Raw genomic sequence first — 104201 nt, 5'->3', positions numbered from 1 at the left:
GTGGGTGTGCTCGGACCGGGCCCGTTCCCTTCGCCGGGGTCGGCGCCCTCACCCCGCCCCCGCCCCCGCCCGGTCGGGCAGCACCACCGTCACCGCGAGCCCCTCGCCCGGCGCGGTCCGCACGTCCACCTCCCCGCCGTGGGCGTGCACCGCGCCCTGCACGATCGCCAGCCCCAGGCCGCTGCCCGCGCCGCCGCCCGCCCGGAAGAACCGGTCGAAGACCCGGGCCGCGTCCTCCGCCGTCAGCCCCGGCCCCTTGTCCTCGACCGACAGCCGCACGACCCCGTCGACACGCTCCGCGGCGAGCCGTACCGGCACGTCCGCCGGGGTGTGCACCCGTACGTTCGCCACCAGGTTGCCGACCACCTGCCGCAGCCCCGACTCGTCGGCGCACACCGTCAGCGCCCCCTCGGCGTCCACGGTGACCGGCCGCTCGGGCTGCTGGACGCGCAGGTCCTCGGCCGCGTCCCGCAGCAGCCGGCCGACGTCGACCGGGCGCAGCCGCAGCTCGGGGCGCTGGTCGAGGCGGGCGAGGGTGAGCAGCTCGTCCACCAGCCGCCCCATCCGGTCGGCCTCCGCCAGCACCCGCTCCCAGGCCCGCTTCCGCTCGGCCGGCTCGCGCAGCATGCCCTTGTCGTAGAGCTGGAGGTAGCCGCGTATCGCGGCCAGCGGGGTGCGCAGTTCGTGCGAGGCGTCGGCGACGAAGCGGCGCAGCTGGGCCGTGCTGCGCTCGCGCGTGCGGTACGCCGACTCCACCTGGTGCAGCATGGAGTTCAGCGCGAGCCGCAGTTGCTCCACCTCCGCGGTGGCCTCCCGGCTGGAGGGCACCCGCCGGGTCAGGTCGCCCTCGGCGATCGCCGACGAGGTCTCCACCATGTCCTCCAGGGGCCGCATCCGGCGCCGCACGCTCATCATCGTCAGCCAGGCCAGCGTCGCCAGCAGCAGCGTGCCGACGCCCAGGTCGAGCCGGAGGGCCTTGGCGACGCCGGTGTGCAGGGCGTCGGTGGAGGCGGCGACCAGGACGAACGTCCCGTCGGAGAGCCGGGTCGCGGTGACCCGGTAGGCGGTGTCGCGCACGGTGACGTCGTGCGGCTCGGGGTCGTCCGCCAGCGGCGCCGGGTCGGCCACCGCGGCGGCCAGGGCCCGCTGGCCGTCGGTCGGCTCGTACCCGGCGAGGGCGAGCGCCCGGCCCCGGCGGTCGGTGGCGGCGACGAGGCTGTCCGGTGCCCGGTCGCCCGCGTCGCCGTTCAGGAACCGGTCCCGGACCAGCGTCACCGCGCCCAGCGCGTCGAGCTGCTCCATGGTGAGCGGCGCGGTGCCCAGCGACTGGCGGGTACGGAGCAGCTCGGCGTCGATCTGGTCGATCAGGTAGTGCCGCATGCCCACCAGGCTGACCGCGGTCGCCACGACGACGCCGACGGCCAGCAGTGCCATGTTCGCCACCGCCAGCTTGGCGCGCAGCGAGGGGATGCCCCGCCCGCGCCGGAACAGGACGCGCCGCAGGGCCCTCACGCGAGCCCGTATCCGACGCCCCGCCGCGTGGTGATCAGCGGCGGTCCCAGCGCGTCCAGCTTGCGCCGCAGGTAGCTGACGTAGGTCTCCACGACGGTCGACTCGGACGGCGCGTGCTCGTACTGCCAGACGTGGCGCAGCAGTTGGTCCTTGGGCACGATCCGGCCGCCGTTGCGCACCAGGAAGCGCAAGAGCGCGTACTCGGTCGGGGTCAGCTCGACCGAGCGGTCGCCGCGCCGGGCCGTGTACGTCGTCTCGTCCAGCTCCAGGTCGCCGTAGGTGAGCGGGGGCCGTTCGGGCAGTACGTCGGCGGGGCGGACCCGGCGCAGCACCGCCTGGACGCGGGCGACCACCTCGTCGATGTTGAACGGCTTGGTGATGTAGTCGTCGCCGAAGCCGAGCGCGCCGACGATCTCGGCGGGCGCGTCGCGGGCGGTGAGGAAGACGAGCGCCAACTCGGGGTGCCGGGAGCGCAGTTCCTTGCCGAGCGCGCGGCCGTCGCCGTCGGGCAGCATCACGTCGAGCAGTGCCGCGTCCGGCCGGGTGGTCCCGGCGAGCGCGAGGGCGTCGCGGACGGTGGCCGCGCACATCACCTCGAAGCCGTGGAAGCGCAGGGCGATGGCGAGGACGTCCGCGATGCTCGGTTCGTCCTCCACCACCAGCACGGTGCCGGGACCCGTCGTCATGCCCCCAGTATCGGCGCGGGCACCGGCGGCGGGGGCGGTTCCCGCTTTGGAGTTCCTTGAGAGTCGGGCCCAGCCGGTGTCCACGCCCGCGCCGCGCCCCCGATTCTGAGGCGCAGGACCTGGGGGGACCGACCGACTTTTCCTGGAATGAAGGAGTTTGGGCGTGACGGCATTGGCGCGATGGTGCTACCGGCACCGGCTGGTGGTCCTGGTGTTGTGGGCGGGGGCGGTGTTCGGGCTCGTGGCGGGGGGTTCGGCCGCGGGGACGAGCTACTCGAACGTCTTCTCGCTGCCGGACACGGACTCCAGCGAGGCCTTCGACCTGATGGAGAAGGCGTTCCCGGAGAGTTCCGGCGACACCGACACGGTGGTGTGGAAGGTCGACGAGGGCTCGGTGCGGGACGCCTCCGTACGGTCCCGGATCGAACCCGCACTGGAGCAGATCGGGCGGATGGAGGGGGTCGGCGCGGTCAGCAGCCCCTACGGCGCCGACGGCGCGGCCCAGGTGAGCCGGGACGGGACGATCGCGTACGCCCAGGTCACCTTCACCGAGCAGGCCAACTCCGTGGAACTGGCGGTGATCGAGGACGTCGTGGACACGGCGCAGGACGCCGAACGCGCCGGGCTGACGGTGGAGCTGGGCGGGCAGGCCATCGCCCGCACCCAGGAGCTGCCGATGGGCACCGCCGAACTGGTCGGCATCGGGGCGGCGGCCATCGTCCTGTTCCTGACCTTCGGGTCGCTGTTCGCGATGCTGCTGCCGCTGGTCACCGCGATCGCCGGTGTGGCGAGCGGCCTGATGTCCACGACCCTGCTCAGCCACGTCACCGACGTGCCCGAGGTGGCCCCGCTGCTGGCCACGCTCATCGGCCTCGGCGTCGGCATCGACTACGCCCTGTTCATCGTCACCCGGCACCGGCGCGGCATCCTGCGCGGCATGGAACCGGAGGAGGCGGCCGTGACCGCCCTCAACACCTCCGGACGGGCGGTGCTGTTCGCGGGCGGCACGGTGTGCATCGCGCTCGCCGGGATGCTGGTGATGAACATGGACTTCCTGAACGGCGTGGTCGTCGCCACCTCGCTGACCGTCGTCCTCAGCGTGCTCGCGGCCGTCACCCTGCTGCCCGCGCTGCTCGGCGTGCTCGGCATGCGGGTGCTCAGCCGGCGGCAGCGGCGGCGGCTGGCCGCGACGGGACCGGAGCCGAAGGAGTCGGCCGGTCTCGCGGCGCGCTGGGCGGCGTTCGTGCAGCGGCGCCCGCGCGGTACCGCCGCGGTGGCCGTCGTGGTGATGGCGGTGCTCGCCATCCCCGTCTTCTCGCTGCGGCTCGGCGCCAGCGACCAGGGCAACCTGCCGGAGTCCACCACCACCCGGCAGGCGTACGACCTGCTCGCCGAGGGCTTCGGCCCGGGCTTCAACGGCCCGCTCCAGGTGGTCGTGGAAGGCGATGCCCCCACCGGCCTGGTCCGGGCGATCGAGTCCACCGAGGGCGTCGCCCAGGTGGCCGCCGTACCGCCCGCGAACGGGATCTCCGTCATCCAGGTGGTGCCGACGACCTCACCGCAGTCCGTGGAGACGGACCAGCTGATCGACCGGCTGCGCGACGACGTGATCCCCCAGGCGGGCGTGGACGCGCACGTCGGCGGGGTGACGGCCGTCTTCAAGGACTTCGCGACCGTCACCGGGGACCGGCTGCCGTACTTCGTCGCCACCATCATCGCGCTGGGCTTCCTGCTGCTCCTGGTCGCGTTCCGGTCCCTGGTGGTGCCGCTGACGGCCGCCGTGATGAACCTGGTGGCCGCCGCCGCGTCGTTCGGCGTGCTGGTGGCGGTCTTCCAGTGGGGCTGGGGCTCGGAGGCCCTCGGCTTCGGCGCGGAGGGGCCGATCACCTCCTTCCTGCCGGTCATCATGCTGTCGCTGCTGTTCGGCCTGTCGATGGACTACCAGGTCTTCCTGGTGAGCCGGATGCATGAGGAGTGGGTGCACACCAAGGACAACGCCCGCGCGGTGCGGGTCGGCCTCGCCGAGACCAGCCGGGTCATCAACTCCGCCGCCCTGATCATGGTCAGCGTGTTCGCCGCGTTCGTGCTCAGCGGCGACACGGAGGGCGCGATGGCGGGCATCGGCCTGGCGGCGGCGGTCGCGCTGGACGCCTTCATCCTGCGTACGGCGCTGGTCCCGGCGGCGATGTACCTGCTGGGCCGGTCCAACTGGTGGCTGCCGAAGGGCCTGGACAAGCGGCTGCCGCACCTGGCCGTGGAGCCGGCCGAGGAGCCGGCGGCTCCGGAGGGACCCGCCTCGGTCGTGCACGGCTTCGTCCGCACCGCCGACGGCGGCCCCGTCGAGGGCGCGTCCGTCACCCTGCTGTCGTCCGGCGGCCGGCGGCTCGACCACGTCACGGCCCTCGCCGACGGCTCGTACATCCTCGCCGTCCCCGCGCCGGGCACCTACCTGCTGGCGACGACCGCCCCCGGGTACGGCTCCCGGGCCGCGCACGTCACCGTGGCCGACGGCCCGCTCACGCACGACGTGGAGCTGGCCGGGCACGAGGTCGACGCGGTCAACTGACCCCGTCCGACGGGCGCTGCCTCTTCCTGCCGGGATCGGGCAGCGCCGCCGTCATGCCCGGCAGGAAGTCCGTGAACAGCTCGTGCACCTCGCGCACCAGCGGGCGCAGCACCCGGAACCGGGCCAGCACGACGCCCCGCGCGGTCAGCCGGGCGCCGCGCTCGGCCAGCCGGTAGCTGCGCTCGCGGCCCTCGGTCCGGTCGAAGATCCAGTACAGGACGAGTCCCATCTGCGACAGCCACATCAGCTCCGGCAGGATGTCCCGCAGCTCCTCCGGCACCTTGGTCTTCGTCCCGGCCAGCACCGCCCGGTGGACGCTGATGGCCTCCACGCGCGCGTGCTCCGACTCCGGGGAGAACGGGCTGAGCGGGCTGTCCGGGTCGGCGGCGTTCTTGAAGAACTGGACCGCGAACTCGTGGTACGGCGTCGCGATGTCCAGCCACACCTTCAGCACGCCCGCCAGCCGGGCCTCCAGGTCGGTCTCCCGCGCCAGCACGTCCCGGACCGCCGCCTGGTGCTCGGTGGCGATCCGGTCGTAGAAGCCCTGGATGAGGTGTTCCTTGCCGGCGAAGTAGTAGTAGGCGTTGCCGACGGAGACCCCGGCCTCCTGGGCGATGGCCCGCATGGTGGTCTTGTCGTACCCCCGCTCCTGGAACAGCCGCATCGCCGTCTCCAGGATCAGGGCGCGGGTCTGCTCGGACTTGCTGAGGTGGGCTCCGTCACCGGGGCCGTCGTTCTTCGCGGGCACGTCCAGAGCCTAGCCAGTGCGGCAGGAGCCGTCGGCACAGCCCGGCGCGGTGTACGTCCAGCCGGCGCTCGGATGGTACGTCCAGCCGTCGGCCCGGCGGTACGCCTGGCCGCCCCACCGGGCGCCCCGCCACTTGGCGGCGGCCAGCACCGCGCCCTTGGCCAGCTTCGCCCCCGAGAGGGTGCTGAGCCGGTGGGCGAGCGGCCGGTGCTCGCGCAGTGCCCACAGCACGACGATCCAGGCGGCGGCACCCCGGTAGACCTGCCCGGCGTCCCCGACGACGGTGATCTCGTCGAGGGTGGCGGCGTGGTCCAGGCCGGGGAACCGGCGGCGGGCCTCGGCGGACCCGGCGGGGACCGGCTCCAGCTCCACCAGGTGCGGCTGGCGCGTCAGCCAGTCCCGTACGAAGGCGCACAGGGCGCACTCGGCGTCGTAGAGGACGGTGAGCCGCCGTACGGGTACGGCGGCCGTCTCGGCCGGCACCGGCTCAGTGCCCGACCGTCGGAGCCACCCAGCCCTGCGGCGGCACGGGCGGCGTCTGCTCCCGCTCCATCACCCCGCGCCGCCGGATGCGGTTGAGCACGTACACGTTGCCCAGGTGCATCACGCCGAGGACCAGCAGCACCACGCCGAGCTTGGTCGACAGGGCCTCGAAGATGCCACGGGTGTCGGTGATGGTCTCGTCGCCGCTGAGGTAGAGGGCGACGAAGCCGAGGTTGACGAGGTAGAAGCCGACCACCAGGAGGTGGTTGACCGCGTCGGCGAGCTTCTCGTTGCCGTGCAGTACGTCGGCGAGGAAGACCCGCCCGTTGCGGCTGAGCGTACGGGCCACCCAGATGGTCAGCCCGATGCTGACGGCCAGGTAGATGACGTAGGCGATGACGGTGCGGTCCATGCCCCACCCCTTCTTGAACGCGTTCAAAACGCTGACAGGAGAGACTCTAGACCTGCTTTTGAACGTGTTCAACTCAAGGGGTGGGTGGCCCGCGTCACGCGCGGCGGGCGAGCTGGGGCCGCTTGCGGTAGTCGGTCAGCCCGACCACGTTGCCCCAGGGGTCGGCGAACTCGACCGTCCATCCGGTGGCGCTGGAGAAGGGCCCGTCGTACGGCTCGACCCCGGCGTCCGTCAGTGCCCGCGCGGCGGCCTTGGCGTCCGGCACCTCCAGCCAGACCCGGGGGGACGGCCAGGGCGGCGGCCGGTGCCCGAACCCGTCCTCGTGGCGCAGCAGGATCCCGGGCGTCTCCTTGCCGGCCTTCAGCAGCGCGATCCCGCCCTCGTCGAACCGGAACCCGACCTCGAACCCGGCCCGCTCGTAGAACTCCACCGCCTCGCCGAGATCCCCGACCGGCAGCAGCACGTTGTCGAACCCGAGCAGCTCGTACGACTCGTCATCTGACATGGCGTCAGGGTAGGTCGATGATCAGCCGGGGAGGCTGATTGTCAGCCCTGCCCGGGCGCGCTCTTCGCCCGTCCGGCGGCAAGGATCTCGCCGACGTCGAGGGTGACCTCGGCGCCCAGGGAGGCGGGGAGGGTGACCGACTGACCGGGGGCGAACACCTGGTGCTGGTCGTATTCGTCGGCGACGGGTTCAGTGAGTACGTGGAGGCGGTTGTGCCTGCGGTTGACGATCACATAGACCGGGATCCTGGCGATGGCGTAGGCGGTGACCTTGGCGCGCAGGTCGTTCTGGTAATTGCTCGACGTGACTTCCAGAACCAGACGGAAAACGGCAGGGTCGTAACAGTTGTTCTCGACGAGATGCTCGTCGGCGTCGGCGTCGACGATGGACAGATCGGGGATGGCGAAGTCCTCGGGGCCGTCGGGCAACCAGACCCCGATGCCCTGGTGCACCTCGGTTTCACCGCCACCCAGACCTGCGGCCACGAAAGGCCCGGTGAGTGCGTTGAGCGCCCGGGAATGCGCGATGTCTGGCGGGGGAGTCACGACGAGGATGCCTCCGATGATCTCGACGCGATAGCCCGGGTTGTGCTCCATGAGCCGGTTGGCCGCGTCGATGAGCGGTCGGTCGCAGTGCGGCCGCTCAACGTGTGCTGCGGTCATCACATGCCTCCCGTGGGCTGGTGTCGAGGGCATCATCGTAGGCAGGGGGACACCCTGGAGGCAGGGTGAGCGCCGTTCACCCGAACGCGTGGCACACGCCAAAGGGCCCCGTCTCCAGCGGAAACGGGGCCCAGGCAGCGGTCGTCGCTCAGAAGCGGCGCGTGATCAGCGCTCGCTTCACCTCCGCGATGGCCTTGGTGACCTCGATGCCGCGCGGGCAGGCGTCCGTGCAGTTGAAGGTCGTGCGGCAGCGCCAGACGCCGTCGCGGTCGTTGAGGATCTCCAGCCGCTGCTCGCCGGCCTCGTCACGCGAGTCGAAGATGAAGCGGTGGGCGTTGACGATGGCGGCCGGGCCGAAGTACTGGCCGTCGTTCCAGAAGACCGGGCAGGACGACGTGCAGGCGGCGCACAGGATGCACTTGGTCGTGTCGTCGAACCGCTCGCGGTCCTCGGCGGACTGCAGGCGCTCGCGCGTCGGCTCGTTGGTGTCCTTCGTGATCAGGAAGGGCATCACGTCCCGGTACGCCTGGAAGAACGGCTCCATGTCGACGACCAGGTCCTTGAGGACCGTCAGGCCCTTGATGGGCTCGACCGTGATCGGCTTCTCGGGGCTGATGTCCTTGATCAGCGTCTTGCAGGCGAGGCGGTTCTTGCCGTTGATCCGCATCGCGTCGGACCCGCAGATGCCGTGGGCGCAGGAGCGGCGGAAGGTGAGCGTGCCGTCCAGTTCCCACTTGATCTTGTGGAGGGCGTCCAGGACGCGCTCCTTGGGGTCCATCTCCAGCTGGAAGTCTTCCCAGGTCGCCTCGGCCGAGACCTCCGGGTTGAACCGGCGGACGCGGACCGTGACGGTGATGTAGGGGGAGTCGGCGAAACCGGGCTCGGGGGCTCCGGCCGCGTCCGCCTTGTCCAGAACAGGGGTAGCCATCAGTACTTACGCTCCATCGGCTGGTAGCGGGTCTGGACGACCGGCTTGTAGTCGAGACGGATGGACTCGGTGCCGTCGTCGCCGACCTCGCGGTACGCCATGGTGTGGCGCATGAAGTTCACGTCGTCGCGGTTGGGGTAGTCCTCGCGGTAGTGACCGCCGCGCGACTCCTTGCGGGCCAGCGCGGAGACGGCCATGACCTCGGCCAGGTCGAGCAGGTTGCCCAGCTCGACGGCCTCAAGGAGGTCGGTGTTGAACCGCTTGCCCTTGTCCTGGATCGAGACGTTCTTGTAGCGGGCGCGCAGCTCGCCGATCTTCTCGACCGCCGTCTTGATCGTCTGCTCGGTGCGGAACACCATGACGTTGGCGTCCATGGTCTCCTGCAGCTCGCGGCGCAGCTCCGAGACCCGCTCGTTGCCGGTGGAGGTGCGCAGCCGCTCGATCTGCTCGACGACCAGGGACTCGGGGGAGTCCGGCAGCTCGACGAAGTCCGCCGAGTGCGCGTACTCCGCCGCCGCGATGCCGGCCCGCTTGCCGAAGACGTTGATGTCGAGCAGCGAGTTGGTGCCCAGGCGGTTGGCGCCGTGCACCGACACGCAGGCGACCTCGCCGGCCGCGTACAGACCCGGAACGACGGTGGTGTTGTCCGCCAGGACCTCACCCTCGACGTTGGTCGGGATGCCGCCCATCGCGTAGTGCGCGGTGGGCTGGATCGGGATCGGGTCCGTGTACGGCTCGATACCGAGGTACGTACGGGCGAACTCGGTGATGTCGGGCAGCTTGGCGTCGAGCTGCTCCGGCGGGAGGTGGGTGAGGTCCAGGTAGACGTGGTCGCCCTCGGGACCGCAGCCGCGGCCCTCGCGGATCTCCGTGTAGATGGAGCGGGAGACGACGTCGCGCGAGGCGAGGTCCTTCATGACGGGCGCGTACTTCTCCATGAAGCGCTCGCCGTCCTTGTTGCGCAGGATGCCGCCCTCACCGCGGGCACCCTCGGTGAGCAGGATGCCCATGCGCCAGATGCCGGTCGGGTGGAACTGGAAGAACTCCATGTCCTCCAGCGGCAGCCCGCGCCGGTAGCAGGCCGCCTGGCCGTCACCGGTGAGGGTGTGCGCGTTGGACGTCACCTTGAAGAACTTGCCGGTGCCGCCGGACGCGTAGATCACGGACTTGGCGTGGAAGACGTGGATCTCGCCGGTGGCCAGCTCGTAGGCGACCACACCGGCGGACTTCTTGACGCCGTCCACCTCGGTCATGATCTGGTCCAGGACGTAGAACTCGTTGAAGAACTCCACGCCCTCCTTGACGCAGTTCTGGTACAGCGTCTGGAGGATCATGTGACCGGTGCGGTCCGCGGCGTAGCAGGACCGGCGGACCGGGGCCTCGCCGTGGTTGCGGGAGTGACCGCCGAAGCGGCGCTGGTCGATGGTCCCGTTCGGCGTCCGGTTGAACGGCAGGCCCATCTTCTCCAGGTCGAGGACGGAGTCGATGGCCTCCTTCGCCAGGATCTCGGCGGCGTCCTGGTCGACCAGGTAGTCACCTCCCTTGACCGTGTCGAAGGTGTGCCACTCCCAGTTGTCCTCCTCCACGTTGGCGAGCGCGGCGGCCATGCCGCCCTGCGCGGCGCCAGTGTGGGAGCGGGTGGGGTAGAGCTTCGTCAGGACGGCCGTGCGGCTGCGCTTGGTCGCCTCGATGGCGGCCCGCATACCGGCGCCACCGGCGCCGACGATGACGGTGTCGTACTTGTGTACCTTCATGATTCGCAGCCCCGTGCCTAGCGGATGTTCGGGTCGAAGGTGAAGATCACCAGCGTGCCCAGCAGGATGGTGAACACCGTGGCGGTGTAGAGCAGGCCCTTGAGCCACAGGCGCGTGTTCGGGCGCTCGGCGTAGTCGTTGATGACCGTGCGCAGGCCGTTGGCGCCGTGCAGCATCGCCAGCCACAGCATCAGCAGGTCCCAGACCTGCCAGAACGGGGACGCCCAGCGGCCCGCCACGAAGGCGAAGCCGATCTTGGAGACGCCGCCGTCGAGGACCAGCTGGATCAGCAGGTGGCCGAGGACCAGGACGACCAGCACCACGCCGGACAGCCGCATGAACAGCCAGCCGTACATCTCGAAGTTGCCCCGGGTGGACTTCGGGGACTTCTTGGTGCGCTTGCGCGGGGGCTCGATGAGCGGCGCGGGGTTGTCGACCGTGTAGACGGAGGAACCCTCGACGGGGCCGACCCCGGAGGCGGTTTCAGTCGTGGACATCTGCGTCAGCTCCCGAACAGTTCACGAGCGGCGTGGCCGAGGACGGGGTACAGGGCCCCGATCATCAGCACCAGCCACACGGCGACGACGGACCAGAGCATCTGCTTCTGGTAGCGAGCGCCCTTGACCCAGAAGTCGACGGCGATGACGCGCAGACCGTTGAGCGCGTGGAAGAGGATGGCGGCGACGAGGCCGTACTCCAGCAGCGCGACGATCGGCGACTTGTACGTGGCCACGACCTTGTCGTAGGCCTCGGGGGAGACACGCACGAGAGCGGTGTCCAGCACGTGTACGAACAGGAAGAAGAAGATGAGGACGCCGGTGACTCGGTGAGCCACCCAGGACCACATTCCTTCCCGGCCGCGGTACAGCGTTCCAGCCGGCACGGAAGTTTCCTCCGGGAGCGGGGGTTGGGGCCGCGCCGGCTTCTCTGTCGGTGGGCCCGGCCGGGTACGGTCCACCGGCCCCCAGCATCGTAGCCAGCGCTCGCTGTCGTTCTTACAGCGGGCCTACCGGTGTGATCAAAGTTGCACGCAACGGAGTACCGACGGTGGTTGCGGGGCGGGCGACTTGTCTTGTTTGCCGGGTACTGGCCGTCAGGGACTGGTCGCGCCCCTGAGGATGCGCCTCAGTCGTTCGCCTGCCAGGCGCCGGAGTTCCTCCGCCGCGATCACCCGTTCGTCCTCGGGATCGTTCGCCAATCGTGACCGGACGGCGGTCAGGACGTGGTTCAGGCGTTCGTCCTCCGGGATCCCGTCGAGACAGATGACGAACGCGTGTCCGAATCGGGACTCGTAGGCGGCGTGGGCCGCCCGCAGGGCCGTGCCGGCCGCCGCGTAGGTGCCCTCGGGGAGGGTGGGCAGGGATTCCGCCGCCAGGGCTTCCGTCAGGTCCTCGGCGCTCAGGTCGTACGACGCCTCGTCGGCCGCCGCCAGCAGGGCGGGGAGGTCGGGGTAGGGGCGGTGGGCGGCGATGCGGTGGGCCCAGGGGGTGCTGTGCAGGCAGGTGAGGAGGGTGCTGACGGTGTCCTCGGGGCTCGCGGTGTTGAAGAAATGCAGGGGGGTCGGAGTGGTACGGGTTTGGGCCGGTACGGGTATGGCCACCCGGCCGGGGACATCTGGAAGACGGTGCGCAGGCAGCGTGGGTCCTTGTGCGTCACGTGTGTGTCGGCAGGGGCTTGTGTGAGTTGTGTGGCGTCACGTTAGCGAGTGAGGGCATGACATGTCCGAGCGATGCCTGAATTTCACCCGAACGGGAGAGTTTCAGAACGAGTGCTGGACGTTTCCTGTCGGTACCGGCCGTAGGTTGACGCCGTGAGTCAGCACGGACGCCGTATACCGGCGAGGCAGAAGGTGGGGCGGCGGGCGGTGGCCGCCGGTACGGCGGTCGTCGCGCTCGGCGCGGGGCTGTGGGCCTGCGACGGGGGGTCTTCGGGGTCGGCGGGCCGCTCCGCCGAAGGGCTCTCCGCGGCCTCGCCCTCGGACAGCCCGTCGCCGACCCGGTCCTACGCCCTGTCCGGCGAACCCCGCACCATACCCGCCGTACGCGACCACACCCCGGCGCGCGGACCGGGCTGGAAGCCCGCCGACGACCACCGGGTCGTCGTCTCCGACGCCGCCCTCGCCGACGAGGGCAGGCTCATAGCGAGCGAGCTGGGGCTGACGTACGCGGGCGAGAAGGACGACGAGAAGTCCGGGGACCTGCGGCTGGAGACCGCGGACGCGGGCGGCGCCGGGAGCGAGTCGTACACCATGACCGTGCGCGACGGGCAGGTCACCGTCAGCGCGCCCGGCGAGAGCGGCGTCTTCTACGGCACCCGGACCCTGAAGCAGGCGGTCCAGGGGGACGGCGCGGCGCCCGAGGGGGTCGTGCGGGACGAGCCGGCCAAGGAGCGGCGCGGGTTCATGCTGGACATCGCCCGCAAGCACTACTCGGCCGACTGGATCAAGGACCGGATACGGGAGCTGGGCGACCTGAAGTACAACGAGCTGGGGCTGCACTTCTCCGACGACCAGGGCTTCCGTATCGAGTCCTCCTCGCACCCGGAGATCGTCTCGGCCGACCACCTCACCAAGGCGCAGGTCAAGGAGATCGTCGCGCTGGCCGAGGAGCGGCACATCACCGTCGTCCCCGAGATCGACTCGCCCGGCCACCTCGGCGCCGTCATCGAGGCCCACCCCGACCTCCAGCTGCGCAACGCGCAGGGCACGGCGACCAAGGGCGCGATCGACATTTCCAAGCCCGGGGCCGCCGAGATCGTCGACGACCTGATCGACGAGTACTCCGACGTCTTCCCCGGCGGCCAGTGGCACCTGGGCGGCGACGAGTACCAGGCGCTGACCGTCTCCGACCCGGAGGCGTCCTACCCGCAGCTCGCCGCCGCGGCCCGCGAGAAGTACGGCTCAGGCGCCACCGTCGAGGACCTCACCGCGGGCTGGCTCAACGACCGGGCCGCCACCGTCCAGAAGAACGACCGCACCCCGCGCGCCTGGAACGACGGCTTCTTCAAGGACAGCGACCCCGCGGCTGCCGACGACATCCTGGTCGCCTACTGGACCGGCAAGGAGATCGGCGCCCGCCGGCCCGCCGAGTACCTCGCCGAGGGCCGTGAGGTCATCAACTACAACGACGAGTTCCTCTACTACGTGCTCGGCCAGCCGCAGACCTTCGTCTACCCGACCGGCGAGCGGATCTACGAGCAGTGGACCCCGCGCGTGATCCGCGGCACCGAGCCGGTCGACGCCAAGTACGACGATCAGATCCTCGGCGGCAGCTTCGCCGTCTGGGGCGACTACCCGAGCGCCCAGACCGAGGACCAGGTCGCGGCCGGCATCCGGCTGCCGCTGGCGGCGACCGTCCAGAAACTCTGGGACCCGGACGATCCGGAACTGTCCTGGACGGAGTTCCGCGAGCTGTCCGGCCGACTGGACTGACCCGCGTACGCCCGCGCGTCTGTGGCGATTCCCGCGCCGTTCCGGACCGGAACGATGCGGGAATTGCCCGGGAGTTGCTGCGAACTCCCCTGGACTGTGGTGGTCTGTGGACGAGCCAACGGAACACGGGGGAGCCGGACATGGGCTACTGGGGGTATCTCGTCGTGGGCCGCGCCGAGCGGCCGCTCGCCGCACTGGACGCGCTGCCCGGCGCCGAGGACGGCATGAGTCTGCGCGCGTCCGCGCCGGGCGGCTGGCAGGTGTGGGAGTACCCGGGCGAGTCGGGCGTCGGCAACATGAACGACCTGGCCGCGCAGACCGGCGCGCCCGCGCTGTTCGGATACGTGATGGACGGCGCCTGCGTGGTCGTGGAGGCGGCGGCACCCGAGAGCGGGGCGTGGACGACCTGCCTGGGGCGGGAGGCGATGGCCGGGTACCTGGGCGCCGAGCAGAACGGCCTGACCCTGGAGGACTACTTCCTGGAACCGCCGGACGCCGCCGCGCGGGCCGTCACCTGGGCCGCCGAGGCCGGGCACCCGGTCCGCCCCGGCGACCTGCTCGGCGTACTGACGGCCGAGCCGCCGGCCGGGAACGCCGAGGACCTGTTCTTCCGCCTCCTGGACCGGCTGGGCGTGGTGCGTTCGTGACCGTCGGGGCCGAGATGTGACGGTCCTGCGTCGATTGCGGGCAGCCGCCCCGATCCGCGTGACGAAAGGCCACCGGGCGACGCTGCTGCCGGTGTGACGACTTGGATCAGTACGACAGCGACGGCGGCACCGGGGGCCAGGCCCTCCGCCGCCGCCCGGCCGGTGCGGTGGGCGGCGGACGCGGTGACGGCCCTGCGCGAGGGCGCCCGGCTGCGCCTCGACTACTCGGCGCGGAGCCTGTGGAGCGTCGACCGGATGATCGAGGGCATCCGCCGCGAGGAGGCGCCGTACGCGGCGGTGGAGACCGTGCTGCGCGGCTTCGGCGCCTACGCCGGTGAGGTGATCGTCCGCGAGACCGGCGGCGAGTGGTGGGCGGGCGGCGGCGACCACTGGGTGCGCACCCCGGACGGCCGCCTGTGGGACCCGATCGACGAGGCCCGCCGCTGCTACGCCGGCGACGGCTCGCTGCGGCTGCTGTGCCGGGAGGCGACGACCTCCCCGTGATCCGCACGGCACGCCCACGCCTGTGACGTCGGGGAAGCCGGACGCTGATGACCGTGGAGGCACGGGCACGGCGCCGGGAACCCTCTCCGGCCCCGGCCGGCTGGAGGCGCTGCTCGGCGTCGCCCCGCGCGCGGGGGCCGGGGAGAGCGGCGACGGCACGGGGACCTGATCAGGGGTCAGGGACGGTCGGGCGCCGGGGCCGTGGTGTCCCGTATCACCAGTTTCGGGTCGATGACCGCCTCCCGTGGGCGCAGGGCGGTGTCGTCGAGGCGTTCGACGGCGTACCGGACCGCGTGCGCGGCCATCAGCGCCGCGTCCTGGCGGACCGTCGTCAGGCCGACCGGCATCAGGTGGGAGAGGTGGCTGTCGTCGTAGCCGACGACGGACAGGTCGTGCGGGACGGACACGCCGGCGCGGCTGAGGGACATCATCAGGCCCATCGCGCACCGGTCGTTGCCGGCGAGGACGGCCGTCGGCAGCGGGCGGCCGTCCGCGCGCTCCGCGACCAGCAGGGCGCCGGCCGCCACCCCCGACTGCTCCGTGTGGTCGCCGGACAGGACGCGCGCCTCGTCGGCGAGACCGTGCCGGCGCATCGCGGCCCGGTAGGCGCGCCGCCGTTCGGCCGAGCCCGGGCCCCGGCCGCCGTCGACGTGCACGATCCGCCGGTGACCGAGTCCGACGAGGTGGTCCATGGCCTGGCGGACGCCCTTGGCGTCGGCGGTGTGGACGCTGTCGAGGTGGGCGCCGGGGAGGCGGCGGCCGACGGAGACGGCGACGGTACGGCGGCCGAGCGCGTCGAGATCGGCGGCGCCCGCGTCGGCGCCGAGCAGGATGACCGCCTCGCAGCGGTGCGCGAGCAGGGCCTCCACGGCCCGGGAGGCGTCCCGGCTCGGCGCGGTGGCGGAGAGCAGCACGTCGTAGCCGAGGCGTTCGGCCTCGGCGTAGATGCCCTCCACGAGGTCGGCGTGGAAGGACTGGTGGGCGGTGAACATGACGCCGAGCGTCCGGCTGCGGCTGCGGGCGAGGAGCCGGGCCGCGTGGTCGGGGTGGTAGCCGATCTCGTCCGCCACCCGCAGGACCCGCTGCCGGGTCTCCTCCCCGGCCCCCGGCTGGTTGCGGAAGACGATCGAGACCAGGGCCCTCGACACGCCCGCCTTCTCGGCTACATCGGCCATCGTGGGGCGACGCTTGCCCGTTCCGTCCACCGGTGAGTTCACGCTCCTCGTCGCAACGTTCACGAAACTTCGCGGCGACAACCTATTGACAGGACATTTGATCGGGGGACATCTTACTCGCACTAGAGCGCGCTAGTAGAGCGCGGCAGTACGACCCGCCGTGTCCCGGCGGACACCCCTGGCCTCCCTGCCGAAAACCCCGCCGAACACCCCTGCCGAACCTGCCGACACCGGAATCCCCGGACCGAAGGGACCACCAGCGATGCCGTTCGATGTGCTGACCATGGGCCGTTGCGGAGTGGATGTGTATCCGCTCCAGACCGGCGTGGGACTGCCGGAGGTCACCACGTTCGGCAAGTACCTGGGCGGCAGTCCCACCAACGTCGCCGTGGCCGCCGCCCGTCATGGACGCCGCGCGGCAGTGATCACCAAGACGGGCCGGGACCCGTTCGGTGACTTCGTGCGCACGGCGCTCGACGGCTACGGCGTGGACACCCGCTTCGTGGGCACCTCGGACATCGCGCCGACCCCCGTCACGTTCTGCGAGATCTTCCCGCCGGACGACTTCCCGCTGTACTTCTACCGGCAGCCCAAGGCCCCCGACCTGGACATCCGGCCGGACGAACTCGACCCGGCGGCCGTCCGCGACGCCCGCGTCCTGTGGATGACCGGCACCGGACTGAGCGAGGAACCCTCCCGCTCCGCCACCCTGGCCGCGCTCGCCCACCGCGCCAAGGCCGGCGTGACGGTCTTCGACCTGGACTGGCGCCCGATGTTCTGGACCGACCCCGCCGAGGCCCGCGCCCACTACCGCGAGGCCCTCGCCCACACCACCGTGGCCGTCGGCAACCGCGAGGAGTGCGAGGTGGCGACGGGCGAGCGGGACCCGTACGCCGCCGCGAAGGCGCTGATCGGCGCCGGGGTGGAACTGGCCGTGGTGAAACAGGGACCCGACGGCGTGCTCGCGATGGAGCGCGGCGGCGCCGTCGCCGAGATCCCGCCCGTGCCGGTCGACGTGGTCAACGGGCTGGGCGCCGGGGACGCGTTCGGCGGCGCGCTCTGCCACGGGCTGCTGGCCGGGTGGGACGTGCGGCGCACGGTCTCCTTCGCCAACGCCGCGGGCGCGCTGGTCGCGGGCCGGCTCGCCTGTTCCGAGGCCATGCCCACCGAGTCCGAGGTCGACGAGAAGCTGCGTGAGGTGAACAGTGCTGTCTGAGAAGGTGAGCCGGATCGTGGACACCCGGGTCAAGGACCCGGGGGCGATCGCCGCCGCGGCGGCCCGGCGGGTACGGGCGGCCACGCCGTTCGGCGAGCACGGCAAGGTCATGATCATCGCCGCCGACCATCCGGCGCGCGGCGCCAACGCGGTGGGCGCCGACCCCTCCGCGATGGCCGACCGCTTCGAACTGCTGGACCGGATGTGCGTCGCCCTGGAACGCCCGGGGGTCACCGGGGTGCTGGCGACCGCCGACATCCTGGAGGACCTGCTGCTGCTCGGCGTCCTGGACGGCAAGAGCGTCTTCGGCTCCATGAACCGAGCGGGGCTGGCCGGTTCGGTCTTCGAGATCGACGACCGCTTCACCGGGTACGACGCCGAGACCATCGCCGCGATGGGCTTCGACGGCGGCAAGATGCTCACCCGTATCGCCCTGGACGACCCGGCGACGCCCTCGGCCCTGGAGAACACCGCCCGCGCCGTCGACGCCCTCAACGACCGCCGGCTGATCGCCATGGTCGAGCCGTTCCTGTCCTCCTGGCAGGACGGCCGGGTCCGCAACGACCTCTCCACGGAGGCCGTGATCAAGTCGGTCACCATCGCCTCCGGCCTCGGGCGGCGCAGCGCCTACACCTGGCTGAAGCTGCCGGTCGTCCCGGACATGGAGCGGGTGCTCGCCTCCTCGACCCTGCCGGCCGTCCTGCTCGGCGGCGAGGTCAAGGACCCCGAGGCCGCGTTCGCCTCCTGGGGCAAGGCCCTCAAACAGCCCACCGCACAGGGGCTGACCGTCGGCCGCTCCCTGCTCTACCCCTCGGACGGCGATGTCGCCGGCGCCGTGGACCGGGCGGTGAGCCTGCTGTGAACACCACCGGCACCCGGTCCGGCGTGCGCCACCCCGACACCGCCGGCCACCACCTGCCCGCCGGGAGCACCGCCGACGGCCCCTACGACCTCGTGGTCACCCCCGACGCCGCGGGCTGGGGCTTCTCCGGACTGCGGGTCCTCACCCTCGCCCCCGGCACCGGGCACACCCTCGCCACCGCCGACGCCGAGTTCCTGGTGCTGCCGCTGACCGGCTCCTGCACGGTCGCCGTCGACGGAGAGGTCTTCGAACTGGCCGGACGCACCGGCGTGTTCGACGCCGTCACCGACTTCGCCTACCTGCCGCGCGGCACGGAGGCCGTCCTCACCAGTGCCGCCGGCGGCACCTTCGCCCTGCCCTCGGCCCGCACCGACCGGGTCCTGCCCGCCCGCTACGGCCCCCGGGAAGCGGTGCCCGTCGAGGCGCGCGGCGCCGGGAACTGCGCCCGCCGCGTCGTCAACTACTGCCTGCCGGGCACCTTCGACGCCGACCGGCTGCTGGTCTGCGAGGTGCTCACCCCGGGCGGCAACTGGTCCTCGTACCCGCCGCACAAGCACGACGAGGAGCGGCCCGGCGAGGAGTCCGAGCTGGAGGAGATCTACTGGTTCCAGATCGCCGGCGGCCCCCAGGGCTTCGCCTACCAGCGGGTCTACGGCACCCCCGACCGGCCCCTCGACGTGCTCGCCGAGGTCCGCTCCGGTGACACCGTGCTGATCCCGCACGGCTGGCACGGTCCCTCGATCGCGGCCCCCGGCCACGACCTCTACTACCTCAACGTCATGGCCGGCCCCGGCACCGAACGGGCCTGGCTGATCCGCGACGACCCGGCGCACTCCTGGGTGCGCTCCACCTGGGAGGCACCCGCGTGAGCCGGCCGACCGTACGACTGACCACCGCCCAGGCACTGGTGCGCTTCCTGGCGAACCAGTACAGCGAGCGCGACGGACGCGAGCAGCGCCTGATCCCCGGCGCCTGGGGCATCTTCGGGCACGGCAACGTGGCCGGGGTCGGGCAGGCGCTGCTCCAGGCCGCCGCCACCGGGGAGGCCGACCTCCCCTACTACCTGGCCCGCAACGAGCAGGGCATGGTGCACGCGGCCGTCGCCTACGCCAAGATGCGCGACCGGCTCGCCGCCTTCGCCTGCACGGCGTCGACCGGCCCCGGCTCGACCAACATGATCACGGGCGCGGCGCTGGCGACCACCAACCGGCTGCCGGTGCTGCTGCTGCCGTCCGACATGTTCGCCACCCGTGCCGCCGACCCGGTGCTCCAGCAGCTGGAGGACACCCGGGGCGGGGACGTCACCGTCAACGACGCCTTCCGGACCGTGTCGAAGTACTTCGACCGGATCACCCGGCCCGAGCAGCTGATCCCGGCCGCGCCGGCCGCGATGCGGGTGCTGACCGACCCGGTGGAGACCGGTGCCGTGACCCTCGCGCTGCCGCAGGACGTGCAGGCCGAGGCGTACGACTGGCCGGTCGAGTTCTTCCGGCGCCGGGTGTGGCACGTGGGCCGGCCGGTGCCGGAGACGGCGGCGGTGGAGCGGGCGGCGGAGCTGCTGCGGGGCGCCCGCAGGCCGCTGATCGTGGCGGGCGGGGGCGTGGTGTACTCCGGCGCCGAGGCACGGCTGCGGGCCTTCGCCGAGGCCACCGGCATCCCGGTCGCCGACACCCACGCGGGCAAGGGCGCGGTGCCCTGGGACCACCCGTGCGCGGTCGGCGGCATCGGCTCGACCGGCGCGTACGCCGCCAACGAACTGGCGAAGGAGGCCGACGTCGTCCTCGGCATCGGCACCCGGTACTCGGACTTCACCACCGCCAGCCACACCGTCTTCGGCGACCCGGACGTCACCTTCGTCAACCTGAACGTGGCCCGTCTGGACGCCGTCAAGCACGCGGCCGAACCGGTGGTCGCCGACGCCCGGCTCGGCATCGAGGCCCTCGCCCGCGCCCTGGACGGCTGGCGGGTGCCGGACGAGCACCGGCAGCGAGTGGCCGGGCTGATCGCCCGTACCCGCGAGATCGAGGAGGAGTGCTTCGCCCCGGACCGGGCCACGGGTGACCTGCCGGCGCAGACCCAGATCCTCGGCGCGCTCAACGACGTCCTCGACGACCGTGCCGTGGTGATCAACGCCGCCGGGTCGATGCCCGGCGACCTCCAGCAGCTGTGGCGGGCCCGCGATCCGAAGGCGTACCACGTGGAGTACGCGTACTCCTGCATGGGCTACGAGGTCGCCGCCGGTGTCGGTGCCAAGATGGCCGACCCCTCGCGGGAGGTCGTGGTCCTGGTGGGCGACGGCTCGTACCTGATGATGGCGCAGGAGATCGTCACCATGGTCTCCGAGGGACTCAAGGTCATCGTCGTCCTCGTCCAGAACCACGGCTTCGCCTCCATCGGCGCGCTCTCCGAGTCCCTCGGCTCCCAGCGGTTCGGCACCAAGTACCGCTACCGGGACGGCGATTCGGGCCAGCTCGACGGGGACGTGCTGCCGGTCGACCTCGCCGCCAACGCGGCCTCCCTCGGCGCCGACGTGCTGCGCGCCGCCACCGTCGGGGAGTTCCGGGCGGCGATGGAGAAGGCCAAGGCCGCCGACCGCACCACCGTCGTGCACGTCGAGACCGACCTGTACGGCCCCAACCCGCCCGCGCACGGCTGGTGGGACGTGCCCGTCAGCCAGACCTCCGCGCTCGACTCCACCCGCGAGGCGTACGCGACGTACGCCGCCCACAAGCGCGACCAGCGCCCCTACCTGTAGCCCTCTGTACCCCTCCGCGACAAGGAACCCTCACGTGACCACCATCCCGCACTGGATCGCCGGCGCCCCCGCCGAGGGCACCGGGCGGACCACCGCCCCCGTGTACAACCCGGCCACCGGCCGTGAGCAGGCCCGTGTGGTGCTGGCCGGCGCCGCCGACGTGGACGCCGCCGTCACCGCGGCCCGTACCGCCTTCACCACCTGGTCCGAGTCGTCGCTGTCCCAGCGCACCCAGGTTCTGTTCGCCTTCCGGCAGCTCCTCGTCGAGCACGAGGAGGAACTGGCCCGGATCATCTCCGCCGAGCACGGCAAGACCGTCGGCGACGCCCGCGGCGAGATCGCCCGGGGCCGGGAGGTCGTGGAGTTCGCCTGCGGCCTCGGCGACGTCCTCAAGGGCGACTTCTCCGACCAGGTCTCCCGCGGCGTCGACGTGCACAGCTTCCGCCAGCCGCTGGGCGTCGTCGCGGGCATCACCCCGTTCAACTTCCCCGCGATGGTGCCGCTGTGGATGCACCCGATCGCCATCGCCACCGGCAACACCTTCGTCCTCAAGCCCAGCGAGCGCGACCCGTCGGCCGCCAACTTCGTCGCCGAGCTGTACCGGAGGGCCGGCCTGCCCGACGGCGTGTTCAACGTCGTGCACGGCGACAAGACGGCCGTCGACGCGCTCCTCGACCACCCCGGCGTCGAGGCCGTCTCCTTCGTCGGGTCCACGCCGATCGCCCAGTACGTCCACGAACGCGCCACCGCCGCCGGCAAGCGCGTCCAGGCCCTCGGCGGCGCCAAGAACCACGCGGTCGTGCTGCCCGACGCCGACCTGGAGTTCGCCGCCGATCACATCACCGCCGGCGCCTACGGTTCGGCGGGCGAGCGCTGCATGGCCCTGTCCGTCGCCGTCGCCGTCGGACCGGCCGCCGACGCCCTGGTCGCCATCCTGGAACGCAAGGCCCGCGAGGTGAAGGTCGGCCCCGGCGACGCGCCCGGCACCGAGATGGGCCCGCTGGTCACCGCCGCCGCCCGGGACCGCGTCGAGCGGGCGGTCGCCGAGGCCCCGGCGCAGGGCGCCACCGTCGTCGTCGACGGCCGCGGCCTGAAGGTCGAGGACCACCCCGAGTGCGCGGACGGCTTCTTCACCGGCCCCTCCCTCCTCGACCACGTCACCACCGCCATGGACGCCTACCGGCAGGAACTGTTCGGCCCGGTCCTCGCCGTCGTCCGCGTCGACACCCTCGACGACGCCATCGACCTGATCAACGCCAACCCGTACGGCAACGGCACCGCCGTCTTCACCGCCTCCGGCGAGGCGGCCCGCCGCTTCCAGCGCGGCGTCAAGGTCGGCATGATCGGCGTGAACGTCCCGGTTCCGGTGCCGATGTCGTACTACTCCTTCGGCGGCTGGAAGGACTCCCTGATCGGCGACTCCCCGATCCACGGCCCCGAGGGCATCCGCTTCTACACCCGCCCCAAGGTCGTCACCACCCGCTGGCCGCACACCGAGCAGCACGTCGCCGCCGGCTTCACCTTCCCCACCTCCTGAGCACCCCTAAGGACTCACCATGGCAACGGCGCCATCCCCGCTCCGGACCGTCGCGGGCAACCTGTGCCTCGGTTCCGCACCCGACTCCTGGGGCATCTGGTTCCCCGACGACGAACAGCAGGTCCCCTACACCCGCTTCCTCGACGAGCTGGCGCAGGCCGGCTACGAGTGGCTCGAACTGGGCCCCTACGGCTACCTCCCCACCGACCCGGCCGTCCTCGCCCGCGAACTGGCCGCGCGGGGCCTGAAGGTCTCCGGCGGCACCGCCTTCGGAGCCCTGCACCGCCCCGAGGCATGGGACGAGATGCTCGCCCACGTCCGCCAGGTCGCCGAGCTCACCGCCGCGGCCGGCGCCCACCACCTCGTGCTGATCCCGCCCATGTACCGGGACGAGAAGACCGGTGCCTTCACCGAGTCGCCCGAGCTGACCCCCGAGCAGTGGGCGGGCTTCGGCCGGGCCGCCGACCGGCTGGGGAAGCTGCTGCTGGAGGAGTACGACGTACGCCTCGTCCTGCACCCGCACGCCGACAGCCACATCCAGACCCAGCCGGAGATCGAGCGGCTGCTCAACGAGTCGGACGGCCGCTACACCAACCTCTGCCTGGACACCGGTCACGTCGCTTACGGCGGCGGCGACAACCTCGACCTGATCCGCCGCTTCGGCGAGCGCGTCGGCTACGTCCACATCAAGCAGATGGACCCGGCCGTCCTCGCCGAGGTCGCCGCCGAGAACCTGTCCTTCGGCGAGGCCGTCAAGCGCGGGGTGTGCGTGTCGCCGCCCGCCGGCGTACCCGAACCGGCGGCCGTCGTCGCCGAGCTGGCCCGCCTCGACGCCGAGCTGTTCGTCATCGTCGAGCAGGACCTGTACCCGTGCGCTCCCGAGGTGCCGCTGCCCATCGCCGTACGCACCCGTGAGCACCTGGCCGGCTGCGGCCTCACCGGAACCCGACGCCCGCACCACACCCGGTAGGAGGCGGCCATGGACGTCAGGGACGACGCGGCCACGGCCCCCACCGAGCCGGCCCCCACCGCACCGGTCGACGACGCGCCGCCCGCCGTGCGGCGCAGACTCCGCCTCATCACGCTCGTCGCCACCTTCGGCGGCCTGCTCTTCGGCTACGACACCGGCGTCATCAACGGCGCCCTGCCCTACATGACCGAGGACCTCGGTCTCACCCCGGTCACCGAGGGCATGGTGACCAGCTCCCTGCTGCTCGGCGCCGCCCTCGGGGCGGTCACCGGCGGCCGGATCTCCGACACCCGGGGCCGGCGGCGCGGCATCCTGCTGCTCGCCGTGCTGTTCTTCATCGGCGCGCTCGGCTGCACCCTCGCGCCGACCACCGAGGTCATGGTCGTGGCCCGGTTCGTGCTCGGCCTCGCGGTCGGCGGCGCCTCCGTCACCGTGCCGATCTACCTCGCCGAGGTGTCGCCCGCCGAACGGCGCGGCGCCCTGGTCACCCGCAACGAACTCATGATCGTCAGCGGGCAGTTGCTCGCCTTCACCTGCAACGCGGTCATCGCCCGGGTGGGCGGCGAGTCCGGCGGGGTGTGGCGCTGGATGCTGGTGGTCGCCACCCTCCCGGCCGTGGTGCTCTGGTTCGGCATGCTGGTGATGCCGGAGAGCCCGCGCTGGCTGGCCTCCAAGGGGCGCCTGGACGACGCCCTCGACGTGCTCCGGCAGGTCCGCTCCCACCAGCGCGCCGAGGCCGAGCTGAGCGAGGTCACCGCCCTGTCCGCCAAGGACGAGCAGGAGAGGCTCGGCGGCTGGCAGGACATGCGGGCCACCCCGTGGGTGCGCAAGCTGATGCTGGTCGGCTTCGGCATCGCGGTCGTCCAGCAGGTCACCGGCGTCAACACGATCATGTACTACGGCACCCGGATCCTCACCGACGCGGGCTTCGCCGCGGACAGCGCCCTGACGGCGAACATCGCCAACGGCGTCATCTCCGTGGCCGCCACCTTCGCCGGCATCTGGCTGCTGGGGCGGGTCGACCGCCGCCCCATGCTGCTGACCGGCCAGATCGGCACCACCGGCGCGCTGCTCCTGATCGGCGTCTTCTCGCTGGTGCTGCCCGAGGGCACCGGCCGGGCGCTGGCCGTGCTCGCCATGACGGTCACCTTCCTCGCCTTCCAGCAGGGCGCCATCTCCCCGGTGACCTGGCTGACCCTCTCCGAGATCTTCCCGATGCGGATGCGGGCCTTCGGCATGGGCGTGGCCGCCGTCGTGCTGTGGCTGACCAACTTCCTCATCGGGCTGGTCTTCCCCTCGCTGGTGGCCGGCATCGGCATCTCCGCCACGTTCTTCCTCTTCGTGGCGCTCGGCGTCGCCGCCATCGCCTTCGTGCACAAGTACGTGCCCGAGACCCGGGGCCGCAGCCTCGAAACCCTGGAGAAGGAACTGCGGGCCCGCTTCTCCTGAACCCACGCGCCGCCGCGCGTTCCCCACCTCCCGCCCCCGGGCCGCCGCCTGCCCGGGAACCGTAGAAAGGCAGGACACCCCATGACTGTGCGCGTAGGGGTCATCGGGGCCGGCTGGATCGGCCAGGAACACATACGCCGCCTCACCGACGTCGTCACCGGCGCCAGGGTCACCGCGGTCACCGACATCGACGCCGCCCGGGCCGCCGAGGCCGCGGCCCGGACCGGCGCCCGGGTCCACCCGGACGGGGCCGCGCTCATCGCGTCCGACGACGTCGACGCCGTACTGGTCACCTCCTGGGGACCCACCCACGCCGAGCACGTGCTGAACACCGTCGCCGCAGGCAAGCCGGTCTTCTGCGAGAAGCCGCTGGCGACCACGGCCGAGGACTGTCTGCGGATCACCGAGGCCGAGACCGCGCACGGCCGCCGCCTGGTCCAGGTCGGCTTCATGCGCCGCTACGACCGTGGCTACCGGCAGCTCAAGCAGGTCATCGACGCCGGCCGGATCGGCGCCCCGCTCGTCGTGCACTGCGCCCACCGCAACCCGACCGTCCCGGAGACCTACACCTCCGACATGGCAGCGCTGGACACCGCCGTCCACGAGATCGACGTACTGCGCTGGCTGCTGGACGACGAGATCGTCTCCGCGCAGGTCGTCACCCCGCGCTCCACCAGCAAGCGGTTCCCGCACCTCAAGGACCCGCAGATCATGCTCTTCGAGACCGCCAAGGGCGTCCGCGTCGACCTGGAGGTCTTCGTCAACTGCCAGTACGGCTACGACATCCAGTGCGAGGCCGTGGGGGAGGAGGGCCTGGTACGGCTGCCCGACCCGGCCGCGGCCGGGGTGCGCACCGCCGGGTCGCACAGCACCCAGGTCCTCACCGACTGGACGGGCCGCTTCGAGGACGCCTTCGACACCGAGTTCCGCGAGTGGATCGCGGGCGTCGCCGCGGGCGAGGAGCCCACCGGCCCCTCCGCGTGGGACGGCTACGCAGCCACCGCCATCACCGCCGCGACCGTGGAAGCCCTGAACACGGGCCAGGTCGTCGCCACCGCCCTCAAGCCCCGGCCCGTCTTCTACGGAGGCACCGCGTGAAGATCGCCATCGACCCGTACATGTTCCGGGCCCTGCCCCTGCACGACATGGTCCGCACGGTCGCCGAACTCGGCTACGAGTACATCGAGCTGTCGCCGCGCGACGACTTCATGCCGTTCTTCCTGCACCCGCGCGCCGACGACGACCGCGTGACGGAGCTGAGGACCGCGCTGCGCACCCACGGCGTACGGCTCTCCTCCGTACTGCCGCTGTACAAGTGGTCCTCGCCCGACGAGACCGAACGGCAGGCCGCCGTCCGCTACTGGAAGCGGATGATCCAGATCACGGCCGACCTCGGCTGCCCGCTGATGAACAGCGAGTTCAACGGCCGCCCGGACCGCGCCGCCGAGAGCGAGGCCGCGTTCTGGCGCTCGATGGAGGAGCTGCTCCCCGTCTTCGAACGCGAGGGCATCGCCCTCAACCTGGAGGCGCACCCGGACGACTTCTGTGAGGAGAACGCCCCCGCCGTCGACCTCGTCCGCGCCGTGAACAAGCCCTGGGTGAACTACCTGTACTGCGCCCCCCACTCCTTCCACCTCTCCGGCGCCGACCCGAGGACGGACGTCGCGGCGATGATGCGGTACGCCGGCGACAAGCTCCAGCACGTGCACATCGCCGACACCTTCGACCACAAGGGCTCCTCCGCGCTCCGCTACATCCTCAACCCGCCCGGCACACCGGCCCGCATCCACCAGCACCTGGACATCGGCCAGGGCGAGGTCGACTGGGACGCCTTCTTCACCACCCTGCGCGACCTGCGCTTCGACGGCGTCGCGACGGCCTGCGTCTTCGCCTGGGAGGAACGGGCCCGGGAGTCGTCGTCCTTCATGCTGGACCGCATCCGCAAGGAACTGGCCGCCTGATCCGCGGCTTCCCTCCGGCAGGTCTCCGAGGAGACGGCCGGCACCGCGCAGACGGCCGGAGCCGCCACCCCCCACAGGAGAGGCCCCGGCCGTCGCGCGGCACGGGCCGCGCGGCGGCCCGTACTTCCTACTGCGCCGGGCCCGCGATTTGTGTCACACCCCGCGTGTCACGGCTTAGTTGCGTCTTGTACGGCCTGTCCTCCGGGCATGGACGGGGACCGGTTCCACGACGTAACGTGCCTTTCGCGCCGGAGTGCGGAGGGCGGTGCCCCCGTCCCGAGCTGCGGTGGACCACCGCAACCACCCACGGAGAGTCAGGCGCAAAGAGAGGCGCGCGCGGTGCTGGGGGACGACGCGGAGCTGACCGCCGCCGTACACGCGGCACAGGACGGGGACGAGACCGCGTTCCGGACCGTGTACCGCGCGGTGCACCCACGGCTGCTCGGCTACGTCCGCACACTCGTCGGCGAATCCGACGCCGAGGACGTGGCCTCCGAGGCGTGGCTGCAGATAGCCCGCGACCTGCACCGGTTCGCCGGCGACGCGGACCGGTTCCGCGGCTGGGCCGCCACGATCGCCCGCAACCGCGCCCTGGACCACGTCCGGATGCGCGGGCGCCGCCCCCTGATCGGCGGCGACGAGACGGAGCTGACCGGCCGGGCCGCCCCGTCGGACACCGCCGGCGAGGCCATCGAGGCGCTCACCACCGGCACCACCCTCTCCCTGATCGCCGCGCTGCCCCAGGACCAGGCCGAGGCCGTCGTCCTGCGGGTCGTGGTGGGCCTGGACGCCAAGACGGCCGCGAAGACGCTGGGCAAACGCCCGGGGGCCGTCCGTACCGCCGCGCACCGCGGCCTGAAGCGGCTGGCCGAACTGCTCGGCGACGATCCGGAATCGGACGCCGGGCTCCGCGCGCTGCCGACGCAGCGAGAACCGCGCGGCCGTGCGGTGACGTCCGCGACTGTGACGCAAAGCGGCGCGCGGACGCAGAAGGACATGTGATGGCCGACAAGCAGGGCGGGTGGCTGGACCGCGAAACAGCGGAGCGGGTGCTGCGCGGAGACCCGCCGACCGGCGACCCGCCGGCCCGGGCACGTGCCGAACGGCTCGCCGCCTCCCTCGCCACGCTGGCCGCCTCTGCCCCGCCGGCCGGCGAGGAACTCCCCGGCGAGGCCGCCGCGCTGGCCGCCTTCCGCGCCGCGCACGCCGAACGGGCGGGTGCGGCGGGAGCGCCGGCCCCGACCGGCGGCCGGGACACGTCCGGCGTCCCGCTGGTGCGCATCGGCGGCCGGGACAGCGACGCCCGGCGCGCGCGCCGGCCCCGCCCGCTGCGGCTGGGCCTGGCCGCGATGCTGGCCGTCGGCGCGGTCGGCGGGGTCGCGGTGGCGGCCGGAACCGGAGCGCTGGTCCCGTTCGGCGGCGACCCCGAGCCCGCCTCCTCCGCCTCCGCCGCGGTCACCCCCGACCGCCCGCTGATGTCGCCCTCCCCGCCCGACGTCCCGCGGCGCGAGGACACCGACGGCTCCGCCACCGCCCCGACCGGGGAGGATCCCTCGGCGCGGGAGGACGGCGCCGCCACGGGGCAGGACCCCGGCACGGGTACGGGCGGGGACGCGGGTACGGACACGGACCTCGGGTCGTCCGGCGCCGACGACCCGGCGGACGACGGCACCGCGGTGCGCGAGGGCCTCGCCGGGTCCTGCCGCGACCTGCGCACGGGCCAGCAGCTCGACCGCACCCGCCGACGGGCCCTGACGGAGGCGGCCGGGGGGTCCGCCCGGGTCCGGGCCTACTGCGCGAAGCTCCTCGCGGGCTCCGGGGAGAAGCCCGGGGAGAAGGCGGACATCGGGGACGGCGTCGGGAACGGCGTCGAGGACGGCGTCGGGGAGAAGACCGGGAAGGGCGACGACGGCGACGACGAGGACAGGGACGACCGCGCGCACGGCGGGGACCCCCGGCCGACGCGGAACGCCAACGTCCTGATCGGCGACGACACCGACACCGGCAACGACACCGGCAACGACACCGGAACTCGCCCCGGCCCCGGCGAGGACTGCGACACGGACGGGGCCGACCGGAGGAAGAACCGGGGCGACCGGGCGGGCGACGGCCGCTTCGGCCACCGCGCGGACGCCCGGCGGTCCGCGTCCCGTCCGGACCCCGTCGCGCACCCGGCGACGGGCTCGGGCCGGGAGTCCGCCCAGGTCACGGACGCCGTCACGGCGCCGGTGTGACACTTTCGGACGCCCCGACGCAGTAGGAAGTGAGCCGACTGGTCATCGGCTTCCGCACAGAGCCGGGGTTCCCCCCGTACCCGCGGCTCGTGCACCCGCGCGGACGGGACTCGTTCCCCCGGTCCCGTCCGCGCCCCCCTCACTTCGCCTCAGCGGTACACGACGACCTTGTCGCCGTCGCGGACCTCCGCGTACAGCTGCTTGATCGCCGCCTCGTCCCGGACGTTGACGCACCCGTGCGAGGCACCGGCGTAGCCGCGGGCCGCGAAGTCGGAGGAGTAGTGCACGGCCTGGCCGCCGCTGAAGAACATCGCGTACGGCATGGACGAGTCGTACAGCGTCGACCAGTGGTTGCGGGACTTCCAGTAGACCGAGAACACGCCCTCCCGGGTCGGGGTGCCCCGGGAGCCGAAGCGGACCGCCATCGTCGACACGGTCCGGCCGTCGATCATCCAGCGCAGCGTCCGGCTCTCCTTGCTGACGCACAGCACCCGGCCGGTCAGGCAGCGCGGGTCGGGTGCGGCGGCGGGCTGGCCGCCCATCAGGTACAGGTCCCAGTGGCCCGGCTCGCGGGTCATGCCGCGCAGCCGTTCCCAGGTGACCGTGTCCGTCCGGCCCGTCACCGGCAGTCCGCGCTTGCGCTGGAAGCCGCGGACCGTCTTCTCCGTCAACTCGTCGTAGGCGCCGGTCGGCCCGTCGTACAGCCAGCCGATCTGGCGCAGCCGGGCCTGGACCTCGCGGACGTCCCGGCCGGTGGCGCCGGGTCCCCAGAGCACGGGGGCGGGCACGACCGGGGGCGGCGGGTCGCTGCTCCGCCGCGTGGGGGCCGTGGGGGCCGTGGGAGCTGCGGGGGCCCTGGGAGCCGTGGGGGTCACGGGAGCGGCGGGTGCCGTGGCCGCCGGGCCGCCGCTGCCCGGCAGCTCGATGTGCACCGGCGAGCGGCCCTTCCCGTCACCGTCGACCGGCTGCACCGTGCAGCCGCCGACACCCCCGACGGCCAGCGCCAGCAGCGCGGCCAACCCCGTCCCCGTACGCGCCCCACGCATCGACGTCACCCCGGATGTCTCCCCGCCCGGAGCGGCTCCGATACCTGGACGGGAGGAGGACACCATGGCCGTACCGGAGCGGGAGACGGTCCTGGGCGAGGCCGCCGGCCGGCCCCGCGCGGGCGTCACCGTTTTCGACGGCTGAAACGGCGCCGCGCGTTGTCGTACCCCCGTGCGACACTCCTCCCATGTTCGGCGTCATCGATCTGCCCACCTACCTCGCGGGCCTCGTCCTCATCATCCTGCTGCCCGGGCCCAACTCCCTCTACGTGCTCTCCGTCGCCGCCCGCCGCGGTGTGCGCGCCGGGTACCGGGCCGCCGCCGGGGTCTGGTGCGGGGACGCCGTGCTGATGACCCTCTCCGCCGCCGGGGTCGCCTCCCTGCTCCAGGGCAACGCCGTACTGTTCGCGATAGTGAAGTACGCCGGTGCCGGGTATCTGACCTGGCTCGCCGTCGGGATGCTGCGGGCGGCCTGGGCGATGTGGCGGACGCGGCGCGAGCGGACCGCGGCGCAGGCGCCGGACGCGCCCGCCGGTGACGAGCGGCCGTTCCGCCGGGCCCTGGTCGCCAGCCTGGTCAACCCGAAGGCGATCCTGTTCTTCATCGCCTTCTTCGTGCAGTTCGTCGACCCGGGGTACGCCTACCCCGCCCTCTCGTTCGTCGTCCTCGGCGCCTTCGCCCAGTTGTTCAGCTTCCTGTACCTGAGCGCCCTGATATTCAGCGGGACCCGGCTCGCCGCCGCCTTCCGCCGCCGCAGGCGCCTGTCGGCGACGGCCACGTCGGCGGCCGGTGCGCTGTTCCTGGGGTTCGCGGTGAAGCTGTCGCTGGCCAGTGCCTGACCGGCACGGCACGTCAACTCGGTACTAGGCTCCCGTCCGTGGCGGAAGCGACTGTGGCGGCATGGGTCAGAAGCGGGCGGGACGCCGCGGCCCGCTGGAACGCGCTCGGCGTCGTGACCCGGGACGCGGTGGGCACCGTACTGCTCGCGCCCGTGGTGTTCGCGCCGGTGACGGCGTCGATCGGCGCCCAGTTCGGGGACCTGCCGCAGCGGCCGTACGACCTGCCCGGCGTGCTGCTCACCGCGGCGCTGTGGCTGCCGCTGGCGGTGCGGCGGCGGTGGCCCGGGGCCTGCCTGGTGCTGGTGGCGCTCGCGTTCGGGGTGCGCGAACTGATTGCCTACCCGCCGGTGTTCGCGAGCGTCGGGCTGTACGCCGCCCTGTACGCCGCTGGCGCCCACGGCGGCCGTACGGCGGACCGGGTGCTGCCGGGGGCGGGCACCGCGCTGTACGTGGCGTTCGCGCTCGGGCTGCACGCCCGGGGCGCCCCGCACGACGGCGCCGTGTACACGCTGATGTACCTGGTGCTGGCCGCGTTCTGGGGCGCGGGCCGCACCGTACGGGCCCGCCGGGCCGCCGAGGCGGACCGGCGACGGCTCGCGGCCGAGGCCGCCGTCGTCCGCGAACGGGCCGGGATCGCCCGGGAGTTGCACGACGTCGTCACCCACCACGTCACCGCGATGGTGGTGCAGGCCGACGCCGCGCAGTACATGCTCGACGCCGCCCCGGACAAGGTCGCCACCGGGCTCGGCGCGATCAGCGACGCGGGCCGGCACGCGCTGACCGACCTCCAGTACCTGCTGGGCGTCCTCAAGGCGGCCGACGGGCCACCGGACCACGGGGCGCCCGCCGCACCCGCGCCGGGCAGCCTGGCGGACCTGGTGGCGCAGACCCGGGCGGCGGGCCAGCCCGTGGAACTGGCCGAGAGCGGCGAACGGCGGCCGATGGCGTCGGCGGTGGAACTGGCCGCCTACCGGGTGGTGCAGGAGGCGCTGACCAACGCGCTCAAGCACGCCCCGGGGCGGCCCACGCGGGTGCGGGTGGCGTACGGGGCCGAGCGGCTGGAGGTCGAGGTGGTCACCGAGGCGACGGAGGCCGCGGTTCCGGTGGGCTCCGCGGGACCCCGGCCGCTCGGCCGGGGCGGCGGGCACGGACTGATCGGGCTGCGCGAGCGGGTGAGCGTGTGCGGCGGCGAACTGGAGGCCGGACCGCGGCCGGACGGCGGGTTCGGCGTCCACGCCCGGATACCACTGACGGAGGCGGCATGACCCTGCGGGTAATGATCTGCGAGGACCAGGAGCTGGTGCGGGCCGGCTACGCGATGATCTTCTCCGCCCAGCCGGACCTGGAGGTCGTGGGCGAGGCCGCCGACGGCCGGTCGGGCGTCGAGGAAGCGCGGCGGCTGCGGCCGGACGTGGTGGTGATGGACATCCGGCTGCCCGTCCTCGACGGCATCGAGGCGACCCGGCTGCTGGCCGGGCCCGAGGTCACCGACCCCGTGAAGGTCCTGGTCGTGACCACCTTCAACCTCGACGAGTACGTGTACGAGGCACTGCGGGCCGGCGCCAGCGGGTTCCTGCTGAAGAACGCGCCGCCGCGCGAACTGATCGACGGCATCCGGACCGTCGCCGCCGGCGAGTCGCTGCTGGCGCCCGCCGTCACCCGGCACCTCGTGGGCCGCTTCGCCGACCGCATCCGCCCGGCCGGCGGACGCCGTCAGGCGGCCCTGCCGGAGGAGGTGGCGGCGCTCGCTCCGCGCGAGACCGAGGTACTGCGGCTGATCGCCGAGGGGCTGTCGAACACGGAGATCGCCGACCGGATGGTGCTCAGCCGCGAGACGGTGAAGACGTACGTCTCCCGCATCCTGACCAAGCTCGATCTGCGGGACCGGGTCCAGGCGGTGGTGCTCGCGCACCGGGTGGGGCTGGTGTCCGCCGACGACTGAACGGGGTTCGGGGGCAGAGGCGCCGGTGTCACCCGAGGGAGCTACACGCGCTGTCCACCCCGGGGGGACGTCCCGCACCGCCCCGCGCTCATAGCGTTCCGGACATGGACCTCACGAAGGCAGCAGCGCCGTTCTCGCTGCTCAAGCCCCTGTTCGCGCAGACGCCGGTCGCCTCCTCCGGCCGGGTGCGACATGCCGGTGTCCGGCTGGTGGTGCTGGTGGCGGCGTTCCTCGTCGTGACGGCGCTCGCCGCCGGGGTGCGCGCCGTGGCCGGCGACAACCCGGTGCTCTCGCTCATCGGCGGCGCGCTCGTCGCCGTGGGCGCGCTGTGCGTCTACGCGGCCGTCGTCCGGGCCCTGGAACAGCGCCCGGTCACCGAACTCGACCCCGCGCGGGCCCGCCCGGAGCTGTGGACCACGACCCTGACCGGCGTCGGCCTGTTCGCCGCGACCTTCGTCCTGATCCTCCTGTGCGGCGGCGGGTACGACACCGAGGGCGGGGTGTCCGTCGGCGGCGCGATCACCGTGTTCGGGCTGATGGCGGGGGTCGCCGTCACCGAGGAACTGCTCTTCCGCGGGGTGGTCTTCCGGCTCGTCGAGGAACTGGCCGGCACCACGGGCGCGCTGGCGGTCTCCGCCCTGCTGTTCGGCGGACTCCACCTGGTCAACCCCGAGGCCACCGTGTGGGGCGCGCTGGCGATCGCCGTCGAGGCCGGCCTGATGCTCGGCGCCGCCTACGCCGCCACCCGCTCCCTGTGGGTGCCGATCGGCCTGCACCTCGGCTGGAACTTCACCCTCAGCGGGATCGTCGGCGTGACCGTCTCCGGCGACGACGGCGCCCCGGCCGGTCTGCTGCACGGCACCCTCTCCGGCCCCGAGGCGCTCACCGGGGGCGTCTTCGGACCGGAGGCGAGCATCTTCGCCATCCTGGTCTGCGCGGTGCCGACGGTGCTCTACCTGCGGACGGCGCGGCGCCGGGGCCGGCTGACCGGCCGCGGGCACCGCACCACCTGAGCCGCTACGGCAACGCCCCCCCGAGCCCCCCGGCAGCCCCGAGCAGCCCCCCGGCACCCCCCCGCGACGGCGGCGGGCGCCCACCGGGGCCGAGCTGCTCGTGCCGGGGGGGGGCGGCGTCAGCCCAGCCCCACGCGCCCCAGGTACTCGGCCGGCACGGCCGCCCCCGAAGCCCCGCTCCAGCCGACGTAACCGTCCGGCCGGACCAGGAACAGGCCGGTCCCGTACGTCCGGTGGGCGGGCCCGCGCACCACCCGTACCGCCCCCGGCAGCGCCCCGGGCAGCTCGGCGTCCAGCGCGAGGAGCGTCCAGTGCGGCCCCCGGAAGGCGTCGAAGAGCCGTACGCCCGCCACCGTCCCGTCGGGCGCGCGGTCACCGGCGAGGACCGGGCCGTCGGGGGACGTACGGGTCTCCTGGGCGAGCGACGACTCCCGGTAGTTCAGCCCCAGTTGCGAGGTCGCCTCCCCGCGCCGCACCTCGCCCCGGTGCACCCCGCTGGTCAGGCCGAGCATGTCGGCGGCGACCGGGCGGCGCTCCTCCTCGTAGGTGTCCAGGAGGGACGCGTCCGCGCCCTCGCGCAGCACCGCGCCCAGCTTCCAGCCCAGGTTGTAGGCGTCCTGGACGCTGGTGTTCAGACCCTGTCCGCCGGCCGGCGAGTGGACGTGGGCGGCGTCCCCGGCGAGGAAGACCCGGCCGTCCCGGAAGCGGTCGGCGAGGGCCTCACGGGGCCGGAAGTCCGAGGCCCAGCGGACCTCGGTGACGTCCTCGGCGGCGAGGTGGGAGCGGTCGGCGACGGCCTTGCGGACGCCGTCGGGGGAGAGGTCCACCTCGGTGCCCGCCGGGAAGTCGGCGTAGACCTGGAAGTCCTCGGTCCCGGCGAGCGGGCAGGCGGCCAGCACGACACTGTCCTTGGTGACCGGCCCCTGGCCCGCCGCGAAGAAGTGCCAGTTGTCCCGGTCCAGGCCGGTGATCCGGACGTCCGCCACCAGCATCGGCTTGGGGTCGACGGTCCGGCCGGTCATCGCCACGCCGAGCGCGCGGCGCACGGCCGAGCGGCCGCCGTCGGCGGCGACCGCGTACCGGGCGCCCAGCTCGGTCCCGTCGGCGCACCGGACGCGGACCCCGTCCGCGTCCTGGGCGATGCCGGTGACCTCCCGGCCGAACTCGACCCGGCCGCCCAGCTCCGTCAGCCGCGCGTACAGGATCTCCTGGGTGCGCCACTGCGGCACCATCCACGACGAGGCGTACGGCGCGGACTCGTCCGCCTCCATCGGGTCGGCCATGTGGTACTCACCGAGCCGCTCGCCGTCCCGCCAGATCATCCCGACCGGGTACTCGCCGCCCGCCGCCTGGATCGCGTCGATGACGCCGAGGTCGTCGAAGACCTCCCGGGTGCGGGGCTGCAGGCCCTTGCCGCGGGAGCCGGGGAACAGCCCGTCCGCCTTCTCCACCACCAGCGCGTCGACGCCGCGCCGGGCCAGGTCGATACCGAGGGCGAGTCCGGTGGGACCGGCGCCCACGATCAGCACGTCCATAACATCGGTTTTCACGCATCTCTCCTTAACGTCGTTAAGTGGCGTCGACGACGAGCATGGCCTTAACGTCGTTAAGGTGTCAAGCTGTCAGGCGTGGAAAGTGGAACGACCGGACGACAGCGCACGCCCCTCGACCGCCGCCGGGTCGCGGACACGGCGCTGCGCCTGCTCAACGAGGTCGGCCTGGACGGCCTGACCGTGCGCACCATCGCCCGCGAGCTGGACGTGAAGGCGCCCGCGCTGTACTGGCACTTCAAGGACAAGCAGGCGCTGCTCGACGAGATGGCGACGGAGATGTACCGCCGGATGGTCGCCGGGACCCCCCTGGACCCGGCCGACACCTGGCGCGAGCGCCTGCTCAAGGCCAACCGGGGGCTGCGCGCGGCGCTGCGCGGCTACCGCGACGGCGCGAAGGTCTTCAGCGGCTCCCGCTTCACCGGCCTGGTGCACGCCGAACAGATGGAGGAGACCCTGCGGCTGCTCACCGCCGCCGGCTTCACCCTCCCGCAGGCCGTCCGGGCGACCACCACGACGTACGTCTTCACCCTCGGCTTCGTCACCGAGGAGCAGGGCGTCGAACCCCTGCCCGGCGAGCGCCGCGAGGGCTACGACGTGGCCGAACGCACCCGCAGGATGGCCGACTACCCGCTCAGCGCGGCGGCCGGCCCGGAGATCTTCGCCGACTACGACCGCCACTTCGAGGAGGGGTTGGCGCTGCTGCTCGACGGCATCGCCGCCCGCTACGGCGCGGGCTGAACGCCCCGGGCCCGGTCCCGGGCCCGGTCCCGGGCCCGGTCAGCGGGTCCGCGACAGCGCCTTGCGCAGCCGCGGCGTCAGCGGCTTCTCGACGAACCGGTTCAGCAGCCAGGCCAGGACGAGCATGGAGACGACGGTCAGCACGAACGTCACCGCCGACGGCACGCCCAGCGTGCGGTGCAGGGCGTGGATCACCACCCAGCCCAGGTGCTCGTGGACCAGGTAGAACGGGTACGTCAGCGCCCCGGCCACCGTCAGCCAGCGCCAGTTCGCCCAGCGCAGCCAGCCCAGCGCGATCGCCGCCACCGCCACGAAGCCGAAGGCGACGACCGCGATGATGCCGAAGGTGGTGCGGGAGGAGAAGGCGTCCGGATTGCCGGCGGTCCACAGGTTGTCCACCATGTAGTTCTGCCCGATCAGGAAGCAGACGACGGTGAGGAACCAGGCGTGCGCGTCCCGGCGGTCGCGGTGGATCAGGTACAGGCCGATCCCGCCGATGAAGAACGGGGCGTACTCCGGCAGCAGCACGAGGTCGAGCAGCGGCTCCTCGGAGGCCCGCGCCAGCACCGACGCCAGCAGCCAGCCGCCGCAGAACATCAGCACCCGCCGGCGGTTCGCGCCGGGCAGGACGACGCACAGCGCGAACAGCGCGTAGAAGCGGATCTCCACCCACAGCGTCCAGCACACGCCCAGCACCCGGTCGGCGCCCAGCGGCTGCTGCATCAGCGTCAGGTTGACCAGCGCGTCGCTGGGGGAGACGGCCTGGTAGACGACCTGGGGCAGCGCGAAGACCGCCGTCACCAGGATCACCGCCACCCAGTAGGCGGGCATCAGCCGGGACACCCGGGAGGCGAAGTACGCCGTCAGGGTCCGCCCCCAGCCGCTCATGCAGATCACGAACCCGCTGATCACGAAGAACACCTCGACGCCGAGGCAGCCGTAGGCGAACAGCGTGTGCAGGGTCGGGAACTGGTGCGCGGCGGAGCCGCCCCAGGCGGTGGTGACGTCACCGCCGCGGCCGCCGTAGTGGTACGCGGCCACCATCAGCGCGGCCACCAGCCGCAGTCCGTCCAGGGCGCGCAGCCGGTGCTCCCGGCGCGGTGCCGCGGCGGTCTCCGGCACGGGGGCCGGTCCGGTCGCCTCGGCCCCTTCGGCCACCGGTCGGACGGTCGCGCTGGTCACGGAATGCTCCTCGCCGGATGTCTGTCGGCCATCGGTCAGCCGTGGGTCGGCTGTGCGTCACCGGTCACGTTAGTCAGCACGTCAGTCCGAAACACGGTATGACAGTTCGAAGGCGCAACGATTCGCCCCGTGGACCGAGCCCGTTCACCTGTGCGTCGTTTTGGCTTTCTAAATTCGCCCAGCATCCCCCCACGTCGCAGTCAGTCGCCTCTCCTTCGCGGCACGCGTGGCTGCGGGTGCGAGAAACGCTTGGCAAAAGAAGACCGGGAGTGGCATGACGAGGGTCCAGAACAAACGTGCGCGCGGGGGTGAGCTGGACGCCTGCCTGCGCGCCTGCGCGGTGCACAGCGGCAAGCTCGTGGGCAGCCTCGACCGGCGCCGCGTGGAACTCGCCGAGGAGCTGCGCAAGCTGCTCGTCGTGTGGGGGACGCACCGCATCGACAGCCCCGCCGCGGCTCCGTCCGGTGCCACCGCCCTGCTCAAGCGCGCCGTCAAGGGCTCGGCGGCCCCCGCCGCCGGCACCATCTCGGGCGACCTGCTCGACGCCCTGCTGGCCGTCGCCAACAAGGCCCTGCAGTGCGGCTACGACGACGAGCTGAACCTCGCCCTCGTCATCAGCGACACGGTCCTGGCCCAGCGGAAGAACTCCCGCGCCGGCTGGCGCCTGCGCGCCCGCCTGCTCGAGGCCCTCGGCGACGAGGCCGACGCCATCGAGGCGTACGAGAAGTACGTCTCCCTCACCGACGCCGACGGCTTCGGCGTCCGCCCCCGCATCGCCGGCCTGCGCGCCGCGGGAGAGAAGGAGCGCGAACTGCTCGGCCTGCTGGCCCGGCAGTGCCCGGCCGCCCGGGACCACGCCCGCGGCTCCGCCACCGACGTATGGGCCGAGGGACTGGCCCTGCACGCCGCCGGCGACTGGGCCGCCGCCGAGCCGCGGCTGGTGGCGGCGCTCCTGGTCCAGGCCGAGGAGGAGGCCCCGGTCGCCGACCGGCAGGACCTGCTCAGCCAGTACCTGGACCTGCGCACCGCCGTCGACCGGGACCTGCCGGCCCTCACCGAGGTCCTCGCGCTCTACGCCGAACAGCGCCGCCACCGGATGCGCGGCCCCGTCGCCGACCCGGCCGTCGGCGGCGTCCAGTGGATCACCCTCGGCGAGTTCCGCAACCTGGTCGCCGGCAAGTCGATCTGCCTGATCGCCAACTCCGGCCGCGTCGGCGCGAGTTCGATGGGCTCCCAGATCGACGACTACGACCTGGTGGTGCGCTTCAACTCGTACAAGATCGACCCGAAGCACACCGGCAGCCGTACCGACATCCACGCCACCATCCACAAGCACGGCTTCAACTGGGACCAGAAGGTCACCACCCGGCTGGTCTTCGGCGGCGTCTCCGGCGACTGGAAGTGGTCCCTGCGCAACCGCCTCGTCCCCGGCGCCCAGACGTACCTCGGCGACGAGTCGCTGCGCTGGCCCGTGCGCAACATCGGCCGGCTCGGCGCCGACGTCTGGTCGGGCATCCCGACCACCGGCTTCAACATGCTGTTCCTGCTGGACTTCCTGGACGTCAGCCCGAAGCTCGACCTGATCGGCTTCGACTTCTACGAGTCCGGCGCCTACCGCGTGCCGGAGGCGATGAAGCTGGCCATCACGTCCGTGCACGAATACACCAGCGAGAAGGAATGGGTCATGCAGCGGGCCCAGAGCGTGACCGACATGAGGATATCCCTGCGATGACGACGACCTCCCTGACGCCGGCCGCCGCACCCCAGGCCCCGGTGACCGCGGCCCACGACCTCACCGGCAAGCGCCGCATCGCCTTCGCGTCCTACGTCGACGAGAACTACCTCCCCGGTTTCCTCGTCCTGCTGCGCAGCCTCGCCCTGTCCAACCCGAGCGTGTGCGAGGACTTCGTCGTCCTCTACGACGACCTGCGCCCCGGCTCCATCGCCAAGATCCGCGCCTTGCACCCGCGGATCGTGCTGCGCCGCGTGAACGCCGAGCACTACGACTCGTACAAGAAGGGCGACCAGGACAACTACCTGGTCCGCAAGGCGTACTTCATCCTGGACGTGTTCCGCATCCGCGAGTACGACACCGTCATCACCCTGGACACCGACATGGTCGTCCTCGGCGACCTCGGTGAACTGCTCAAGCTCCGCGAGGGCCTGGCGGCCGTCCCGCAGTTCTTCTACGGGCAGCACAAGCTCAACTCGGGCCTCCTCGTCATCCAGCGCGAGTACCTCTCCGACGAGTTCTGCGCCAAGCTCGACGCCACCGGACGCAGCGGCGACTACGAGCTGGACAAGCACGACCAGGGCATCCTCAACGCCGTCCTGGACGGCGACTTCGTCCGCCTCGACGCCCGCTACAACTTCGTCAAGCGGCGCCTCTCCGGCGACCTGCCGGTCCCCGAGGACATCGCGATCCTGCACTTCACCGGGCGGCACAAGCCCTGGCAGGGCGGCGAGTCCGGGTACTCCCAGGCGGAGGACCGCTGGCGCGAGTTCGAGATGTCCGACGCCGAGTTCCACGCCGCCTACCTCAACTCCTCCGGCGGCCTCCACCACGACCTGCTGGTGCACTTCGGCACCCCGCACGTCAAGCGCACCGGCAACGTCGAGTACGCCCGCAAGGTGGCCGCCGCGCACATCGCGGCCGGCGACTACCAGGACGCCGTCGACATCCTCTCCGGCGTGCGCATCCCGCTCGACGAGGCATGGCCGCACGAGGTGCTCGGCCACGCCCTGATGAGCGTCTCCCGCTACGACGAGGCCAGGGCCGAGCTGCTGCTGGCCACCGCCGCGCCCAACCGGGCCGCCACCGCCTACGCCCGGCTCGCCCAGATGTCCTGGGTGCACGGCGACAACGCGGCGGCCCTGAAGTACGCCACGGCCGGCCTCTCCGTCGACATCACCCACCGCTCCAGCCGCCTGTGGGCGCAGCGCGCGTCCAGCGTGCCCGCGCAGGAGCTGGGCGCCCCCGAGGACCAGCTCGCGCACGTCGCGTTCTACATGGACCGGCAGGGCAACGCGGGCGACAAGCTGCTCCCGGAGACGGTCCGGCTCGGCTTCGGCGCGGACACCTCCACCCGCCGCTGGCACTCCGTCCACGCCCACCGCTACTTCGACAAGGAGGCGCTGGACCGGGTCAACGCCCGGCGCGGCCTGGTCATCGGCGGCGGCGGCCTGTTCATCCCGGACACCATGCCCAACGGCAACAGCGCCTGGCAGTGGAACGTCCCCGACGAGCACCTGCGCGCCATCGACGTGCCGATCATGGTCTACGCGGTCGGGTTCAACGCGTTCGACGGCCAGTCCTACCGGGCCGGCCGGTTCCGGGAGAGCCTCAGGCTGCTGGTGGAGAAGTCCTCCTTCTTCGGCCTGCGCAACCACGGCTCGATCGCCAAGGTACGGGCCATGCTCCCGGCGGAGCTGCACGACAAGGTCCGCTTCCAGCCCTGCCCCACCACGGTCAGCCGCCAGCTGGTCCCCGGCTGGACCGACCCGTCGTACCGCGAGGACACCGTCCTGCTCAACGCGGCCTACGACCGCGCGGGCCTGCGGTTCGGCCACGACTACGCGCACTTCCTCGGCGAGATCGCCAAGGCCGTGCGGGGCATCGGGGCGCACACCGAGGTCAAGTGCGTGGCGCACTCGCTCGACGACGAGAAGATCGCCTTCGACCTGCGCCGCGAGCACGGCATCTCGCTGCCGGTGATCCCGATGTACGACTTCGACAACGACGAGATCCGGGACCTGTACGCCAAGACCCGCCTGGTCATCGGCATGCGCGGCCACGCCGGCATGATCCCGTTCGGGGTCGGCACGCCGATCATCAGCCTGATCTCGCACCCGAAGATGGCGTACTTCCTCGCCGACATCGAGCGCCCCGAGTGGGGCGTCTCGGTGCACGACAAGAACCTGGGCGCGATCCTCACCGAGCGGGCGATCGGCATCCTGGACAACCACGCCAGGACGGTCGCCGACGTCCACGGCCGCCAGCAGGAACTGTGGAAGGTCACGGAGGCCAACGCGGCCGACATCAGGGCCGTCCTGAGCGCCTGACGACGCGGAGAGCCCCCGCGGCCGGCGGACCGGCCGCGGGGGCTCCTGGGTGCCGGAGGTCAGCGTCCGACGGCCTTCTTCACCAGCCGGCCGAGCCGTGACCCGCCGCCGTGCCGCTCGCGGTCCTGCTCGTACGCCTTGCGCAGCTGCTCGAAGTGGTCGGCGCGGGTCCGGCTCAGATACTCGTCGGACGTCAGCGGCTTCGCGATCGACCAGGCCCGCCTGTGGTCGCCGGCGTAGTGGGCCACGTACGCCTTGGCGAACTCCAGGACGGACTTGAAGGGGATGCCCCCGGTGTGGTCCCGGTCGATCCGTTCCTGCACGGCCGTGATCAGCTCCAGCTTGTCGTCGACCGTGTAGGCGTCCTCGGCGATGCGCTTCAGCACGTCCTCGGGTATCGGCCGGACCACCTCGAAGGCGAGCGTGGAGCGGATCGGCGGACCCGCGATCTCGATGTACGGCAGCAGAGCCCCGGTGCTGTGGTGCAGCCACGGCAGCCGGGGCCCGGCGAAGTCCTGGTGCAGCACGACCGAACCCGGCCGCAGCCGGGTCAGGAACCGCTCGGTGACACAGCGGAACACCCGGGCCGTCTTGGCGATGTCGATGTGCAGGAACTCCACCGGGCTGGTGTCGTCCGGGTCGGAGGTCTGCCAGAGGTCCCCGGCGTGGATCTCCAGGAACGGCAGGAACGGTTCGAGGCGGGTGCGGAAGTCGTTCAGGAAGGAGTTGTCGTCCTCCGGTTTGGTCCCTGAGGTGAAGAACTTCTCCGAGGCGAAGGTGCCCTTTCCGACCCGGAAGAAGTCGTACGCGTGCAGCCGGCCCGTCCGCTCGTCGAAGACGGGGCTCTCCCGGAGACCGAGCGCCAGGGCGTACGTCGAACCGCCGCCGCCCGAGCCGAGTTCGACCAGCCGGCCCTCGCCCGTCAGGTGATGGCGTCCCAGCAGATAGAGGAACCGCAATTCCCAGGAACTCACCTGGGAGTAGGGCAGTCCGTCCGGCAGGTGGACGTCGTCGAGAAGCGGGTAGAGCCGGCCGAGATTCGTCATGGGTGCCTCACGGTTTCGGTGGCGCAAGAGGAGGGGCGGCGCGGGCGATTCTAGGGGGGTAAAGGGTGGTCCACCATGGAAACTATTGATTTACCGTGCGGCTTTCCGCTGTTTCCATGGTTTTCGTCTGCCATTCATGGAGGGGTCGCCCTTGCCCGTCCCGCTCAGCGGCGCACCATCCGCCGCTGCAGGCTGCGGGCCGTGCGGGCCACCCGGCGTACCGTCGCGTTGCGCGGCAGGAAGCCGAGCTGGGCGGGGACGCCGCCGGGCAGGCCCAGGGAGGTCAGGCGCTTCTTCTTGAAGTAGCGCCAGGTGCGCTCGTCCAGCCGGGCCGACAGGTACCTCTCCGTCTCCGGGCGCAGCTGCGGCAGTATCCGCGGCTGCATGGTGAAGCCGACCGCCCGCACCAGTTCCGCCAGGGCGTCGGTGTCCGTGCCGGGCCGGCGCTCCGTGACCGCCGCGCGGTCGGCGAGGTCCGGCAGCAGGGCGTCGACGATGGTGACGGGCATCCGGTTGCTGTTCTCGAACGGCGTCAGCCGGTCCAGGAGCGTGTCGGTGCCGACCCGGGCGACGGGCAGGCCGTACAGCGCGGAGGCGGTCAGCAGGGCGGTGGAGAAGCAGCCGACGACCAGCGCCGGGCGCATCCGCTGGTACAGCACCTCGGCCAGGACCGGCGTGTCCAGGACGGTGAGGTCGACGCCGAGCTTCTCGGCCTCCTCCTCCAGGGTGCGGGTGAAGCGGGCCGGCGCGGTGGGGTGCGGCTTGAACACCACCCGGGTGTGGCCGAGTCCGACGGCGCCCTTCAGCATCCGTACGTGCAGGTCCTCCTCCTGCTCCGCGCTGAGGATCTTCAGCGCCGAGAGGTACTGGCCCAGCAGCAGCGCGGGCTCCTCGATCCGGGGCAGGCCGGCGCCGGTGTCGACCAGCTCCGCCAGCACCTTGGTGAACGCCTCGGTCGGCACCACCTCGGCCTCGACGCCGAACTCGGTGAGCAGCAGCGGGCGCAGCCCCGGCACCAGGTCCAGGTGGAGCAGCCGCTCCACGCGCGTGCCGACCAGCGGGTCGATCTTGTTGCGGGTGGGGCCGTAGCTCATCAGGCCGTCCGCGTAGACGGTCACGGGCGCGTCGGTGAGGATCTGCGCCACCCCGAGCGCCGGGTTGACCTGGATCGACTCCACGGCCAGGGCCACGTCGTCGTCGCCCAGCTTCCAGGCCAGCCGCAGGTACCTCTCCCACAGCGGGAGGTCGTCCGGGCGGGGCGCCCAGGCGCCGGGGTGGAACGGGAAGATCGCCTCGTTCCAGGAGACGACCTCGTCGAACCGGGTCCGCAGCCGCTCGAAGCCGGGCATCTCGTCGACGGCCGGCGTGGTCTCGGGCGTCATCGCGTTGTTGGAGACCAGCAGGATCCGCCGGTCGGACGGCTCGAAGCAGCCCGCGTCCAGGGCGGCGGCCAGCGTGGCGGTGCCGTACAGCGTCGACGCCATGAAGATCTGCGTGGTCACGCCGCCACCTCCGCGGCCGACCCGGAACGGCGGCGCAGCCGGCGCAGCCGGCCGGCCCGCTCGGCGTCCATCGACGCCAGCGCGTCGTCGAGCACCGTCTGCGGCATCCTGCGCAGCGCGGCGGCGCTCATCTCCTTCAGTTTGCGGGCCACGGGTGCCTCGAACCTCTCGATGGAGCCCAGATGATGGGAAATGATCGCGCAGTACGTGCGCACGGCCTTCGGCAGCAGGGCCGCCGCCTCGGCGTCCCCGGCGGTCTCCTCGATCACCTGGTCGAAGGCGCGGATGAAGTCGAGCTGCCGGGCGTCACCGATCTGGGTGAGCGAGGAGGCGACCCCGCGCCGGTAGAAGACCCCGAGCAGACTGGTCACCGCGAAGGACTCCGCCTCCCGGTGCAGCTTCCAGATCCAGGGCCGGTCCTCGGCGGTGCGCAGCCCGTGGGTGAAGTGCAGCAGGCCGCGGTCGACCAGCCGGCGGTGGTAGATCCCGGCCCAGGCGTAGGCGTAGTCCACGGAGGTGGTGCGGTGGGCGGGCAGGATCGCGTCGCGCGGTCGCATCACCACGCCCCGGCGGCCGTGCGGCACCCGGTGCACCGAGCGGGCCCGCGCCGTGCACTGCACGTGGTCCGTGCGGACGAAGTCGCAGCCCAGCTTCTCGATGACGGCGACCAGCCGCTCGTAGTAGCCGGGGGCCAGCCAGTCGTCGCCGTCCAGGAAGGTCAGGTACTCCCCGCGGGCGGCGTCGATGCCGGTGTTGCGGGCGGTCGCCAGGCCGCCGTTCTGTTCGTGTCTGACCAGCACCGCCCCCGGCAGGTCGGGCTCCGCGCGCGCGAGCAGGTCGGCGGTCCCGTCGGTGGAGCGGTCGTCGACGAGAATGAACTCGAAGTCGTCGCGTGCGTTGGCGCGAAGACTCCGCAGGGCATCGGGGACGTATTGGCGCACGTTGTAGAACGGCACGATGACGGAGAGCTTTGGCACACCCGGGACGTTAAGGGGCGGCCCGGCCCGTCGATTTACCCGAACCTTGATACCGGGTGAACGCCATGTGGCGAAGCCGTGACGCGAACCTTTTTTCGAGCTGTGGACGTGCCGATTCGCCATTCGGCGGTGTGCTGTTAACCGTTTGTTGTGTTCTGGTTGGGCGGTTCCTCGGAATTGCTTCCTAGCGTCTTCGATGTGCCAGCAAGTGCAACGAAGGCCCTGCGGGTCGCCGTCCTCGCGGATTCCGACACCCGGTGGAAATGGGGCGCGCTCACCGCGAGCCGCATCGCCCCCACGACCACCCACGATACGGACATCCGCCTCGACGGCTACCTGCTGCGCGGCCGTGCGACCCCGACCGCCCGCCAGCTCGGCGAGGTGGGCGTCCGCGCGGACGCCCTCACCGAGGTGACCTCGGTCGAGTTCCTGCGGGCGATGGGCGAGAAGGAGTACGACCTCGTCGTCCTCGCCCTCGTCGGCGGCGGCGTCCAGGCGATGCTGCACGGCCTCGGCCGGGTCTGGTCCGACCGCACCGACCGCCCCGTGGTCGTCACCGGCTACGTCGGCGTCGTCTACGAGAAGCTCGCCGACGGCCTGCTGCTGCGGCACGGCGCGGACCTGGTCCTCGCCAACTCCCGCCAGGACGCGGACCGCTTCCGGGCCGTGTACGAGGGGGTCGGCGCCGATGCCTCCTCGGTCACCGAGGTCGCGCTGCCCTTCCTCGGCGGCGCCCCCTACACCGGCGAGCACGACCCGTACACGGTCGTCTTCGCCGCGCAGCCCTCCGTGCCGGAGAGCCGCAAGGACCGTACGTACCTGCTGAACCGGCTCATCCGGCACGCCCGCAAGCACCCCGAGCGGGAGGTCGTGCTCAAGCTGCGCTCCAAGCCCGGCGAGCACACCACCCACATCGAGGAACTGCCGTACCAGAAGCTGGTCCAGAAGGCCGACCCGCCGCCCAACTTCCACCTGAAGTACGGGAACATGGGCGAGGTCCTGGACCGCACCGACCTGCTGGTCACCGTCAGCTCCACGGCCGCGCTGGAGTCCCTGCACCGCCGCATCCCGACCGTGGTCCTCACCGACCTGGGGGTGCGCGAGGCGCTCGGCAACCACCACTTTGTCGGCTCCGGCTGCCTCGCCTCCTGGGACCAGCTCGACGAGGGCCACCGGCCCACGCCCGACGAGGACTGGGTCGCCCGGCAGGGCGTCGCCGCCGACGGCGGGTACGACACCGCCTTCGACGCCGCCCGCGAGCGCATCGCCAAGCTGCTCGCCCGCCCCGGCGGCCTCTCCCCGCTCACCCCGTACTACACACCCGTCACCGCCCCCGGCTACCTGCCCGGCATCCTCGCCCGGCACCACCTCGCGCCCGACGGCCACCCGCTGCCCGGCGCGCCCGCCGCCGACAAGGAGCCCGGCCCGGTCCGGCAGGTCGTGCGCCGCGCGGCCCGCGGCGCCTACCGGCACGGCGTGCAGCGCGTCGCCCCGGTGATCCGGCGGATGGGCGAGCTGTGACCGCCGCACGAGCACGAGCGGACGAGCGTGCCGCGACCGCCGTCCCGACTTCCGACCACCGAGAGGTACACCTCATGTCCGACCCGCAACCGGTACGCCGCGTGCTCGCGGTCATCCCCGCCCGCGGCGGCTCCAAGGGCGTACCCGCCAAGAACCTCGCCCCCGTGGGCGGCGTACCGCTGGTCGTCCGGGCCGTGCGCGAGTGCCTGGCCACCCGGCTGGTGACCGACGTCGCCGTCTCCACCGACGACCAGGCCATCGCCGCCGCCGCCCGCCAGGCCGGCGCCGAGGTGGTGCTGCGGCCCGCCGCCATCGCCGGGGACACGGCGACCTCCGAGGCCGCGGTGCTGCACGCCATGGACGCCCACGAGGCGGCGCACGGCGCCCCCGTCGACGTGGTGCTGCTCGTGCAGTGCACCAGCCCGTTCATCGTCCGCGAGGACATCGACGGGGTGGCCGGCGCGGTCGCCGAGGGCGGCGCGGACACCGCCGTGACCGTCGCCCCCTTCCACGGCTTCGTCTGGCGCGAGGGCGCCGACTCCGGCGAGGAGCCCGGCGGCCACGGCGTCAACCACGACAAGTCCTACCGCCCCCGCCGCCAGGACCGCCCCCAGGACTTCCTGGAGACCGGCGCCGCCTACGCGATGGACGCGGCCGGCTTCCGCACCTACGGCCACCGTTTCTTCGGCCGCACCGAACTGGTCCGCACCGACCCGGCGCGCGTCCTGGAGATCGACGACCCGCACGACCTGGCCCGCGCCCGCGCGCTGGCCCCCCTCTTCGACGGCGCCCGCCCCGGCGCCCTGCCCACGGCCGCCGACATCGACGCGGTCGTCCTCGACTTCGACGGCACCCAGACCGACGACCGGGTGCTGATCGACTCCGACGGACGCGAGTTCGTCTCCGTCCACCGCGGCGACGGCCTCGGCATCGGCGCCCTGCGCAAGGCCGGGATGCCGCTGCTGATCCTCTCCACCGAGGTCAACCCCGTCGTCGCCGCCCGCGCCCGCAAGCTCCAGATCCCGGTGCTGCACGGCATCGACCGCAAGGACCTCGCCCTGAAGCAGTGGTGCGAGGAACAGGGCGTCGCCCCCGAGCGGGTGCTCTACGTCGGCAACGACGTCAACGACCTGCCCTGCTTCGACCTCGTCGGCTGGCCCGTCGCGGTCGCCGGCGCCCATGACGTCGTCCGCGGCGCCGCCCGTGCGGTCACCACCGTGCACGGCGGTTCCGGCGCGATCCGGGAGATCGCCGGCTGGCTGCTCGGCCCCTCTCTCGACACCCTCACCAAGTAAGCCAAGTTAGGACACCCCTGATGAGCAACTCCCGTATCCGCACGTTCGGCAACCGCGAGGCCGGCCCGGGCCGCCCCGTCTACATCTGCGGCGAGATCGGCATCAACCACAACGGTGAGCTGGAGAACGCCTTCAAGCTGATCGACGTGGCCGCCGAGGCCGGCTGCGACGCCGTCAAGTTCCAGAAGCGGACGCCCGAGATCTGCACCCCGCGCGACCAGTGGGACATCGAGCGGGACACCCCCTGGGGCCGGATGACGTACATCGACTACCGCCACCGCGTGGAGTTCGGCGAGGACGAGTACCGCCAGATCGACGCGTACTGCAAGGAGAAGGGGATCGACTGGTTCGCCTCCCCGTGGGACACCGAGGCCGTCGCCTTCCTGGAGAAGTTCGACGTCCCCGCCCACAAGGTGGCCTCCGCCTCCCTCACCGACGACGAGCTGCTGCGCGCCCTGCGCGCCACCGGCCGCACGATCATCCTCTCCACCGGCATGTCGACCCCGAAGCAGATCCGCCACGCGGTCGAGGTCCTCGGCTCGGACAACATCCTCATGTGCCACGCCACGTCGACGTACCCGTCCGTCGCCGAGGAGCTGAACCTCCGCGTCATCAACACCCTCCAGCAGGAGTACCCGAACGTCCCGATCGGCTACTCCGGCCACGAGACCGGCCTCCAGACCACGCTGGCCGCCGTCGCCCTCGGCGCCACCTTCGTCGAGCGCCACATCACCCTCGACCGCGCCATGTGGGGCTCCGACCAGGCCGCCTCCGTCGAGCCGCAGGGCCTGGTCCGCCTGGTCCGCGACATCCGCACCATCGAGGCGTCCCTCGGTGACGGCGTCAAGAAGGTCTACGAGTCGGAGCTCGGCCCGATGAAGAAGCTGCGCCGCGTCACCGGCGTGGTCGCCGAGGCGGAGATCGCCGCCGCGGCCGGCGAGCCGGTCAACGTCTGACCCGCACCGCCCACCCCACCCCACGCCCAAGACGGGACGGTCACACGCCGATGAGCCCCCGCGCCGGGAACGCCGGCCCTCGCACTCTCGCCTTCGTCGAGAGCCCGGTACAGCTCCTGAACGTGCTGGAGTGGGCGCACACCCGCGCCCCCCGGACGGGGCTCACCCTCGTCGTCCTGTCACCCGTGGACCCCATGACCCGGGGCCAGCTCCGCCGCATGTCGGAGCTGGCCCGCGAGGACGGTCACGAGGTCCGCTGGGAAGAGGCGCGGGGCGGGGCCTCGGCCCCCTTCCGCACGGTCGGGGGCCTGGCGGGCCTGCTCCGCCGCGCCGAGCGCATCGTCATGGGAGACCCGTTCTCCCGCTACGTACAACTGCTCCTGACCATCACCCGCGCCCGCGACCTGGTCGTCGTCGACGACGGCACGGCCACCATGGAGTTCGTGGGCCAGCTCGCCCGCGGCGAACGCCTGGTGCGCTGGCACCGCAAGGGCAGCCGGCCGGGCCCCCGCGACCTGCTCTTCGCCCCGGTGTCGTCCTCGGCCCGCCGCCGGCTCACCCCGGCCGAGGGCCGGCGGGTGGAGGTCTTCTCCTCCATGCCGATCGACGAGGTCCCCGACGGTGTCACCGTCACCGCCCACGACTTCGCCTGGACCCGGGACCGCTTCGGCCCGCCCCGCATCACCAAGGGCGCCGACATGGTCGGCACCTCCCTGGTGGAGACCGGTGTCGTGGACGCCGAGGCCTACCTCGACGCGGTCCGCCGCCTGGCCAAGACCCACGGCGCCACCCGCTACTTCGCCCACCGCCGCGAGGCGACGGAGAAACTCCACCGGCTGGCCGTGGAGACCGGCCTGGAGGTCGTCCGCCCCGACCTCCCCCTGGAACTGATCGCCCGCCGCGGCCCGGTCGGCCGTACGATCCTCAGCTTCCCCTCCACGGTCGTCCACACCCTCCCGCTGGCCCTCGCCGGTACGGAGGTCAAGGTCGCCGTCTGCGACATCGACCCGGCCTGGCTGACCCGGGGCGCCTCCCCCCGGGCCCAGGGCTTCCTGGACGGGGTGACGGGGACGGCCCGGGGGGTGGAGCGGCTGCTGGCGGTGCCGGGGGTCTGACGGTCCCTGGCCCGCGGGGCCGGTTCCGCGGTTACCGGCGGGGGCGGCCGTGCAGGGCGGCCAGCAGCATCGGCAGCGCGTGCCGCAGTTCGCGGTACCCGTAGGTGCCGGTGTGGGTCCCGCGGTAGAGGTGCGTGGTGACCGGTGCCCCCAGCGACTTGAGCCGGTCGCTCAGCATCCGGGTCTCTTCCGCGCAGACGGCTTCGGTGACGGAGACGACGCCGGCGTCCGCCAGCGCGACCCACTTCTCGGTGCCCGGGATGTGCGGCTCGGGGTCCTCGCCGTCGAGAGGACCCGGCGTTCCGTCACCGCAGGCGAGACAGACGGGCGTGTCGCGCAGACCGGCGGCGTGGCGGAACGGATCCCAGTCCAGCCACACCTTCCACTGCTCCCACGGGTCTCCGAAGATCGCGCAGCCGTCCACTCCCACGAACTCCGCGCCGGACAGCCACATCTCGGGGTGCCGGACCGGGTGCACCGGGGCCCCGAACGCGGCGACCGCGCGGAACAGTCCGGGAACCCGGGCGGCCATCCCCAGGGCGCCGAAGCCCCCCTGGGACTCACCGGCCGCCGCCCTGCGCGTCCCGGCCCCGTAGTCCCGCTCCACCAGGGGCACGACCTCGCGCAGGAAGTACGTCCGCACCCGGGGCGGGCCGTCCTTCCCGTGGTTCCACCAGTCGGTCCAGAACCCGAACAGCGGCATGCCGGGCATGACGACCAGGACGTCGCGCAGCTCGGCCAGCTCCTGCACCCGGAACAGCGTGGTCCACGCGGTGTGGTCCCCGTCGCCGCCCGCCAGCAGATACAGGGTGGGCCAGCGGTCACCGGGCCGGCGCCGGTCCCATCCCCGGGGGGTGAGCAGGGCGACGCGGCCGGGACCGCCCAGGGCCGGGGAGTCCACGGTCAGCTCGACGAGCCGCTCGTCCACCCGTCGCTCCGCGAGGACCCGGCCCGCGGCCCCGGCGGAGGCCGCCCCCCACAGTGACGTCCCGCCGGCGGTCAGCAGAGCGGCGCCGGTGAGCACCGTACGGCGGTGTGCGTATGAATCCGGCATGCCCGTTCTCATCGGCCGGGGGACACCGTGCCTTGAGGGTGAACCCGTGGTCGTCAGGAGACGGGCGGCCGCCAGCCGTCGGTCAGGATGCCGAAGATCTCCTCGATCGCGGCCCGGTGGTCGGGCTGCCCCTGGGCGAGGGCGGGGGCGTCCAGGACGAACCGGGCGAGCGCGGCGCAGGCCAGGTTGTCGTGGGCCACGCCGAACTCGTCGGCGATGGCCGCGGCCAGGGCGGCGGTGTGCCGGACCCACATCCGTTCCGCGTACGCGCGCAGCGCCGGGGTGGAGTCCACCAGGCGGTTGAACTCCACCCGCTGCGGATGCTCCGCGATCGGCAGCCAGGTGGCCAGCACGTGTTCCCGCAGGGCGTCGGGGACGGTGGTGCCCGCGGCGCGGTCGCGCACGGCCGAGACGAGGGCGGTCTCGGTGCTCTCCTCCTGGTCGAAGACGAGCGCCTCCTTGCCGCTGAAGTGCTTGAACACGGTGGTGACGGAGACGTCGGCCGCCTCGGCGACATCCCGGACGCTCACGTCGTCGTACCCGCGCTCCAGGAAGAGACGGAGCGCGGCGTCGGCGATCGCCTGCCGGGTCGCCGCCTTCTTGCGCTCGCGGCGTCCGGGGGCGGGAGTGGCGGCGGTGGGGGTGGCGGGGGCGGTGGGCTCGGGCATGACGCCATCCTAGCCGGTCATGGCATCCGTAGCTTTATTGAGTCTGTCACTAAGTTGTCAGATTACACTTTTGCTCGTACGGTGATGCCGCCCGCTTCCACCGGAAGGACACCCATGGCTTCTCCGCACCCCTCCCGCGCCCGGATCAGCGTCATCGGCGCCGGTCCCGGCGGCCTGACCTGCGCCCGCATCCTGCAGCGGCACGGCATCCAGGTCACCGTCCACGACCGTGAGCCCGGCCCCGGCTCCCGCGACCAGGGCGGCTCCCTGGACCTGCACGCCGACAACGGCCAACTCGCCCTGCGCGCCGCCGGTCTGCTGGACGCCTTCTTCGAACACGCCCGCCCCGAGGGGCAGGAGATGCGGCAGCTGGACCTCACCGGTGCGATCACGGACCACCGGGTCCCGGCGCCCGACGAGATGTTCAAGCCGGAGATCGACCGCGGACAGCTCCGCCAACTGCTGCTCGACTCCCTCGCCCCCGGCACCGTGCGGTGGGGGCAGGCGCTGGAGGAGGTCGACGGCCCCGCCGACGGGCCCCGGCGACTGCGCTTCGCCGACGGCTCCACCGCCGAGACGGACCTGGTCATCGGCGCCGACGGCGCCTTCTCCCGGGTCCGCCCGGCCGTCTCCGACGCCGTCCCCGCGTACACCGGCGTGAGCTTCCTGGAGGCGTGGTTCGACGACGTCGACCGCCGGCACCCCGAGATCGCGGACCTGGTCGGCCGGGGCGGCGCCCACGCCCGGGACGGCGAACGAGCCCTGTTCGCCCAGCGCAACGGCGGCGGCCACGTCCGCGTCTACCTGATCCAGCGCGTCCCGGCCGACTGGATCCGCGCGAGCGGCCTGACGCCCGGGGACACCGACGGCATCCGCGCCCTGCTCCTGGAGCGCTACGCCCACTGGTCGCCCCGCCTGCTGAAGACGATCACCGACAACGACGGCCCGTACGTCGACCGCCCGATCCTCGCCCTGCCCGTGCCGCACACCTGGGAGCCCAGCCCCACGGTGACCCTGCTCGGCGACGCGGCCCACCTCATGCCGCCGCTGGGCGTCGGCGTCAACCTCGCGATGCTCGACGCCGCCGAACTCGCCGCGGCCCTCGCGGAGTCCGGCACGGTCGAGGACGCCGTCCGCCGCTACGAGAAGACGATGCTGCCCCGGTCGACGGAGACGGCACGTCAACTGGAGGGGGCCGCCGAGCACTTGATCGCCGCCGACGACGACGGCGACGGGCACGAGGGTCCTGGAGCCCCCGGAGGCGTGTGACCGGCCGCGTCAACCGGTCCCAAGGGCGCGGAGGGTGCGGCGGACAGCGTCCCGGAGCCATCGGTGGGCTCCGTCGGCCGCGTGGCGGGGGTGCCAGGCCATGCCGATGGTCAGGGGCGGCAGCGGCAGGGGAACGTCGAGGAGGCGCAGGCCGAGGGCGGTGGCGGTACGGGTGAGAGGCGATGCGGGGGCGCCGGGGAGGGCGGCGGGGACGAGACAGACCACGTCGCTGCCGGCCGCGAGAGCCATCGCCGCCAGGTGACTGGGGAGGACGGTGGTGACGCGCCGGTGGAGGTTCCGCTCGGCCAGGGCGGTGTCGAGCGGGCCGGTGAACCGGCCTCGCCGGCTGACCACGACATGTTCGGCGGCGGCGAGTCGTGCCGGGGTCAGCGCCTTCTCGGTGAGCGGGTGGCCTGGCCGGACGGCCGCCATCATCCGCAGCGTGACGAGTTCTTCGACCTGGGTCTCCGGGTCCACGTGGTCGATGGATCCGACCTCCAGATCGATCCGGCCGTCGCGCAGGGCCGGGCCGGCCTCCAGTTCCTCGGCCCGGAGCCGGAACGAGACGCCCGGCGCCTCCTGCCGGGCCAGCCCCAGCAGTCCGGGCGCCAGCGCCGCACCGACCAGGTCGGCGGCCTGGAGGGTGAAGGTGCTGCTCAGGGTGGCGGGGTCGGCGCCTTCGACGGGGCTGAGCAGCGATCCGAGGCGACGCACCACCGCCGCTGCTTCGTCGCGCAGAGCCAGGGCGCGGGGGGTGGGGACCATGGTCTGTCCGGCCCGTACGAGGAGCGGGTCCTGAAGGGTACGGCGGAGCCGGCCGAGAGTGCGGCTCATGGCCGCGGGGGAGGTGCGCAGGCGGGCGGCGGCGCGGGTGACGCTCTGCTCGGTCAGCAGGGCGTCCAGCGCCACGGCGAGGTTGGCGTCGAGAGCCGAATACGGGCTGTTCACCAGTGTCATTCCATTTCAGGCAACACCTGCTTGCTGAAGTTCCCATTGTGGCATCACCGCGGTGTTCCCAGGATGGGTTTCCGGACGAGGGCTCGATGCCGCACACGGCGCCGTGACGCCGTGGCGCCCTGCCACCCACCAACTGGGAGCACCCACCATGACCGTTGAGAAAACCGACCCGCCGATCACCGCGTTCATACTCGTCAAGACCACGCCCGAGTGGCTCGCGCTGACCGTTCCCGAGCGGATCCACGCCTTCGCCACCCAGGTCGTCCCCACGATCGAAGCGAGGACCACCGGGGTCCGGTCACGCTTCTACGACACCGAGTTCTACTCCGCGCGCGTCACCGACGTCTGGGTCTGGGAAGCGGACGATCACCACGCCTACCAGCTCCTCATCGATGCCCTGCGCGAAACCCCGTTCTGGGACCGCTACTTCGAGATCGTGGACCTCCTCGTCGGCACCGAGAACGGCTACGCCCGCAACTACCAGGTCGACCCCGTCGCCACCATCAGCACCTGAGACGCGTGCCCGACCCCGCCGCCGGGCCGCCCTGTCGGCCCTGCGGCCGGGGTCGGGGCCTCGACTCACCGACCAAGATCACGGGATGGAGAATGAACCGTATGCCGATAACGCACACACCGAAGACGGCGACGGCCGACGACGCCCCGCTGATCAGCCGCACGCTGGCCCGCGCCTTCGACGACGACCGGATGATGCGCGGGTTCTTCCCCGACGACGCCTCGCGCGAGGAGCGGTTGGGCCGCTACTTCACGACCCTCTTCACCCGGCAGTACGTCCGCCACGGCGTGTGCGAGCACACGGAGGCGGCGGCCGCCTTCTGGGTACCGCCGGAGGCCCAGGCCAAGGCCGTCCCCGACGCGGAGGCCGTCCGGCAGCTCCAGGATGTCCTCGGCGACCGGGCCCCGTACTTCCGGGACACCATCGAGACGGCCGCCGAGCACACCCCCCAGGAACCGCACTGGTACCTGGCGGTGATCGGCGCCGACCCGGCCGCCCAGGGACAGGGACACGGTGCCGCCCTGCTGCGCTCGGGGCTGGCCAAGGCCGACGCGGCCGGGCTGCCCGCCTACCTGGAGTCCTCCAAGCCGTCCAACCTCCCCTTCTACGAGCACTTCGGCTTCACCGTGCGGGAGGAGCTGCGGCTGCCGGGGGACGGGCCGGTGCTGTGGGGGATGTGGCGCGAGCCGCGCGGCCCGCACCGGGTGGCCGGTTCCTGACCGGAGCGCCGGCCCCGGCCGACCGGGCTGCCGTCACGGCGCGCCGAGGTCGGTCACCAGGCCGGGCGTGGCGACCTGGATGGGCTGCCCGAGGAATTCCGTCTCCGGTGTACGCCCCGCAGCCGCCGAGAACCGTCAGTCGCATGCCCCGGACCCTGGTGCCGCGCCCGCGTGCCCGAACCAGGGGGTGCCACCGGAAATGGATGACGCTTTGCCCCTGAGTGTTCACGGACGACGGCGCATGGGTCCCGGCCGGGCTCCGCCGACGCGTAGGAGGCGTGAGGCGTGGTAGCCGTGAGGGACGGGGCGGGGGCCGGACCGGACCGGCTCGGTGCGCTGCGCCCGGCCGGTAATCGGCGGATTTTACCCACCCCCGCCGGTGCATATGCGTCCGGCGGCCGGATTTTCTTCCCCTGAGGGGCTGAAGTTTTGTTGATCGTGGGTCGGTCGGCCGTCCGGGCGTCCTACCCTTCAAAGGGTGAAGCAACTGATGTCACTGGAGTCCGAAGCCGACGTTCCCGGGGAAGCCACGCTGCCCGGCACCCTGCCGGAGGCGCTGCGGGCGGAACTCATCGCCTTCCGCCGCGACCTGCACATGCACCCCGAGCTGGGAAACCAGGAGTTCCGCACCACCGCCGCGATCAAGGAACGGCTGGAGCGGGCCGGACTGACGCCGAGAGTCCTCCCCGGAGGCACCGGCGTCATCTGTGACATCGGCACGACCCCCGGGCGCCCGTCCGCCGGAGCCGCCGGCCCCGGCGTGCTCGCCCTGCGCGCCGACATCGACGCCCTGCCCATCCCGGACGTCAAGAGCGGATGCCCGTACCGCTCGACCGTGCCCGACCGCGCCCACGCCTGCGGCCACGACGTGCACACCACCGTCGTCCTCGGCACCGGCCTGGTCCTGGCCGCCCTGCACGAGCGCGCCCCGCTGCCCCGCCCGGTCCGCCTGATCTTCCAGCCCGCCGAGGAGGTGCTGCCCGGCGGCGCCGAGGACGTGATCGAGGCCGGGGCGCTCGACGGCGTGCACCGCATCCTCGCCGTGCACTGCGACCCCCGGGTGGACGCCGGCCGGATCGGTCTGCGCGAGGGCCCCATCACCTCCGCCTGCGACCGGCTGGAGATCGCCCTGGACGGCCCCGGCGGCCACACCGCCCGCCCCCACCTCACCACCGACCTGGTCACCGCCGCCGCCCGGGTCGCCGTCGACGCCCCCGCCCTCCTGGCCCGGCGCGTCGACAGCCGCGGCGGCCTCTCCCTGACCTGGGGCCGCATCGAGTCCGGCCACGCCGCCAACGTCATCCCGCAGCACGCGGAGCTGTCCGGGACCGTCCGCTGCCTCGACCTCGACGCCTGGCGGCAGGCCCCCGACCTGGTGGTCGCGGCCATCGACGAGATCGCCAACCTGCACCGCGCCAAGTCCGAGATCACCTACGTACGGGGCGTCCCGCCCGTCGTCAACGAGGTGACCAGCGTCGAACTCCTCCAGACCGCGATGGTCGCCCGGCGCGGCACGGACTCCGTGGAGTCCACCGAGCAGAGCCTGGGCGGCGAGGACTTCTCCTGGTACCTGGAGCGCGTCCCCGGCGCCATGGCCCGCCTCGGCGTCCGCCCGCCCGGCGAGCGCGCGGTGCGCGACCTGCACCAGGGCGACTTCGACGTGGACGAGCACGCGATCACGGTGGGGGTGGAACTCTTCACGGCGGCGGCACTGATCGACGCCGGGGTCTGAGCCAGCTCCAGGCGATGGCTGACACTCCGCCCCGAAGCGCCAGCCATCGCCGGGGACGCCCTCGATCAGACCGGCAGCTCCCACCCCACACCGCCGGGCTCACCGATCCAGACCCGCCGGGTGCCGTCGTTGCGCACGGTCAGACCGAAGCCGTCCTGTCCCGGCGCCCCCGCCGCCCGCCACGCCGCGAGGCCGTCCTCGACGGCGTCCCACAGCCGCAACGGCCCATGCTGGCGCACCACCCACCCTTGCCCCTCCGGACAGGTCCACGCCTGTGAGCCGGTCGCGACATCGACGAGGATCACTCCGTCACCGGTCATCATGAGTTCGGCGGAGGGCGCGGCGAACTGGGCGACGAACGCGCCGGTCCAGTCACCGACCAGGCCAGGGTACGGCCGGGCTGGCCGTACCTGCCCCGGCCGCTGGTGGAAGGTGGCGGGGCGGTCGTTCGTGAGGACGCGCGAGCATGTACCCGACGCGGTCACCGGCGAAGCGCCCCGACGCGGTGCCGTCGTCGTGCACGGTGAGACGGACCGGCCCTGAGGCGACCATCCACCCGCTCAGACAGACCGTGACGCTGCCCCCGGCCCGGACCTGACAGCAACCACGCGGGCGGGACGTACCGGACCGCGCACGTGGCGACGACGGCGTCGTACTCGGCGGCTTCCGCATGACCGGCGAGCCCGTCACCGACGAGCAGCGTGGGGGAGCACCCGGCGCGGTGCAGACGATCGGCGCAGCCGTCGCGAGCCGGGCGTCGTACTCGACCGAGTACACGTTCTCGTCGCCGAGACGGTGACAGAGCAGGGCGGTCGAGTAGCCCGTACCGGTGCCCACTTCCAGGACCCAGTCGCCCTCACGGACTCCGGCCAGGTCGAGCATGCGGACGACGAGCGACGGCAGCGTACTGGACGAGGTCGGCTGCCCGGACAGCGATCCGGACGCGTCCACCGCGGCGATGCCGTCCACCTGTGTCACCCAGGTCTTGTCCGCGTGGACGAGCCGGAGCCACTCGTCGTCACCCGCCGTCCGACGGCGCAAGTGCTCCCACCGCCCACCCGACGACCGGAACACTGCGTCACCGAGGAAGAGTTCGCGAGGAACGGCGTCCAGTGCCGCACGCCAGGCAGGATCTCGACGGACACGGATGCGGCGAGGGCGGCGCGCAACCGGGTGGGGGAGGTGGTCATGGGGTGCCTCAGTGCACGAGTGGTCATCGCTCCTCGGGCAGCCTTCTGTGTCCGGCCCAGGCCCGGCACGCCTCGACCATGGCCTTGAGCCAGTCCTCATCGGGCTTTCGTACGGCAGCGGCCCGGTACATCCGCAGGTTGGCGGCGACGAAGGCGTTGATCGCCTCCGGGGCCGCCTCGCGCCACGCGGACAACTCGGATGCCCACGCTTCCGCGCCGTCCGGGGTGTGCCCGGCCGCGATGAGCTGGAGAACCAGGAGCGCGGGGTCGATGAACCCCGCCCCCCTGGTCGGCCACGCCCAGTCCACGGCCCACACCCGCCGCTTCGCCACGAGGAAGTTGCTCTGGTTGATATCGGTGTGTAGGAGCGATTCCCCCCTGAACAGTTCGGTCTCCGAGCTGTTCGAGAGGAACCGGTCCCAGCGGGTCTCGGTCCAGGTTCGCGCGATCTCCGGAAGGGACAACCGCCCGATGTCCCCGAGGACCCCGACCACCAGAGGGAGATCGGGCGAGCCGGGCGCGAAGTCGGAAGCCCGGCCGTCGATCACTTCGAAGCCCAGTACCAACCAGTCTGCGGATTCCACGTCCCACAACAGAGGCGGTGAGATGTGTCCGAGATGCCCGGTGATCAGTTTTTCCCTGATGAGGGACTTCCGTCGGCCGCCCGGCCGATTACGCATTGCCTTGACGAAGAACCGTCCCTCGCCGCAGTCGACCAAGGCCGTCAGATCCGAGCTGAAGCCGCGCACGGTTCGCTTGACCTGTACCACCGGACCCGTGTGCTCCTCGATCAAGGGGCGGATCGCGTGTTCGGGAAGGTCGTCGTCCATATCGCGTTCAGTTCCTCGGGGTGCACTCACTTCCGGGTGTCCCCGGGGAGCACTCGTCATCGGTGTCGGGGGTGCAGGAGCGGCTGTCGTCACTGTCGGGGCCACAAGGACTGCCGGGGCCGCAACTGAAAGCGGCGTCGAGGTCGCGCCCCTCTCGAATGGCCGCATTGGCTTGTGCGATCTCAGGACCGTCGAAAATAGCCCTCAGCGACGCTTCCTGGACGTTGCCCACGCTCAACCACGTGGAGAACACGCATGGGGACACGGCGCCGTCCGGTCCAATGGACGCTCGCCCGTCCCCACACCGTCCGCAGAGGCCGTCCGTACATGGTTCCCGTCCGTTCGCCGCACGGCCGAAGGGCCGGACATGGTCGACGCGAACGGCACGGACACCCAAGGCCTGAAGCTCCCGCTTCGCTTCGTCGCCGGTGCCGGAAGGATCGGAGACGATCACGGACACGCGGACCGGGACCTTGTCCGCCACCGCTTTCACGATGTTCGCTCGGGTGCGAGCATGGCTGCCGCGTCCGGTGACGGCGTTGTGCGCGCCCTCCGAGCCGTAGTACGAGGTGGCGAGGCTGACGCCCTCCCGCCGCAGCAAACTCCACCACGCGTCGTTCAGGTGGACCAGGTTGCTGTACACCTCGACCGCCAGGCCGAGCGTCAACGCGTACTCGACGAGGGCCGGCGCGTCGGGGTGCAGGGTGACTTCTCCCCCGGTGAACTGCACTCGGGAGACGCCTGCCGCGGTGGCTTCGTCGAGGACACGTGTCCAGTCCTGGGCGGTCATCGAGCCGTGCGAGCCGTCTGCGCCGGAGCCGTTGTGACAGTGGCCGCACGCGAGCTGGCACTTCCGGGTGAGGTCCAGCCACAAGAAGCCGGGCGCGCCCGGCTTCTTGATGACAGGTACCGCTGTACTGGTGGTCATGTGCTTCCCTCTCGTTCGTTGTTCTCCGTACGGTGGTGTGGTGCGGGCCCGGGGAGGGGCGCGTGCGCCGGCACGGTGAGGGCTGCGCACCGCACGGTCCTGTCCCGGTCGTGGGACTGGACACGCACCATGTGGTCGAGCTCCGCGACGCACGGAGCGCACGCGTACACGTCACCCGTAGCGCCGGGCGTGGACACGGAGCCGACCCACAGCACGCGCACCCCCTCGCGTCGGCAGTACAGCCAACAGGTGCCGGTCACCCAGGGGTTGCCGTCGTCCGGCTGCGCGACGAGCGGCCACGCGTCGCGCCACGGACGCGTGACGGCGGGGGCGAAGATCACGCCGAGTGCCCGGCGTCCCGCGTGAGCCCTCTGCGTGCCGAGTCCTTGACGTGCAGGAAGCCGCCGGCCTTCTCGATCTCGCGCGCCACCTCGTCGTACTCCTGCGGAACGGAGGAGATCATCGAGCGGCACGCCGTGAGCACCGCCCCGGCCGCTCCCTCCTTGACGCGCTCGACGGCTCGCCACAGCCCGTCACGCCCTCGCGGCGGCAGCAGGCCCGCGCGTTCCTCGATGACGTCCGTGATCTCCCACCCGAACGCCTCGGCGTACTCCCTGCACTCCCGGCCGGGGCGCGCGATGTCCGTCGGGGGAGCGCCGCACAGGTAGATCACACAGCGGAACCGCTCGACCTTCGCCGCCTCGGCCAGTACGTCGGCCTCACCCGGCGAGACCCCCGCCGCCGCGTCCGCCAGTGCCTGGCGTCGTCTCAGGTCGCCCTCGGTGCGGCGGCGGGCCGGTTCCTGCGTCTGTGCGCTCTTGTAGCTGACCATGCGTCGACTGTGCTTGATCGATCACGCACGGTGAAGTGATGAGACGTACGACGAGGAGAGGTTGCCCGGCCCCGACTCGTACGCTCCGTACGACTCACGCGATCAGTGGCACGCCGATCACCTCGCCGATCCTGCGCACGCGAGCCGTCGACACCTTGGCGAGCCGCTTGCCGATCACGCCGGGCAGGGCCTGGTGCCTGACCCACTCCGGGGCGTCGAGTCCCACCTCGATCAGAGTGTCTCCCGCCTGGTCGTAGAGGCCGGCCGCGCACTGGGCGAGGGCGACGTCCAGTTTGTAGCGGTTGCGGGCGAGCTTGGGCATGGACTGCGGCAGTTCGGTGTGCGCGGCCAGCCGCAAGGCCCTTCCGTGGTTCCCGAGCGCCACGGCGATCCCCACGGCTTCCGTGTTCGCGGCGGTGGGGCCGAAGTGTGTGCCGTACAGGTCCTCGTCGCTGCCGAGGCGGGCTGCCGCCGCATGCGCCTGCGACAGGTAGTCGTCAGCGGAGGTGGCGTTTCCCTCGCGCGAGGCGGCCACGGCGGCGGAGATCATCAGGCGTCCGTAGGCGAGCAACTGAGGCCGGGAAGCCCGGCTGAACGTGGGCTCGATCCGCAGGGCAGCCTGCTCGGCGACGGCAATTGCCCTGGGGAGTCTGGCGCTTCGCAGGTAGATCCACGACAGCGTGGACTCCAGGAGCGCGGTGAGCACGTCGTCCCCGGAGTCCTCCGCGAGATGGCGTGCCGATGTGAGTGCGCTCAGGGCGAGGTCCCGCTGGCCCAGCAAGATCGCGGCCGAGGAGGCGAACTGGTACGTGCTCGCGAGGACGGAGCCCAGCCGCTCGCGTTCGTACCCACTGGCCTGCCCGTACCGGACGCGTCCTTCGAGCAGGACTTTGGCGACGAGTTCGCCGAACTCCTCGTAGTCGCCTCGCCAGTAACTGGAGCAGACGCGGTCATGAGCGATCGACAGTTCACGCAGACCGCTTGGCTCTTCGATGCCTTCCCAGACGCCGAGGGCGCTGTCGTGGACGGCGTCGGAAAGCCGGCGCACGGCAGCCCGAGTACCCCTGTTCATCCCTCGCCGCGGCGCCTGCTGCCCAAGGATCACCGACACGTCGGTTTTCAGCGCGTGCGCAAGCTTCAGCAGGGACCCGACGGACAACTCCCCCCGGTCCTGCTCGGCCTTCTGCACCAGGGCCAACGACAGCCCCGACGCCTCCGCCAGCCCCTGCTGGGTCAGGTCGGAACCTCGTAGGTGCTTGATGCGCTTACCGGTCGTCAGGTCTGCCCAGTTGCTCACGGTCACCCCAGTGGGTCTGTATCGCTCCGGCTTGCCGTACCTCGATGGTAGGGCCGGCACCCACCCCTTTCCGCCCCCTTCGAACCGCTGGTTCACAACCCCGTAACCCCCTCCGGCACGAATGGATAACGGCCCCGAGGAACCCCGTTCCCAGGAGTTTCTACGCGCGTTAATGTGCGCCGAACCGGGCGCTCGCCGCGGGGACTTGAGGGATGGGGAACTTCAGATGCGTCGGACAACGAGTCTGCGTCGGATACCGAGACTGACCAGCGCCGTGGTCGGAGTCGCGTCGCTCGCGCTCGCCGCCACCGCCTGTGGAGGCACCAGCACCGAGGACGGCGGTGACGGCGGCGGCTCCAAGGAAGACATGGGCATGGCCATCGCCTACGACATCGGCGGCAAGGGCGACCAGTCCTTCAACGACGCCGCCTACGCGGGCCTGGAGCAGGCGAAGAAGGAGTACGGCTACAAGACCGCCGACATCGAGCCCACCGACGGCGAGACCGACGCCGACAAGGAGCAGCGGCTCGCCTCGCTGGCCAAGCAGGGCTACAACCCGGTCGTCGGCGTCGGCTTCGCCTACGGCCCGGCGATGGAGAAGGTCGCCGCCGACTACCCGGACACCACCTTCGGCATCGTCGACTCCGTGGTCGAGGGCGACAACGTCGCCTCCCTCGTGTTCGCCGAGAACGAGGCGTCCTACCTCGCCGGTGTCGCCGCCGCCAAGGCGACGAAGACCAAGACGGTCGGGTTCGTGGGCGGGGTCGACGTACCGCTGATCCACAAGTTCCAGGCCGGGTACGAGCAGGGCGTCGCCGACACCGACCCCGAGGTGAAGGTGGTCTCGCAGTACCTGACGCAGACCGCGGAGGAGGGCGGCTTCTCCAGCCCCGACAAGGGCAAGGCCGCCGCCGAGGGGCAGATCGAGAAGAAGGCGGACGTCGTCTACCAGGCGGCCGGTCTGTCCGGGCAGGGGGTCATCGAGGCCGCCGCCGCCAACAAGGTGTGGGCGATCGGGGTCGACTCCGACCAGTACGAGCAGGAGGCCCTCGCCCAGTACAAGGACTTCATCCTGACCTCCGCGCTCAAGGACATCGACGGGGCCGTGTTCGCGCTGGCCCGGTCGGTGGAGGACGGCAAGCCGCTCACCGGTACCAAGACCTTCGACCTGAAGTCCGACGGTGTGGGCCTGTCCGAGAGCAACCCGGAGTACGCCGAGGTCGCCGGGTTGAAGGACGCCGTCGCCAAGGCGAAGCAAGGCATCGTCAGCGGCTCGATCAAGGTGCGGACCGAGCCGTAGGACGCCCCGCCCGGCCGTCGCCGCGAGGCGGCCGGGCGTCACGGAACGCCACCTCGCGTTTGCGCCCGGCGAGAGTTGGGCACGGGCCGATAACAAGGTGGACAGAAGGGGTTTTCAGGCTGGTCTACGCGCGTTAATCTGCGGCGAACCCAGCGCCGCAGCCGAACCCCGTCCGGCGCTTGTACGACAGGAGCACCACACATGCGCCGGATTTCCCGGATCACGGTCGCAGGCGCAGCGACCGCCTCCCTGGCCCTCGCGCTCGCCGCCTGCGGTGGTACCTCGACCTCGTCCTCCTCCTCGGAGTCGAAGGGCGACAAGGGTCTCGCGATCGCGTACGACGTGGGCGGCAAGGGCGACCAGTCCTTCAACGACGCGGCCTACGCGGGCCTGGAACAGGCGAAGAAGGAGTTCAAGTACGAGACGGCGGACATCGAGCCGACCGACGGTGAGACCGACGCCGACAAGCAGCAGCGCCTGGAGTCCCTCGCCAAGCAGGGCTACAACCCGATCGTGGGCGTCGGCTACGCGTACGCCGCCGCCGTCAAGGGCGCGGCCGAGAAGTTCCCGGACGTCACCTTCGGCATCGTCGACGACTCCACCATCGAGGCCGAGAACGTCGCCGACCTCGTCTTCTCCGAGGAGCAGGGCTCCTACCTGGCCGGCGTCGCCGCCGCCAAGTCCACGAAGAGCAACGTGGTCGGGTTCATCGGCGGTGTGGACAACCCGCTGATCCACAAGTTCCAGGCCGGCTTCGAGCAGGGTGTCAAGGACACCAACCCCAAGGCCAAGGTCCTCTCCCAGTACCTGACGCAGACCGCGGAGGAGGGCGGCTTCTCCAGCCCCGACAAGGGCAAGACCGCCGCCGAGGGCCAGATCGAGAACAAGGCCGACGTGGTGTACGCCGCGGCCGGTCTGTCCGGGCAGGGCGTGATCGAGGCCGCCGCCGCCAACAAGGTGTGGGCGATCGGCGTCGACTCCGACCAGTACCAGCAGGAAGCCCTCGCCAAGTACAAGGACTCGATCCTCACCTCGGCGATGAAGGACGTCGCCAAGGCGGTCTACAACCTGGCGAAGTCGGTCGAGGACGGAAAGCCGGAGACCGGTATCGTGCGGGGCGATCTGAAGACCGGTGAAGTGAGCCTGTCGGACTCCAACCCGAAGTTCGCGGACGACACCGAGCTCCAGGAAGCCATCGAGACGGCCAAGGAGAAGATCATCGACGGCGACATCAAGGTCAAGAGCAGCTGACACCGGCAGCACCCGCACCGTGCCACCACCGCGGTCGCGCAGCCGCTCGGCGGGGTACGGGGAGGCGTCCTCGGGCGTCCGCCCCGTACCCCGCCGAAGCAGGTGTGCCACCGCTTTCGATGCCGTAGGGGCGCTACACGCGTAGACGGCCCCCGTCCCCAGGAGAGTGCGCCATCAACGCGTCCAGCAGCCCTCCGGCCTCGGCAGCGGCGGGCAGCGGTCAGGCGACCGCCGTCCAGCTCGCCGGGATCACCAAGCGTTTCCCCGGAGTCGTGGCCAACCACGACATCCACCTCACCGTCCGCAAGGGCACCGTCCACGCCCTCGTCGGCGAGAACGGCGCCGGCAAGTCGACGCTGATGAAGATCCTCTACGGCATGCAGAAGCCGGACGAGGGGACGATCACGGTCGACGGCGAGCAGGTCTCCTTCTCGTCCCCGGCCGACGCGATCGTGCGCGGCATCGGCATGGTCCACCAGCACTTCATGCTCGCCGACAACCTCACGGTCCTGGAGAACGTGGTCCTCGGCAGCGAGAAGCTCTACGGCATCGGCTCCAAGGCCCGCCGCAAGATCCAGGAGATCTCCGAGCGCTACGGCCTCGACGTCCGCCCCGACCTGCTGGTCGAGGAACTGGGCGTCGCCGCCCGCCAGCGCGTGGAGATCCTCAAGGTCCTCTACCGGGGCGCCCGCACCCTCATCCTCGACGAGCCGACCGCCGTGCTCGTGCCGCAGGAGGTCGACGCGCTCTTCGACAACCTGCGTGAGCTGAAGTCCGAGGGACTGTCGGTCATCTTCATCTCCCACAAGCTGGGCGAGGTGCTCTCCGTCGCCGACGAGATCACCGTCATCCGGCGCGGCACCACGGTCGGCACGGCCGTCCCGTCCGAGACGACCCCGCGCCAGCTCGCCGAGATGATGGTCGGCAGCGAACTGCCCACGCCGGAGACGGCCGAGTCCACGGTCACCGACCGCCCCGTGCTCACCGTCGACAAGCTGCGCCTCGCCGCCCCCGGCGGCAAGGCCCTCCTCGACGACGTCACCTTCACCATCCACGCCGGTGAGGTGCTCGGCATCGCCGGCGTCGAGGGCAACGGCCAGACGGAGCTGGTCGACGCGCTGATCGGCCTGCGCGCCCCCGACTCCGGGTCGATACGCCTCGCCGACGACGAGATCACCGCCTGGACCACGCGCAAGCGCCGCGAGCAGGGCGTCGGCTACATCCCCGAGGACCGGCACCGCCACGGTCTGCTCCTGGAGGCGCCCCTCTGGGAGAACCGCATCCTCGGCCACGTCACCGAGAAGCCCAACGCCAAGGGCGTCTGGCTGGACATCAAGGCCGCCCAGGACGACACCCGCCGGATCGTCGAGACGTACGACGTCCGCACCCCCGGCATCGACGTCACCGCCGCCTCCCTCTCCGGCGGCAACCAGCAGAAGCTGATCGTCGGCCGCGAGATGAGCCACGCGCCGCGCTTCCTGATCGCCGCCCACCCCACCCGGGGCGTGGACGTCGGCGCCCAGGCCGCGATCTGGGACCACATCCGCGAGGCCCGCCGCGAGGGCCTGGCCGTGCTGCTGATCTCCGCCGACCTGGACGAGCTGATCGGCCTGTCCGACACCCTCCGGGTCATCTACGACGGCAAGCTCGTCGCCGACGCCGACCCGGCGACCATCACGCCCGAGGAACTCGGCTCGGCGATGACCGGCGCGGCCACCGGCCACCTGGAGCACGAGGAACGCGACGAGCCCGGGACTTCCGAAGCCTCCGGGAAGGACGAGGCCCGCTGATGAAGAAGTTCGACAAGGAGCGCGTGCTCCTCGCGGTGGCCGGACCGGTCATCGCGCTCGCCGTGGCCTTCGTGCTGAGCGCGATCGTGCTGATCGCCTCCGGCAAGAACCCGGTGGAACCCTTCGCCCTGATGTTCGAGCAGGCCGGGTTCTCCGACATCCAGGTCCTGATCATCAACCAGGCGTCGATGTACTACATCGCCGCCCTCGCGGTCGCCATCGGCTTCCGGATGAACCTGTTCAACATCGGCGTCGACGGCCAGTACCAGCTCGCCGCCATGATGGCCGCCGTCGTGGGCGCCCACGTCGCCCTCCCCGGCGTCCTCCAGATCCCGCTCCTCCTCCTCACCGCCGTCCTCACCGGCGCCTTCTGGTCCGGCATCGCCGGCGTCCTGAAGGTCACCCGGGGCGTCAGCGAGGTCGTCGCGACGATCATGCTGAACTCCATCGCCACCGCCGTCATCGGCTACCTGTGGCTCCCCGACGTCTTCGGCGTCAAGGTCGGCAACAACAACACCACCGGCGAGATGCACGACTCCGGCTGGGTCCCCGGCATCGACCTGGGCGCGGCCGGCGAGGTCTACGGCCTGGTCGTCCTCGCCGTCCTCCTCGGCATCGGCTACTGGGTCGTCCTCAACCGCACCCGCTTCGGCTTCGACCTGCGCGCCTCGGGCGCCTCGGAGACGGCCGCGTCGGCCAGCGGCGTGGACCCCAAGCGCATGGTCCTGACCGCCATGCTCATCTCGGGCGGACTGGCCGGCCTCGCGGGCCTGCCCATCCTCCTCGGCGACACCCACACCTACAGCCTCAACTTCCCCACCGGCATCGGCTTCCTCGGCATCGGCATCGCCCTGCTCGGCCGCAACAGCCCCGTCGGCATCGCCTTCGCCGCCCTGCTGTGGGCCTGGCTCGACAAGGCCAGCCCCGAGCTGGACTTCCACGGGTACGACAAGGAGATCGCGGTCATCATGCAGGGCCTGATCGTCCTCTCCGTGGTCGTCTCCTACGAGGCCGTACGCGAGTGGGGCCTGCGCCGCCAGCAGCGCCGGGTCGGCGCGGAACTGGCCGCGGGGCACGTCCTGGGCGCCACCGACAACACGGACAAGGAGGTGGCGGCCCGATGACCGCTCCCCTCATGGCGAACGACCTCAACCAGCCGACGATGAAGCCGGCCGCCCCCACCGGCCGCCGCATGTCCCTGCCGGTGCTGCTGCTCGTCATCGCCGGAGCCCTGGCGCTGACCTCCCTCGTCCGCATCATCACCGGCGCGGACGGCATCACCAACGTCAGCCAGATGTCCACCGCCCTCCAGCTCGCCGTGCCGATCGGCCTCGCGGGACTCGGCGGTCTGTGGGCGGAGCGCGCGGGCGTCGTCAACATCGGCCTCGAAGGCATGATGATCCTGGGCACCTGGTTCGGCGCCTGGGCCGGCTTCCAGTGGGGCCCGTGGACCGGCGTCCTCGTCGGCATCATCGGCGGCGCGCTCGGCGGTCTGCTGCACGCCATCGTGACGATCACCTTCAACGTCAACCACATCGTCTCCGGCGTCGCCCTCAACATCCTCGCCCTCGGCGCCACCCGCTACCTGGCCCCCCTCGCCTTCGAGGGCCACCAGGGCGGCTCCGCCAAGCAGTCCCCGCCGGTCGACTCGCTGGGCCACTTCACCATCCCCGGCCTCTCCGACGGACTGAAGTCGCTCAACGACCAGGGCTGGTTCTTCGTCTCGGACATCGCGGGCCTGCTCGGCGGCCTGGTCACGGACGTCTCCTGGCTGACGCTCGTCGCGGTCGCGCTGATCCCCGCCACCTGGTGGATCCTGTGGCGCACGCCGTTCGGTCTGCGCCTGCGCTCCTGCGGCGAGAACCCGGTGGCCGCCGAGTCCCTCGGCGTCAACGTCTACAAGTACAAGTACCTCGCCGTGATCATCTCCGGCGGTCTGGCCGGTCTCGGCGGCGTCTTCCTCTCCATCGTCGCCAACCCCTTCTACCTGGAGGGCCAGACCAGCGGCCGCGGCTACATCGGCCTCGCCGCGATGATCTTCGGCAACTGGATGCCGGGCGGCCTCGCCATCGGGGCCGGCCTGTTCGGCTACACCGACAGCCTCAACCTGCGCGGCGGCTCGGCCAACGTGCACGCGCTGCTGCTGCTGGGAGCCCTGCTGCTCCTGGTCGGCGCCATCTGGCTGGCGGTCCGCAAGAAGTACGTCAAGGCCGCGATCACCGTGGTCGTCGGCGCGCTGGTCTTCGCCTGGTACGCGGGCACCGACGAGGTCCCCAACCAGGTCGTCTCCGCCACGCCGTACGTCATCACCCTCGTCGTCCTCGCCCTGTCCGCGCAGCGCCTGCGGATGCCGAAGGCGGACGGCATGCCGTACCGGAAGGGGCAGGGCAAGTGACCGACGTCGACTGGGAGTCGCTGCGCCAGGCAGCCCGGGACGCCATGTCCCGGGCGTACGCCCCCTACTCCGGGTATCCCGTCGGCGTGGCGGCCCTGGTCGACGACGGCCGCACCGTCACCGGCTGCAACGTGGAGAACGCCAGCTACGGCATCGGCCTGTGCGCCGAGTGCGGTCTGGTCTCCGCGCTGCAGAACTCGGGCGGCGGCCGGCTGACCCACTTCACCTGCGTCGACGGCCACGGCGAGGTCCTCGTCCCGTGCGGACGCTGCCGCCAGCTGCTGTACGAGTTCGGCGGCCCCGGCCTGCTCCTGGAGACCCCGGCGGGCATCCTCCCGCTCTCGGAGATGCTCCCGCAGGCCTTCGGCCCCGACCACCTCACCAAGTAAGTAAGGAAGTCCCGTCATGGCCATGGACGTCATCTCCGTCATCCGCACCAAGCGCGACCGCGGGGAACTCAGCGACGAGCAGATCGACTGGGTCATCGACGCGTACACCCGCGGGGAGGTCGCCGACGAGCAGATGTCGGCGCTCGCCATGGCCATCCTCCTCAACGGCATGAACCGCGGCGAGATCGCCCGCTGGACGGCGGCGATGATCGCGTCGGGCGAGCGCATGGACTTCTCCTCCCTGTCCCGCCCCACCGCCGACAAGCACTCCACGGGCGGCGTCGGGGACAAGATCACCCTTCCACTGGCCCCGCTGGTCGCGGCCTGCGGCGCCGCCGTCCCGCAGCTCAGCGGCCGGGGCCTCGGCCACACCGGCGGCACGCTGGACAAGCTGGAGTCGATCCCGGGCTGGCGGGCGCTGCTCTCCAACGCCGAGATGCTGGACGTACTGGACTCCACGGGCGCGGTGATCTGCGCGGCCGGCGACGGTCTGGCCCCGGCGGACAAGAAGCTGTACGCCCTGCGTGACGTGACCGGCACGGTGGAGGCGATCCCGCTGATCGCCTCCTCGATCATGTCGAAGAAGATCGCCGAGGGCACCGGCTCGCTCGTCCTCGACGTGAAGGCGGGCAGCGGCGCCTTCATGAAGACGGTCGAGGACGCCCGCGAGCTGGCCCGGACGATGGTGGGCCTCGGCACCGACCACGGCGTGAAGACGGTCGCCCTGCTCACCGACATGTCCACCCCGCTCGGCCTCACCGCGGGCAACGCCCTGGAGGTCCGCGAGTCGGTGGAGGTCCTGGCGGGCGGCGGCCCGGCGGACGTCGTCGAACTGACCCTCGCCCTGGCCCGCGAGATGCTCGACGCGGCGGGCATCCGCGACGCCGACCCGGCGAAGGCGCTGGCCGACGGCTCCGCGATGGACGTCTGGCGCCGCATGATCAGCGCCCAGGGCGGCGACCCGGACGCGGCCCTGCCCACCTCGAAGGAACAGCACGTGGTGACGGCCGGTGCCTCCGGTGTCCTGACCCGCCTGGACGCCTACGACATCGGCGTCGCCGCCTGGCGCCTGGGCGCCGGACGCGCCCGCAAGGAGGACCCGGTGCAGGCGGCGGCGGGCGTGGAACTGCACGCCAAGCCGGGCGACGAGGTCCGCGCGGGCCAGCCCCTGCTGACCCTGCACACGGACACGCCGGAGCGGTTCGCGTACGCGCTGGAGGCGGTGACGGGCTCCTACGACATCGCGGCCCCGGGGACGGAGTTCAGCGGCTCGCCGGTGGTGCTGGAGCGCATCGCCTGACCTGGGGACTCCCCGGTCGGGTGAACGGGACCGGTGGACCGGCGCCGGTCCCGTTCGGCATGCTGGCATGGCCCTGTGCGGGAAATCGAGGGTGACTACATCCAGGCCGACAACGACTGGGACGAGATCCTCTGGATCTGGGAGCGGACCGAAGCTCCCAAGGGCTGCAAGGTGGAGATCATCGACGGAATCGTCATGGTGACACCGCTGTCCCGGGTGGCCCACCACGTCGTCGCCGGTAGCGTGCAGCGGCGTCTGCACGAGGTGATCCCGGCGCGCTGGAGCCTTCATCAACGGTTGCCGCTGACGGTCCCGGCCAGGCTGGGCCTCTACGTGCCGGACCTCGCTGTCCTGCCCGAACGGGAACCGAACGCGGACCTCGTTCCGGTCTCCGAGGCCCTGCTCGTCGCGGAGGTCACGTCGAAGGCCACCGCGCACCGCGACCGGACCAGCAAGCCGGCCGGCTACGCGGCGGCAGGCGCCCCGCTCTACCTGCTGGTCGACCGCTGGGCCCCGGGCGGACCGACCGTCACCCTGTACGGGGAGCCCCGGGGCGGCGTGTACCGGACGCTGCACGCGGGCAAGTTCGGTGATCCGGTCGAACTCCCCGGGCCGTTCGGGCTGTCCCTCGACACCGGTGACTTCCCCGTCGACTGACAGGCGTCACCCCAGCACCGTCGCGATCACCACCAGCACCGGCACCGCCACCACCGTCGACACCAGCACCACGTCGCGGGCCAGCCGCTCGCCCACCCGGTAGGCCGAGGCGTACGTGTACATGTTCTGCGCGGTCGGCAGGGCGGAGGTCACCACGACGTCCAGCAGCTGGGCGCCCCGCAGTCCGAAGACGCCCGCCGCCAGGGCCCAGGCGACCGCCGGCTGGCCGGCCGCCTTCAGGGCCACCGCCAGCAGCACCGGGGCCCGGTCCGGGCCCCGGAAGGGCATCGCGCTGCCGCGCAGGGATATGCCGAACGCCATCAGGACCGCCGGGACGGACATGTTGCCGATCAGGGTCAGGGGGTCCATGACGGGCGCGGGGACGTGGAGTCCGAGCGCCGCCACCGCCACCCCGGTCAGCGACCCGACCGCGATGGGGTTGCGCAGGGGGGTGAGCAGCCGGGACCACGGTGAGCCGGACCGCTCCGTACCGGCCAGGTCCAGGATCGTCAGGCCGACCGGCGCGACCACGATCAGCTGGAACAGCAGCACCGGCGCGACGAGGGAGGCGTCGCCCAGGACGTACACGGCGATCGGGATGCCGAGGTTGCCCGAGTTGACGTACCCCGAGCACAGGGCGCCGATCGTGATCCGGCCGGTGCCCCAGCGGCGTACCGCGCCGACCGCGATGAAGACCCCGGCCACCGCGACCGTGCTGAGCGCCGTCACCAGCAGCCGGCTGGAGAAGACCACCGAGAGGTCGGCCTGCGCGCAGGTCGTGAACAGCAGTGCCGGGGAGGCCACGTGGAAGGCGAGCTTGGTCAGTACCTCACGGCCCTGATCGCCCAGGTAGCCGCCCCGGCCCAGCAGATACCCGACCCCGATCACGACCGCGATCACCGCGAACCCGGTCAGCACCCCTTGCATGGCACCCCCTGAGCGGCGCGAACGGCATCGGGCGACCTGCGGGGAGGGGATGCGTGCGGCATACAGCAAACCTTCCGCTGTAGAGCATGCGCAGGTCAATGTGACCCTGGCGGCACCTCCGCGGCACGTCCGGATTCCCCGCTTCCGGAACCCGTGCCGACGCCCCGGCGTCTGACTCTCCGACGGACGGCTGCCGATCACCCGGGAGAGCACATGGCGAAGAAGGACGAGGCGACGGCGGAGGAGAAGGACCGCGAGCGGTGGCTGGCGCGGTTCCAGGTACGGCTGGCCATGCAGCCGGGCGTCGACCGGGCCGTCGTGCTCCAGGGGGTCAAGGAGGTCACGGCGCACTGCGAGGAGACGGGGGAACACCCGAGGACCGCTCTCGGCGACCCGGACGCCTACGCCGTGAAGACCGCCGCGCGCCTGGTACCGGCGGACCGGGCGGAACGGGCCCGGCGGAAGGACAAGTGGCTGGACGCGCTCGACTCCGTGGGCAAGAAGGCCGAACACATCGCGGAGATGTGACCGGGGGCGATGCGGCCCTGCCGCCACCGATGAGTTCCGCGCCGCCTCCCGGTCTACCGGGACGTGGATGCCGTGACACCCGCCGTACTCGTGCTGCCGGGGCCCCTGTCCAGGGAGGCCTTGCCCCGGCTCTGTGCCGAGGTGCGCGCGCTGCTGGACGCCACCGGGGCCGGGGTGGTCGTCTGTGACGCCGCCGGGGTGGGGCCGCCGGGGCTCGCCGCGGTCGACGTGCTGGCCCGGATGCAGCTGACCGCGCTGCGGTGCGGGGGCCGGATCCGGCTGCGGGACCCCGATCCGGCCCTGCGCGCCCTAATCGGCCTGGTCGGCCTCCGCTTCGAGGTGGAGGGGGAGACCGAACAGCGGGAACCACCGCTTGGTGTCCAGGAAGCAGTGGAACCCGGTGATGCGGCCGTCTGAGATCTCCAGCACCTGCACCGCCCAGGGCGAGAAGCCGCCTGCCTCCGGGTCCGGCTTGTAGTGCGCGAAGGCCGGCAGGCCGTTGGCCTGGACCGGCACCAGACGGGAGCCGGCGCAGGACGCGCCGATGGTGGTCATGAAGCCCGTGATGTCGGCCGGGCCGGCCAGCCACAGGTCGAACGGCGGCATCGTCATGACCGCGTCCTCGTGCAGCAGCGCGGTGAGCGCCGTCATGTCGTAGCCCTCGAAGGCGGCCACGTACCGCTCCAGGAGCTTCTGCTGCTCCTCGTCCAGCGGGTCCGAGACCGCGCCCGCCGCCTCCAAATCCGCCCGCTCCGCCAGCGTCGCGCGGGCCCGCTGGAGGGCGCTGTTCACCGACGCCACCGTGGTACCGAGCAGCTCGGCCACCTCGCTCGCCCGCCAGGCCAGCACCTCGCGCAGGATGAGCACCGCCCGCTGCTTGGGCGGGAGCTGTTGCAAGGCGGCCATGAAGGCCAGCCGCACCGACTCCTTGGCCACCGCGGCCTCCGCCGGGTCGTCGGTCGTGGGCAGCATCCGGGCGTCCGGCATCGGCTCCAGCCAGGTGTTGTCCGGGCGGGGCGTCAGGGCCGCCTGGGCCAGCGGGGTCGCCTCGGTCAGGTCGACCGGGCGGGCCCGCTTGTTGCCCGCGGTCAGCATGTCCAGGCAGACGTTGGTCGCGATGCGGTAGAGCCAGGAGCGCAGACTGGACCGGCCCTCGAACTTGTCGTAGCTCCGCCAGGCGCGGACCAGGGTGTCCTGGACCGCGTCCTCCGCCTCGAAGGAGGAGCCGAGCATCCGGTAGCAGTACCCGGTCAGCTCGACCCGGTGTTTCTCCAGCGCGGATTCCAGCTCCGGCGTCACCGTGCCGTTGGTCATCGTCCACCCACCCCTGTGGCCGTCCTGCCGGGCGCGTCTTCGCGCCTCGCACTTCGGAAGCTACAGGAGTGGACTGACATTGGCCCGTGCAGCCAGGGAATCAGCAGGTCACAGCGGTCCTGATCAGGCCGCGGCGGGGAGCTTCGCGGTCTGTCCGCGGGCCGCCCGGGTGCCGAGCAGGGTGACCGTCCCGACCCCCAGCACCGCCAGCAGCCCGACCCCGACCGTCCCGGCCCAGCCGCCGGAGTGGAAGGCCACCGCGCCCACCGTGGAGCCGGCGCTGGAGCCGATGTAGTACGCCGACTGGTACAGGGCCGACGCCTGCGCCCGGCCGTGCGTCGCCGTACGGCTGACCGCCGAGGACGCCACCGAGTGGCCCGCGAAGAAGCCCGCCGTGATCAGGACCAGGCCCAGCAGGACGAGGGGCAGGGAGTCCGCCAGCGACAGCAGCAGACCGGCCGCCGTCGTGCCGCCCGCCAGGTACAGGGCGCCGCGCCGGCCCAGGCGGCCCACCAGCCGGCCCGACGTGGACGCCGAGACCGTGCCGACCAGGTACACCAGGAAGACCGAGCCGACGATGCCCTGGGGGAGGGAGAACGGCGCCTCCGTCAGGCGGTAGCCGATCACCGTGTAGACGCCGCCGAAGACCGTCATGAACAGCGCGCCGATCGCGTACAGGCGGCGCAGGAGGGGGTTGGCGAGGTGATCGCGGAGCGTCCCGGCCAGGACCCGGGGGCGCAGGGAACCCGGGCGGAAGTGCTTCGGCCTCGGCAGCAGCATCCGGAACGCCACCGCGCAGACCACGGCGACGACGCCGATCACGCCGACGGCCACCCGCCAGCCCCACTCCTGCGCGACCCAGCCGGTGATCACCCGGCCGCTCATGCCGCCGACGCTGTTGCCCGCCACGAACAGGCCGATCGCCGTGACCAGCGCCTTCGGTGTGACCTCCTCGGCGAGATACGCCGTCGCGGAGGCCGGCAGTCCGGCCAGCGCCGCGCCCTGCACCGCGCGCAGCGCGACCAGCGCCGGCAGCGAGGGGGCGAAGGGGACCAGCAGCGCGACGGTCACCGCGACCGCGAGCGACGCCGTCATGACCGTACGCCGTCCGAACCGTTCCGACAGGGCGCTCATCGGGATGACGAACAGCGCCAGACCGCCGGTCGCGGCGGCCACCGTCCAGCTCGCGTCGCCCGCCGTCACCCCCAGGTCACCGGAGATCAGCGGCAGCAGGGCCTGCGTGGAGTAGAGGAGCGCGAAGGTGGCCACGCCCGCGAGGAACAGGGCGAAACTCATCCGGCGGTAGCCGGGGCCGCCCGGGGCCACACGCGTGTCGGGGAGATCGGGGACGGAGGCAGCGGCGCCCACGGTGGTGGACGCCCCGGTATCGGCGGGAGTCATGTGATGACCGTACGAAGCCCCTTACTCATCCGTCCAATGCATGGAACGTCCATAATCGTTCCCATGGCGCATCAGCGGAGCTCACAGGGGCGACTGTCACGGGACAGTGACACAGAAGACATCGTCGCGCTGCTCGCGCCGCGCCTCGCGCACTTCGCCGGCGTGGCCCGCACCGAGCACGTCACCCGTGCCGCCCAGGAGATGAACGTCCCCCAGTCGACCCTCTCCCGGGCCGTCGTCCGCCTCGAACACGACCTCGGCGTCGACCTGTTCGCCCGCCACGGCCGAACTCTCTCCCTCACCCCGGCCGGGCACACCTTCCTCGCCTCCGTCGAACGCGCCCTCGCCGAGATCGAGCGGGCCGCCGACGAGGTCCGCGCCGACGCCGACCGCACCACCGGCAAGGTCGCCTTCGGGTTCCTGCACACCATGGGCGCCGAGACCGTGCCCGGACTGATCCACGCCTTCCGCGCCGACCACCCCAAGGTCCGCTTCAGCCTCGTCCAGAACTACGGCGAGGCCATGCTGGAGCGGCTGCGCGCCGGGGAACTGGACCTGTGCCTGACCTCCCCGGTGCCCGACGCCCCCGACCTCGTCGCCCGCCGCCTGGACGAGCAGCGGCTGCGCCTGGTCGTCCCCGCCGACCACCGGCTCGCCGGCCGCCGCCGGGTGCGGCTCGCGGAGGCCGCCGACGAGCCCTTCGTGACCCTGGAGCCCGGCTACGGGCTGCGGCGCATCACGGACGCGGTCTGCGAGGAGGCCGGTTTCCGGCCCAAGGTGGCCTTCGAGGGCGAGGAGGCGGAGACCCTGCGGGGGCTGGTCGCGGCGGGCCTGGGCGTCGCCCTGCTGCCGCCGCCGGCCGTGCCCCGCCCGGGGGTGGTCGAGCTGACGGTCACCGCGCCCCGCGCGGCCCGGGAGATCGGCGTGGCGTGGCTGGCGGGGCGGGCGGACACGCCGCCGGTGGCCGCGTTCAAGAAGTTCCTGCTGTCGAAGCGGGGCCGGCTGCTGCCCTGAAGGCCCTGCCCTGAAGGCCCTGGCTGAAGGCGCTACCGCAGCGTCTTCCCGAACCCCACGGCCAGCGGCATCCGCAGCCCCAGCGGCGGCGGGGCCGCCAGCGCGTCCGCCACCGGCCGGGAGAACGGCCGGCCGAACAACGCCCCCAGCGCGAAGTCCTCCGCCAGCGCCGCCACTTCGTCGCGGTAGTGCCGCAACCCGTGTCCCTCGCTGTGCACTTCGAACCGGCACACGTCCCGGTTGGCCTTCTTCGCCCGCGCCGCCAGCCGGAACGACAGCTCCGGATCGCACCGCCCGTCGTCCGTGCCGTGCACGATCAGCACCCGCCGGCCGGTGAGCTGTTTCACCGGTTCGGGCGGCGCCGCCATGTCCTCGTCCGGCAGCCAGGGGGCGATCGCCAGCACGGAGTTGACGGCCTCGTGGCCGCCCGCGCGCAGCGCCGCCCGGCCGCCCATGCCGACGCCGACCAGGCAGACGGGGACGTCGCCGTAGAGCCGTACCGCCTCGTCGGCGGCCCAGGCGGCGTCCCGGGCGAGATGCGCCTCGCTGCCGTTCCAGCCCCGGTAGCGGTAGTGCACGACGTGGGCCGCCAGTCCCTCGTCGCGCCCGGCCCGCGTCAGCCGGCGCCCCAGCGCGCGGACGGAGGCGTTCGCCAGCAGGGGGGACGGTCTGCGGCTGGAGACCTCGTCGCCCGCCGGGAGCAGTACGGCCACTCCGCTCACCGCCGCCGTCTGCGGGCCCAGCGCCCGCCCCAGCCGGGCCTCGCGCACCGGCGTCGCTTGTTGTGCCATGACAAAACAGTGTCAGAAGAGCGGGTGTCCGCCATCCGTACGCGCGGTCACTGTTACGTATCGGCCGGTGCGCCGGCCACCTGGTCCTGCCACGGAGTTTCGTCGTCCGCCCGGTGATCTACGCGCGTAGGAGCTACAGTGCGGAGATGACGAGCCAGACCACCGCGAAGTCCCCGACGCCGGAGCAGATCCGCCGGGCGCCCAAGGTTCTGCTGCACGACCACCTCGACGGCGGGCCGCGCCCCGGCACCGTCGCCGAACTCGCCCGGGAGACCGGCTACTCCGGGCTGCCCGAGACCGACCCCGACAAGCTGGGCCACTGGTTCCGCCGGGCCGCCGACTCCGGGTCCCTGGAGCGGTACCTGGAGACCTTCTCGCACACCGTCGGCGTGATGCAGACCCGCGACGCCCTGGCCCGGGTGGCCGCCGAGTGCGCCGAGGACCTCGCCGGGGACGGCGTCGTCTACGCCGAGGTGCGGTACGCCCCGGAACAGCACCTGGAGGGCGGCCTCGCCCTCGAAGAGGTCGTCGAGGCGGTCAACGAGGGCTTCCGGGAAGGGGAGCGGCGGGCCCGCGAGGCCGGCCACCGCATCCGCGTCGGCGCCCTGCTCACCGCCATGCGGCACGCCGCCCGCTCCCTGGAGATCGCCGAACTCGCCAACCGCTACCGGGACCTCGGTGTCGTCGGCTTCGACATCGCCGGCGCCGAGGCCGGTTACCCGCCCACCCGGCACCTCGACGCCTTCGAGTACCTCAAGCGCGAGAACAACCACTTCACCATCCACGCCGGCGAGGCGTTCGGGCTGCCGTCCATCTGGCAGGCGCTGCAGTGGTGCGGCGCGGACCGGCTCGGGCACGGGGTGCGGATCATCGACGACATCCAGGTGGCCGGGGACGGCACGGTGAAGCTGGGGCGGCTCGCCTCCTACGTCCGGGACAAGCGCGTCCCGCTGGAGCTGTGCCCCTCCTCCAACCTCCAGACCGGGGCTGCGGCCTCGTACGCCGAGCACCCGATCGGCCTGCTGCGGCGGCTGGGATTTCGCGCCACGGTCAACACGGACAATCGTCTGATGTCCCACACCAGTATGAGCCGGGAATTCGAGCACCTTGTCGAGGCGTTCGGTTACACGCTCGACGACATGCAATGGTTCTCTGTCAATGCGATGAAATCAGCGTTCATTCCTTTCGATGAACGACTGGCCATGATCAATGACGTGATCAAGCCCGGATATGCGGAGCTGAAGTCCGAATGGCTGTTCCAGTAGGCCGCTTCCACCTGCGGTTCTTCGAGGAGTGAGGGCTGGGCGGAAGGGGATGGGGGCCGTGTGCGCGGACCGGCTTTCACAATCCGTTCGCATTTCGATGTTTGCGGCGGGCGACGGTGCGTGTTTACGGTCGAGGACCGCTCAGATCCCCGACCTCCCATTTCGAGGACGCATTTCATGAAGCAGTCTGCTGCCAAGACCCTCGGTGTCGCCGCCCTCGGTGCCGCTTTCGCCGCCGCCGGCGCGGGCGCGGCCAACGCGGCCCCGGTCGTCCCGGAACTCGGCCCGACGGTCGACGGCGTCGTCCGTACGCTCCCCGCCGCCGAGCGCCTCGCCCAGGCCGCGCCCGGCGCCCAGGCGCCCGGCGCCAAGGGGGCCGACGCGAAGGGGACCACTCCCGGCGCCGACGCACGGCCGGCCGCCGCGCAGTCGGTCGCCGACACGCTCACCAAGGGGCCGGTCGCGCCGGTCGCCCGGATGCTCGGCGGCCTGCCGGTCAAGGGCCTGTCGCTCGGCTGAGCCGCGCCCGTCACGACGCGCCGACGGGGCGCACCCGGTACTGCCGGGTGCGCCCCGTCGGCTTTCCAGAGGGAGATCCGGAGGGAGATCCGGGAGGAGATCCAGAGGGAGGGATCCGGAGGGAGATCCGGAGTGCGGCCGTCGGCCGTCGTCACCAGGCCGTGCGGGCCGCCTTCTCCTCCGACGGGAGGAGTATCCACAGCGCCAGGTAGAGCAGGAACTGCGGGCCGGGCAGCAGGCACGAGGCCAGGAAGACGACGCGCACCGTCGTCGCGGAGGTGCCGAAGCGCCGTGCCAGCGCGGCACACACTCCGCCGATCATGCGGCCGTCGGTGGGGCGGGCAAGGCGGGACATGGCGGCTCCTTCGTGAGCGTCGGTCCGAGGCGCCCCCGTCGGTCGCCTCATCTGCCCTCCACGCTACGGGGACGAACAGGGGCGAAGCGTCGCTCTACGGGGCGATCCCGACCCTGGGAATCGTCGGGGTCCGACCCTGAGAGGGCTCCTCCTGGAGGAGGTCTCCGTTGTGCCCCGCCTCGGACCTGCGGCGGAGCCAGGCCCGGCCCGCCGGGACCACCGCGAGGTGCGCGAGGGCCACGCCCGCGGTGTTCAGCAGCAGCGAGTCGATGTCGGCGACCCGGCCGGGCACCCCGGTCTGCAGCAACTCGATGCCCAGGGACAGCAGGGCGCCCGCGGCGGTGCTGCGCAGCAGGGAGGCCGGCGCCGAGACGACGGTACGGCCGTTCACCATCGGCAGCAGGACGCCCAGCGGCGCCAGCAGGCCCAGCCCGCTGCCGACGCACCGGGCCGCCTGCGGCCAGCCCAGCGCCACCTCGGCCCGGATGCCGTCGAAGGGGTGCAGGTTGGGCGGCGTCACCCAGGGGACGTCCAGGGGACGCAGCGTGAGCCAGGCGACGACCACGAGGTGCGCGGCCAGGAGGACGCCTCCCGTCGCACGGATGCGGAGCGCGGCGCTGCCGCCGAAGAACCCTTGACGCTGCACGCCCCCCTAGACGCGACCCCCGGCGCGCGCGGTTCCGGGCTCTCCCCCACACGGGTGAGTCATGCGCCACACCCGGGCGAACCGGGCGCGACGGTCAGTCCCGGGTGACCTCGCTGGACGGCGGTTCGTTGCTGCCCGGCCGGGTGCGGACCTCGTCCGTGCACACGTACCGGCGCGGCGCCCGCTCGTCCGGTCCGCCGAGGATCACGGAACCGCCGTCCTCGGCCACGGCCGACTCCGCGAAGGTGCAGACGGTCTGGGCGAGGGCGTACGAGGTGAGGCCGCCGGGCGCGGTGCTCAGCCGCAGGGCGGTGTCCGGGTCGCCGTCCCGCGGCCCCGAGACCGTGATCCCGCCGGGCACGTCGGTGGTGTACCGGGCCTCCGTCTCGGCGGCGGAGGGCGGCGCGGCGAGCTGGCTCAGCAGCCCCCTCGCCACCGCCACCCGGCGCTCGGTCCCGGCCGAGCCCTCCGGTACCCGTACCGTGCGGTCCACCGTCACCAGCGACGAGCCGCACAGCAGGGAGACCCGCACGGCCACGTCCCGCCCGGATCCGGTCGGCGCCTCCGGTTCGGCGAGCGAGCAGCGGACCCGCGAGGGCGCGGGGCCGAAGTCCGTCGGCACCTCCGTGGCCCGGATACCGCATCCGGTGAGCAGTGCGGCGAGCACGGGGAGCGCCAGCAGGCGGCGTACGGTCATCAGCCCTGTCCCTTCGCGTCCTTGCCCTTGCCCTTGCTCCCGGAGCCCTCGGCGTCCGCGCCGGCTTCCGTCAGCGACGACGCGTCCTGCGGCAGCCGCAGGGTGAACACCGCTCCGCCGTCGGGGGAGTTGCCCGCGGTGATCTCACCGCCGTGGATGTGGGCGTTGGCCAGGGCGATGGACAGGCCGAGCCCGCTGCCCTCGGAGCGCGGCCGGGAGGCGCTCGCCTTGTAGAAGCGGTCGAAGACGTGCGGCAGGACGTCCTCGGGGATGCCGGGCCCGTGGTCGCGCACGGCGATGACCACCGCGTCGTCCACCGCCGTCACCGACACCCGCACCGGCGACCCGCCGTGCTTGAGCGCGTTGCCGATCAGGTTGGCCAGGATGACGTCGAGGCGGCGCGGGTCGAGGCGGGCGTGGATGCCGCGCTCGGCGTCCAGGTCGACGGCGTCCAGCCAGGCGCGGGCGTCGACGCAGGCGGTGATCTGGTCGGCGACGTCCACGTCGTCCAGGACCAGCCGGGCGGTGCCCGCGTCGAAGCGGGTGACCTCCATCAGGTTCTCGACCAGGTCGTTCAGCCGCCGTGTCTCGCTGACCACCAGCCGCACGGCGGGTTCGATCATCGGGTCGATGGACCCCGACTCCGCCTCCAGCTCGTCCTCCAGCACCTCCGTGACCGCCGTGATCGCGGTCAGCGGTGTACGCAGCTCATGGCTCATGTCCGCGACGAACCGCCGGGACGACGCCTCCCGCGCGGCCATGTCCTCGACCCGCTTCTCCAGCGACTCGGCCGCCTTGTTGAACGTCCGTGACAGGTCGGCCAGTTCGTCGGTGCCGGAGACCCGCAGCCGGGTGTCCAGCTTGCCCTCGCCGAGCCGGCGGGCGGCGCTGCCCAGCCGGTGCACGGGCTTCAGCACGGTCGTCGCCAGGGCCTGCGCGAGCAGCGCGGAGCCGATCAGCGCCAGCGCGGTCGCGATCCCCAGCGACCAGGCCAGCGAGTCGATGTCCTTGGCCTCCGGCTCCAGCGACTTGAGCATGTAACCGGTCGGCCCGCCGCCGACGACCCGGCTGCCCGCCACCAGGTACGGGGCGTCGTCGACGACGATCCGCTGCCAGTACAGGTGGTACGGGGACTTGTTGGCGTCGGTGACCTTCTGCTTCTTGTTCACCGCCGTACGCAGCGACTCGGGCACGTCGGACAGGGCGAAGCCGTCCGGCCCGCCCGCGCTGCCGTACACGGTGTCGCCGTCGGTGTCCTCGGCGACCAGCAGCACGCCGAAGCGCTGGCTGCTGTTGGCCATCTGACCCGCGGTGTGCTGCAGCTCGTCCCCGGTGGGGTGCTGGGGCAGCGACCCGGCCCGGTTGCGCATCTCCTGCTCGAAGTCGCCCAGCACGGCGTCCTGGGCGCGGGTGAGCACGGCCTCCCGGTTCAGCCAGTACGCGATCCCGGACGCGGACACGGCGGCGGTGAGCGCCACCAGTCCGAAGACGACGACCAGCCTGAGCCGCAGGCTGGTGAAGCGCAGCCGCGACCAGACTCCCTTGCGTGCCGCGGACCAGCCGCGGTGACCCCCTGGGTGTTCCTGTGTCACTGAGGCGGATCCAGCCGGTAGCCCACGCCCCGCACGGTACGGATCAGCGTCGGGGAGGACGGCACGTCCTCGACCTTGGCGCGCAGCCGCTGCACACAGGCGTCCACGAGCCGGGAGTCGCCGAGGTAGTCGTGCTCCCACACCAGCCGCAGCAACTGCTGCCGGGAGAGCGCCTGGCCGGGCCGGCGGCTCAGTTCGAGCAGGAGCCGCAGCTCGGTCGGCGTGAGCTGGAGGTCCTCCCCGTTCTTGGTGACGGTCATCGCGGAGCGGTCGATGACCACGCTGCCGAAGGTCGCCGAGTCGGTGGACTCCCGCTCCCCGCGGCGCAGCACCGCCCGGATGCGGGCGTCCAGCACCCGCCCCTGCACCGGTTTGACGACGTAGTCGTCGGCGCCCGACTCCAGGCCGACGACCACGTCGATGTCGTCGTTGCGCGCGGTCAGCAGGATGATCGGCAGCTGGTCGGTGCGCCGGATGCGCCGGCACACCTCGAAACCGTCGATGCCGGGCAGCATCACGTCCAGCACGATCAGGTCCGGCCGCTGCTCGCGCAGCAGCTTCAGACCGTCTTCACCGCTGGCCGCGGTGGCCACCCGGTGGCCCTGGCGCGTCAGGGAGAGCTCCAGGGCCGTGCGGATGGCGTCGTCGTCCTCGATCAGCAACAGGGAAGGCACGGTCTCATTCTGGCCCATGGAGGGGGTGGGGTTCGACCGGCGGGTGGGGAAGCGGGCCTTTGTACCGCCGGACCTTGTGAAGGGCCTGTGGTTCCGCCGTGACCGGGTGCTGTGACAGGTCTGTGACAGTCGGCGGACACGGCCATGAAGTGGCCTCGGCAGGATTCTCGGCACAGGGCAACACCGCGACACCGCAAGACGGACACCGGTAACTCCACGACGGGGGGCGCATGATGAACACGCTGACTCGCACCAGCACCAGCGCAGTGATCACGCGTCTGCACGACGTGAACGGGCACCGGGGTGGTGAGAAGTCCGGTGCCGATGGGGGTCCCTCCCGCGCGAGCATGTCCGAGCGTGGGGGAGGGCGGGGGTGCGCTCGCGGCACCGGGCGTCAGCACTCGACGACGTACATGTCGGTGGTTGACGCGAACACGGGGGAGTCCCAGGGGGGGACGGCGTGCGGGGAGGAGCCGGGGGAGCGGCGCTCGCTGTCGGAGGCGGAGTTCACCGCCTACGTCCAGGAGCGCCGCGCCTCCCTGTACGCGACCGCCTACCACCTGACCGGCGACCGCTTCGAGGCCGAGGACCTGCTGCAGAGCGCGCTGTTCTCGACGTACCGGGCGTGGGAGCGGATCAGCGACAAGGCGGCGGTCGGCGGTTATCTGCGCCGCACCATGACCAACCTGCACATCAGCGCCTGGCGGCGCCGCAAGCTCAACGAGTACCCGACCGAGGAACTGCCGGAGACGCCCGGCGACACGGACGCCATGCGCGGCACCGAACTGCGCACCGTCCTGTGGCAGGCGCTGGCCCGGCTGCCCGAACTCCAGCGCACCATGCTGGTCCTGCGCTACTACGAGGGCCGCACGGACCCGGAGATCGCCGACATCCTCGGCATCAGCGTCGGCACGGTGAAGTCCAGCATCTGGCGCTCGCTGCGCCGGCTGCGCGAGGACGAGGTCCTCAGCTTCGGCCGTGACCGTCAGGACGCCTTCGGCGAACTGGTCGCCTGAGGGGCCCGAGGGGGCGGAAAAAAAGTACGGGCCCGGGTGTATCAGGGGGAGGGTGCCGGGCTCTTACTCACGGGGGAAACACCCCACGGGGGAACACGGGGGATACGGGGAACACGGGGGATACGGGGGAAAGCACGGGGGAAGAAGCGGGACTGGAGGGCCGGGGGGTCCGTCCAGTCCCGCTTCGCCGTGTGCGCCTCGGGCGGATACGTCCGTCAGACCGCCGTACGCGCGCCCGCGCACCGTCCCGCCGCCGCGGCGGCCAGCCGGCCCATCGCCTCGTCCCGGTCGCAGGCGTGGGCGCCCAGCGCCGTCTGACGGGCGACGATCGACCGTTCCAGCCGCATCAGCCGCCAGCCGCGGCGCAGCAGGAACGGCACCGACTTGCGCCCCTCCTTCAGGTCCCGCAGGAAGCGGCGGCGGAAGGTGGTCAGCGGGCCCCGGCTCAGACAGAGCGCGTCGGCCAGCACGCCCAGTTCCCGGCAGCGCGCCACGATCTCCGCGGCGAAGACGCCCTCCGCGATGAACAGCGGGGTCCGCCCGATGTCGACCGTGCCCTCGCCGGTGCGCGCGCTGAGCGCGATGTCGTAGACGGGCACGGACGTACGGCCCGTACGGCACAGCTCCACGATGGCGGCGACGGCCGTGTCCGCGTCCCAGGAGGCGGGGTGGTCCCAGTCGATGTCCGAACTCCCCGCCACCAGCGGCAGCGTCGGGTCGGTGCCCCCTTTGTAGAAGTCGTCGAGCCGCAGCACCGGGAGGCCGGAGCGGGCGGCGAGGAGGGACTTGCCGGAGCCGGAAGGGCCGCAGAGCAGCACGACTCGTGTGGGTATGGGCGGATGGGAGGTCACGGGACACCAGTGTGCGGCATCGAACGGCCACGGGCCGACCCGGCGGGGAGGGTTTGCAGTGCGCGTCACACCGCGCCTACGCGGCGGGTCGACGCGATCACGCTGCGGAGTGCGCCGACGGCCGGCGGACGTCGGCGCACTCCTTTTTCTTCTTGTTTCCGGGCCGGCGCAGGGGTCAGTACGACGACCCCGAGACCCCCAGTGCCCCCGTCGGATGCCACACCGTCTTCGTCTCCAGGAACGCCGTCATGCGGTCCGGGCCCGGAGTCGTCGACCAGTCGTCCACAGGCTGTGGACGCAGGACGCGCTTCAGGTTGTCCGCCGCGGCGATCTCCAGTTCCGTCGCCAGTTCCTCGTCCGCGCCCGCCAGGTCGATCGCGTTGACGTCCTGGTGGGCGGCGAGGGTCGGGGCGATCTCCGCCGTACGGCCCGACAGGAGGTTGACGACTCCGCCGGGGACGTCGGAGGTGGCCAGGACCTCGGCCAGGGAGAGGGCGGGGAGGGGGGACTTCTCGGAGGCGACCACGACCGCCGTGCTGCCCGTCGCGATCACCGGGGCGACGACCGAGACCAGGCCCAGGAGGGACGACTCCTGCGGGGCCAGGACCGCGACCACGCCGGTCGGCTCGGGGGAGGAGAGGTTGAAGTACGGGCCCGCGACCGGGTTGGCGCCGCCGATCACCTGGGCGATCTTGTCGGTCCAGCCCGCGTACCAGACCCAGCGGTCGATCGCCGCGTCCACCTGCTCGGCCGCCTTCGACTTCGACAGGCCCTCGGCGTCCGCCACCTCGTGGACGAACTGGGCCCTGCGGCCCTCCAGCATCTCCGCGACCCGGTACAGCACCTGGCCCCGGTTGTACGCCGTCGCGCCGGACCAGCCGCCGAACGCCTTCCGGGCGGCCACCACCGCGTCCCGGGCGTCCTTGCGGGAGGCGAGGGGGGCGTTGGCCAGCCACTTGCCCTTGCCCGCCGCGGCAGCGGCTGATGTCTGCGTGGTCACCTCGTACACCCGGCCGCTCTCGGAACGCGGGAACTTCCCGCCCACGTACAGCTTGTAGGTCTTCAGGACACTCAGTCGGTCAGACATCGAGGTACGCCTCCAGGCCGTGACGACCGCCCTCGCGGCCGAAGCCCGACTCCTTGTAACCGCCGAAGGGCGACGTCGGGTCGAACTTGTTGAACGTGTTGGACCAGATGACGCCCGCGCGGAGCCTGCTCGCCACCGCCAGCATGCGCGAGCCCTTCTCCGTCCAGATGCCCGCCGACAGGCCGTACGGCGTGTTGTTGGCCTTGGCGACCGCCTCGTCGGGCGTACGGAAGGTCAGCACCGACAGGACCGGGCCGAAGATCTCGTCGCGGGCGATGGTGTGCGCCTGGGTGACGCCCGTGAACAGCGTCGGGGCGAACCAGTAGCCGGTGGACGGCAGTTCGCAGGCCGGGGACCAGCGCTCGGCGCCCTCCGCCTCGCCCTGGTCGGCCAGCGCGGTGATCCGGGCGAGCTGCTCGGCGGAGTTGATCGCGCCGATGTCGGTGTTCTTGTCGAGCGGGTCGCCGAGGCGGAGCGTGGAGAGCCGGCGCTTGAGCGACTCCAGCAGCTCGTCGTGGAGCGACTCCTGGACCAGCAGCCGGCTGCCCGCGCAGCAGACCTGGCCCTGGTTGAAGAAGATGCCGCTGACGATGCCCTCGACGGCCTGGTCGACGGGGGCGTCGTCGAAGACGATGTTGGCGCCCTTGCCGCCCAGCTCCAGCGTGAGCTTCTTGCGGGTGCCGGCGACTGTGCGGGCGATCTCCTTGCCGACGGCCGTGGAGCCGGTGAAGGCGACCTTGTCCACGTCGGGGTGGGCGACCAGGGCGGCGCCCGTGCGGCCGTCGCCGGTGACGATGTTGACCACGCCGCGGGGCAGGCCGGCCTGGCGGCAGACGTCCGCGAAGAACAGGGCGGAGAGCGGGGTCGTCTCGGCGGGCTTCAGCACCACCGTGTTGCCCGTCGCCAGCGCCGGGGCGATCTTCCACGCCAGCATCAGCAGGGGGAAGTTCCAGGGGATGACCTGGCCCGCGACGCCGAGCGGGCGCGGGTTCGCGCCGAAGCCCGCGTGCTCCAGCTTGTCGGCCCAGCCCGCGTAGTAGAAGAAGTGCGCGGCGACCAGGGGGAGGTCGGCGTCGCGGGTCTCCCTGATCGGCTTGCCGTTGTCGAGCGTCTCCAGCACGGCCAGCTCGCGGCTGCGCTCCTGGATGACGCGGGCGATGCGGAAGAGGTACTTCGCGCGCTCGGAGCCGGGCAGTGCCGACCACTTCTCGAACGCCTTGCGGGCGGCCCGGACGGCGCGGTCGACGTCCTCCTCGCCGGCTTCGGCGACCTCGGAGAGGACCTCTTCGGTGGCGGGGGAGACGGTCTTGAAGACCTTGCCCCCGGCCGCCTCGGTGAACTCCCCGTCGATGAACAGGCCGTAGGACGGCGCGATGTCGACGACCGAGCGGGACTCCGGCGCCGGTGCGTACTCGAAAACAGGTGCCATGGTGATCAGTCCACCGTCACGTAGTCGGGACCGGAGTAGCGGCCCGTGGCCAGCTTCTGACGCTGCATCAGCAGGTCGTTCAGGAGAGAGGAGGCGCCGAAGCGGAACCAGTGGTTGTCCAGCCAGTCCGCGCCGGCCGTCTCGTTGACCAGGACCAGGAACTTCACCGCGTCCTTGGCCGTCCGGATGCCGCCGGCCGGCTTCACGCCGACCTGGACGCCGGTGGCGGCCCGGAAGTCCCGTACCGCCTCCAGCATCAGCAGGGTGTTGGCGGGCGTGGCGTTGACGGCGACCTTGCCGGTCGACGTCTTGATGAAGTCGGCGCCCGCCAGCATGCCGAGCCAGCTCGCGCGGCGGATGTTGTCGTACGTCGACAGTTCGCCGGTCTCGAAGATGACTTTGAGGCGGGCGTCCGTGCCGCACGCCTCCTTCACGGCCGTGATCTCCTCGTACACCTTGAGGTAGTTCCCCGCGAGGAACGCGCCCCGGTCGATGACCATGTCGACCTCGTCGGCGCCCGCCGCCACCGCCTCGCGCACGTCGGCCAGCTTGACGGCGAGGGAGGCGCGGCCGGCCGGGAACGCGGTGGCGACGGAGGCGACCTTGACGCCGGAGCCGGCCACGGCCTCCTTGGCGGCCGGCACCATGTCCGGGTAGACGCAGACGGCGGCGGTCGACGGGGTGGCGCGGTCGGTGGGGTCGGGGCGGACCGCCTTGGCGCCGAGCGCCCGGACCTTGCCGGGGGTGTCCGCGCCCTCCAGCGTCGTCAGGTCGACCATCGAGATGGCGAGGTCGAGGGCGTACGCCTTCGCGGTCGTCTTGATCGAACGGGTGCCGAGCGCGGCGGCGCGGGCCTCCAGGCCGACCGCGTCGACGCCGGGCAGTCCGTGCAGGAAGCGGCGCAGCGTGCCGTCGGACGCGGTGACGCCGGCGAGTCCGGATGCGGGTGCAGTGGTGGGCATGGTCACCAGCCGAGCATATCTACGCGCGTAGCGGCTGTACAGCCCCCCAACCGTGCCCGCGGATGAGCCCTCGCGCGGGCGTCGGGCACAATCGGCACATGACGACCCCGGAGCATCCCTCGCCCACACCGCAGCCCCCGGTGCCCGAAACCAAGGACCGGGTCTACCGCTCGCCCGCGGGCATCGCCGGCGGGGTGCTGCTGCTCGCCGTCGTCCTGTGGCTGGGCCTCGACGCGGTGGTCGCGGGCGAGGGCCGCACCCCCTGGCTGGCGCTGGCCGCGATGCTGCTGGTGGTGCCGCTGGTGGTCGCCTACACCCTGCGCCCGGCCGTCTTCGCCAACGAGGACCGGCTGCGGGTGCGCAACCCGCTGCGCGTCGTCGTGCTGCCCTGGGGGCGGGTCGCCTCGCTGCGCTCCGGTTACTCCAACGAGGTCGTCGCCGACTCCGGGACCAAGTACCAGCTGTGGGCCGTACCCGTCTCGCTGCGCGCCCGCAAGAAGGCGGCCCGGCGGGAGGCTCGGCGGACCGCCGGGGACGGCCGGCCGGCGGCCGGGCGCGGCGGGTTCGGGCTCGCCGGGCAGCGGACGGCCGCCGCCGGGGTCGCGGACGGGCCGGTCCGGGCGGAGACCGACAAGGTGATGGACGAACTGCGCTCCCTGCTGGAGGCGCGGGAGCAGCGCGGGACGGCCGAGGGGGACGTGACCGTGCGCTGGGCCTACGAGATCCTGGCACCGGCGGCGGCCGGCGCGGTGCTGCTGGCAGTACTGCTCGGCATCGGATGACCGGGCGGCCGGGTGACCCGATCGCCGGGTCGGTCGGGGTCGGGCGGTCGGGGCCGCTCCAGGTGCCGAAGAGGACGCGCCGTGAGCCGCACCGGTGGGCATGTCGCATCGTCGAGGCCAGAGGCGCCACCGGCCGCCACCGGCCTCCGCCGCGCGATGACGAGGGCGAGGTCACTGCTCACCGGCCCGTACCGTCCGGTCCCTGCCCGTCGCCACCGCCGCTCGGGGTGACGGGAAAGGGGTGGTGGCAGGAAAGGTGAACAATCGTCGTCGATCTGTACTCACTCAGCTCATTCGAGCGGGGCGATGACAAGAGCAGCGCTACTGCTCACCCCTCGCGGCGCAGCCGCTGTCGTCTCCACGCGAATACGTCGGCCAGCCGCGCAAGACGGACACTCACCGCTGTCGAGATCCGTGCGTGCGCAGTCGAGAGTGCGGCTGCGTACGTAACTGCGTACGCAACCCGGATGTCCCGATCGCCCTCGGACGTGCCACGCTCGGGTGGCTTCGCGCTACGCTGCGTGGAGGGACCGGCCGACCGGCGGGAGGGTGAGCATGGCGGTCAACACGGCGGCTGTGGCGGCACGTCAGCGCTTCGGCCGCGAACTGAAGCGCGTCCGCGAGAACACGCTGCGCGGCGGCCGGCGAGTCCAGCAGATCGACCTGGCCAAGGCGTTGGGCCGGACCACCTACCACCGCTACTCGCAGATCGAGCGCGGAACCTCGTGGCCCAAGGCCGACGAATGGCGGATCATCTGCAAGTACCTGGGTATGGACGCCGCCACCAAGACGGCCCTCTCGACGATGCGCTCCGAGGGCATGTCGATCGCCAGTGCGTGGTGGACTGAATTCCAGGAGGGCTTTCCCGAGAGCCTCATCGAGTTCGTCGCCTACGAGGATGCCGCCGAACGCATCACCACCTGCGGTGTCAACGTCCTGCCGGCCCTGCTGCAAACGGAAGACTACGCGCGGTCGATCACCACCGGCGTGGCCGGCTCGGTCCTGTCGCCCGACATGGTTGAGCGGTCGGTCGCGTTACGGCGAGGGCGCCGGCGCATCCTCACGAAGCCCGACCAGACCCGCGTCGAATTCATCTTCAGCGAGGCCGCACTGTGTCAGCGGATCGGCGGCCGGGCAGTGATGGCTGAACAGCTCGACTCCCTGCTCGACGATGTGGCATCACGGACCGTGACGATCCGGGTCATTCCCTTCAGCAAGCCCGCGACGGCGATGTACATGGGGCATCTCTTGGAGTTCGCCGGAGAGGCGGAAAAGCCGATCTCGGTCATCGACTCCCAGACGGGGATGCTGTTCCAGAGGCGCCAGAAGGAGATCCGTGAGACCAGGCACTACATCGAGGGCATGCGGAAGCTGGCCGTATCTCCGCAAGAATCACTGGCAATGATCAAATCGGCCTTCAAGGAACTGTCCCGTGCGTGAGACGGACAAGCTGGATACCCACGTCATATCCGAGAAGGCGTGGTTCAAGTCGTCGTACTCCGGCGGCGGCAGCGGAAGCGACTGCGTCGAAGTCGTTTTCCTGGCCGACGGCGCCGCCCTCCGCGACTCGAAGAACCCCGGGGGCAGCGTGCTGCGCTTCGCCGCCGACTCCATGGGCGCCTTCCTGGCCCACATCAAGGGCTGACGCCGTTCCAGCAGGCGGAGTCCCCCGGTCCGGCGCGATGCGGAGCCGGTCTGTCCCTTGTGGGCGAGGGGCCGGGACGGGCCCGTTCTGTCGGGCCGCTCCTTCGCCCACGGCTTGACCTGAGTGGACCCGCCCCTGGCGGGTGGGGCGGGCCGGTCCGGGTCGGCCGGCCGGGAGCGGTCGCGGGAGGGTTTGTCTTTGTCTTACCTACGGGTTGCCTAGGGGATACTTCGATATGAAGCGTGGCCCCGGTGACCGGATTGGTCTGTCTGCCGTCACCGCCGTCTCACTAGATTGCTTCTGTCGCCCGTAGCTCCTTACCTGCACATTTTCTCGTTCTCGGGCGACGGGGGTGGGGAAGTTGGAGCGGTCAGAGGAGACGGCGAGAGCTGCCGTCCCGGCAGCAGGCATGAGATGTCTCATCGACATCGACGGCGCGGGAGGGTTCGGCTGGCGGCTGGTGGCGCCCAACGGCCGGCCCGTCGCGGTGTCGCTCACCTCGCACGACACCCACGACCGGTGTCGCGCCGCTTTCGAGCGGCTGTGCGAGCGGTACGCCGAAGTCGGCGGAGGGGTGCAGCACAGTACCGAGGGCGGCTGGGTGTGGGCCGTCTGGGACCGGTCCGGACGCCATGTGGCCGGTTCGGCGCGGACCTACGAACGGCATGCGACATGCCGTACGTCGTACGAGCGGTTCCGTGCCACGCTGCCTCAACTCCGTTACTCCGGACCCGAGTTATGGGGTGATGCCTGACCGGACACCCGTTGCCGATGTTGCCCCCAGGGCACCTCTGGTTCACCCTTCGGGCCGGGCGTGGCCACCGGGGGCCCGGAGCGTCGGGAACGTGCGTTCGCTGAGAAGAACCAGACAACCGCGGCTCGCGACGGTCGGCCCCGCCCCCGAGGCAGGGGCCGACGTACCGAGACGGCTGTACGCCGATCCCGGCCTGCCCGACCGGCTGTTCCGCCTGCTGCTGCGCTCGGGCGGCGGCCTGGTGCTGACCGTCATGCTGCTGGTCGGCGGATTCCTGCTGTACCGGGCGTGGCTGGCCCTGGACCGGGCCGGCTGGTCGTTCCTGACCACCGCCGAATGGGCGCCGGACGCCGGCCGGTTCGGCATCGCTGCGGTGCTCGTCGGCACGATCCTGATCGCGGGCGTCGCCGTCTGTGTGGCCGTACCGCTGGCCACCGGCGCGGCCCTGTACATCTCCGAGTACGCCCCCGCGCGGCTGCGCCAGACGCTGATCAGCGTGGTCGACCTGATGGCCGCCGTGCCGTCGGTGGTGTACGGCCTGTGGGGCGTCTTCTTCCTCCAGGACAAGGTGCTGCCGACCGCCCGCTGGATCTCCACGTACTTCGGCTGGATACCGGTCTTCGACGTCACCGGCGCCGACCCGGACGACCCGCTGGCGCCGGAGAGCCTCTACACGTCCTCCACCTTCATCGCCGGACTGGTCGTCGGCATGATGATCGCGCCGATCGTCTGCTCGATCATGCGGGAGGTCTTCTCCCAGGCCCCGGCCGGTGAACGGGAGGGCGCCTACGCGCTCGGCGCCACCCGCTGGGGCATGATCCGCTCGGTCGTCCTGCCGTTCGGCAAGGGCGGCATGATCGGCGGCACCATGCTGGGCCTGGGCCGCGCGCTGGGCGAGACCATCGCCGTCTTCATGATCATCTCGCTGACCTTCGACATCCAGTGGCACGTCCTCCAGTCCGGCAGCAGCTCGGTCTCCTCGCTGATCGCGCTGCGCTACGGCGAGGCCAGCGGCTTCGGCATGTCGGCCCTGATGGCGGCCGGTTTCGCCCTGTTCGTCATGACGCTGATCGTCAACTTCGCCGCCTCCTCGATCGTCGCCCGCTCCCGCTCGGGCGCCAGCAGCGACGCCTGAGCCAGACCGCCGTTCCGCAGAACGCAGAACAGGAAAGAGCGACCATGACCGTTGCCCCTGAAGCGCCCGGTGCGCGTCGGGCGCCGCGACCACCGCGTACGACACTGCCCGGCCCGCGGCGCACCACCGACCCGGGCGGCGAGCGGCGCCGTACCCTCGGCTCGCTGCGCGACACCGACGTGTACGCCGTGCTCGGCGCCCTGGCCGCCGCGCTGTCGGTGACCTGGCTGCTGTTCCGCTGGCTGCTGCCGTTCGACGGCGTGGTCGGGTTCGCGGTCATGGCGTACGGCTTCTTCCTGCTGCTGTACGCGCTGCTCGTCTCCTTCGACGAGAGCGGACCGGCGGTCGTGGACCGGATCGCGGCGGCCGTGGTGCGGTCGATGGGCCTGCTGATGGTCGCGATCCTCGCGGTCGTGGTGGTGTACGCCCTGGTCGAGGGCCGCAAGGCGCTCGTGCACCTGAACTTCTTCACCCAGGACATGGAACTGGCCGGCCCCCTGGAGCCGCTCAGCGTCGGCGGCGCCCTGCACGCCGCGGCCGGCACCCTCATCATGATCGTCCTCGCGCTGGTCATCACCGTGCCGCTGGGCCTGGTCTGCGCGGTCTTCCTCAACGAGGTGCCCGGCACGTTCGCCCGGTTCGTGCGCACCATCGTCGAGGCGATGACCGCGCTGCCGTCGATCGTCGCCGGTCTGTTCATCTACGCGACCGTGATCCTGGGCATCGGCATGGACCAGTCCGGCCTCGCCGCCTCCCTCGCGCTGTCGGTGATGATGCTGCCGATCATCATCCGCGCCGCCGACGTCGTCATCCGGCTGGTGCCGGGCACGCTGCGGGAGGCGGCGTACGCCATGGGCACCTCGCGCTGGCGCACCGCCTGGCACGTGGTCCTGCCGACCTGCCGCTCGGGCCTGACCACCTCGGTGATCCTCGGCACCGCGCGCGGTATCGGCGAGACCTCCCCGGTGCTGCTGACCGCCGGTTTCACCTCGGAGATGAACCTCGATCCGCTGTCCGGCCCGATGGTCTCCCTGCCCCTGGCCACCTTCGAGTTCGTCAAGTCGCCCGAACCGACCATGGTCTCGCGAGGCTTCGGCACCGCGTCCCTGCTGATGGTGATGGTGCTGCTGTTGTTCGTCGCCGCGCGCGTCCTCGGCGGGCGCGGGCCGGGGCAGCTCACCCGCCGCCAGGAGCACCGCCGGGTCACCGCGTCCCGGCGTGACGCGCGCCGTTACGCCCAGCGCGCGGGGCGGGCCGTGCCCGGCGCCTCCGCGTCCGGCGCCTCCGCGTCCGGCGCCTCCGTGCCCGGCGTCTCCGCGTCCGGCGCCTCCGTGCCCGGCGTCTCCGCGTCCGGCGCCTCCGTGTCCGCCGACCCCCGTACCCGTCGTACCCGTAAGGGGAGATCCTCGTGAAACCCGCCACCCGCTTCCGTCTGGCGGCGACCGTGCTGTCACTGCTGTGCGCGTTGCTGGCCGTGAACACCCCGCCCGCCGCCGCGGCCTCCTACGCCAAGATCACCGGCTCCGGCTCGACCTGGTCCTCCAACGCCGTCCAGCAGTGGATCCGCAACGTCAAGGCCAACTACGGCATGACGGTGAACTTCACGGCCAACGGCTCCTCACAGGGCCGCGAGCAGTTCAAGAACAACACCGTCGACTTCGCCGTCTCCGAGATCCCCTACGGGCTCAAGGAGCAGGGCATCACCGACCAGCCGCCCAAGCGCGGTTACGCGTACATGCCGATCGTGGCCGGCGGTACGGCGTTCATGTACAACCTCAAGATCAACGGCAAGATGGTCACCAACCTGCGGATGTCCGGGGCCACCGTCGCCAAGATCTTCACCGGCGCCATCACCCGCTGGAACGACCCGGCGATCCGCGCCGACAACCCGGGCCTGACCCTGCCGGCCCGGGCCATCGTCCCGGTGGTCCGCTCCGACGGCTCGGGCACCAGCGCGCAGTTCACCACCTGGATGTCCAAGGAGCACGGCTCCCTGTGGTCGAACTACTGCTCCCGCACCGGCCGCGGCAGCGGCAACTGCGGCATGACCTCCAACTACCCGCTGCTCAGCGGCTCCGCGATGGTGTCGAAGTCCGGTTCGCTGGGAGTCTCCGGCCATGTCCGCCAGGCCTCCGGCGAGGGCGCCATCACCTACGTCGAGTACTCCTACGCCAAGAACACCGGCTTCCCGGTGGCGAAGGTGCTCAACAAGGCCGACTACTACGTCGAGCCGACCGCCGCCAGCGTGGCCGTCGCCCTGACCAAGGCGCAGATCAACGACAACAAGAAGTCGGTCAACTACCTGACCCAGATCCTCGACGGCGTCTACGACAACGCCGACGACCGCACCTACCCGCTGTCCAGCTACAGCTACATGATCCTGCCCACCGCCGTGGAGGCCGGTTTCACCAAGGACAAGGGCAACTCGCTGGGCACCTTCAGCCGCTACTTCCTGTGCGACGGACAGCAGCAGGCGGAGGACCTCGGCTACTCGCCGCTGCCGAAGAACCTGGTCCAGGCGGGCTTCGACCAGATCCGCAAGGTACCGGGGGCGCCCACCGGCTCCATCGACATCAACGAGTGCCGCAACCCGACCTTTTCGGGCGGCACCAACACCCTGATCCAGAACGCGCCGCACCCCAAGAGCTGCGACAAGAAGGGCGCGACGCAGTGCACCGACGGCACCGCGGGCGCGGCGGGCACGGACACCCCGGTGAAGCCGGGCGCGCAGGGCGGCAACGGTTCCGGTGGCGGTTCGGGCTCCGGTGACGGCGACGGCTCGGGCTCCGGCGGCTCGGGCTCGGGCTCCGGTGACGGCGACGGCAGCGGTTCCGGCGCCGACGCGGACGGTGACGGCACGCCGGACGCCGAGGAGAGCGCCGCCGCCGACGGCTCCGGCTCCGGCGGCGTGATCGACCCGGACACCGGCGAGGTGATCGGCGCCGGCGCCGGCACCGGCGACAGCTCCGTCGTCGCCAACCCCGTGAGCCTCGCCTCCGCCGACGCCTTCGGGATGCGCGGCGCGCTGATGGCGCTGTCGGCGGTCCTGCTCGTCGCGGTGGTCGTCGGACCGCCGCTCACCGCACGTGCCCTCGCGGCACGCACCCGTCGCAGAGGAGAGGGCAGATGAGGATACGAGTACGGGCCAGACTGGGCGTGGGCAGCCTGCTGGCCGCGGTCGTCATCGCGCTGGTGCCGCTGCCCGAGGGGGCCGGCCAGGCACAGGCCGCCACGGCCGAGGACTCCGCCGTCACCAAGAGCGGCTCGAAGGGGAAGCACGACGACTTCTCGGACCTCCAGGTCACGGTGCACCAGACCAAGGGGCTGCACTGGCAGGGCGTCAAGGTGTCCTGGACGGGCGGCGAGCCCGCGCCGGCCTCGGGCAGCGTCAAGACCAACTTCCTCCAGGTCATGCAGTGCTGGGGCGACGATCCGGAGACGGGGCCGGACCGGACGCAGTGCGAGTTCGGCGCCGAGGCGAGGGTCCCGCCGGGAGGCGATCGCAAGGTCTCGCCCGACACCGATCCCGAGGAGACGGACGACTTCGCCCTCGACCACCTCAAGCGGCCCTTCATCCCCTTCCGGCCGGTGAGCGGGGACCCGACCACGTCGAGCCTGGACACCACCTACTTCAGCGCCGGTGACACCAACTCCATGGCGTGGCTGCCCAACGACGGCGACGGCAGCGGCGAGGCGGTCTTCGAGGTGAAGTCCGCGGCGGAGGCCGAGTACCTGGGCTGCGGGGCGCGCACCACCGCGTCCGGTGGCATCCAGCCCTGCTGGCTGGTCGTGGTGCCCCGGGGCGAACACGAGACCGACGGGACCCTGAACCCCGTCCGGTCGTCGTACACCTCGGCGCTGAGCCAGACCAACTGGGACCAGCGGATCACCTTCCGCCTCGACTTCGAGCCGGTCACCCAGGCGTGCGACGCGGACAAGCCGGAGCGGGTGATCACCGGCTCCGAGCTGGCCACCGAGGCGGTCACGTCCTGGCAGGGCGCGCTGTGCCGCAGCGGCACCTACCGGTACACCTACACCCAGTCCGGCGAGCCGGCCGCCCGGGACATCCTCATGTCACCGGGCGCCACCTCGGCCGGGCTCGCCATGACGGTGGACCCGGTGCAGCCGCCCGAGGGCGCCTCCCCCGTGGTGCACGCGCCGGTGGCGGTCAGCGGCCTGTCCATCGGCTTCGTCTGGATGTACGAGCAGACACCGTTCGTGTACCGGCCGTTCAAGGACGTCAGACTCAATCAGCGACTGCTGGCCAAGGCGCTCACCCAGTCCTACGGCAGCAGCCTCGTCTCCTCGCAGGAGCAGGTGCCCGAATATCTCGGCGACAATCCGATGTACATCGCGGCGGACCCGGAATTCAAGAAGCTGAATCCCGATTTCGCGGGTCAGGATTTCCAGGCCCCGATCGGACTCGTCGTCACCTCGGAGAACACCGACTCGGCGCGCATGCTGTGGAAATACATCATGGCCGACTCCGACGCCAGGAAATTCCTGCAGGGCGAGAAGGACCCCTGGGGCATGAAGATCAACCCGGAGTACACCGAGGCCGGAGTGGTCACCGACGGCCTGGACTACTTCCCCAAGGCCGACCTCACGGCCACCGCCGTCCCGTGCAGCCCCACGTCCATGGGGCTGTCGATGAACCGCACCGGGCTCGAAGTGGTCCCCTACGCCCAGGACATGCGGGAGACGGCGGTGAAGGTCCGCCGGGGCGACATCGGCACCTACGTCGAATGCGCGGTCAACGTGACCGAGCCGAAGTGGACGGCCGTCGAGCGGTCCAGTCCGGTGAACCAGCGCCAGTTCGGTGTCGTGGACGTCGTCTCCGCCGAGCGGTACCAACTGGGCACCGCCGCGCTGCCGAACGCCGACGGCACGTACGTGACGCCGACCGAGGCGTCGCTGCTCAAGGCGGTCGCCAGGATGCCCGACTCACCGGTGGCGGGCGTCAGGACGCCCGACCCGGCGAAGATGACGGACGGCGCCTACCCGCTGACCGCCGTGGTCTACGCGGCGGCCCCGCTGGACCAGGCCGAGGACGCGCGGCAGGACTACGCCAAGGTGATCCGGTACGCGGCGGGCGACGGCCAGACCCAGGGCAGCGCCAGCGGTGAGCTGCCGTACGGGTACGCCCCGCTGCCCACGGCCCTGCGCCAGCAGGCCCAGCAGGCCGCCGACCAGCTGGAGAAGGGCGTGGTGGACTCCGCCGAGCCGCCGGCGTCCGGTACCGGCGGACCGGACGGCGGGCAGGGCGGCGCCAGCGGCGGCGGTACCGGGGCGGGCGCCGACGGCGGCACCGGCACCGGTGGCGCGGCCGGGGGCGGCTCGGCCGGTTCGGACACCGGCGGCGCGGCCGGCTCGGGCACGGCGACGGACGCCTCGCCGGCCGCCGCCCCGACGGAGACCGACCCGGCGAAGCAGAACGTGGCCCAGTCCGGCGGCGTCACACCGGCGGAGGTGCTGGGACTGATCCGCTGGGTGCTGCTCGGCGTGCTGATCGCCGGCGGCGTGGCCGGGCTCGCGGGACCGGTCATGCTGCGGCTGTCGGCCCGCAGGGCGGTGAGCGGAGGCTGACCCGCCGGAATACCGAATTCCCCGGGCTCGCCGGGCCCGGGGAATTCGTGCACTGTCGCGTGAATTTCCTTGGAGTCACCTAGGAAACGCTCCCTTAACCTGATCACCGACTGGAATTGGTGGCTGTCGGTGAGTGACTCTGGAATTGTTTTCCACGGCCGGTCGACGGGTCGGCCGGAAAACAATCCGGATTCTGCTTGATCGTCCTCGCTCGTCATCCGTTTTCACGGAGGAGAACAGAAGTGAACGTCAAGTCCCGTGCTTTCGCCGGTGCCGTCGTCGGCGCCGCCGCCCTCAGTCTCACCGTCATGGCCCCGATCGCCTCGGCGGACCCGGCCCCGGGTGACTACCGCGTCCTGGCCGGCGTCGGCTCCGACACCACGCAGGACGTCCTCAACGGCCTCGGCGACTCCATCGACGGCGGCACGCTGATCGCTTCCTACGACGCGATCACGGACCCCGTGGACACCGACATCAAGACCCGCGCGAACGGCTGTGCGCTGACCCGGCCCAACGGGTCCTCGGCGGGCATCGCCGCGCTGAACCAGGACATCGACTCCGGCGCCGGCTGCCTGGACTTCGCCCGCTCCTCGCGCAGCTTCCAGACCGCGGGCGACGACCTGACCTGGATCCCGTTCGCGTCGGACAAGCTGAAGGTGGCGGTCCGCGGCGACAGCGCCCTGGCCGGCGTGAACTTCAGCGACACCACCCTCAAGGCCATCTACGAGTGCACGGTGACCCAGGTGAACGGCGTCTCCGTGACCCCGCTCATCCCGCAGAGCGGCTCCGGCACCCGCAGCTTCTTCCTGTCCTCCATCGGCAACCCCACCCTGGGCTCCTGTGTCCAGACGATGCAGGAGCACGACGGCCGGGCCCTGGACACGGCCGGTGACCTCGCCCCGTACTCCGTGGCGAAGTACGCGTCCCAGACCGGTGGCCTGATCCCGGACAACCACGGCGCCACGGTCCTGAACACGATCAACGGCGGCGAGTACAGCCGGGACGTCTACAACGTCGTGGAGACCGCGCGGCTGGGCGACGCCGACATCGCCGACACCTTCGTCGGCCCGGACTCCAAGGTCTGCCAGGACACCGCCACCATCACCGACTACGGCTTCGGCACCGTCACCGACTGCGGTTCCACCGAGATCACCGGCGAGAGCTGATCACCACGCAGCAGACCCGCACAGCGGCCGGGCACCCACGGGGTGCCCGGCCTGGCGGCGTATCCGCCCGCACCGTCACCGGCCGCCGCGCACCCGACCGCACCTCCGTCCACAACCGACACCACCCCGTGGGGGGAATCACCACATGTACCAACGCATCGCACCACTCAGATCGCCGGTGGCGCTGCTCACCTGCTGCGCCCTGCTGTGCGCCGCCCTGGCCTCGGTCGTCGCCTTCGCCGGCCGGGCCGCCGCCGCGCCCACCACCGTCGGCTCGTTCACGCTCTCCCCCAGCACGGGGAAGATCACGGACGATCCCCCGGCCGCGTCCGCCACGACGAGTGCCGGCTGTGCCGACGGCACCGGGACAGCCTTCCTGGGGATCTACAAGCCGGGGGCCTCCGACACCTCGTCGTCCGTCAAGAAGATCGCCAGCGGCACGCCGGCGGTCACCCAGGGCACCGCCCCCTTCACGGTGCAGCTCGTCGCCGCCGGCACCACGATCGAGACGGCGCTGCGGACCTACGTCCCCAGCGGTTCGCTCGACGGCACCTACACACTGACCCTGACCTGCGGTCGCGGTTTCACCACGGGGGGCCGCTTCCTCGCCAAGATCCGGATCGAGGGTGAGAACTGGTCCCTGCTCCAGCAGCAGACCACCAGCCTCGACCTGACGGCGCCCGCGTCGGAGGTCCCCGTCAAGAGCGACCTCAAGCTCACCGCCGCGGTGAAGCCCGAGGCGGCGACCGGTTCCGTGGAGTTCAAGAAGGACGGCCAGTCCCTCGGCAAGGCCGACGTCAGCGGGGGCACGGCGGAACTCACCGTCCAGGCACCCGCCATCGGCGGTCCCCACACGTACACGGCCGACTTCACGCCCACCGACGCGGACGCCTACTCCGCCTCGACAGACAGCGTCACGGCGGGAATCGGGTACCTCCTCACCGCCAAGAACGCCGACGGCGAGACCCTCACCGACAAGTCCACGCTCGCCATCGGCGAGACCGCGAAGATCACGATTCAGGGCTTCACCCCGGGATCGACGGTCGAGGTGAGCCAGTTGAACGCGACGGAGGCGACGTTCCCCGACGCCACCGCGAACGCCGACGGCACGGTCACCGACTACGCGTACACGGTCCCCGACCGCACCATCAGCGGTGAGACCGAGGTGTACTTCGAAGAGGGCGGCTCCGGCAACAACCGTGCCACCTTCACCTTCGACGCCGTCGACGAGCCCACCGACGAGCCCACCGACCCGGCGGGCCTCGAAGTGACCGACGAGGACGGCAACACCCTCGGCGCCGACCCGAACCTCGAACCCGGCCAGACCGTGAAGATCACCGCCGCCGGCTACGCCGCCGACGCCGCGGTCAAGGTCACCCTCGCCGACAGCGAGGAGACCTTCGAGGACGCCGAGGCGAACGCCGAGGGCACCGTGGAGGCGTACGAGTTCACCGTCCCCGAGGAGATCGAGGACGGCGACCACACGCTGACGCTCGCCGAGGACAAGACCGACGGGCACTCCGTCGACTTCGCCTTCACCACCGGCGAGGAGAGCAGCGAGAGCCCCGACCCCTCCGGCTCCGAGCCGGCCTCCGGTGACACCTCCGGCACGGACAACGGCGGCACCGACGGCGGCGGTTCCGGCGGTGACACCGGCGGTTCCGGCACCGGCACCGACGGCTCCGGCGGCACCATGGCCTCCACCGGCGCCCAGGTCGGCACCATCGCCCTGACCTCGCTCGCCCTGCTGTTCGGCGGTGCGGCCCTCGTGCTGCACATGCGCCGCAAGGGGCTGCTGGCCTTCCCCACCGACACCCCGCAGCACCGCTGATCCGCTGGTCCGCTGACGGCCGGGCGGGCCCCGGGGGCGCATGCCGACGCGCCCCCGGGGCCCGCCCCGGCCCCACGTACGTCACCGCCTCGTCCCGCCTCCAGGAGCGCACCCCGTGACCACGTTCGCCCCACCCGCGGCCGTCCCGCCGGCCGAGGCCGGTCCGCCCGCCGTGCCGCCGCCACCCGCTCCCGCGCCGCCCCGCAAGGAAGACGGCCCGCGGCCCCCCGCCCGCCCCGGGCTCGCACTCGCCGGGGCGGCCCTGTGCGTCCTGGCGGCCGTCCTGTTCGGGTTCGCCGCGAACCTCACCGTCGTCGGCCACCTCCAGCACTCCCGCGACCAGCAGACCGCCTACGACGAACTGCGCCGCCAGCTCGCCCTCGGTACCGCTCCCGTCGGCCAGCGCGACTACGAGGGCCGGCTCCTGGAGATGGGCGCCCCCGTCGCCCTGCTGAAGATCCCCGCGCTCGGCATCAAGGAGGTCGTCGCCGAGGGCACCACCTCCGAGGTGCTGATGTCCGGCCCCGGCCACCGCCGCGACACCCCGCTGCCCGGCCAGGCCGGCACCTCGGTGATCATGGGCCGCCAGTGGGCGTACGGCAGCCCCTTCAACGACGTCCACCAGCTGCCCGCCGGCGCCCGCGTCGAACTCACCACCGGCCAGGGCAAGGCGGTCTACGAGGTCACCGGCGTCCGCCGGGCCGGCGACGACCTGCCCGAGCCGATCGCCCAGGGCCAGGGACGGCTCACCCTCATCACCGCCGACGGCGGCCCGTACACCCCCAAGGGCGTGCTGCGCGTCGACGCCGAACTGCTCACCGACGTCCAGCCCCACCCGCCCCGCGACCTCGCCGCCGGCTGGATCGGCGACTCCGAGCAGGCGCTCGGCACCGACGGCCGGGCCTGGCTGGCGGTCTTCCTGTGGTCGCAGGCCCTGCTGCTCGCCGCGCTGCTCACGGTGGCCGCGCACCGCTTCTGGGGCTACTGGCAGACCTGGATCTGCGCGGCTCCCGTACTCGCCGCGCTCGGCCTCGCCGTCTCCGGCGCGCTGACCGCGCTGCTGCCCAACCTGCTCTGAACACCGCGTACCCGTACGGGAGTTGATCCACCCATGACCACTGACAGCACCGCCACCGCCGTTCTGCCCCAGATCGCCGCCGGGCAGCCGCTCGCGAGCCCCGCCACCCTGCGCGCCGAGGACGTCTCCGCCTGGTTCGGCGACCACAAGGTCCTGGACCGGGTGTCGCTGACCATGCCGGCCCGCCAGGTCACCGCGCTGATCGGCCCCTCCGGCTGCGGCAAGTCGACGTTCCTGCGCATCCTCAACCGCATGCACGAGCTGATCGGCTCCGCGTCGCTGGCCGGCCGGGTCCTCCTCGACGAGCAGGACATCTACGACCGGGGCCGCCGCATCACCCACGCCCGCCGCGAGATCGGCATGGTCTTCCAGAAGCCCAACCCCTTCCCCGCCATGTCGATCTACGACAACGTCCTGGCCGGCCTCAAGCTCAACGCCATCAAGGCCACCCGCGACGGCAAGGACCACCTGGTCGAGGAGTGCCTGACCAAGGCGGGCCTGTGGAAAGAGGTCAAGGACCGCCTGCGGCAGCCCGGCGGCGCGCTCTCCGGCGGCCAGCAGCAGCGCCTGTGCATCGCCCGCTCGCTGGCGGTACGGCCCCGGGTGCTGCTGATGGACGAGCCCTGCTCGGCCCTGGACCCGACCTCCACCCGCCGCATCGAGGAGACCATCGCCGAGCTGCGCTCCGAGGTCACCATCGTCATCGTCACCCACAACATGCAGCAGGCCGCCCGCGTCTCCGACACCTGCGCCTTCTTCCTCGCGTCGCACGGCACACCCGGCGTCATCGTCGAACACGGCGACACCGAGGCGATGTTCGACTCCCCGCAGGACGAGCGCACCTCCGACTACGTGAACGGGCGTTTCGGGTGACGGGGTGGCCAGGGGCGCGCGCCGTACTGGCGGCGGCGGCCGTACTCCTCGTGGCCGGGTGCGGCGCGTCCGGCGGCACCGGAGCCCCGCCCGCCGCGGCGGCCCGGGGCGCCGGCTCGCCGCCGCCCTCCTCGCAGCCGGTGCCGTACGGCGGCCAGGGCGACGGCCCGGCGTCCGCACCCGCGCCGGACGCCACCACCGCCGTACCGCCCCTGCCGTCGAACCCCGCCCGCGACCGGGCCCGGACCCCGTCCGCCGCCCCCTCCTCGCCCGGCGCCGCGGCGAGCCCCGCCCGCCGCGGCCCCGACCTCTCCCGGAAACCGAGTCCGTCCCGTGGGCGGACCCCGGCCGCCGCGCCGTCCCCCAGCGCCGGGCGGGCCGTCCTGCGCATCGGGGACTGGACGTCGTACGTCCGGCGCGGCGGCCAGGCCGAGGTGGACGCCTGCGAGGACGCCGTGCAGTGGACCGGCCCCGAGATCGGGCGGGAGGACGGCTACGAGATGCGGACCCTGGTCGTCGTCGGCCACGACTACTGCAACGGCTTCGACCGCTTCGCCCAGCTGCCCGTCGGCACCCGCGTCACGCTGACGACCGTCGACGGCACCTGGACCTACCAGGTGTACGCCACCTACCTCACACCCGGGCGGGGCGTCCCCGCCGCCGGCCTGTACTGGGGCGACCTCACCCTCCAGTCCTGCGTCGGCCCGGACACGGGGTTCAGCTACCTGGTCCGGCTCTGACCACCTTCACCGACCCCTGACCGCCAGGAGCACTCGCCATGCCTGCCCGATCGCTGACCATCCCGCTGAGAGGCGTGCGCGGCCTGCGCGGCGCGGCCCTCGCCACCGTCGTCACCGCCCTGCTCACCGCCGGCTCCCAGGCACCGGGGGCCGGTGACACCGCCCCGGTGGCGCAGGGCGACGACGTGACCGTCCCCGGCGGCTTCGTCCCGCCGGACGCGCCGCTGCCGGACGTGCCCTCCCAGGGCGACGACTCGTACCACGTCGAACTGCCGCCGCTGAAGGCCGTGCGGGCCGCCGAGAAGGTCTTCGGCAAGGCGGCCGTCGACGCCACCGAGGAGCGCGCCGCCTCTGAGGCCGGCCTGCCCGCCAGTGTCTTCACCGCCTACCGCGAGGCCGAGGCGTCCGTCGCCCGCACCGACCCGGGCTGCGGCCTGCCCTGGGAACTCCTCGCCGGCATCGGCAAGGTCGAGTCCGGCCACGCCCGCGGCGGCGCCGTCGACGCCGGCGGCGACACCCTCACCCGGATCACCGGCCCCGCCCTCGACGGCAACGGCTTCGCCCTGATCCACGACAGCGAGGGCGGCGCCTGGGACGGGGACGCCGTCTACGACCGTGCCGTGGGGCCGATGCAGTTCCTGCCGACCACCTGGAAGACGTGGGGCGCCGACGGCAACGGCGACGGCGA

Annotated in this window: 100 protein-coding genes and 1 pseudogene; 60 read left to right on the top strand and 41 right to left on the bottom strand. The window is 72.0% G+C overall.

The window, feature by feature from the left end; genetic code table 11:
* Window positions 1–48 precede the first annotated feature (48 nt).
* The gene (locus tag J7I94_RS20405) at window positions 49–1434 is read right to left on the bottom strand and encodes a HAMP domain-containing sensor histidine kinase (RefSeq protein WP_215168615.1); all 1386 of its coding nucleotides are present in this window, start codon (window positions 1432–1434) and stop codon (window positions 49–51) included.
* Between the two features lie 74 nt (window positions 1435–1508).
* Window positions 1509–2198: a response regulator transcription factor gene (locus J7I94_RS20400; protein WP_215168587.1), complete on the bottom strand. Its 690-nt coding sequence runs from the start codon at window positions 2196–2198 to the stop codon at window positions 1509–1511.
* Between the two features lie 172 nt (window positions 2199–2370).
* Here J7I94_RS20400 and J7I94_RS20395 point away from each other — a divergent pair, with 172 nt between their 5' ends.
* Complete coding sequence (locus J7I94_RS20395; protein ID WP_215168613.1) at window positions 2371–4764, top strand: MMPL family transporter; 2394 nt, start codon at window positions 2371–2373, stop codon at window positions 4762–4764.
* Here J7I94_RS20395 and J7I94_RS20390 read toward each other — a convergent pair.
* The 10 genes from J7I94_RS20390 to J7I94_RS20345 form a co-directional block, all read right to left on the bottom strand.
* Window positions 4757–5512: a TetR/AcrR family transcriptional regulator gene (locus tag J7I94_RS20390; protein WP_215168585.1), complete on the bottom strand. Its 756-nt coding sequence runs from the start codon at window positions 5510–5512 to the stop codon at window positions 4757–4759. The two genes, J7I94_RS20395 and J7I94_RS20390, sit on opposite strands and share 8 nt — an antisense overlap.
* A gap of 9 nt (window positions 5513–5521) precedes the next feature.
* Window positions 5522–5995 (bottom strand): DCC1-like thiol-disulfide oxidoreductase family protein, encoded by a 474-nt coding sequence (locus J7I94_RS20385; RefSeq protein ID WP_215168584.1) that lies wholly within the window; start codon window positions 5993–5995, stop codon window positions 5522–5524.
* A gap of 4 nt (window positions 5996–5999) precedes the next feature.
* Window positions 6000–6407: a hypothetical protein gene (locus J7I94_RS20380; protein ID WP_215168583.1), complete on the bottom strand. Its 408-nt coding sequence runs from the start codon at window positions 6405–6407 to the stop codon at window positions 6000–6002.
* Between the two features lie 94 nt (window positions 6408–6501).
* Entirely contained in the window at window positions 6502–6912 is a 411-nt protein-coding gene (locus tag J7I94_RS20375; RefSeq protein ID WP_215168582.1) for a VOC family protein, read from the bottom strand.
* Between the two features lie 41 nt (window positions 6913–6953).
* On the bottom strand, window positions 6954–7574 hold the full coding sequence (locus J7I94_RS20370; protein ID WP_215168581.1) for a Uma2 family endonuclease: 621 nt from the start codon (window positions 7572–7574) through the stop codon (window positions 6954–6956).
* A 148-nt stretch (window positions 7575–7722) separates the two neighbouring features.
* Window positions 7723–8502, bottom strand: a complete 780-nt coding sequence (locus J7I94_RS20365; protein ID WP_215168579.1) for a succinate dehydrogenase iron-sulfur subunit — start codon at window positions 8500–8502, stop codon at window positions 7723–7725.
* Window positions 8502–10256 carry a succinate dehydrogenase flavoprotein subunit gene (gene sdhA / locus J7I94_RS20360; protein ID WP_215168578.1) on the bottom strand — a complete coding sequence of 585 codons (1755 nt, stop codon included), beginning with the start codon at window positions 10254–10256 and terminating at the stop codon, window positions 8502–8504. Before sdhA ends, J7I94_RS20365 begins: the two co-directional genes overlap by 1 nt.
* Before the next feature lie 17 nt (window positions 10257–10273).
* On the bottom strand, window positions 10274–10753 hold the full coding sequence (locus tag J7I94_RS20355) for a succinate dehydrogenase hydrophobic membrane anchor subunit (RefSeq protein WP_215168577.1): 480 nt from the start codon (window positions 10751–10753) through the stop codon (window positions 10274–10276).
* Between the two features lie 5 nt (window positions 10754–10758).
* Entirely contained in the window at window positions 10759–11139 is a 381-nt protein-coding gene (gene sdhC, locus J7I94_RS20350; RefSeq protein WP_215168575.1) for a succinate dehydrogenase, cytochrome b556 subunit, read from the bottom strand.
* Between the two features lie 210 nt (window positions 11140–11349).
* Window positions 11350–11856 (bottom strand): 2-oxo-4-hydroxy-4-carboxy-5-ureidoimidazoline decarboxylase, encoded by a 507-nt coding sequence (locus tag J7I94_RS20345; protein WP_308114641.1) that lies wholly within the window; start codon window positions 11854–11856, stop codon window positions 11350–11352.
* A gap of 264 nt (window positions 11857–12120) precedes the next feature.
* On the opposite strand from J7I94_RS20345, the gene J7I94_RS20340 reads away from it, so the two are divergent.
* From J7I94_RS20340 to J7I94_RS20325, 4 genes are all read left to right on the top strand, one after another.
* A complete protein-coding gene (locus J7I94_RS20340; RefSeq protein WP_215168609.1) occupies window positions 12121–13686 on the top strand; it encodes a glycoside hydrolase family 20 protein in 1566 nt (521 codons plus the stop codon).
* A 140-nt stretch (window positions 13687–13826) separates the two neighbouring features.
* On the top strand, window positions 13827–14333 hold the full coding sequence (locus tag J7I94_RS20335; protein WP_215168574.1) for a hypothetical protein: 507 nt from the start codon (window positions 13827–13829) through the stop codon (window positions 14331–14333).
* A 93-nt stretch (window positions 14334–14426) separates the two neighbouring features.
* The gene (locus J7I94_RS20330) at window positions 14427–14837 is read left to right on the top strand and encodes a hypothetical protein (RefSeq protein WP_215168573.1); all 411 of its coding nucleotides are present in this window, start codon (window positions 14427–14429) and stop codon (window positions 14835–14837) included.
* Between the two features lie 22 nt (window positions 14838–14859).
* The gene (locus J7I94_RS20325) at window positions 14860–15006 is read left to right on the top strand and encodes a hypothetical protein (protein ID WP_215168572.1); all 147 of its coding nucleotides are present in this window, start codon (window positions 14860–14862) and stop codon (window positions 15004–15006) included.
* Window positions 15007–15013: 7 nt separating this feature from the next.
* Here J7I94_RS20325 and J7I94_RS20320 read toward each other — a convergent pair whose 3' ends face one another.
* Window positions 15014–16012, bottom strand: coding sequence for a LacI family DNA-binding transcriptional regulator (locus J7I94_RS20320; protein ID WP_215168608.1), 999 nt, complete (start codon window positions 16010–16012; stop codon window positions 15014–15016).
* 262 nt (window positions 16013–16274) lie between these two features.
* Here J7I94_RS20320 and iolC point away from each other — a divergent pair, with 262 nt between their 5' ends.
* The 11 genes from iolC to J7I94_RS20265 all read left to right on the top strand — a co-directional run bounded on the left by iolC (window position 16275) and on the right by J7I94_RS20265 (window position 28996).
* Window positions 16275–17228, top strand: coding sequence for a 5-dehydro-2-deoxygluconokinase (gene iolC / locus J7I94_RS20315; RefSeq protein WP_215168571.1), 954 nt, complete (start codon window positions 16275–16277; stop codon window positions 17226–17228).
* Entirely contained in the window at window positions 17218–18090 is an 873-nt protein-coding gene (locus J7I94_RS20310; RefSeq protein WP_215168570.1) for an aldolase, read from the top strand. Before iolC ends, J7I94_RS20310 begins: the two co-directional genes overlap by 11 nt.
* The gene (gene iolB / locus J7I94_RS20305) at window positions 18087–18959 is read left to right on the top strand and encodes a 5-deoxy-glucuronate isomerase (RefSeq protein WP_308114638.1); all 873 of its coding nucleotides are present in this window, start codon (window positions 18087–18089) and stop codon (window positions 18957–18959) included. Before J7I94_RS20310 ends, iolB begins: the two co-directional genes overlap by 4 nt.
* Complete coding sequence (gene iolD, locus J7I94_RS20300; RefSeq protein WP_215168569.1) at window positions 18956–20845, top strand: 3D-(3,5/4)-trihydroxycyclohexane-1,2-dione acylhydrolase (decyclizing); 1890 nt, start codon at window positions 18956–18958, stop codon at window positions 20843–20845. The genes iolB and iolD overlap by 4 nt, the downstream gene beginning before the upstream one ends.
* 34 nt (window positions 20846–20879) lie before the next feature.
* On the top strand, window positions 20880–22382 hold the full coding sequence (locus J7I94_RS20295; RefSeq protein WP_215168567.1) for a CoA-acylating methylmalonate-semialdehyde dehydrogenase: 1503 nt from the start codon (window positions 20880–20882) through the stop codon (window positions 22380–22382).
* A gap of 19 nt (window positions 22383–22401) precedes the next feature.
* Window positions 22402–23352, top strand: coding sequence for a TIM barrel protein (locus J7I94_RS20290; RefSeq protein ID WP_215168566.1), 951 nt, complete (start codon window positions 22402–22404; stop codon window positions 23350–23352).
* 9 nt (window positions 23353–23361) lie between these two features.
* Window positions 23362–24801, top strand: coding sequence for a sugar porter family MFS transporter (locus J7I94_RS20285; RefSeq protein WP_215168565.1), 1440 nt, complete (start codon window positions 23362–23364; stop codon window positions 24799–24801).
* An 81-nt stretch (window positions 24802–24882) separates the two neighbouring features.
* On the top strand, window positions 24883–25899 hold the full coding sequence (locus J7I94_RS20280) for a Gfo/Idh/MocA family protein (RefSeq protein WP_215168564.1): 1017 nt from the start codon (window positions 24883–24885) through the stop codon (window positions 25897–25899).
* Window positions 25896–26762, top strand: coding sequence for a sugar phosphate isomerase/epimerase (locus J7I94_RS20275; RefSeq protein ID WP_215168563.1), 867 nt, complete (start codon window positions 25896–25898; stop codon window positions 26760–26762). Before J7I94_RS20280 ends, J7I94_RS20275 begins: the two co-directional genes overlap by 4 nt.
* A 339-nt stretch (window positions 26763–27101) precedes the next feature.
* Entirely contained in the window at window positions 27102–27764 is a 663-nt protein-coding gene (locus J7I94_RS20270) for an RNA polymerase sigma factor (protein WP_215168562.1), read from the top strand.
* On the top strand, window positions 27764–28996 hold the full coding sequence (locus J7I94_RS20265) for a hypothetical protein (protein ID WP_215168561.1): 1233 nt from the start codon (window positions 27764–27766) through the stop codon (window positions 28994–28996). Before J7I94_RS20270 ends, J7I94_RS20265 begins: the two co-directional genes overlap by 1 nt.
* Before the next feature lie 149 nt (window positions 28997–29145).
* Here the strand turns inward: J7I94_RS20265 and J7I94_RS20260 are convergent, their stop codons facing one another.
* Complete coding sequence (locus J7I94_RS20260) at window positions 29146–29967, bottom strand: L,D-transpeptidase family protein (protein ID WP_308114643.1); 822 nt, start codon at window positions 29965–29967, stop codon at window positions 29146–29148.
* Between J7I94_RS20260 and J7I94_RS39355 the strand changes: the two genes are divergently transcribed.
* The 5 genes from J7I94_RS39355 (at window position 29861) to J7I94_RS20240 (ending at window position 33836) form a co-directional block, all read left to right on the top strand.
* On the top strand, window positions 29861–30187 hold the full coding sequence (locus J7I94_RS39355; RefSeq protein WP_308114644.1) for a hypothetical protein: 327 nt from the start codon (window positions 29861–29863) through the stop codon (window positions 30185–30187). The two genes, J7I94_RS20260 and J7I94_RS39355, sit on opposite strands and share 107 nt — an antisense overlap.
* A gap of 43 nt (window positions 30188–30230) precedes the next feature.
* Window positions 30231–30881, top strand: a complete 651-nt coding sequence (leuE, locus tag J7I94_RS20255) for a leucine efflux protein LeuE (RefSeq protein WP_215168559.1) — start codon at window positions 30231–30233, stop codon at window positions 30879–30881.
* Window positions 30882–30919: 38 nt separating this feature from the next.
* Window positions 30920–32146 carry a histidine kinase gene (locus J7I94_RS20250; RefSeq protein WP_308114637.1) on the top strand — a complete coding sequence of 409 codons (1227 nt, stop codon included), beginning with the start codon at window positions 30920–30922 and terminating at the stop codon, window positions 32144–32146.
* Entirely contained in the window at window positions 32143–32823 is a 681-nt protein-coding gene (locus tag J7I94_RS20245) for a response regulator transcription factor (protein ID WP_215168558.1), read from the top strand. Before J7I94_RS20250 ends, J7I94_RS20245 begins: the two co-directional genes overlap by 4 nt.
* Window positions 32824–32927: 104 nt before the next feature.
* Window positions 32928–33836, top strand: a complete 909-nt coding sequence (locus tag J7I94_RS20240; RefSeq protein ID WP_215168557.1) for a CPBP family intramembrane glutamic endopeptidase — start codon at window positions 32928–32930, stop codon at window positions 33834–33836.
* Window positions 33837–33955: 119 nt separating this feature from the next.
* On the opposite strand, the gene J7I94_RS20235 is transcribed toward J7I94_RS20240, so the two are convergent.
* Window positions 33956–35371, bottom strand: coding sequence for an FAD-dependent monooxygenase (locus J7I94_RS20235; RefSeq protein ID WP_215168601.1), 1416 nt, complete (start codon window positions 35369–35371; stop codon window positions 33956–33958).
* Window positions 35372–35464: 93 nt separating this feature from the next.
* On the opposite strand from J7I94_RS20235, the gene J7I94_RS20230 reads away from it, so the two are divergent.
* Complete coding sequence (locus J7I94_RS20230) at window positions 35465–36127, top strand: TetR/AcrR family transcriptional regulator (RefSeq protein ID WP_215168556.1); 663 nt, start codon at window positions 35465–35467, stop codon at window positions 36125–36127.
* A 39-nt stretch (window positions 36128–36166) separates the two neighbouring features.
* Here J7I94_RS20230 and J7I94_RS20225 read toward each other — a convergent pair whose 3' ends face one another.
* Window positions 36167–37309, bottom strand: a complete 1143-nt coding sequence (locus J7I94_RS20225) for an acyltransferase family protein (RefSeq protein ID WP_374198405.1) — start codon at window positions 37307–37309, stop codon at window positions 36167–36169.
* Between the two features lie 274 nt (window positions 37310–37583).
* On the opposite strand from J7I94_RS20225, the gene J7I94_RS20220 reads away from it, so the two are divergent.
* Together J7I94_RS20220 and J7I94_RS20215 are read left to right on the top strand one after the other, a co-directional pair.
* Complete coding sequence (locus J7I94_RS20220; protein ID WP_215168555.1) at window positions 37584–39041, top strand: glycosyltransferase family 29 protein; 1458 nt, start codon at window positions 37584–37586, stop codon at window positions 39039–39041.
* Window positions 39038–41371 (top strand): glycosyltransferase, encoded by a 2334-nt coding sequence (locus J7I94_RS20215; RefSeq protein WP_215168554.1) that lies wholly within the window; start codon window positions 39038–39040, stop codon window positions 41369–41371. Before J7I94_RS20220 ends, J7I94_RS20215 begins: the two co-directional genes overlap by 4 nt.
* Window positions 41372–41430: 59 nt before the next feature.
* Here J7I94_RS20215 and J7I94_RS20210 read toward each other — a convergent pair whose 3' ends face one another.
* The 3 genes from J7I94_RS20210 to J7I94_RS20200 form a co-directional block, all read right to left on the bottom strand.
* Window positions 41431–42417, bottom strand: a complete 987-nt coding sequence (locus tag J7I94_RS20210) for a class I SAM-dependent methyltransferase (protein WP_215168552.1) — start codon at window positions 42415–42417, stop codon at window positions 41431–41433.
* A gap of 164 nt (window positions 42418–42581) precedes the next feature.
* Window positions 42582–43919 (bottom strand): alpha-2,8-polysialyltransferase family protein, encoded by a 1338-nt coding sequence (locus J7I94_RS20205; RefSeq protein ID WP_215168551.1) that lies wholly within the window; start codon window positions 43917–43919, stop codon window positions 42582–42584.
* Window positions 43916–44896 carry a glycosyltransferase family 2 protein gene (locus J7I94_RS20200; RefSeq protein ID WP_215168550.1) on the bottom strand — a complete coding sequence of 327 codons (981 nt, stop codon included), beginning with the start codon at window positions 44894–44896 and terminating at the stop codon, window positions 43916–43918. Before J7I94_RS20200 ends, J7I94_RS20205 begins: the two co-directional genes overlap by 4 nt.
* 198 nt (window positions 44897–45094) lie before the next feature.
* On the opposite strand from J7I94_RS20200, the gene J7I94_RS20195 reads away from it, so the two are divergent.
* From J7I94_RS20195 to J7I94_RS20180, 4 genes are all read left to right on the top strand, one after another.
* Window positions 45095–46417: a DUF6716 putative glycosyltransferase gene (locus tag J7I94_RS20195; RefSeq protein ID WP_215168548.1), complete on the top strand. Its 1323-nt coding sequence runs from the start codon at window positions 45095–45097 to the stop codon at window positions 46415–46417.
* Between the two features lie 74 nt (window positions 46418–46491).
* Window positions 46492–47712, top strand: coding sequence for an acylneuraminate cytidylyltransferase (locus tag J7I94_RS20190; protein ID WP_215168547.1), 1221 nt, complete (start codon window positions 46492–46494; stop codon window positions 47710–47712).
* A gap of 17 nt (window positions 47713–47729) precedes the next feature.
* On the top strand, window positions 47730–48668 hold the full coding sequence (locus J7I94_RS20185) for an N-acetylneuraminate synthase family protein (protein WP_215168597.1): 939 nt from the start codon (window positions 47730–47732) through the stop codon (window positions 48666–48668).
* A gap of 50 nt (window positions 48669–48718) precedes the next feature.
* Window positions 48719–49783 carry a hypothetical protein gene (locus J7I94_RS20180; RefSeq protein ID WP_215168546.1) on the top strand — a complete coding sequence of 355 codons (1065 nt, stop codon included), beginning with the start codon at window positions 48719–48721 and terminating at the stop codon, window positions 49781–49783.
* 31 nt (window positions 49784–49814) lie between these two features.
* Here the strand turns inward: J7I94_RS20180 and J7I94_RS20175 are convergent, their stop codons facing one another.
* Together J7I94_RS20175 and J7I94_RS20170 are read right to left on the bottom strand one after the other, a co-directional pair.
* The gene (locus J7I94_RS20175) at window positions 49815–50837 is read right to left on the bottom strand and encodes an alpha/beta hydrolase family protein (RefSeq protein WP_215168545.1); all 1023 of its coding nucleotides are present in this window, start codon (window positions 50835–50837) and stop codon (window positions 49815–49817) included.
* Between the two features lie 53 nt (window positions 50838–50890).
* On the bottom strand, window positions 50891–51505 hold the full coding sequence (locus tag J7I94_RS20170) for a TetR/AcrR family transcriptional regulator (protein WP_215168544.1): 615 nt from the start codon (window positions 51503–51505) through the stop codon (window positions 50891–50893).
* Between the two features lie 114 nt (window positions 51506–51619).
* On the opposite strand from J7I94_RS20170, the gene J7I94_RS20165 reads away from it, so the two are divergent.
* Window positions 51620–52774, top strand: coding sequence for an NAD(P)/FAD-dependent oxidoreductase (locus J7I94_RS20165; protein ID WP_215168543.1), 1155 nt, complete (start codon window positions 51620–51622; stop codon window positions 52772–52774).
* Between the two features lie 9 nt (window positions 52775–52783).
* Here J7I94_RS20165 and J7I94_RS20160 read toward each other — a convergent pair whose 3' ends face one another.
* Window positions 52784–53731, bottom strand: a complete 948-nt coding sequence (locus J7I94_RS20160) for a LysR family transcriptional regulator (RefSeq protein ID WP_215168542.1) — start codon at window positions 53729–53731, stop codon at window positions 52784–52786.
* A gap of 148 nt (window positions 53732–53879) precedes the next feature.
* Here J7I94_RS20160 and J7I94_RS20155 point away from each other — a divergent pair, with 148 nt between their 5' ends.
* From J7I94_RS20155 to J7I94_RS20145, 3 genes are all read left to right on the top strand, one after another.
* Entirely contained in the window at window positions 53880–54245 is a 366-nt protein-coding gene (locus J7I94_RS20155; protein WP_215168541.1) for a darcynin family protein, read from the top strand.
* A gap of 101 nt (window positions 54246–54346) precedes the next feature.
* Complete coding sequence (locus J7I94_RS20150; RefSeq protein ID WP_215168540.1) at window positions 54347–54964, top strand: GNAT family N-acetyltransferase; 618 nt, start codon at window positions 54347–54349, stop codon at window positions 54962–54964.
* A 490-nt stretch (window positions 54965–55454) separates the two neighbouring features.
* Complete coding sequence (locus J7I94_RS20145; protein WP_215168595.1) at window positions 55455–56696, top strand: M20 family metallopeptidase; 1242 nt, start codon at window positions 55455–55457, stop codon at window positions 56694–56696.
* A gap of 65 nt (window positions 56697–56761) precedes the next feature.
* Here J7I94_RS20145 and J7I94_RS39260 read toward each other — a convergent pair whose 3' ends face one another.
* From J7I94_RS39260 to J7I94_RS20120, 6 genes are all read right to left on the bottom strand, one after another.
* Window positions 56762–57181 carry a hypothetical protein gene (locus tag J7I94_RS39260; protein WP_306522284.1) on the bottom strand — a complete coding sequence of 140 codons (420 nt, stop codon included), beginning with the start codon at window positions 57179–57181 and terminating at the stop codon, window positions 56762–56764.
* On the bottom strand, window positions 57069–57986 hold the full coding sequence (locus J7I94_RS39255; protein WP_306522272.1) for a hypothetical protein: 918 nt from the start codon (window positions 57984–57986) through the stop codon (window positions 57069–57071). The genes J7I94_RS39260 and J7I94_RS39255 overlap by 113 nt, the downstream gene beginning before the upstream one ends.
* Window positions 57910–58716 (bottom strand): phosphotransferase, encoded by an 807-nt coding sequence (locus J7I94_RS20135; RefSeq protein WP_215168539.1) that lies wholly within the window; start codon window positions 58714–58716, stop codon window positions 57910–57912. The genes J7I94_RS39255 and J7I94_RS20135 overlap by 77 nt, the downstream gene beginning before the upstream one ends.
* A 7-nt stretch (window positions 58717–58723) precedes the next feature.
* Window positions 58724–59644, bottom strand: a complete 921-nt coding sequence (locus J7I94_RS20130; protein WP_215168538.1) for a radical SAM/SPASM domain-containing protein — start codon at window positions 59642–59644, stop codon at window positions 58724–58726.
* 337 nt (window positions 59645–59981) lie between these two features.
* Complete coding sequence (locus tag J7I94_RS20125) at window positions 59982–60476, bottom strand: hypothetical protein (RefSeq protein ID WP_215168537.1); 495 nt, start codon at window positions 60474–60476, stop codon at window positions 59982–59984.
* A 94-nt stretch (window positions 60477–60570) separates the two neighbouring features.
* Window positions 60571–61773 (bottom strand): helix-turn-helix domain-containing protein, encoded by a 1203-nt coding sequence (locus J7I94_RS20120; protein WP_215168594.1) that lies wholly within the window; start codon window positions 61771–61773, stop codon window positions 60571–60573.
* Window positions 61774–62017: 244 nt separating this feature from the next.
* On the opposite strand from J7I94_RS20120, the gene J7I94_RS20115 reads away from it, so the two are divergent.
* The 8 genes from J7I94_RS20115 (at window position 62018) to J7I94_RS20080 (ending at window position 70855) form a co-directional block, all read left to right on the top strand.
* Complete coding sequence (locus J7I94_RS20115; protein WP_374198406.1) at window positions 62018–63073, top strand: BMP family protein; 1056 nt, start codon at window positions 62018–62020, stop codon at window positions 63071–63073.
* Window positions 63074–63274: 201 nt separating this feature from the next.
* Window positions 63275–64324: a BMP family protein gene (locus J7I94_RS20110; RefSeq protein ID WP_215168535.1), complete on the top strand. Its 1050-nt coding sequence runs from the start codon at window positions 63275–63277 to the stop codon at window positions 64322–64324.
* A 173-nt stretch (window positions 64325–64497) separates the two neighbouring features.
* Window positions 64498–66114, top strand: coding sequence for an ABC transporter ATP-binding protein (locus J7I94_RS20105; protein ID WP_215168592.1), 1617 nt, complete (start codon window positions 64498–64500; stop codon window positions 66112–66114).
* A complete protein-coding gene (locus tag J7I94_RS20100; protein WP_215168534.1) occupies window positions 66114–67238 on the top strand; it encodes an ABC transporter permease in 1125 nt (374 codons plus the stop codon). Before J7I94_RS20105 ends, J7I94_RS20100 begins: the two co-directional genes overlap by 1 nt.
* Complete coding sequence (locus J7I94_RS20095; RefSeq protein WP_215168533.1) at window positions 67235–68509, top strand: ABC transporter permease; 1275 nt, start codon at window positions 67235–67237, stop codon at window positions 68507–68509. The genes J7I94_RS20100 and J7I94_RS20095 overlap by 4 nt, the downstream gene beginning before the upstream one ends.
* Window positions 68506–68898: a cytidine deaminase gene (locus J7I94_RS20090; RefSeq protein WP_215168532.1), complete on the top strand. Its 393-nt coding sequence runs from the start codon at window positions 68506–68508 to the stop codon at window positions 68896–68898. The genes J7I94_RS20095 and J7I94_RS20090 overlap by 4 nt, the downstream gene beginning before the upstream one ends.
* Window positions 68899–68914: 16 nt before the next feature.
* Window positions 68915–70198, top strand: a complete 1284-nt coding sequence (locus J7I94_RS20085) for a thymidine phosphorylase (RefSeq protein WP_215168531.1) — start codon at window positions 68915–68917, stop codon at window positions 70196–70198.
* Window positions 70199–70273: 75 nt separating this feature from the next.
* On the top strand, window positions 70274–70855 hold the full coding sequence (locus tag J7I94_RS20080) for a Uma2 family endonuclease (RefSeq protein WP_215168530.1): 582 nt from the start codon (window positions 70274–70276) through the stop codon (window positions 70853–70855).
* Between the two features lie 6 nt (window positions 70856–70861).
* On the opposite strand, the gene J7I94_RS20075 is transcribed toward J7I94_RS20080, so the two are convergent.
* The gene (locus tag J7I94_RS20075) at window positions 70862–71782 is read right to left on the bottom strand and encodes an AEC family transporter (RefSeq protein WP_215168529.1); all 921 of its coding nucleotides are present in this window, start codon (window positions 71780–71782) and stop codon (window positions 70862–70864) included.
* Between the two features lie 213 nt (window positions 71783–71995).
* Between J7I94_RS20075 and J7I94_RS20070 the strand changes: the two genes are divergently transcribed.
* On the top strand, window positions 71996–72310 hold the full coding sequence (locus tag J7I94_RS20070; RefSeq protein ID WP_215168528.1) for a hypothetical protein: 315 nt from the start codon (window positions 71996–71998) through the stop codon (window positions 72308–72310).
* Between the two features lie 63 nt (window positions 72311–72373).
* Window positions 72374–72727 (top strand): STAS domain-containing protein, encoded by a 354-nt coding sequence (locus J7I94_RS20065; protein WP_215168527.1) that lies wholly within the window; start codon window positions 72374–72376, stop codon window positions 72725–72727.
* On the opposite strand, the gene J7I94_RS20060 is transcribed toward J7I94_RS20065, so the two are convergent.
* Window positions 72620–73624 (bottom strand): sigma-70 family RNA polymerase sigma factor, encoded by a 1005-nt coding sequence (locus J7I94_RS20060; protein WP_215168526.1) that lies wholly within the window; start codon window positions 73622–73624, stop codon window positions 72620–72622. The two genes, J7I94_RS20065 and J7I94_RS20060, sit on opposite strands and share 108 nt — an antisense overlap.
* 123 nt (window positions 73625–73747) lie before the next feature.
* Complete coding sequence (locus tag J7I94_RS20055; RefSeq protein WP_215168525.1) at window positions 73748–75025, bottom strand: MFS transporter; 1278 nt, start codon at window positions 75023–75025, stop codon at window positions 73748–73750.
* A 63-nt stretch (window positions 75026–75088) separates the two neighbouring features.
* Between J7I94_RS20055 and J7I94_RS20050 the strand changes: the two genes are divergently transcribed.
* Window positions 75089–76039: a LysR family transcriptional regulator gene (locus J7I94_RS20050; protein ID WP_215168524.1), complete on the top strand. Its 951-nt coding sequence runs from the start codon at window positions 75089–75091 to the stop codon at window positions 76037–76039.
* A gap of 32 nt (window positions 76040–76071) precedes the next feature.
* Here the strand turns inward: J7I94_RS20050 and J7I94_RS20045 are convergent, their stop codons facing one another.
* Entirely contained in the window at window positions 76072–76830 is a 759-nt protein-coding gene (locus tag J7I94_RS20045) for a S9 family peptidase (RefSeq protein WP_215168523.1), read from the bottom strand.
* A 146-nt stretch (window positions 76831–76976) separates the two neighbouring features.
* Here J7I94_RS20045 and J7I94_RS20040 point away from each other — a divergent pair, with 146 nt between their 5' ends.
* The gene (locus J7I94_RS20040) at window positions 76977–78095 is read left to right on the top strand and encodes an adenosine deaminase (RefSeq protein ID WP_215168522.1); all 1119 of its coding nucleotides are present in this window, start codon (window positions 76977–76979) and stop codon (window positions 78093–78095) included.
* A 177-nt stretch (window positions 78096–78272) separates the two neighbouring features.
* Entirely contained in the window at window positions 78273–78614 is a 342-nt protein-coding gene (locus tag J7I94_RS20035) for an ATP-binding protein (RefSeq protein WP_215168521.1), read from the top strand.
* A 151-nt stretch (window positions 78615–78765) separates the two neighbouring features.
* Here the strand turns inward: J7I94_RS20035 and J7I94_RS20030 are convergent, their stop codons facing one another.
* From J7I94_RS20030 to afsQ1, 5 genes are all read right to left on the bottom strand, one after another.
* Window positions 78766–78969, bottom strand: coding sequence for a PspC domain-containing protein (locus tag J7I94_RS20030; RefSeq protein WP_215168520.1), 204 nt, complete (start codon window positions 78967–78969; stop codon window positions 78766–78768).
* Window positions 78970–79063: 94 nt separating this feature from the next.
* Complete coding sequence (locus J7I94_RS20025) at window positions 79064–79615, bottom strand: VanZ family protein (RefSeq protein WP_215168519.1); 552 nt, start codon at window positions 79613–79615, stop codon at window positions 79064–79066.
* Window positions 79616–79709: 94 nt separating this feature from the next.
* Entirely contained in the window at window positions 79710–80312 is a 603-nt protein-coding gene (locus tag J7I94_RS20020; RefSeq protein ID WP_215168518.1) for a hypothetical protein, read from the bottom strand.
* Entirely contained in the window at window positions 80312–81904 is a 1593-nt protein-coding gene (locus J7I94_RS20015) for a HAMP domain-containing sensor histidine kinase (protein ID WP_215168517.1), read from the bottom strand. Before J7I94_RS20015 ends, J7I94_RS20020 begins: the two co-directional genes overlap by 1 nt.
* The gene (gene afsQ1 / locus J7I94_RS20010; protein ID WP_215168516.1) at window positions 81901–82578 is read right to left on the bottom strand and encodes a two-component system response regulator AfsQ1; all 678 of its coding nucleotides are present in this window, start codon (window positions 82576–82578) and stop codon (window positions 81901–81903) included. Before afsQ1 ends, J7I94_RS20015 begins: the two co-directional genes overlap by 4 nt.
* Window positions 82579–82811: 233 nt before the next feature.
* Between afsQ1 and J7I94_RS20005 the strand changes: the two genes are divergently transcribed.
* Entirely contained in the window at window positions 82812–83594 is a 783-nt protein-coding gene (locus tag J7I94_RS20005; protein WP_215168590.1) for a SigE family RNA polymerase sigma factor, read from the top strand.
* 215 nt (window positions 83595–83809) lie between these two features.
* On the opposite strand, the gene J7I94_RS20000 is transcribed toward J7I94_RS20005, so the two are convergent.
* The 4 genes from J7I94_RS20000 to deoC form a co-directional block, all read right to left on the bottom strand.
* Window positions 83810–84445 (bottom strand): uridine kinase, encoded by a 636-nt coding sequence (locus J7I94_RS20000; RefSeq protein ID WP_308114635.1) that lies wholly within the window; start codon window positions 84443–84445, stop codon window positions 83810–83812.
* A 175-nt stretch (window positions 84446–84620) separates the two neighbouring features.
* Entirely contained in the window at window positions 84621–85532 is a 912-nt protein-coding gene (locus J7I94_RS19995) for an aldehyde dehydrogenase family protein (protein WP_215168514.1), read from the bottom strand.
* Window positions 85525–86961 carry an aldehyde dehydrogenase family protein gene (locus J7I94_RS19990; RefSeq protein WP_215168513.1) on the bottom strand — a complete coding sequence of 479 codons (1437 nt, stop codon included), beginning with the start codon at window positions 86959–86961 and terminating at the stop codon, window positions 85525–85527. Before J7I94_RS19990 ends, J7I94_RS19995 begins: the two co-directional genes overlap by 8 nt.
* 5 nt (window positions 86962–86966) lie before the next feature.
* Window positions 86967–87923 carry a deoxyribose-phosphate aldolase gene (gene deoC / locus J7I94_RS19985; protein WP_215168512.1) on the bottom strand — a complete coding sequence of 319 codons (957 nt, stop codon included), beginning with the start codon at window positions 87921–87923 and terminating at the stop codon, window positions 86967–86969.
* A gap of 98 nt (window positions 87924–88021) precedes the next feature.
* Between deoC and J7I94_RS19980 the strand changes: the two genes are divergently transcribed.
* From J7I94_RS19980 to J7I94_RS19915, 14 genes and pseudogenes are all read left to right on the top strand, one after another.
* Entirely contained in the window at window positions 88022–88705 is a 684-nt protein-coding gene (locus J7I94_RS19980) for a PH domain-containing protein (RefSeq protein ID WP_215168511.1), read from the top strand.
* 555 nt (window positions 88706–89260) lie between these two features.
* Window positions 89261–90145, top strand: a complete 885-nt coding sequence (locus tag J7I94_RS19975) for a helix-turn-helix transcriptional regulator (protein WP_215168510.1) — start codon at window positions 89261–89263, stop codon at window positions 90143–90145.
* Window positions 90138–90350 carry a DUF397 domain-containing protein gene (locus J7I94_RS19970; protein WP_308114634.1) on the top strand — a complete coding sequence of 71 codons (213 nt, stop codon included), beginning with the start codon at window positions 90138–90140 and terminating at the stop codon, window positions 90348–90350. Before J7I94_RS19975 ends, J7I94_RS19970 begins: the two co-directional genes overlap by 8 nt.
* 409 nt (window positions 90351–90759) lie before the next feature.
* Window positions 90760–91104 (top strand): hypothetical protein, encoded by a 345-nt coding sequence (locus J7I94_RS19965; RefSeq protein WP_215168509.1) that lies wholly within the window; start codon window positions 90760–90762, stop codon window positions 91102–91104.
* A gap of 91 nt (window positions 91105–91195) precedes the next feature.
* Entirely contained in the window at window positions 91196–92239 is a 1044-nt protein-coding gene (gene pstC, locus J7I94_RS19960; protein ID WP_308114633.1) for a phosphate ABC transporter permease subunit PstC, read from the top strand.
* Between the two features lie 44 nt (window positions 92240–92283).
* Window positions 92284–93651, top strand: coding sequence for a phosphate ABC transporter permease PstA (pstA, locus tag J7I94_RS19955; protein ID WP_215168507.1), 1368 nt, complete (start codon window positions 92284–92286; stop codon window positions 93649–93651).
* The gene (gene pstS / locus J7I94_RS19950; protein WP_215168506.1) at window positions 93648–95369 is read left to right on the top strand and encodes a phosphate ABC transporter substrate-binding protein PstS; all 1722 of its coding nucleotides are present in this window, start codon (window positions 93648–93650) and stop codon (window positions 95367–95369) included. The genes pstA and pstS overlap by 4 nt, the downstream gene beginning before the upstream one ends.
* Window positions 95366–97825: a hypothetical protein gene (locus J7I94_RS19945; protein WP_215168505.1), complete on the top strand. Its 2460-nt coding sequence runs from the start codon at window positions 95366–95368 to the stop codon at window positions 97823–97825. Before pstS ends, J7I94_RS19945 begins: the two co-directional genes overlap by 4 nt.
* Before the next feature lie 242 nt (window positions 97826–98067).
* The gene (locus J7I94_RS19940; RefSeq protein ID WP_215168504.1) at window positions 98068–98991 is read left to right on the top strand and encodes a hypothetical protein; all 924 of its coding nucleotides are present in this window, start codon (window positions 98068–98070) and stop codon (window positions 98989–98991) included.
* 145 nt (window positions 98992–99136) lie between these two features.
* Window positions 99137–100822 (top strand): hypothetical protein, encoded by a 1686-nt coding sequence (locus J7I94_RS19935; protein ID WP_215168503.1) that lies wholly within the window; start codon window positions 99137–99139, stop codon window positions 100820–100822.
* A 115-nt stretch (window positions 100823–100937) separates the two neighbouring features.
* Complete coding sequence (locus tag J7I94_RS39250) at window positions 100938–101900, top strand: sortase (RefSeq protein ID WP_215168502.1); 963 nt, start codon at window positions 100938–100940, stop codon at window positions 101898–101900.
* A 33-nt stretch (window positions 101901–101933) separates the two neighbouring features.
* A complete protein-coding gene (gene pstB / locus J7I94_RS19925) occupies window positions 101934–102773 on the top strand; it encodes a phosphate ABC transporter ATP-binding protein PstB (RefSeq protein ID WP_215168501.1) in 840 nt (279 codons plus the stop codon).
* On the top strand, window positions 102770–103513 hold the full coding sequence (locus J7I94_RS19920) for a hypothetical protein (RefSeq protein ID WP_215168500.1): 744 nt from the start codon (window positions 102770–102772) through the stop codon (window positions 103511–103513). The genes pstB and J7I94_RS19920 overlap by 4 nt, the downstream gene beginning before the upstream one ends.
* Before the next feature lie 38 nt (window positions 103514–103551).
* Window positions 103552–104201, top strand: a pseudogene (locus J7I94_RS19915) (hypothetical protein); the annotation flags it as partial.

This window comes from Streptomyces sp. ISL-12 (genome assembly GCF_018614415.1).
Taxonomy (GTDB): Bacteria; Actinomycetota; Actinomycetes; order Streptomycetales; family Streptomycetaceae; genus Streptomyces.
The sequence above is the reverse complement of the archived record's forward strand: the minus strand, read 5'-3'. Positions and strand labels throughout refer to the sequence as shown.

What these genes read in the sequence shown, in the direction of transcription:
- J7I94_RS20355 (WP_215168577.1), bottom strand. Translation starts at nt 10,753, where the DNA reads ATGTCCACGACTGAAACCGCCTCCGGGGTCGGCCCCGTCGAGGGTTCC.
- J7I94_RS20055 (WP_215168525.1), bottom strand. Translation starts at nt 75,025, where the DNA reads ATGACTCCCGCCGATACCGGGGCGTCCACCACCGTGGGCGCCGCTGCC.
- J7I94_RS20280 (WP_215168564.1), top strand. Translation starts at nt 24,883, where the DNA reads ATGACTGTGCGCGTAGGGGTCATCGGGGCCGGCTGGATCGGCCAGGAA.
- J7I94_RS20405 (WP_215168615.1), bottom strand. Translation starts at nt 1,434, where the DNA reads ATGGCACTGCTGGCCGTCGGCGTCGTCGTGGCGACCGCGGTCAGCCTG.
- J7I94_RS20035 (WP_215168521.1), top strand. Translation starts at nt 78,273, where the DNA reads ATGAAGCAGTCTGCTGCCAAGACCCTCGGTGTCGCCGCCCTCGGTGCC.
- J7I94_RS20400 (WP_215168587.1), bottom strand. Translation starts at nt 2,198, where the DNA reads ATGACGACGGGTCCCGGCACCGTGCTGGTGGTGGAGGACGAACCGAGC.
- pstA (WP_215168507.1), top strand. Translation starts at nt 92,284, where the DNA reads ATGACCGTTGCCCCTGAAGCGCCCGGTGCGCGTCGGGCGCCGCGACCA.
- J7I94_RS20145 (WP_215168595.1), top strand. Translation starts at nt 55,455, where the DNA reads ATGTCACTGGAGTCCGAAGCCGACGTTCCCGGGGAAGCCACGCTGCCC.
- J7I94_RS19980 (WP_215168511.1), top strand. Translation starts at nt 88,022, where the DNA reads ATGACGACCCCGGAGCATCCCTCGCCCACACCGCAGCCCCCGGTGCCC.
- J7I94_RS19965 (WP_215168509.1), top strand. Translation starts at nt 90,760, where the DNA reads ATGAGATGTCTCATCGACATCGACGGCGCGGGAGGGTTCGGCTGGCGG.
- J7I94_RS20030 (WP_215168520.1), bottom strand. Translation starts at nt 78,969, where the DNA reads ATGTCCCGCCTTGCCCGCCCCACCGACGGCCGCATGATCGGCGGAGTG.
- J7I94_RS20240 (WP_215168557.1), top strand. Translation starts at nt 32,928, where the DNA reads ATGGACCTCACGAAGGCAGCAGCGCCGTTCTCGCTGCTCAAGCCCCTG.
- J7I94_RS20070 (WP_215168528.1), top strand. Translation starts at nt 71,996, where the DNA reads ATGGCGAAGAAGGACGAGGCGACGGCGGAGGAGAAGGACCGCGAGCGG.
- J7I94_RS20110 (WP_215168535.1), top strand. Translation starts at nt 63,275, where the DNA reads ATGCGCCGGATTTCCCGGATCACGGTCGCAGGCGCAGCGACCGCCTCC.
- J7I94_RS20075 (WP_215168529.1), bottom strand. Translation starts at nt 71,782, where the DNA reads ATGCAAGGGGTGCTGACCGGGTTCGCGGTGATCGCGGTCGTGATCGGG.
- J7I94_RS20245 (WP_215168558.1), top strand. Translation starts at nt 32,143, where the DNA reads ATGACCCTGCGGGTAATGATCTGCGAGGACCAGGAGCTGGTGCGGGCC.
- J7I94_RS20290 (WP_215168566.1), top strand. Translation starts at nt 22,402, where the DNA reads ATGGCAACGGCGCCATCCCCGCTCCGGACCGTCGCGGGCAACCTGTGC.
- J7I94_RS20085 (WP_215168531.1), top strand. Translation starts at nt 68,915, where the DNA reads ATGGCCATGGACGTCATCTCCGTCATCCGCACCAAGCGCGACCGCGGG.
- J7I94_RS20285 (WP_215168565.1), top strand. Translation starts at nt 23,362, where the DNA reads ATGGACGTCAGGGACGACGCGGCCACGGCCCCCACCGAGCCGGCCCCC.
- J7I94_RS20155 (WP_215168541.1), top strand. Translation starts at nt 53,880, where the DNA reads ATGACCGTTGAGAAAACCGACCCGCCGATCACCGCGTTCATACTCGTC.
- J7I94_RS20100 (WP_215168534.1), top strand. Translation starts at nt 66,114, where the DNA reads ATGAAGAAGTTCGACAAGGAGCGCGTGCTCCTCGCGGTGGCCGGACCG.
- J7I94_RS20095 (WP_215168533.1), top strand. Translation starts at nt 67,235, where the DNA reads ATGACCGCTCCCCTCATGGCGAACGACCTCAACCAGCCGACGATGAAG.
- J7I94_RS20215 (WP_215168554.1), top strand. Translation starts at nt 39,038, where the DNA reads ATGACGACGACCTCCCTGACGCCGGCCGCCGCACCCCAGGCCCCGGTG.
- J7I94_RS20050 (WP_215168524.1), top strand. Translation starts at nt 75,089, where the DNA reads ATGGCGCATCAGCGGAGCTCACAGGGGCGACTGTCACGGGACAGTGAC.
- J7I94_RS20370 (WP_215168581.1), bottom strand. Translation starts at nt 7,574, where the DNA reads ATGACCGCAGCACACGTTGAGCGGCCGCACTGCGACCGACCGCTCATC.
- J7I94_RS20160 (WP_215168542.1), bottom strand. Translation starts at nt 53,731, where the DNA reads ATGACACTGGTGAACAGCCCGTATTCGGCTCTCGACGCCAACCTCGCC.
- J7I94_RS20135 (WP_215168539.1), bottom strand. Translation starts at nt 58,716, where the DNA reads ATGGACGACGACCTTCCCGAACACGCGATCCGCCCCTTGATCGAGGAG.
- J7I94_RS20335 (WP_215168574.1), top strand. Translation starts at nt 13,827, where the DNA reads ATGGGCTACTGGGGGTATCTCGTCGTGGGCCGCGCCGAGCGGCCGCTC.
- J7I94_RS19990 (WP_215168513.1), bottom strand. Translation starts at nt 86,961, where the DNA reads ATGGCACCTGTTTTCGAGTACGCACCGGCGCCGGAGTCCCGCTCGGTC.
- J7I94_RS20165 (WP_215168543.1), top strand. Translation starts at nt 51,620, where the DNA reads ATGGCTTCTCCGCACCCCTCCCGCGCCCGGATCAGCGTCATCGGCGCC.
- J7I94_RS20320 (WP_215168608.1), bottom strand. Translation starts at nt 16,012, where the DNA reads ATGGCCGATGTAGCCGAGAAGGCGGGCGTGTCGAGGGCCCTGGTCTCG.
- J7I94_RS20170 (WP_215168544.1), bottom strand. Translation starts at nt 51,505, where the DNA reads ATGCCCGAGCCCACCGCCCCCGCCACCCCCACCGCCGCCACTCCCGCC.
- J7I94_RS20180 (WP_215168546.1), top strand. Translation starts at nt 48,719, where the DNA reads ATGAGCCCCCGCGCCGGGAACGCCGGCCCTCGCACTCTCGCCTTCGTC.
- leuE (WP_215168559.1), top strand. Translation starts at nt 30,231, where the DNA reads ATGTTCGGCGTCATCGATCTGCCCACCTACCTCGCGGGCCTCGTCCTC.
- J7I94_RS20060 (WP_215168526.1), bottom strand. Translation starts at nt 73,624, where the DNA reads ATGACCAACGGCACGGTGACGCCGGAGCTGGAATCCGCGCTGGAGAAA.
- J7I94_RS20210 (WP_215168552.1), bottom strand. Translation starts at nt 42,417, where the DNA reads ATGACGAATCTCGGCCGGCTCTACCCGCTTCTCGACGACGTCCACCTG.
- J7I94_RS20150 (WP_215168540.1), top strand. Translation starts at nt 54,347, where the DNA reads ATGCCGATAACGCACACACCGAAGACGGCGACGGCCGACGACGCCCCG.
- J7I94_RS19935 (WP_215168503.1), top strand. Translation starts at nt 99,137, where the DNA reads ATGTACCAACGCATCGCACCACTCAGATCGCCGGTGGCGCTGCTCACC.
- J7I94_RS19975 (WP_215168510.1), top strand. Translation starts at nt 89,261, where the DNA reads ATGGCGGTCAACACGGCGGCTGTGGCGGCACGTCAGCGCTTCGGCCGC.
- J7I94_RS20020 (WP_215168518.1), bottom strand. Translation starts at nt 80,312, where the DNA reads ATGACCGTACGCCGCCTGCTGGCGCTCCCCGTGCTCGCCGCACTGCTC.
- J7I94_RS20265 (WP_215168561.1), top strand. Translation starts at nt 27,764, where the DNA reads ATGGCCGACAAGCAGGGCGGGTGGCTGGACCGCGAAACAGCGGAGCGG.
- J7I94_RS20190 (WP_215168547.1), top strand. Translation starts at nt 46,492, where the DNA reads ATGTCCGACCCGCAACCGGTACGCCGCGTGCTCGCGGTCATCCCCGCC.
- J7I94_RS20005 (WP_215168590.1), top strand. Translation starts at nt 82,812, where the DNA reads ATGAACACGCTGACTCGCACCAGCACCAGCGCAGTGATCACGCGTCTG.
- iolC (WP_215168571.1), top strand. Translation starts at nt 16,275, where the DNA reads ATGCCGTTCGATGTGCTGACCATGGGCCGTTGCGGAGTGGATGTGTAT.
- sdhA (WP_215168578.1), bottom strand. Translation starts at nt 10,256, where the DNA reads ATGAAGGTACACAAGTACGACACCGTCATCGTCGGCGCCGGTGGCGCC.
- J7I94_RS19995 (WP_215168514.1), bottom strand. Translation starts at nt 85,532, where the DNA reads ATGTCTGACCGACTGAGTGTCCTGAAGACCTACAAGCTGTACGTGGGC.
- J7I94_RS20220 (WP_215168555.1), top strand. Translation starts at nt 37,584, where the DNA reads ATGACGAGGGTCCAGAACAAACGTGCGCGCGGGGGTGAGCTGGACGCC.
- deoC (WP_215168512.1), bottom strand. Translation starts at nt 87,923, where the DNA reads ATGCCCACCACTGCACCCGCATCCGGACTCGCCGGCGTCACCGCGTCC.
- J7I94_RS20375 (WP_215168582.1), bottom strand. Translation starts at nt 6,912, where the DNA reads ATGTCAGATGACGAGTCGTACGAGCTGCTCGGGTTCGACAACGTGCTG.
- J7I94_RS20380 (WP_215168583.1), bottom strand. Translation starts at nt 6,407, where the DNA reads ATGGACCGCACCGTCATCGCCTACGTCATCTACCTGGCCGTCAGCATC.
- J7I94_RS20125 (WP_215168537.1), bottom strand. Translation starts at nt 60,476, where the DNA reads ATGGTCAGCTACAAGAGCGCACAGACGCAGGAACCGGCCCGCCGCCGC.
- J7I94_RS39255 (WP_306522272.1), bottom strand. Translation starts at nt 57,986, where the DNA reads ATGAGGACTGGCTCAAGGCCATGGTCGAGGCGTGCCGGGCCTGGGCCG.
- J7I94_RS20175 (WP_215168545.1), bottom strand. Translation starts at nt 50,837, where the DNA reads ATGCCGGATTCATACGCACACCGCCGTACGGTGCTCACCGGCGCCGCT.
- J7I94_RS19945 (WP_215168505.1), top strand. Translation starts at nt 95,366, where the DNA reads ATGAGGATACGAGTACGGGCCAGACTGGGCGTGGGCAGCCTGCTGGCC.
- J7I94_RS20365 (WP_215168579.1), bottom strand. Translation starts at nt 8,502, where the DNA reads ATGGCTACCCCTGTTCTGGACAAGGCGGACGCGGCCGGAGCCCCCGAG.
- pstB (WP_215168501.1), top strand. Translation starts at nt 101,934, where the DNA reads ATGACCACTGACAGCACCGCCACCGCCGTTCTGCCCCAGATCGCCGCC.
- J7I94_RS20045 (WP_215168523.1), bottom strand. Translation starts at nt 76,830, where the DNA reads ATGGCACAACAAGCGACGCCGGTGCGCGAGGCCCGGCTGGGGCGGGCG.
- J7I94_RS20040 (WP_215168522.1), top strand. Translation starts at nt 76,977, where the DNA reads ATGACGAGCCAGACCACCGCGAAGTCCCCGACGCCGGAGCAGATCCGC.
- J7I94_RS20130 (WP_215168538.1), bottom strand. Translation starts at nt 59,644, where the DNA reads ATGACCACCAGTACAGCGGTACCTGTCATCAAGAAGCCGGGCGCGCCC.
- J7I94_RS20235 (WP_215168601.1), bottom strand. Translation starts at nt 35,371, where the DNA reads ATGGACGTGCTGATCGTGGGCGCCGGTCCCACCGGACTCGCCCTCGGT.